This is a genomic window from Stutzerimonas stutzeri, assembly GCF_038561965.1.
Classification (GTDB): domain Bacteria; phylum Pseudomonadota; class Gammaproteobacteria; order Pseudomonadales; family Pseudomonadaceae; genus Stutzerimonas; species Stutzerimonas stutzeri_AA.
Genome location: NZ_CP139348.1, coordinates 230,687 through 346,029, shown reverse-complemented (window position 1 = coordinate 346,029; position 115,343 = coordinate 230,687). Strand labels below are relative to the sequence as shown.

Here is a 115,343-nt window from a genome sequence, read left to right as displayed (position 1 = left end):
TCGAGCTGCAATATCTTCTCCACCCAGGATCAAGCCGCCGCAGCCATCGCCGCCGCTGGCATCCCGGTGTTCGCCTGGAAGGGCGAGACCGAAGAAGAGTACGAGTGGTGCATCGAGCAGACCATCCTCAAGGACGGCCAGCCGTGGGATGCCAACATGGTGCTGGACGACGGCGGTGACCTGACCCAGATCCTTCACGACAAGTATCCGCAGGTGCTCGAGCGCGTTCATGGCGTCACCGAGGAAACCACCACCGGCGTGCACCGCCTGCTCGACATGCTCAAGGGCGGCACGCTGAAGATCCCGGCGATCAACGTCAACGACTCGGTTACCAAGAGCAAGAACGACAACAAGTACGGCTGCCGCCACAGCCTCAACGACGCCATCAAGCGCGCCACCGACCACCTGCTGTCGGGCAAGCAGGCGCTGGTCGTCGGCTACGGCGACGTCGGCAAGGGTTCGGCACAGTCGCTGCGTCAGGAAGGCATGATCGTCAAGGTCTCGGAAGTCGATCCGATCTGCGCCATGCAGGCCTGCATGGACGGTTTCGAGCTGGTATCGCCCTACAAGGACGGTATTAACGACGGCACCGAAGCCAGTGTCGACGCTGCTCTGCTGGGCAAGATCGACCTGATCGTCACCACCACCGGTAACGTCAACGTGTGCGACGCCGGCATGCTCAAGGCACTGAAGAAGCGCGCCGTGGTGTGCAACATCGGTCACTTCGACAACGAGATCGACACCGCCTTCATGCGCGCCAACTGGGGCTGGGAAGAGGTCAAGCCGCAGGTGCACAAGATCCACCGCACCGGCAAGACCGTCGACCCGATCAATGACGACTATCTGATTCTGCTGGCCGAAGGCCGCCTGGTGAACCTGGGCAATGCCACCGGCCACCCGAGCCGCATCATGGACGGCTCCTTCGCCAACCAGGTGCTGGCGCAGATCCACCTCTACAACGAGAAGTTCGCCGACCTGCCGGTTGCCGAGAAGAGCCAGAACGTCACCGTCATGGTGCTGCCGAAGAAGCTCGACGAGGAAGTGGCGCTGGAAATGGTCAAGGGCTTCGGTGGCGTAGTCACCCAGCTGACCACCAAGCAGGCGGAATACATCGGCGTAACCGTCGAAGGTCCGTTCAAGCCGGACAGCTACCGCTACTGATGCGCAGGGTGGCAAGCGCTAGCAGCGCATTGTCGCCCGACCCTGCCGACTAACCGCAGGAGGCCAAGCCGAAGCGGGATGCAAGCACGCAAAAGCGTGTTTCGTCCCGCTCCGACCTCCAGCGATTGAAGGACGTCCTGGGCCGCCGCGCCCGAAAATCTGGATTCGCCAATGAGCACATCCCCACGCCCCTCCATCAGCTTCGAGTTTTTCCCGACCAAGACCGATGCCGGGCATGAAAAACTGCTGAACGTGGCCCGCCAACTGGCCGGCTACCAACCCGATTTCTTCTCCTGCACCTACGGTGCCGGGGGCTCGACCCGTGACCGCACGCTCAACACCGTGTTGCAGCTCGACGGCGAGGTAAAGGTGCCGACCGCACCGCACCTGTCTTGCGTCGGCGACACCAAGGCCGAGCTGCGCGAGCTGCTTAACATCTACAAGGATGCTGGCATCAAGCGCATCGTTGCCCTGCGCGGCGACCTGCCCTCCGGTATGGGCATGGCCAGCGGCGAGCTGCGCTACGCCAATGAGCTGGTGGAATTCATCCGCAGCGAAACCGGCGATCAGTTCCACATCGAAATTGCCGCCTACCCGGAAATGCATCCGCAGGCACGCAACTTCGAAGACGACCTGGCGAACTTCGTGCGCAAAGCCAAGGCCGGTGCGGACAGCGCCATCACCCAGTATTTCTTCAATGCCGACTGCTACTTCTACTTCGTCGAGCGCGTACGCCAGCTCGGCGTGGAAACGCCGGTGGTGCCCGGCATCATGCCGATCACCAACTACAGCAAGCTGGCACGCTTCTCCGATGCCTGTGGCGCGGAAATCCCACGCTGGGTACGTAAGCAGCTCGAAGCCTATGGCGACGACATGCAGAGCATCCAGGCGTTTGGCGAGCAGGTCATCACCGAGATGTGCGAAAAGCTGCTGGCCGGCGGCGCACCGGGCCTGCACTTCTACACCTTGAACCAGGCCGAGCCGAGCCTGGCGATCTGGAACAACCTCGGACTGTCGCGCTGATCCTCCAGTCAGCTCTGTAGAAATACGGAGCTGGCTAATGAACCCGTGACCTGCGACACTGTCAGAGCAATGCGGCGTTAACAGGCTCTGTTATACTCCGCGCTTCCGCCAGGCTTACGCCCGGATGCCGCTTTTATTTATCTGCGGCAGGACCGGACGGGATCGCACGCCAGTCGCGATTCGAGCCAGGCATGATCATCCCAGGGCCTCGCCCCTAACAAGACAGGATTACTCATGTCCTTTGCTTCCCTCGGTCTCTCCGAGGCTTTGGCCGGTGCCGTCGAGGCTGCCGGTTACACCCAGCCTACCCCCGTGCAACAGCGGGCGATTCCCGCCGTGTTGCAAGGCCGCGACCTGATGGTTGCTGCCCAGACCGGAACCGGCAAGACAGGCGGTTTCGCCCTGCCGGTCCTTGAACTACTGTTCCCAGGTGGTCACCCGGATCGTGAACACCGCTACGGCCCGAAACAGCCACGCGTGCTGGTGCTGACGCCGACCCGCGAGCTCGCCGCGCAGGTTCACGACAGCTTCAAGGTCTATGCCCGTGACTTGCCCCTGAAGAGCACCTGCATCTTCGGCGGCGTAGGCATGAACCCGCAGATCCAGGCGGTTGCCAAGGGTCTCGACGTACTGGTCGCCTGCCCCGGCCGCCTGCTCGATCTGACCAACCAGAGGGCCATCGACCTTTCGCATGTGGAAATCCTCGTCCTCGACGAAGCTGACCGCATGCTCGACATGGGCTTCATCCATGACGTCAAGAAGGTCCTGGCCAAACTTCCGGCCAAGCGCCAGAACCTGCTGTTCTCGGCAACCTTTTCCAAGGACATCACCGACCTCGCCGGCAAGTTGTTGCACAACCCCGAGCGCATCGAGGTCACGCCGCCGAATACCACCGTCGAGCGAATCGAGCAGCGCATGTTCCGCGTGGCCGCCAGCCACAAGCGAGCCCTGCTGGCTCACCTGATCACCCAGGGTGCCTGGGAACAGGTACTGGTCTTCACCCGTACCAAGCACGGCGCCAACCGCCTGGCCGAGTACCTGGAAAAGCACGGTCTGCCCGCTGCCGCGATCCATGGCAACAAGAGCCAGAACGCTCGCACCAAGGCCCTGGCCGACTTCAAGGCCAACCAGGTGCGCATCTTGGTCGCTACCGATATCGCCGCGCGCGGCCTGGATATCGATCAGCTGCCACACGTGGTCAACTTCGAGCTGCCGAATGTCGAGGAAGATTACGTGCACCGCATCGGCCGTACCGGCCGTGCCGGGCGCAGCGGTGAAGCCATCTCGCTGGTCGCTCCCGACGAGGAAAAGCTGCTCAAGGGCATCGAGCGGATGACCAAGCAGCGCATTCCTGAAGGCGACCTGATGGGCTTCGACGCCAGTGCCATCGAGGCGGAAAAGCCTGAGGTGCGCGAACCACGCCAGCCGCGACCGCAGCGTGGCGAAGGCAAGGCGCGTGGCGAGCGTAACAAGCCCGCCGAGAAAGGCGTCGAGCAGAAGGAGCGCAACCGTCGCAGCCAGAGCAAGGCCCGCAAGCCTGCCCGTGACGGCGCCAGCAGCGAAGCGCAGGCCGTCGTCGCCCGCCCACCTCAGCTGCCGTCGGATCGCGCCCCTGACGAGTTCCGCGATGATGAGGTGGACAATTTCGGCAATCGCGTCGACTACGTCAGCCCCTATCAGAACAAGCAGAACCGTGGTCGCCGGCCTGGCGCTCCGGCCCAGCCGGGCGCCACTCCACGCGCAGCCGGCGCCGCCCGCACGGGTGCTGCCGACGCAGGCGCACCTGCTGGCAAGGGCAAGCGTCCGAGCCAAGGCCAGGGCGCACGCACTGGCCAGCCACGCAACGGCCAACCACGGCGCAAGAGCGAAAGCCGTCGCATCGACGAGCCTGCCGTATCGCGCCAGGAAGCCGCCAAGCCGCGTGAAAAGCAGCCGGTGATCATTCACAAGGAATCGAAGATCGACCGCCTGCCCAGCCTGGACCAACTCGAGCAGCTACCGACTCGCCCGCGCAGTGAGAAGCCGGCACTGCTGACGCGTAACCGAGAAGGTTAAGCCACAGACAAAAACGCCGCCCATTGGGCGGCGTTTTCGTTTCTGCACAACCGCGACGCCGGCGTGATCAGACGATCACGGCGACGGCGTAGCTCAACCGCCCGCTGCCTGGGTCTGGACAGTCGCCCGCCAGCCTCCGCCCAGCGCCTTGAACAGATTGACCTCGCTGGTCATCTGCGCCAGGCGATCGCCAATCAGTTGCTGTTGCACATTGAACAGTTGCCGCTGTGCATCAAGCACCGTCAGGTAGCTATCCACGCCGGTGCGATAGCGTCGCTCGGCCAGGTTGTAGTAATCCTCACTGGTTTGCAGCAGATCCCGCTGCGCCTGTACCTGACGCGTATAGGTGGCCTGGGAGGCCAGCCCGTCGGCGACTTCGCGGAACGCCGTCTGGATGGCTTTCTCGTACTGCGCGATCTGGATGTTCTTGCTGATCTGTGCGTAATCCAGATTCGCCCGCAGCTGGCCGGCATTGAAGATCGGCACGCTGATGCTCGGCGAGAAACTCCAGTAACCGGAGCCGCCATCGAACAGACCGGACAACTCGCTACTGGCGGTACCCGCCGCACCGGTCAGGCTGATACGCGGAAAGAACGCCGCGCGCGCCGCACCGATGCTGGCATTGACCGCACGCAGCTGATACTCGGCCTGCAAGATGTCCGGCCGCTGCTGGAGCAGATCGGACGGCAGCCCGACCGGCAGCGCCGCGAGCTGCGTCCGCTCCAGACCATCAGTCGACGGCAGACCGGCCGGCAAGCTCTGGCCCAGCAACAGCGTCAGCGCGTTGCGGTCCTGCGCCACCAGGCGCGTGTACTGCTCGATGCTCACCCGTGCGCTGTCGACTGCACTACGCGCCTGGCGCAGCTCCAGCGCCGAAGCGACGCCAACGTCGAAACTGCGCTGAGTCAGGCCCAGGCTCTCTTCGTAGGTCTTGAGCGTGTCGCGGGTAACCTGCAGCAGCGCCTGATCGGCCTGCAGTGTCAGCCAGGCATTGGCGACGCTGGCTATCAGGCTGATCTGCGTACTGCGCTGTGCAGCCTCGCTGGCGAAGAACTCCTCCAAAGCCTGGTCGCGCAGACTGCGCAGACGACCGAACAGATCGAGCTCCCAGGATACGCCGAACGTCGCGCTGTACTGACTGCTAATGGTCGGCTCGCCCGTCATATTCATGTCGCCCGGGCTACGGCTGCGCGTGCCCGAGCCATCGGCGCTGACTGCCGGCAGCACATCGGCACGCTGCACACGATACAACGCGCGATAGGCATCGACATTCAGCGCGGCAACGCGCAGATCGCGATTATTCTCCAGAGCGACTTCAATCAGCTGCTGCAGCGCCGGATCACGAAAAAATTCGCGCCAGCCAAGCGTCCGCTCGGAAGTCTGAGCTGCGCTCTGCGGGTAGGCCGCTCCCTGCGGCCAGTCGCTGGCGACCGGGGCGTCGGGACGCTGATAGTCGGGAATCAGCGAGCAACCACCCAGCGCCGCCATGAGAGCAAGGGTCAACAGGGACTTGTTCACAGCGAATCCTCCTTCGCACCTTCGTTGGCGGATTTCGTGCGATCGAAGAACGTGCAGATCATCACGTAGAACAACGGAATCCAGAAGATCGCCAGCACCGCCGCGGTCAGCATGCCGCCGATCACCCCGGTGCCGATGGCGTGCTTGCTGCCCGCACCGGCGCCAGACGCAACAGCCAGCGGTACGACGCCCAGAATGAACGCCAGCGAGGTCATGATGATCGGGCGCAGACGCATACGGCAGGCCTGCAACGCCGCATCGGCATGACTCATACCCTGCTCATGCAGCGCCTTGGCGAACTCGACGATAAGAATCGCGTTACGCGCCGACAGACCAATCGTGGTGACCAGGCCCACCTGGAAGAACACCTCGTTGGACAGCCCGCGCAGCAACGTGAAGGCAAGCGCCCCGACGATACCCAGCGGCACAACCAGCATCACCGAGAACGGAATCGACCAGCTCTCGTAAAGCGCCGCCAGACAGAGAAACACCACCAGCAGCGACAAGGCATACAGCGCCAGCGTCTGCGAGCCAGCCAGGCGTTCCTCGTAGGACTGGCCGGTCCAGGAGTAACCCACCCCCGGTGGCAGCTGCGCGACGATGCGCTCGACCTCGGCCATGGCGTCACCGGAGCTGTAGCCCGGCGCCGGCTCACCGAGCATTTCGATGGCGCTGACGCCATTGAAGCGGGAAAGCTTCGGCGAACCGAAGGTCCACTCGCCCGTGGCGAAGGCGCTGAACGGCACCATCTCACCCGCGTCGTTGCGCACGTACCACTTCTGCAGGTCCTCCGGGCTCATGCGGGCACTGGAAACACCTTGCAGGTAGACCTTCTTGACCCGGCCACGATCAATGAAGTCGTTGACGTAGCGACCACCCCAGGCAATCGACAGCGTGCTGTTGACATCAGCCAGCGAGACGCCGAGAACACGTGCTTTTTCGTCATCGATCAGCACTTGGTACTGCGGCTCGTCGCGCAAGGTATTGGGGCGTACGCGGGTCAGAACCGGGCTTTGACTGGCGAGCTGGAGGAACTTGTCGCGCGCTTGCTGAAGAACCTCCTGGCCAACGCCAGCGCGGTCCTGCAGGAAGAAGTTGAAACCCGTGGCATTACCCAGCTCCATCACCGCTGGCGGCGCAAAGGCGAACACCTGGGCATCGCGGAAGCTGGCGAAATGTTGCTGCGCACGCTGGGCCAGAGCGAAAACGCTGTCTTCCGCGTTGGTCCGCTCGCTCCAGGGCTTGAGGCCGATGAAGGCGATACCCGAGCTTTGTCCACGCCCGGCAAAGCTGAAGCCGGTCACAGTGAACACGGAACGCACGATGTCGCTTTCCTCTTCCAGCAGATAACTGCGCATCGCATCGATGCTCTGCTGAGTGCGCTCGGCGGTCGAGCCTGAAGGCGTCATCACCTGGGCGAACAGGACGCCCTGGTCTTCTTCCGGCAAGAAGGCCGATGGAATACGGGTAAACAGCACCACCATGACACCGACAATCAGCACATAAAGCAGCAGGAATGGCGCCTTGCGCTTGAGCACGGCCCTTACGCCGCGCTCGTAGCCATTGACGCTGCGATCAAAGGTGCGATTGAACCAACCAAAGAAACCGCGCTTCTCGTGGTGGTCGTTCTTGTCGATCGGCTTGAGCAGCGTCGCGCAGAGCGCCGGGGTGAAGATCAGCGCCATCAGCACCGAGAGCACCATCGCCGATACGATGGTGATCGAGAACTGCCGGTAGATCACCCCGGTCGAGCCACCAAAGAAGGCCATCGGCAGCAGTACCGCGGACAGCACCACGCCGATGCCGATCAACGCGCCCTGAATCTGCCCCATGGATTTGCGCGTCGCCTCCAGCGGCGAGAGGCCCTCCTCGCGCATCACCCGCTCGACGTTCTCCACCACCACGATGGCGTCATCGACCAGCAGACCGATCGCCAGAATCATGGCGAACATGGTCAGGGTATTGATGCTGAAGCCGAACACCGCCAGCACACCGAATGTACCCAGCAGTACTACCGGCACCGCCAATGTCGGGACCAGCGTGGCGCGGAAGTTCTGCAGGAACAGGTACATCACCAGGAACACCAGCACGAACGCTTCGAGCAGTGTATGCATGACCCCGGTGATCGAGGCCGAGATGACCGGCGTAGTGTCGTAGGGGTAGACCACGTCGACGCCCGGCGGGAAGAATGGCTTGAGCTCGTCGATGGTCTTGCGCACGCCTTCGACGGTATCCAGCGCATTGGCGCCGGTTGCCAGTTTCAGCGCCAGGCCAGCGGCAGGCTTGCCATTGAACTGGGCACTGACGGCGTAGGTTTCACCGCCCAGTTCAACCCTGGCGACGTCACCCAGGCGTACCTGGGAGCCATCGCTGTTGACCTTGAGCAGGATGTCGCGGAATTGCTCGGGCGTCTGCAGGCGGGTCTTGCCGATGACCGTCGCGTTGAGCTGCTGACCAGGCAAAGCCGGCAGCCCACCGAGCTGGCCGGAGGAGATCTGAACGTTCTGCGCCTGGATAGCCGAGCTCACATCCACCGGCGTCAGGCTGAAGTTGTTCAGCTTGGCCGGATCGAGCCAGATGCGCATCGCATACTGGGCACCGAACACCTGAAAGTCGCCGACGCCCTTGGTACGGGAAATCGGATCCTGCATGTTGGCGACGATGTAGTTGGCCAGGTCGCGCTGATCGAGACTGCCATCGGTAGAGACCAGGCCGATCACGATAAGGAAGTTACGCACTGCCTTGGTGACGCGGATCCCTTGCTGCTGCACCTCTTGCGGCAGCAGCGGCGTCGCCAGCTGCAGCTTGTTCTGCACCTGCACCTGCGCGATATCGGGGTTGGTGCCCTGCTCGAAGGTCACAGTGATGGTCATGCTGCCGTCGGAGTTGCTCTCCGAGGAGATGTAGCGCAGCCCATCGATGCCGTTGAGCTGCTGCTCGATGACCTGCACGACGGTGTCCTGCACCGTTTGCGCCGAAGCGCCCGGGTAGCTCACCGAAATGCCTACGGCGGGCGCGGCGATGCTCGGATACTGATTGACCGGCAACTTCAGGATGGATAAGCCACCGGCGAGCATGATCACCAGGGCAATCACCCAGGCGAAGATCGGCCGGTCGATAAAGAATTTGGACATGGACTAGAAACCCCTCAGCCTTCTTGGCCTTGGGGCTGTGCTGGCACCCCACCGCGATTATCGACATTGGTCGCCGGGACCACTTCGACCTCGACCCCCGGCTGGATGAACTGCAGGCCTTCGGTAATCACGCGATCACCCGGCTGGAGGCCTTCGCCCACCAACCAACGATTACCCACGGCTCGCTCGGTCTTGATCGGACGCAGCTCGACCTTGTTCTCGGCGTTGACCACCATCGTGGTGGGATCGCCCTTGGTGTTGCGCGTAACCCCTTGCTGGGGCACCAGGATCGCCTCGCTCTTCATGCCTGCCACCAGTTGCGCATGCACGAACATGCCCGGCAGCAGATCCTTGTCAGGGTTCGGGAACACGGCGCGCAGGGTCACCGATCCGGTGCCGGCATCCACCGTCACTTCGCTGAACTCGAGCTTACCTTCATGCGCGTAATCGCTGCCGTCCTCAAGCTGCAAGGTGACCTTTGCCGCGTTGTCGCCGGATTTCTGCAGGCGCCCTTCGGCCAGATCACGGCGCAAGGCCAGCAGATCACGGGCCGGCTGGGTCACATCGACATAGATCGGGTCGAGCTGCTGAATGGTGGCCAGTTCCTGCGTCTGCCCGTTGCTCACCAGCGCACCTTCGGTGACAGCGGAGCGACCGATGCGGCCGGAGATCGGGGCCAGCACCTTGGTGTAACGCACGTCGATCCGGGCCCGTTCCAACTCTGCCTCGGCTTGCAGGCTGGCTGCCCGCGCCTCGTCATAGGCCTGCTTGCTGACGGCCTGGTCCTTGACCAGTTCGGCATAGCGGTCGGCCAGCGACTTGCTGGAAGCGACGCTTGCCTGGGCGCTCTTGAGCGTGGCGGCGTAAACCGACGCGTCGATCTGGTACAGCTGCTGCCCGGCTTTGACGTCGCTACCTTCGGTAAACAGACGCTTCTGGATGATGCCGTTGACCTGCGGCCGCACCTCGGCGATGCGATAGGCGCGCGTACGCCCAGGGAGATCAGTGGTTACCGCGAAGGGTTCCGCTTGCAGGGTCACGATACCTACCGTGGGCTTTTGCTGCGCCGGCGGCGCTGCTTCTTCCTGGCAACCAGCCAGGAAAACGGCCATGGCGAGAACGGACATCAGGGCAGCATTGGCTGACTTGATTGACATGGATAGACCTCTTGAAAACCTGGCAGGCGGGGTTGAGCAACAGCGCCGCGGAGACGGAGTGCAGAATGAGCCGAAATATACTTACATCCATTACTGTCTGTAAACCGGCAAACGCTAATCGCTCCCATATAAAATGTTGCGAGACGTGCGCCACAGACCATTCGACGGGCATTCACCCACTCCGCAAAATGCTTCGGTACCTCTTCAACGCAGAACGCCGGCTTGGCGCCGGCGTTCAGATTCGCTAGGGACTACTTACTTGCGTACGCCTTCGACCGAGATGATCAGGTCGACCGTTTGCGAGGCCGGGCCCAGGTCCATCTTGATATCGAAGTCCTTGAGCGTCAGCGTCGTGCTGCCTTCGAAACCGGCACGGTAACCGCCCCACGGGTCCTTGCCCTCTCCAATGAACTTGGCGGCGATCACCACCGGCTTGGTCACGCCATTGAGCGTCAGGTTGCCGGTAATGTCGGCTGTACCGTCGCCGGTAGGCTTCACCGAAGTCGACTCGAAAGTAGCCGTCGAGTGCTTGGAGACATTGAGGAAATCATCGCTGCGCAGGTGCTTGTCGCGCTCCGCATGATTGGTGTCGACGGACGCAGTCTTCAGCGTGACGTTGACCTTGCTTTCTTCCGGCTTCGCCGCATCGAAGCTGAAGGCGCCGTCGAAGTCCTTGAACGTGCCCCACAGCCAGCTGTAGCCGAGATGGCTGATCTTGAAATTGACGAAGGCATGCTGCCCCTGCTTGTCAATGGCGTAGTCGGCCGCCAATACCTGGCCGCCTGCGAGCGCAGAACCGAGGACCAGTGCTGCGAGGGTTTTCTTGAGCATCGATGAGTCTCCTATCGGATGGTGATTAACCGGCATTACGACCGAGCATCCGCTTGAGCGTCGCGTCGCGGTCGATGAAATGATGTTTGAGCGCAGCGCAGGCATGTACGACGGCGAAGATCACCAATGCCCAAGCGGCGTACTCATGGATCAACCCGGAAATGTCGGCCTGGCTAGGAATGGACGTAATCAGCGCTGGCACGTCGAAAAGGCCGAACACACTAATCGGTCGACCATCGGCAGTGGATATCAGGTAGCCGGAGGTCATCACTACGAAAAGCCCGACATAGAGCAGCCGGTGACCGAGCTTGGCGGCCACCTGGGTCAGCCGCCCCTGGCTTGCGAGCGGTGCCGGGGCTGGACTGACGAAACGCCAGAGCACCCGCAGCAGCATGATCGAAAACAACACGACGCCGATGCTCTTGTGCAGGTCCGGCGCGGTGCGATACCAGCTGCTGTAGTAGGTCAGCCCGACCATCCAGAAGCCCAGACCGAACAAACCGAACACGGCCAAAGCGACCAGCCAGTGCAACGCAATACTGGTCAGCCCATAGTGGGTGGAGGAGTTTCGCCAGCGCATCGAATCCGTCCTTCAGATTTCAGGCCTAGCAGACTAGCTGGTTACCTATCGGAATAGAGCGAATTTTTTCGCTTTGAAACATCGAGCAAATCGATAACTGATCGCATCGAGCCGCCGCCGTCAGTTCTGCTAGGCTTCGCGACTCAATGCGAAGGAGTAACGATGAGCCTGAACGACAGCTGGATGCAACGCGACCTCGCCGTGCTTTGGCACCCCTGCACTCAGATGAAAGATCACGAACAGTTGCCGGTGATCCCCATCCGCCGCGGCGACGGCGTGTGGCTTGAGGACTTCGACGGCAAGCGCTACCTCGATGCGGTCAGCTCCTGGTGGGTCAACGTGTTCGGCCACGCCAATCCGCGCATCAACCAGCGCATCAAGGACCAGGTCGATCAGCTTGAGCACGTGATGCTTGCCGGCTTCAGTCATCAGCCGGTGGTGGAGCTGTCGGAGCGGCTGGTCGCGCTGACGCCGGCCGGGCTGGATCGCGTCTTCTACACCGACAACGGCTCGACCGGCATCGAAGTGGCGCTGAAGATGAGCTTCCACTACTGGCGTAACAGCGGCCGCGAGCGCAAACAGCGCTTCGTCACGCTGACCAACAGCTACCACGGCGAAACCGTCGCGGCGATGTCGGTGGGCGACGTCGCGCTCTTCACCGATACCTACAAGCCGCTGCTGCTGGACACTTTCAAGGTGCCGAGCCCGGATTGCTACCTGCGCCCGGAGGGCGTGAGCTGGGAGGAACATTCGCGGTACATGTTCGGGCACATGGAACGAACCCTGGCCGAGCATCATCAGGATATCGCCGCAGTGATCGTCGAACCGCTGATCCAGGGTGCTGGTGGCATGCGCATGTATCACCCGGTCTATCTCAAGCTGCTACGCGAGGCCTGCGACCGCTACGAAGTCCACCTCATTCACGACGAGATCGCCGTTGGCTTCGGTCGCACCGGCACCATGTTCGCCTGCGAGCAGGCCGGCATCACGCCGGACTTTCTCTGCCTGTCCAAGGCCCTGACGGGCGGCTATCTGCCCATGGCCGCCGTGCTCACCACGGACCGGATGTACCAGGCGTTCTACGACGACTACTCAACGCTGCGGGCCTTCCTCCACTCGCACACCTACACCGGCAATCCGCTGGCCTGCGCCGCGGCACTGGCGACCCTGGATATCTTCGCCGAAGACAATGTCATCGAAGCGAACAAGGCGCTGGCAGCACGCATGGCCAGCGCGACCGCGCATCTGGTGGACCATCCGCACGTCGCCGAGGTCCGCCAGACCGGTATGGCGCTGGCCATCGAACTGGTTCAGGACAAGTCCAGTCGCACCGCATACCCCTGGCAGGAACGCCGTGGGCTGAAGGTCTATCAGCATGCATTGGAGCGCGGTGCGTTGTTACGTCCGCTCGGCAGCGTGGTGTATTTCCTGCCGCCGTATTGCATCACCGAGGAGCAGATCGACTTTCTCGCCGCTGTCGCCACCGAAGGCATCGACATCGCCACGCGAGAAGCGTCGGTATCCGTGCCAAGCGACCACTACCCAGGGTTCCGCGATCCGGGCTGACACTGACCACCGTCTCGAAGCGAGGCGGCCTGCGAGCTGGGCCGCCGATGCTTTAGACTTGTCGTCCCCGACTTTTTGCCTGTAGCTGCCCTATGCGCCTATCCCGCTTCTTTATCGACGCACCGCTTTCTCTCGGCCAGCATCCACTGCCCGAAGCATCGGCCCATTACATCAGTCGGGTGCTGCGGCTTTCGGCTGGCAGCGCGGTGCAGCTGTTCGACGGCAGCGGCGACGAGTTCCGCGGCGAACTGGTGGAGGTCGGCAAAAAGGCCGTCACTGTCCAACTGCACGAGCGCCTGAACGGCATGCCGGAATCGGCGCTGCAAATACATTTGGGCCAGGGGCTGTCGCGTGGGGAACGGATGGATTGGGCAATCCAGAAAGCCACCGAGCTGGGCGTCGCGCAGATCACACCGATCATCAGCGAGCGCTGCGAGGTTCGCCTCAACGACGAGCGCGCGGACAAACGTCTGGCCCACTGGCGGCAGATCGCGATCAGTGCCTGCGAGCAATGCGGCCGTTCGGTCCTGCCGTTGATCCACTCGCCCATCGGCCTGCACGACTGGCTGACCGTCAAAGCCGACCTGAAATTGGTGCTGCACCCGGTGGCCGAGCCGCTGGCAAGCCATGCGAAGCCGCAGACGCTGGCGTTTCTCATTGGCCCGGAAGGCGGTTTGAGCGAAAGCGAAGTCGAACAGGCTGCCGCGCGGGGGTTCCTGCCCGCTAGGCTCGGCCCGCGGGTGCTGCGCACCGAGACCGCTCCAGTAGTGGCCTTGAGCGTGGCGCAGCAGCTGTGGGGAGATTTCTAAAAGAACGCTAGCAAACAGCTGCTATCAGATCAGGCCAGCATCGGCGAGCTTCTGTTCCAGGCCGATCAGATCAGGGATACGCGCCTGCACGTCACCAAGGTTGACGGCATCCAACTCCAAAGGCGCAAGCGTCACATCCGCGCGCGCCAGGCTGGCGTCAACCTTGATCGAGTGCGGAATGCCCTGCACCAGCAGCGCGATGAACTTCACGTGATCGCGCCCGCCAACCGCATTGAGAACGGCCACCCGGGCCGTGCTGCTCACCGGCTGCGCCTGGCCGCTGGACGCGGCTTCGAACGAGAGCAGCGGCAGAGTCAGGTCGCGCCACTGCACCTGCCCGAGAAACCATGCTGGCATGCCCTGCACCGGCTGTGGGGCGCGATAGGGTATCAACTCGGCGACCGCCACGTTGGGCATCAGCAACATGCGATCGGCGAGAGGCATCAGCAGCCCGGTGAGGCTTTCCGCATCCTGAGAAACGACCATCTGACTCATGAGTTATCCCGTTGAAAAGGCGTGGCGGGCATGCCGACCTGATTAACCAAATGATTGACCAATGCCTGGGCCAGCTCGCGCGGATCTCCGCTGTAAGAGCTGTAGCCGCCCTCCCGAAGGTTATCCGGCATGCTCGAGCAGGCGCAGGAATCAGCGCGCTGAGTCCACACCCTGCCGCCCTGGCGCAGGACATAGGCGGCCGCGGCACTGCCGTCGCTACCCATGCCACTGAAGGCGATAACGCCGCAGCGCTCGCCGAACTGCTGGGCCAGATTCAGCATCATCTGATCGATGGATGGGCTGTACGGCTCCGGCCAACAGCGACCGTTCAGGCGGGTGCTGCCATCCGCCTCGAAACCAAGCTCCTCGGCGATGGGCGCAATGATCACTTCCCCGCAACGCACTGGCTCGCCGGGGCGAACCTGGCGGACCTGCCACTGGCTATGCCGTCCGACGGCCTGGGATAGCGCCGATTCGAAACTGGCTTCGATATGCTGGGCATAGATGAAACCCACCGGCAGGCCGCCGGGCAACGCATCGAGGAAGGCCTTCACTGCCTCCGGACCACCCAACGAAGCCGCCAGCAGCCATACCTGGTTAGCTGACTCACCGGCCAGCAAGGCGGTATCGGCCAATAGCGGAGGCAGGGTCAGGCGTTCCGGGCGCTGCCCTTCGCCCTGAAGCACGTCCAGACGCGGGCCCACTGCGCGCGACGGATCGCCCACCAGGCGCTTTAGCTTGCTAAACAGGCTGCGTTCCCAGCGCGGATAGAATTCCGAGTGCCGCTCCGGCGCACGCCCTTCGCCGAACAGCACCCGTGTGGTGTCTCGCTCAAGCAGCGCATCCACCAGCGGAGAATCTTCAGTCTGTGCCAGATCGACCAGCCAGAGGTCAGCCTCGGTGCGATCCAGATCGGCAGGTTCCAGACGCGCCGGATCATTGTTCAGTACCACCTGATAACCGCTGCCCGTCAGAGCCTGCTGGAGCACGTGGCGCTGCAGCGAGGTATCGGCAAGTACCGCGATGCGCGCGCAGAGGACTTCAGACATCGGCATGGACCAGTCGCTGAATGGCCTCGAGAAGCACCGATTCCTGATAAGGCTTGCCGAGGTACTCGTTAACGCCAATGTTCAGTGCACGATCGCGGTGCTTCTCGCCGGTACGCGAGGTGATCATGATGATCGGCAGGTCCTTGAGACGCTCGTCGTGACGCACCAGCGTGGCCACTTCGAAGCCGTCCATGCGTGGCATCTCGATATCCAGCAGCATGATGTCCGGCTTGCGCTCCTGCAGTTGCGTGATGGCATCCACACCGTCCTTGGCGGTCAGCACGTTCATGCCGTTGCGCTCCAATAGACGGCTGGTGACCTTGCGCACGGTGACCGAATCATCGACCACCATGACCAGTGTCGGCCGCTCGCTTTCCACCTCAGCCTGCTCCTGCGCCTGATCGAACAGACGCGGCTGTTGCAGCTGGGTGAGCTGATACGCATGGAGCACACGAATGGTCGCCAGCAGGTCGAGAATCACCACGACCCGACCGTCACCGAGAATGGTCGCCCCGGAAATACCATGCACGCCGGCAAACTGCAGCCCGAGGCTTTTCACCACGATTTCGCGCGAGCCGGCAAGGCTGTCGACCTGCACCGCAACGCTGTGCTCTTTCGAACGGACCAAGATCACCGGCAAGGGCAGGCTCTGCCCCACCAGTTTCGGCTTCTGCCCGTTGTTCAGGAGATCGCCGAGATAACGCAGCTCATATGCCTGACCGGCATATTCGAACCGCGGCGCGTCCGGCTGGTAATAGGCCTCCAGTTCGTAAGGCGAGACACGCACGATACCTTCGATGGTATTCAGCGGGATCGCATACAGATCCTCGCCGGAATACACCATCAGTGCCCGGTTCACAGAAACCGTGAACGGCAGACGAATCAGGAAGCGCGTGCCCTGGCCCAGGGTCGATTCGATGGTCATCGAACCGCCAAGCTGCTTGACCTCCGAATGCACCACATCCATGCCCACGCCACGTCCGGATATCTGCGTGACGCGCTCCGCCGTGGAGAAACCGGCTTCCAGGATGAATTGCAAAATCTCATGCTCGGACAGACTGCTATCGTCTGCCATCAAACCACGCTCGATCGCCTTGCGCCGCACCGCGTCAAGATTGATGCCGGCGCCGTCATCGGCCAGTGTCAGAACGATATCGCCGCCCTCACGGGCCAGATCCAGGCGAATGGTGCCCTGCTCGGACTTGCCGGCAGCGCGACGCCGCTCGACCGCTTCGATGCCGTGGTCAACGGCGTTACGCAGCATGTGTTCCAGCGGCGCGACGATTCGCTCGAGAACGCTGCGGTCCATTTCCCCGGTGGCGTTGCCGACCATGAACTCGACCTGCTTGCCAAGCTCACCTGCGACCTGTCGAACGATACGGCGCAAACGCGGGACCAACCGCTCGAAAGGCACCATGCGAGTACGCATGAGCCCTTCCTGAAGCTCGGTATTGACCCGCGCCTGCTGCAATAGCAGGGTCTCGGCGTCACGGTTACGCGCCGCCAGGGTTTCCTTCAGATCGAGCAAGTCGGAGGCCGACTCGAACAGCGCACGCGAAAGCTGCTGCAGCTGCGAGTGACGGTCCATTTCCAGCGGATCGAAATCGTCATAACCCGCGCGCTCGGCCTCGGCGTGGTAACGACTGAGAATCTGCGCCTGGGTTTCGATATCCAACCGACGTAGCTGGTCGCGCACGCGCTCGATGGTTGCTTCCATCTCGCCGAGGGTGAACCCCACATCACTAACCTGCTGCTCGACCCGACCACGGAAGATCGATGTTTCACCAGCCAGATTGACCAGACCTTCCAAGAGGTCTGCAGGAACCTTGACCAGTTCTTGCGGCGCACGTCGTGCCGCAGCCTCCTGGGCGGCCTGTTGCGCACGCCGAATGAATGGCAACACCTTGGCCGGGCTGCTGCTCGGCGCGCGCTGGGCGCTGGCTGCGACGATCGGCTGCGCCAGCGCTACCGACTGGCTCGGCAGTTGCGGCTCGATGTCTGGTGCTTCCGGCTGCGATGCTTCGTTGCCTTCGTTCGCCAGGCTCGCGCGAAGCTGCTCGACATCTTTCAGCAGTGCGTCGTAGCCCTGCTGGACATCGAGAAACAGGCTATCCGGCCAGGGGGCTCCTTGTTGCTGCGCCTCACCGAGCATCTGCTCCAGATCGTGAGCCATGTTGCCCAGGTCGGCCTGACCAGCCAGGCGCGCACCGCCCTTCAACGTGTGCAGCACGCGCAGCATGTCAGCCAAGGGCGCCGAATCCTCGCGACCGGCATCCCAGCGGCCGAGGGCTGACTCCATTCCCTCCAGCAGGTCGTCGGCTTCCTCGACAAAAATGTCGAGAATCTCAGCTTCGGCGGATTCCTGCGCATCTTCCTGAGCCGCCTTCAGCGAAACGCTATTGGGAATGCTCAGCTGCTCATTGGGGTTATTGCGAAAACGCCGAATCGTTTCAATCAGGGCGTCGCCAGAAGGAACCGGCTGGTGGGCTCGAACGGCCTCGAGCATTTCCGCCAGGCGGTCCTGACAGGCCTGCAGCAGACCGAACAACTCAGGACTGGCACGGTAGTTACCGGCACACAGCCCTTCGTAGAGAAATTCGAGCTCATGGGACAGATCGCCGATTTCACGGATATCCGCCATCCGCGCGCCGCCTTTAAGGGTGTGCAGATCCCGTTGCAGAGCTTCGAGTTCAAAGCTGTTATTAACGTCCGCCATCCACCGCTGCAAGCCACCCGCGGCGCTTTCGATGAGATCGAACCCTTCCTCGAGGAAGATCTCCACCAACTCGGGATCACGCTCAACCTCGTTCTGGACAGGGCTCGAAATATCCTTGAACGACGCCGGGGCCTCGTCCACCTCCGGAAGGCCGAGTTCGATTTCGTCGATATCTTCGTTAAGCGGCACATCGATGGCGTGAATTTCTTCCGCTACGGCTTCTTCTTCCTGATCCTTCGCGTTAGCCAGCTCGTCGTCGATATCCAGCAAAGGAATATCAAGCGAATCGGAGGATGATGGCTCATCCTGTGGCTGTGCGACCTCATGCTCGATCGTAGCCAGTCCTTCGATCACGAACGGATCTTCGACAGCAACCGACTCGCTATCGTCAAACACCTCCACTGGCTCGAATACCGGCAGGACGCCCTGGCGAAAGGCTTGCATCGATTCGATCAGTGCGTCGGCGCAGCTCATTGGCAGTTCCCGCTGCAACTGCTCAAGCTGCAGGGCCAGATGATCGTGGCTCCGCTGCAGCAGCGTGGCGAGTTCTTGCGAATAGACGTAGCGGCCGTCGGACAGCCCTTCGTAAAGCGATTCGAGCTCATGTGCCAAGTCGCCGATGGGACGAATGGCGGCCATACGCGCGCCACCCTTAAGCGTATGCAGATCACGCAGCAGTGCCGACAACGCCATCTGGTTGGCTGGATCGGCGAGCCAACGATCGAGCGCATGGCCGGCGCTCTCCATCAGATCGACGGCTTCATCGAGGAATATCTCGACCATCTCATGGTCAAGCTCTTCCTGCGCTTCGTCAGTTGGTGCCGCTTCCATCGGCCAGGCTTCGGCTTCGGCTTCGGCTTCGGCTTCGGCTGGCAATAGTGCCAAGGGCGCGTCGGGCAAGGGTGCAATTTGCTCTGGTTCCGCCGATTGCTCAAACGGCGGCTCCAGCGACAGCGGGTCGATGGCTTCGGCAAGCAGTGCCTCAAGCCGCGCGACCAGTTCCGACTGTTCGCTGACCTGCAGCGCGGCAGCGACCTGATCCATCATGCCGACCAGTGCCTCATGGCCCTGCTCGACGTCGTCGAAGAATCGCTCACTGACCGCTAGCCGGCCCTCCTCGACCACCGCATACAAGCGCAGCAGCACCTGGCACAGAGCCTCCATCTGCGGCAGATCGGCCATCTTCGCGCCCTGCCCGAGCGTAGTCAGCTCCTGTAGCAGAGCCGAAAGTTCCTGACGTTCGGCCGGGTGCTCGCGCCAGCTGCGCAGCAAGTCTTCGGCGTCCAGCAGGATATCCATGCCTTCAGAGAGGAAGAGCGCGATCATGCTTGGGTCGCGAGCCTCACCCGCGTCGTTGTGCTGACGGGCACCGGCTTCCACCAGCCTTGCTTGGTGCAAGGCATGCACCTTGGCCAGAAACTCCGGCGCGCCATCGATCGGCGCCAGCGGCTCATGCTCGAGATTGGCCAGCCCCTGGCGCAGCAGTAACTCGGCCTCATGCAGCAGCTCAGCTTCCGCCAGGTCCATCTGAATCAAGTTGGTCTTGAACTCCTTGACCATCTTTTCCAACGGCGTTGCGATTTCTGCGACCGGCAGAATGCCGGCCATATGCGCACTGCCCTTGAGCGTATGCAGCGCACGCTGCAGCGCATCGGTAATCGGCTGGGGGAGTCGCTGCGCACAATCGGCAAGGAAGCTGACCAGGGTGGTTAAATGCGCCTCGGCCTCGTTACGGAAGATCTCCAGCAACTGAGGATCGAGCGCATCGTCATCGGCCAGCAAAGCGGCCTGCATCGATTCTTCCACTGGCGCTGCAGGTGTCTCAGCTGGCTGCGAGAGCAGCGCCGGCTGCCCCTTCGCCAGCGCATGTGCTGCGGCAGCCAGTTGATCGACATCGTCACGCTGGCGCTGTGCCTTGGCCGCAAATTCGTCGACCAGGGCGGGCATCAGCGCGACGACTTCATTCACCACCTGCTTGAGCGAATCGGTGACCTGGATGCTGCGGTCCAGAACCCGGTTGAGCAGATTTTCAACGGACCAGGCAAGTTCGCCGATGATCAGCGCACGCACCATTCGCCCGCTGCCCTTGAGCGTATGGAAGGCACGGCGAACTTCACCCAGCGCCTCTTTGTCCTCGGTATCGGCAAACCAGCGCGGCAGCTGCTCGCCGATGGTTTCCAATACTTCCGCAGCTTCCTCGATGAATACTTCGAGCAGATCCTCGTCAACCGGCTCTTCGCCCTCGGGAGGCGGCAAGAGGCTGGGCGGAACGTTCTGAGCAGGTGGGTTGATGGCTGCAACCGGTGCCGCCATGACCTGTTCCAGGCTGAGCTCCGGCTTGGACTCAGCTAGCGGCGATGGCTCAGGCTCGCAATAGTCCGGCAGCGTCACGTCCGGAAGATCCAGCTCGGCGACCTGCGCCTCGCTCCAATCACTCAGGGACGGTTCTTCGTCTACCACTACGGCTGGCGTATCAGACAGCTGAACGTCCTCAGGCAGACTGAAGACGATGTCTTCCTCGCTGGACAGATCGTCCATCACCCAATCGGCCCCGGCTTCAGCTTCTTCGGCGCTGGCTTGGGACTCCGCATGAGTGCCGGACTGCAATTGCGGCTCGTCCGCCAGCTCGGGCTGCGCAAAAGTCTGAAATGCTTCCTCAGCGGCCGGTGCGAAGTCGAAAGCATCCAGCGTCGCATCCGGCTCTTCGGGCAACACTTCGATTTCATCCAGCGGGTCCACCAACGCGACTGCGGCCGGTGCAGCCTCACTTTGGTTGGGCTGCGCGCGCCCCAGCGAGTAGCCGAGGTTCTGCAGGCTTTCTTCGGCCACGTCCAGGATCAGGTCACCCTGTGTACCGCAATCTTCGGACAGGCGCTCAAGGTAATACTCGACGCTGGTAATCGCATCGGCCAGGGTATCCAGACTTTGCCAGTCAGGCACGGCCTTGCGGGCCAGGAGCTGGTCCTGGATATATCCATTGCAGGCCTGCAACAAGGCTGCGGCGCGCTCCAGAGGAATCATCGCCAGCCCGCCACGAACCTGAGTCAGCAGCTCGGGCACCCGTGCAAGATGTTCATGGTTCCACTGGGATGCGATGAATTCGATGATCGCATCCTTGGCCTGTTCCAGGCCATTACGCGCTTCACGAATCACCAGTTGGTGGATCTGGGCGACGTCGGTCGTCGGCAGGTGGCTCGCTTCGTTGCGTTCCTCAACGGGGCCTCCGACCATGCCAGCGAGAGTAGCCTCGACGTACAACAGCGCTCCGGCGATGTCCATCAGTACGGCGTCATCCGGCGCCTGCTGACCCTGAGCAACGGACTGTACGAGAACGATCTGGTCGAGCACGATTTTACGCGGCTGTGCGAAGCCAAGGACGGCCAAGGTATCGGCGATCTGCTTGAGCGGCACCTCAAGACCGGCGAGGTCGCCGATGACCTTGCGATCACTGCGTACGAACAGATCCAGACTGTCCTTGACCCGGACCAGTTCTTCACAAAGCGCAGCGACCACCGAGCGCATCGCGCCCCGGTCCGGGCCTGCCAGCTGAGCACGTTCCTGATCGACCACGGCACTGTCCGGCAGTGCTTCGTCGAGACGGTATTGCTGCTTGAGCGACTGAATGCGCGGGGTTTGCCCCGCCGCCTTGGCGACGTAGAACAGCAGGTTCTTGATCAGCTCATCGGGTGCCGCCTGGTTCAAACCGTCGACACCCTCCTCGACTAGCCGCTTGAGCTGCTTGTCGACCTGGCGCAACAGGGTGCGAACCGAAGTACCGTTGGTCACTTCACCGCTAGCCAGACCTTCGACCATTCCCGATGCGATCTGCCATAACGCCGCCAGGGGCGCGTCCTTGCAGAGCATCTCCAGTCGCGCGAACACCCGAGCCATATAGCCCAGGTTGGTCGGCAGGTCCTGATTACGGATCACTCCGACCAGAGCCACCTGCAACATTTGACGCAATTTGCGTAGCAGCGCTGGCAGCTCATTCGTGCGCAAGCGCTCGACCGACTCCTGTGACAGCGCCGGGGTGCGCCCGGACAGATCAGGTGAAAACAGACTGGTTTCGGAAAGCAGCTTTTCCCCGCGCGCGGCGCGCAGATCGTTAAGCAGCGGTAGCACCACCATCGGCAGGTCGCGGCGCGCACTCTGAATGCGATCCAGGTAAGCGGGTAGCTGCAGGATGGCCTGCATCATGACCTCGAGTGCTTCGCCCTGATTGGTCACCCGTTCGTCGAGCAGAGCACGCGCCAACTGCTCCATTTCCTCGGCGAGCAATGCTGCACCGAAGAATTCCACCATTTGCAGAGTGCCGTGAACCTGGTGCACGTAGGTCAGGCAAAAGCGCATACGGGTCGAGTCCTGCGGGTTCTCGACGAACGCCTCCAAGGCCTGACGCGCCTGCTTAAGCGTTTCGGCAATCTCGCCTTTCACCCACTCCAGGGCGACATAATCGTGCCGATCACCCATAGCGACTCCGCTCATAAACTTTTCCGGGTAAAAGCCAGAACCTGATCATTGGCCACCGGAAGCAATTCCGGATGCTGCCAACCAACCACTTCACCAACACCGATCACCAACAACCCCCCTGGGGCCAGGCAGTCCGCCAGGCGATTGAGGATTTCTCGGCGACGCCAGCGGCGGAAGTAGATCAGCAGGTTCTGACAGAAAATGACGTCCATGCCCGAGACCGGCGAGCTCGCCAGCTCCAGCACATTGAGCCTTGCAAAGCACACACGTGCAGCCAGGCCGGGAATGATTTGAAAACGATCATCGGGCAGCGGTAGGAAGTAGCGATCACGCAGCGACGGCTCGACCTGTTCCAGCTTGCGCGAGTTGTAGATCCCAGCACGGGACTTGGCCAGAGCACTCAGGCTGATGTCGGTCCCGGTGACCCCGAAACCATTATCGGAGCCGCATCCGGCCAGTACCTCAGCAGTAGCCATGGCCAGCGAGAATGTCTCCTCTCCACTTGCGCAACCCACGCTCCACAAGGCCAGGGGATGCTCAAGAGCCTCCCGCTGCATGCGTCGCCGCAGATGCGAATCGAGCAGCTCAAAAGAAGCGGGGTGCCGGAAGAAACGTGTTTCCTGCACGGTCAGCCGGTCCATTAGGGTGGACCACTCAACCGCACCGCGGGGGCCAGAGGTGACCTGCCGATAATAACTGGCATAGTCGGGAGCACCGACCTCGCGCATGCGCGCGCTCAGGTTGGTCTGCAGGAAGCTGCGCCTGCGTTCGCTGACGACCATGCCGGAACGCTCCTCGAGGAGCGCTTGCCAGTCATGAAATTCCGCCGGCGACATATCGGCCAAGGGCTCCAATGCCCAGTCAAACCTCGGCTGCATGCCCTGCCCCTCGATCGTGATCATCGGCGGCAGCCATTAAATGGCTGCCGCACCCCTCAAGTCAGGCCTGATCCGGAGCATCCGGCAGGGTAAAGCCGGAAACGGAATGGCGCATCTCGTTGGCCATCTTGGCCAAGTTGCCGATGCTCTTTGCCGTAGCGGTGGTACCCGACGAAGTCTGCGAGGTGATCTCCTGGATCACGTTCATGGTGTTGGAAATGTGGCCGGCCGAAGAAGCCTGCTGACGTGCCGCGTTGGAGATGTTCTGGATCAGCGCAGCAAGCGTCTTGGATACTTTCTCGATCTCTTCGAGTGCCACACCGGCGTCTTGGGCCAGACGCGCACCGCGAACCACTTCCGAAGTGGTCTGCTCCATCGAGATGACCGCCTCGTTGGTGTCGGTTTGAATCGTCTTAACCAGCGCCTCGATCTGTTTGGTCGCTGCGGAAGAACGCTCTGCCAGGCGCTGAACCTCGTCCGCTACCACCGCGAAGCCTCGGCCGGCGTCACCAGCCATGGATGCCTGGATTGCCGCGTTGAGTGCGAGGATGTTGGTCTGGTCGGCAATGTCGTTAATCAGGCTAACAATGTCACCAATCTCCTGGGACGACTCACCGAGACGCTTGATCCGCTTGGACGTGTCCTGGATCTGCTCGCGAATGTTGTCCATGCCGGTGATGGTGTTGTGCACCACCTCGTTACCCTTGTTGGCGATGGCTACGGAACGTTCCGCTACCGCCGAGGACTCCGCGGCGTTGGCCGATACCTGGTCAATGGAAACGGCCATTTCGTTAATTGCTGCAGAGGCGCCGGCAATCTCTTGCGCCTGGTGTTCCGAGGCCTCGGCGAGGTGCATCGCGGTGGCCTGGGTCTCTTGAGCAGCGCCCGATACCTGAACCGCGGTCTGGTTGATGGTGGCTACCAGCTCGCGCAACTGGTCGATGGAGTAGTTGATCGAGTCCGCAATCGCACCGGTAAAGTCTTCGGTTACCGTAGCGGCTACCGTCAGGTCACCGTCTGCGAGGTCACCGATTTCATCGAGCAGTCGCAGAATCGCAGTCTGGTTACGCTCGTTCTTTTCGGCTGTTTCGCTAAGGCGGCGACGCGCCTCCTGAACCATCACCAGACCGATCAGGATGATGGAAGCCAACGCCAGAGCGCCGAGCACATAGCCGAGAATGGTGTTCAGATAACGAGCATCTGCACGACTCTGCAGCCCTTGCGACAGCGCCGAGGTCTTGTCCAGCAGGGTTTGCGAAACTTCAAAGATGCTGTTCGCCGACTCGCGCACCTGGAACAGCTCGGGCGAGGTTTCGAGGATCTCATCCACCGAACCGGATACGAACTGGAACAGCTCGGCAATCTCGGAAAGACGATCGCGGGCTTCGTCGTCGGCCACTGCGGTGATGCCCATGGCGACGTTGCCTTCGATCATCGCATTCAGGACGCGACCGAAAAGACTCGCATCGCGGCCGAACATGTCCGCCGCCTGAACCGAATCCTGGTCACCGGAAAGAACCTTGTTCACCGAGCCGAGAATACGCTCGGCCAGCAGCGACTGGCGCTGGGCTACCGAAACCTGAGCTGCCGGCGCGCCACTTTCCAGAAGAATATCAACGACTTCTTCGTACTCGACCTGCAGCTGCGGAATGGTTTCAGCCAGAGTGCTGGCTACCTGATGCAACGAAAGAACTGTCTGCTCGCTGGAAAGGATGGCATCGGTGTCACGACGCAGCGTGCTCCAGTCCTGCTCCACCGCGTTCACCTCGTCGCGCAGCGACTCAGGAACTGCGGGCAGGCCTATGCTGTCGTTACCTTGGGAGAGATAACCCCAACGCTGGTTGAAGTCGTTACGAGCCTGCTTGAGAGACGCGAACGCCTCTTGCGTGCCAGTCGCCGCTTCCACGGCATCCTTAGCGATCTGCTGGGACAGTACGCGCAGCTCTCCAGCGTGAGCGATGTATTCGTTATCGTGATCGGCTTGCGTATTGACGTACGCGAAGTTCGCGAACAGAAGTACGATCGAAACGATCAGCACGATAAACAAACCGGTGGTCAGCGTATTGCTGCGCACCCCGCTCAACAAAGCATTAGCATTCATTTTGATCATTATCCGGCCCCCGCCTGGACCCCCGTGCGTTTCCATCCAAGAACCAAAAGGCCGACCTCAGTCGACCCACCTACAACTAAAAAGCGACGTCTAAAAACGCCTGATGCGCAGCCAATGCGTGCGGGCTGAAGACCAGCCAGGGCTGCTCGCGCTGGAACACACCATGAATGAACGGCTGAATCGATGCTTCGATCGGAGGCAACTCCTCCGAGAAGGTTTCTACCGGGAAGTGCTGCATGCCGAAGACTTCGTCCACGGTCAGCCCGGCGAACACTTCCTGATGATCCACCACCAGAACCCTGCGCTGTTTGCGCAACGCCGAAAGCTCAAGCCCGAAATATCCACAAAGATCCATGACCGGCAGCAATCTGCCGCGAACATTTGCCACACCCTTGACCCAGCTCTTGACGCCGGGTAACAGCGTGTAGCGCGGCTCGTGGAGAATTTCACCGACCTCACCCATCGGAGCGACGAACAATCGACCCCCCATTCGGAAGCCGATCCCTCCCCAGGTTTGTACGGCTTCCTGCTGAGATGGCAGGCCCGCCGCGTATGCGCGGCATTGTCTATCTAGCTCCAGCAACTGCTGAAACGGCGTTTGCATGTCAGGCATGCTGGCCACGTCCCTTTGTCCGAGTGTTGACTACCCCGGCGTCAGCCCGCCAGAACGGCATTCAGGGTTTTCAGCAATGTGGCTTCGTCCACCGGTTTGGTCAGGTAATCCTTGGCCCCCTGGCGCTTGCCCCAGACCTTATCGGTTTCCTGATCCTTGGTGGTAACGATGATCACCGGAATGTGACTGGTTTCCGAATCTTTGGTCAGTTGACGGGTGGCCTGAAAGCCATTGAGCCCCGGCATGACGATATCCATCAGAACGGCGTCTGGCTTTTCCTGACGCGCCAACGCAACGCCATCGGCGCCGTTCTCGGCTTTCAGCACCACATGACCATGCTTCTCCAGCATGGCGGTGAGCTTGTACATTTCGGTCGGCGAATCATCAACAATCAGAACGCGAGCCATGTTTTCTCCATAGGAAGGCTTCAGCGGCAAACAATGCCGAACTTCAGGATGCTTGCTCCACCGGTACGAAATCAGGGACATGTGCCTTGATCGCACCGAGCAGCTCTTCTTTGCTGAACGGCTTGGTGAGGTATTGATCGGAGCCGACAATACGCCCTTTCGCCTTGTCGAACAGGCCGTCTTTGGAAGACAGCATGATCACCGGCGTTGACTTGAAGGAGCTGTTGTTCTTGATCAACGCGCAGGTCTGATATCCGTCCAGCCTGGGCATCATAATATCGACGAAGATGATGCGGGGATGAGTATCCGCAATCTTGGCGAGCGCATCGAAACCGTCTACTGCGGTGATGACATCGCAACCTACTTTCTTCAGCAGGGTTTCAGCAGTGCGACGAATCGTTTTCGAATCGTCGATCACCATGACCTTCAAGCCCTCGGAGTGCTGTTCCATTTCGCCCTACCATCGCCTCGGTGAGTCGTAGTTTATCGTTATGTCAGTGCGCCGGAGGCCCTGCCACCGATGGGCTGCACCCAATCGCCGGACCTTTTTAGCACACTCCTCATGCACACGCTATCAACCGGAAAAGCATCCGGATTTTCCTTGACCCAGTGCACAACCACGGCCAATCTGCAGCGACATTTTTGAGCCATTGGCGGTCCGTTGCCGCCCACTGCCGGAGAACACCTCATGACCGTTCGCGTCGGGATCATCATGGACCCTATCGCGCAGATCGCCTTCAAGAAGGACAGTTCGCTGGCCATGCTGCTGGCAGCCCAGGCGCGCGACTGGACACTGTTCTATATGGAGCAGCGCGATCTTTATCAGCTTGGTGATCAACCGCGAGCGCGCATGCGCCCGCTGCGGGTATTCAACGACCCGCAACACTGGTTCGAGACGGACGAGGAGGCTGACGTAGCCCTTGCTGACCTGGACGTGATCCTCATGCGCAAGGATCCGCCGTTTAACAGCGAATACGTCTACGCAACCTATCTGCTGGAGTTGGCGGAAAAAGCAGGAACGCTGGTGGTCAATCGACCGCAGAGCCTGCGCGACTGCAATGAGAAGTTCTTCGCCACGCAGTTTCCACAATGCACGCCGCCGACATTGGTCAGCCGGCGCGCGGACATTCTCCGCGAGTTTGCCCGCGAGCACCGTGACATCATTCTCAAACCCCTCGACGAAATGGGCGGCGCATCGATCTTTCGTCATCGCGAGGGTGACCCCAATCTTTCCGTCATTCTCGAGGTGCTGACCGAGCATGGTGGGCGCCAGATCATGGCCCAGCGCTACATCCCTGCCATCAAAGATGGCGACAAGCGCATCCTGATGATCGACGGCGAGCCGATCCCCTATTGCCTGGCACGGATTCCCGCTGCTGGCGAAACGCGCGGCAACTTGGCTGCTGGTGGCCGCGGCGTGGCACAACCACTGTCTGATCGTGATCGTGAGATCGCCGCAATTGTCGGCCCGGAATTGCGCAAGCGCGGCCTGTTGTTCGTCGGCCTGGACGTCATCGGCGATTACCTCACCGAAATCAACATCACCAGCCCAACTTGCATCCGCGAAATCGACAACGCCTTCGATACGCGCATTGGTGAACGCCTCATGGAGGCGATCGCGGCCAAGCTGCAAGCTTGAACCAGCTAACAGCTTTGAGCTTGGAGCTTGCGACTCCGAGCTCAAAGCCGGCAGACTGCGCGGCACTTCGAGCCGACCCGACCTGCGATGAACGCCGCTACCCGCCAAACCGCGCCTGAAACCACCCGAGTCCGCCCGGCGGACAGGCTCGGCTTCACGCTTTTTCTGGCCACTGCATTGCACCTGGCCCTGATTCTCGGCCTGGGCTTCACGCTGTCCGAACCGAAACAGATCAGCAAGACACTGGAAATCACCCTGTCGACGTTCAAGAGCGAGGAGAAACCCAAGGAAGCCGACTTCCTCGCCCAGGACAACCAACAGGGCAGCGGCACGCTGGAACACAAGGCATCGCCGAAGACGACCGAATTGGCACCGTTCCAGGACACCGAGGTGCGCAAGGTAACCCCGCCCGCAGCTCCGCCCCGCAGCACTCGACAAGAGCCGGCAAAGACTGTCGTAACCACTCGCAGCCCGCAACCGGACAAGGCCGATGTCAAGCAGCAGACCCAGCCGCAGCCCGAACCGCAACCCGCTCCAGCGTTCGACAGCGCTCAGCTGAGCGCCGAAATCGCCAGCTTGGAAGCTGAGTTGGCACAAGAAGTCGAGCGCTACGCCAAACGCCCCAGGGTCAGCCGTCAGAACAGCGCCGCCACCATGCGCGACATCAGCGCCTGGTATCGCGACGAGTGGCGCAAGAAGGTCGAGCGCATCGGCAACCTGAACTACCCGGACGAAGCGCGTCGCCAGCAGATATACGGGAGCCTGCGCATGCTGGTAACCATCAACCGCGACGGCACCGTACAAGAGTTACGTGTGATCGAGTCCTCCGGCCAACCGGTACTCGACGAAGCCGCGCTGCGCATCGTGCGCCTGGCCGCACCCTTCGCACCATTCAGCGGGGAACTGGCGCAGAAGTTCGATCAGGTCGAGATCATTCGCACCTGGCGCTTCGAACGTGGTGACAAGCTTTCCAGCCGCTGACCCATAGCTGGACCAACCGTCGCACCTGTAGCCGGAAAGCAGTGCAACGCTTAAGCTAGCGCGCATGAAAAGCACCGTGCCCAGCTACCTTAAGCATCACTTTCTGATCGCCATGCCCCAGATGGCCGACCCGAACTTTGCCCACACGCTGATCTATCTGATCGAGCACGGCGCAGAAGGCGCCATGGGCCTGATCATCAATCGCCCGAACGGCCTGAGCCTGGCCGATGTGCTGGAACAGCTGCGCCCGGGCGAACCGATTCCATCGCTTTGTCAGAGCCTGCCGATATTTTCCGGCGGCCCGGTGCAGACCGACCGCGGCTTCGTCCTTCATTCCCCCGACCAGCAGTTTCAAGCCACGCTGTCGCTCGGCCCACTGGGCATGTCCACATCCCAGGATGTCTTGTTCGCCATCGCCGACGGACAAGGCCCTGCCCGACACTTCATTGCCTTGGGCTACGCTGGCTGGGAAGCAGGGCAATTGGAGGCCGAACTGGCCGACAACGCCTGGCTCAGTTGCCCGGCGAGCCCGGAGATCCTCTTCGATCTGCCCTACGACCAGCGCCTGAACGCAGCCGCCGCATCGCTGGGCGTCGACCTGCGCCTGCTCAGCACCCAGGTTGGCCACGCATGAGCACACTCAGGCTGCTGCTTGGCTTCGACTACGGCACCAAACAGATCGGTGTCGCCGTCGGCCAAGTGATTACCGGACAAGCCCGCGAACTCTGCGTACTCAAGGCGCAGAACGGCGTGCCGGACTGGCAACAGATCGAAGCGCTGATGCGCGAATGGCAGCCGGATGCGCTGGTCGTCGGCCTGCCGCTGAATATGGATGGCACGCCAAGCGACATGAGTGCCCGGGCGGAGAAGTTTGCGCGCCGACTCCATGGCCGCTTTAACCTGCCGGTACATACCCACGATGAACGCCTGACCACGTTCGAAGCCAAAGGCGAGCGTCTGCGCCAGGGGCAGCACGGCGGCTACCGCGACCGCCCGGTGGACGCTCTGGCCGCAGCACTATTACTGGAAGGCTGGCTGAGCGATCACCCCGCCGCCTGATCCGGACTTGAAGGAGATCCCATGATCCTGCCTAACCCCGAACAGCTGTTGCCCGAGATGGTCGCCGCACTGAAGCAGCACCTGAGCGACCGTGACATCCAGGAGCCACGCTTCATCGGCATTCGCACCGGCGGCGTCTGGGTCGCCCAGGCGATCCTAGCAGCGCGAGCGCAGAACGAACCGCTCGGCATCCTCGACGTGTCCTTCTATCGCGATGATTTCACCCAGAGGGGTTTGCATCCTCAGGTGCAGCCATCGGAGTTGCCTTTCGAAGTCGAAGGGCAACACCTGGTGCTGATCGACGACGTGCTGATGACTGGCCGCACCATCCGCGCGGCACTCAACGAGCTGTTCGATTACGGCCGCCCCGCCAGCGTGACATTGGTCTGCCTGCTCGACCTGAACGCCCGCGAGCTGCCGATTCGTCCCGACGTGGTCGGCGCCACCCTGTCGCTGGCGCCGGAGCAGCGCATCAAGCTGATCGGGCCGGAGCCATTGGCCCTCGAGCAACAGATGGAAACCAGCCCCTCCTGAACGAGCCGGTAACTTCCGCACCTACAGCCCATCTCCAGCCGCCAACCGAGATCCTGCGATGACGCCCACCGACGCCAAGCGCCCGCTACAGCTGAACGACCAAGGCCAGCTGCGCCATTTCCTCTCCCTCGACGGCCTGCCCCGCGAGCTGCTCACCGAGATTCTCGACACTGCCGACTCCTTCCTCGAGGTCGGCGCTCGGGCCGTGAAGAAGGTACCGCTGTTGCGCGGCAAGACAGTCTGCAACGTGTTCTTCGAGAACTCGACGCGCACCCGCACGACCTTCGAACTGGCGGCGCAGCGGTTGTCGGCAGACGTGATCACGCTGAACGTCTCGACTTCCTCCACCAGCAAGGGCGAGACCCTGACCGATACCCTGCGCAATCTGGAAGCCATGGCCGCGGACATGTTCGTGGTGCGCCACGCCGACTCCGGTGCCGCGCATTTCATTGCCGAGCATGTCAGCCCGCAGGTTGCGGTCATCAATGGTGGCGACGGGCGCCATGCGCACCCGACCCAGGGCATGCTCGACATGCTCACCATCCGCCGGCACAAAGGCAGCTTCGAAAACCTCTCAGTCGCCATCGTCGGCGACATCCTGCACTCGCGCGTGGCGCGCTCGAACATGCTGGCGCTGAAGACACTAGGCTGCCCGGATATCCGCGTCATCGCACCGAAAACCCTGCTACCCGAGGGCATCGAGCAGTACGGTGTGCGCGTTTTCACCGACATGAACGAAGGCCTGCGTGACGTCGACGTGGTGATCATGCTGCGCCTGCAGCGCGAGCGCATGCAGGGCGGCCTGCTGCCCAGCGAGGGCGAGTTCTACCGACTGTACGGCCTGACCACCCAGCGCCTGGCGTTGGCCAAACCGGACGCCATCGTCATGCACCCTGGCCCGATCAACCGCGGCGTGGAGATCGAATCTGCCGTGGCGGATGGCCCGCAATCGGTGATCCTCAACCAGGTCACCTACGGCATCGCCATCCGCATGGCCGTGCTGTCGATGGCAATGAGCGGCCAGACCGCGCAGCGCCAGATCGATTCCGAATCCGTATCCGAGGAGCAGCAGTGATGGTGGCTATTCGAATCCTCGGCGCGCGCGTGATCGACCCCGCCAGCGGGCGTGACGAAGTCGCCGATATTTTCCTGCAACACAGCAAGATCGCCGCCATCGGCCAGGCACCGGCCGGCTTCGATGCGCAACGGACGATTGATGGGCAGGGGCTGATCGCCGCGCCTGGACTGGTCGACCTCGCCGTGGCATTGCGCGAGCCCGGCTACAGCCGCAAGGGCAGCATTGCCAGCGAAACGCTGGCTGCGGCAGCCGGTGGCATCACCAGCTTGTGCTGCCCGCCACAGACGCGCCCGGTACTGGATACCGCGGCAGTCACCGAGCTGATCCTCGATCGCGCCCGCGAGTCAGGCCACGCCAAGGTATTTCCCATCGGCGCGCTGACGCGCAATCTGGCCGGCGAGCAGCTGTCGGAACTGGTCGCATTGCGCGAGGCCGGCTGCGTCGCCTTCGGCAATGGCCTCACCGAGTTCGCCAGCAACCGCAATCTGCGCCGAGCCCTGGAATATGCCGCCACCTTCGACCTGACGGTGATCTTCCACTCGCAGGACAGCGACCTGGCCGATGGCGGACTTGCCCACGAGGGCGCCGCCGCCAGTTTCCTCGGCCTGTCCGGAATTCCGGAAACCGCAGAGACCGTAGCGCTGGCGCGTAATCTGCTGCTGGTGGAAAAATCCGGCGTTCGTGCGCACTTCGCCCAGCTGACCAGCGCCCGTGGCGCAGAAATGATCGCCCAGGCACAGGCCCGCGGCCTGCCGGTAACGGCGGACGTGGCGATGTATCAACTGATCCTCACCGACGAAGCGCTGCACGGCTTCTCCAGTCTGTATCACGTGCAGCCACCCCTGCGCAGCGCAGCGGATCGCGACGGCCTGCGCGAGGCGGTGAAAGCCGGCGTGATCTCGGCGATCTCCAGCCATCACCAGCCGCACGAGGCGGATGCCAAACTGGCGCCATTCGGCGAAACCGAAGCGGGTATCAGCAGCGCCGAAATACTGCTGCCACTGGCACTGACATTGGTGGAAGACGGCCTGCTTGATCTGCCGACGCTGCTGGCACGCCTGAGCAGCGGCCCCGCTGCTGCGCTACGACTGCCGAGCAACAGCCTGCAGGCTGGCCAGTCGGCGGATCTGGTGCTGTTCGACCAGCACAGCTCGACTCTGGTCGGCGAGCGCTGGTATTCCAAGGGCCGCAACTGCCCATTTATGGGCCACTGCCTGCCGGGCTCGGTGCGCTACACCATCGTCGACGGCCACATCAGTTTCGAAGGCTGACGCGACAGATCTGCGCAGGCTGGACGTCGATCCGTCCATGCCTGGCAGATTTCCAACGCGCGCACTCCCTACCCACTCAGCTCCGAGCAAGATTGCGCTCGGATATCTGCGAGTTCAGCGTCCAGAAGTCGTAGAGCACACCGATGAAGAACAGCCCGCCGGTGAATAGGTAGAGGATTCCGGTGATCCACTTGCCCTGATACATACGGTGCACACCGAACACCCCGAGAAAGGTCAGCAGTATCCATCCGACCGTATAGTCGATGGGCCCGGGCTGAAAGCGCATGTCCGCTTCACGATCCATTGATGGAATCAGAAACAGGTCGATGATCCAGCCGATGAAGAACAGGCCAAGGGTGAAGAACCAGATGGTGCCGGTGATCGGCTTGCCGTAGTAGAAACGGTGGGAACCGAGAAAACCGAATATCCACAGGAGATAGCCGATCAGCGTGCTATGGGTGTTCTGCTGCATCCGAACCTCGATGTGCAATTGATGACTGACGTCCAGCTTATCCGATAACGCGCCTGAACCGCCCCGCCAGACGGACCTTGCGGCGATATGCAGCCGTGATACTGTACATATCAACAGTATAGCGGTCACCGTCATGCAATTGATCGACAAACTCAGCGTGCTCGCCGACGCCGCCAAGTACGACGTCTCCTGTGCCAGTAGCGGCGCGCCGAAGCGCAGTTCGAAGGGCAAGAGCGGACTAGGCGCTACCAACGGCATGGGCATCTGCCACAGCTTCACACCGGACGGTCGCTGCGTGGCGCTGCTGAAGATCCTGCTGACCAACTTCTGCCTGTACGACTGCCAATACTGCGTCAATCGCCGCTCCAGCGATGTGCCGCGGGCGCGCTTCACGCCGGAAGAGGTAGTCAGCCTGACCCTCGACTTCTACCGACGCAATTGCATCAGCGGCCTGTTCCTCAGCTCCGGCATCATCCGCTCGGCGGACTACACCATGGAGCAGCTGGTGCGCGTAGCCAGGCTGCTACGTGAGGAACACGAGTTTCGTGGCTACATCCACCTCAAGACCATTCCCGACGCCGACCCACTGCTGATCGCCGAAGCCGGGCGCTATGCCGACCGCCTCAGCGTGAACATCGAGCTGCCCACCGAAGCCAGTCTGATCCGCCTGGCGCCGGAAAAGCAGGTGGTGACCATCAAGCAGGCCATGCACACCATTCACCAAGGCGAAACCGAAGCCAGCGCGGAGAAGCGCGCACCACGCTTCGCTCCCGCCGGGCAAAGCACGCAAATGATCGTCGGTGCCGACAACACGGACGACAGCACCATTCTGCATACTGCTCAATCCTTATACGGCAGCTATCGGCTGCGCCGGGTCTACTACTCAGCCTTCAGCCCGATCCCGCATAGCCCCAATACCGTGCCCTTCGCGGCGCCACCACTGATGCGTGAGCACCGGCTGTATCAGGCCGACTTCCTCATGCGTGGCTATGGCTTCCAGGCCGGCGAACTGCTCAGCGGGCCGGGTAATCTCGCGCTGGATATCGATCCGAAACTCGCCTGGGCGCTGGCGCACCGCGACCAGTTCCCGGTGGACCTCAACCGTGCCGAACCGATGATGATTGCGCGCATACCCGGTATCGGCATGCTCAGCGCTAAACGCCTGGTCGATCTGCGCCGACAGAAGCGCATCCGCTTCGAGGATCTGACTCGCCTGCGCTGCTCCCTGGAGAAAGCCAAGCCCTTCGTCATCACCCAGGATTACCGGCCAAGCCTGGCAGGGTGCGAGTCAGCCATGCTGCATCAGCAGCTACGCGACACCCCTGCGCAGCTGGCACTCTGGTGATGGTCACGGTGCGCTTCGATGGAAGCTTTCAGGGATGGCGAAACCGCGCCCGCGCACTGCTGCAGAGCCACGTCTCGCCGCATGAGGTGAGCTGGGCAGTCGGGAATGAGTTTGCAGGACTCTTCGACGATCCGCCGCATGCGTTGCCAGCGCAAAGCGGAGAACGGATTTGTGTACCCAGACAGCTGCTGGACGAACTGGAGATGGCGGCGCGCTGCCGCGTCGAACATCGCTGGGGCCTGCTGTATCGCGTGCTCTGGCGCGTTAACCAGGGCGATTCGAGCGCAAGAATGGTCGGCGACGTCGACGGCAGCGAGCTGCATGGTCGAATCAAGGCAGTACGTCGTGAGGCCCATCATCTACATGCCTTTCTGCGCTTCAGTCCGATCGAAGCCGATGACGGGCCGCAGCATGTCGCCTGGTTCGAGCCCGCGCACGACATACTGCCCTGGGCGGCAGGCCATTTCGCCGAACGGATGGGCGGGAACAGCTGGCTGATCGCAACGCCGGAAGATGGCGTCTGCTGGAATGGAGCGCAGATGCACTACGCCCAGCCCTGCCCGCCACAGTGGCGGCAGCTGGCGCAGAACGCGGCGGACCCTGGCGGTGAACTATGGAAGGCGTATTACGAAAGCACGTTCAACCCGGCCCGGCTGAACCGCAGCGTTATGGAAAGCAACTTGCCCGTGCGCTTCTGGAAGAACTTGCCTGAGGGCATGCTGATTCCCCAACTGATGAGCCGTGCGCGGGCTGGCGCGCAGCGTGACGGCCAGGCCGAGCGCGTCGCCGCCAGAAGCGGGAAGCGCATCGGCCGAACGGCAGAACAGGGCGATTAACGGAAACTGCGCCCCGGGTCTTCGTCACTGACTTCAAGGCTCAGGCCTTGCGACACACTAGTCAGATGCTCGCCATCGGTTTCCGAACCCAGCTTGATCAGCAGGCGCAGGTCGTTGGCTGAGTCGGCGTGCAGCAACGCATCTTCGTAGGTGATCTCGCCCTGCACGTAGAGGTTGTACAGCGCCTGATCGAAGGTCTGCATGCCCAGCTCGGTGGAGCGCTTCATCAGCGACTTGAGCTCATGAACCTCGCCTTTGCGGATCAGGTCCGCTGCCAGCGGCGTATTGATCAGCACCTCGATCACCGCGCGGCGCCCCTTGCCATCCGGTGTCGGCACCAGCTGCTGAGCGACGATCGCCTTGAGGTTGAGCGAAAGGTCCATCCACACCTGGTTGTGACGGTCGGGCGGGAAGAAGTTGATGATGCGGTCCAGCGCCTGGTTGGCGTTGTTGGCGTGCAGCGTCGCCAGGCACAAGTGCCCGGTTTCGGCGAACGCCACGGCGTAGTCCATGGTTTCACGGGTACGAATTTCGCCGATGAGGATCACGTCCGGCGCCTGGCGCAGCGTGTTCTTCAGCGCCACCTCGAACGAGCTGGTGTCGATCCCCACCTCACGCTGGGTGACGATGCAGCTCTGGTGCTGGTGGATGAACTCGATCGGGTCCTCGATGGAAATGATGTGCCCGCTGGAATTCTTGTTGCGGTAGCCGATCATCGACGCCAACGAGGTCGACTTGCCGGTGCCCGTGGCGCCAACGAACAGCACCAGGCCGCGCTTGGTCATCGACAGCTTCTTGAGGATGTCGGGCAGTTTGAGCTCGTCGATCGTGGGAATGTTGGTCTCGATGCGACGCAACACCATCCCGGCGAGGTTGCGCTGGTAGAAAGCGCTGACGCGAAAGCGGCCAATACCGCGGGCGCTGATAGCGAAGTTGCACTCGTGGTTTTCGGTGAACTCGCGGCGCTGCTGCTCGTTCATCACGCCATGCACGGTTTCCCGGGTCATTTCCGGTGACATGGCGGTCTTGCTCACTGGCATGATCTTGCCGTTGACCTTCATCGAAGGCGGCACGCCAGCCGTGATGAACAGATCGGAGCCGCCCTTTTCCACCATCAGGCGCAGAAGTTTCTCGAATTCCATCGTTGTACTCGCAATCGTGGCAAGCGCCGCAACGAGCGGCGCCCGGGGTTGTCAGGCGTTTAGAAGTTCTCTGGCTGCTTGGCCTTTTCCTTGGCGCTGTCTCGCGAGATCAGCCCTTTGGCGAGCAGCCCCTTGAGACACGAGTCGAGCGTCTGCATGCCCAGCGAGCCACCGGTCTGAATCGAGGAATACATCTGCGCAACCTTGTCCTCGCGGATCAGGTTACGGATCGCCGGAGTACCGATCATGATCTCGTGCGCCGCCACACGGCCGCCGCCTACCTTCTTCAGCAGCGTCTGGGACACTACCGCCTGTAGCGACTCGGAAAGCATCGAGCGAACCATGGACTTCTCTTCGGCCGGGAACACGTCGACCACGCGGTCGATGGTCTTGGCGGCAGAGGTGGTGTGCAGGGTGCCGAATACCAGGTGACCGGTTTCCGCGGCGGTCAGCGCCAGGCGGATGGTTTCCAGGTCACGCATTTCACCCACCAGGATGATGTCCGGGTCTTCCCGCAGTGCCGAGCGCAGGGCTTCGGAGAAGCCCAACGTATCGCGGTGCACTTCACGCTGGTTGACCAGGCACTTCTTCGACTCGTGGACGAATTCGATGGGGTCTTCGATGGTGAGGATGTGGTGGTACTTGGTGTTGTTCAGGTAATCGAGCATCGCCGCCAGGGTGGTCGACTTGCCCGAGCCGGTCGGCCCGGTAACCAGTACCAAGCCCCGAGGTACGTCGGTGATCTTGCGAAACACCTCGCCCATCCCCAGGTCTTCCATGGTCAGAACCTTGGAAGGAATGGTCCGGAATACGGCGCCAGCACCGCGGTTCTGGTTGAAGGCGTTGACCCGGAAGCGCGCGACGCCCGGCACTTCGAAGGAGAAGTCAGTTTCCAGGAACTCCTCGAAGTCCTTGCGCTGCTTGTCGTTCATGATGTCGTAGATCAGCGCATGCACCTGCTTGTGGTCCATGGCCGGCAGGTTGATTCGCCGCACGTCGCCATCGACGCGGATCATCGGCGGCAGGCCGGAGGAAAGGTGCAAATCCGACGCACCCTGCTTGGCGCTGAAGGCCAGCAGTTCTGTGATATCCATGGGACTCCCCAATTACAAGCAAGCAGGTAGAATGCCGCGCAGACCCCAAGGCGGCGGGCGCAAGTAATGTCCACGATAGAGAAGAATATTGCAAAGGTCGCAGCGCGCATCCGTGAGGCGGCGCAAGCTGTGGATCGCGACCCGACCACGGTCGGGCTGCTGGCGGTGAGCAAGACCCAGTCGGCGGCCACCATTCGCGAGGCAGCAGAAGCCGGCGTGCAGGATTTCGGCGAAAACTATTTGCAGGAAGCGCTGGACAAGCAGGCCGAGCTGAGCGACCTGTCACTGATCTGGCATTTCATCGGCCCCATACAGTCGAACAAGACCAAACCAATCGCCGAACACTTCGACTGGGTGCACTCGGTGGATCGGCTAAAGATAGCCCAGCGCCTCTCCGATCAACGCCCGGCACAGCTGCCGCCACTGAACATCTGCCTGCAGGTCAATGTCAGTTGCGAGGCAAGCAAGTCCGGTTGCGCCCCAGAGGAGCTGCACCAATTGGCGCAGGCCGTTGCCGCGCTGCCTAATCTACGTCTGCGTGGCCTGATGTGCATTCCCGCGCCCAGCGACGACCCCGCCGAGCAGCGCGCTGCCTTTGCCCGGCTCAGGGCATTGCGCGACGAACTGCCACTGACGCTGGATACGCTGTCCATGGGCATGAGCCAGGATCTCGAAGCGGCAATCGCCGAAGGCACGACCTGGGTCCGCATCGGTACCGCACTGTTCGGCGCGCGTGATTACGGGCGCCCTCAATAAAGGAATAGCTATGACCTCTCCCCGCATCGCCTTCATCGGTGCTGGCAACATGGCCGCCAGCCTGATCGGCGGGCTGCGCGCGCAAGGCGTCGCAGCGGATGCCATCCGCGCCAGCGATCCAGGCGCTGAGCAGCGCGCGAAGATCAGCGCCGAACATGGCATCCAGACCTTCGCACAGAACGCCGAAGCGTTGGCTGGCGCCGATGTGGTGGTGCTGTCCGTAAAGCCGCAGGTCATGCAGGCAGTATGCCTTGATCTCGTCGCGCATCTGGGCCACGCGCCGTTGATCGTATCGATCGCGGCAGGCATCAGCTGCGACAGCCTGCAGCGCTGGCTTGGCCCCGCTCCGCAGGCGATTGTGCGCTGCATGCCGAACACGCCGTCACTGCTGCGCCAGGGCGTCAGCGGCCTGTACGCCAACTCGCAAGTCAGCGACAGGCAAAAGCAGCAGGCCGAACAACTGCTATCGGCCGTTGGCATGGCCTTGTGGCTCGACGAGGAACACCTGATCGACGCGGTCACGGCCGTTTCCGGTAGCGGCCCAGCCTATTTTTTCCTGCTGATCGAAGCGATGACCACTGCCGGCGAGCAGCTCGGCCTGCCCCGCGAAACCGCCGCGCGACTGACCATGCAGACGGCGCTTGGCGCCGCGCGCATGGCTTGCGAAAGTGATGTCGACGCCGCTGAACTGCGCCGCCGCGTCACCTCGCCGAACGGAACCACCGAAGCGGCGATCAAAGCCTTCCAGGCCGGCGGCTTCGAGCAACTGGTGCAGCAGGCCCTGAGCGCCGCCGCACAACGCTCGGCCGAGCTGGCCGAACAACTGGGCCAATAAGGAGCATTCATGTCCCAACTCTCACAAGCCCTGATTCTCGTCATTCAGACGCTGGGCAGCCTTTACCTGCTGATCGTGCTGCTGCGTTTCATCCTGCAGCTGGTACGCGCCGACTTCTACAACCCGCTGAGCCAGTTCATCGTCAAGGCAACCCATCCGTTACTGCGGCCGATACGCCGCATCGTTCCGAGCGTGGGCACGCTGGATCTTTCTTCGCTGATTCTCGCGCTGATCGTACAGATGGTGCTGATGGCGCTCATCCTGCTGATCGCCTATGGCACCACTGGCAATCCCTTGTTGTTGCTGGTCTGGGCGCTGATAGGCATTACCGGACTGTTCCTCAACATCTTCTTCTGGGCGCTGATCATCAGCGTCATCCTGTCCTGGGTGGCCCCCGGCAGCCAAAACCCGGGAGCACAGCTGGTCAGCCAACTGTGCGAGCCGGTGTTGGCCCCGTTCCGCCGCCTGCTGCCGAACCTCGGCGGGCTGGATATCTCGCCGATCTTCGCCTTCCTGACGATCAAGCTGCTGGACATGCTGGTGGTTAACAACTTAGCCACCATGACGCACATGCCCAATATCCTGCGCATGCTCATCTGAGACGCCGTTCATGCTTTACCGCCAAAGCGGCACCGAGGCGCGAAAGCGCCTCGGTGCCGCCTGGCTGGACGTAGACTGCACTTTCTCGGTTTTTTCCGTCTTGCCTCGTACTCAGCTGCGAGCTGTGAACGAGGGACAGCGTCTCGATTTCGAGCTGGCCATGACCGCTCGCGCCGGCGTAAGCGCCGTTCGGTCACGCTAGGCGTGGACTGAATTGACGCCGCTGCAGCGGGTCCGATAATTCGCCGAACACACTTCCAGGAGTTGGATGAGCATGGAACGCCTCGATCGACAAGTGGACGCCTACGTCACCTGGAAGCGCGACCTCATTCGCGAGATCACCCGTTATCGCAGTTGGTTAGCGCACAACCGGCTCAGCAGCGAAGGCGTCGAAGCCCGTCTGGAGCGAGCGCTGCGGGTGTTACGCACCGATCACATCACCCTGGCGTTCGTCGGCGAGTATTCGCGCGGCAAGACCGAACTGATCAACAGTCTGTTCTTTTCCAACTACGGTCAGCGCATCCTGCCCTCGCGAGCCGGACGTACCACCATGTGCCCCACCGAGCTGTTTTTCGACCCACGCCCGGAGCGTTCCTACATTCGTTTGCTGCCCATCGAATCGCGCCTGGAAGACACCAGCATCGTGCAACTCAAGCGCACGCCGCGCCTCTGGCTGAACCTGCCCCTCGACCCGCACGACCCCGAAAGCATGGCCGAAGCCTTCGCTCAGGTGGCGCTGACCAAGGTCATGCCGGTGGAGCAGGCAATCCAGCTGGGCTTCGACCCAGCCGGCCTGGAAAGCGCCGGTAGCGGCGACACCGTACTGGTGCCGGCCTGGCGTCATGCCATGGTCAACTTCGACCACCCTTTGCTGCGCCAGGGCCTGCGCATTCTCGACACCCCTGGGCTGAACGCGCTGGGCAGCGAACCGGAACTGACCCTGTCGATGCTGCCCAACGCTCAGGCGATCATTTTCCTGCTCTCCGCCGACACCGGCGTTACCGCCAGCGATATGCAGATCTGGCAGCAGCACATCCGCCAGCTCGACGAAGACACCCAGAGCAGCCTGTTCGCCGTGCTCAACAAGATCGACGTGCTCTGGGATGACGTGGCCGGCGAAACCTTCGTCCAGAAGGCCATCGAAGACATTCGCGCAACCACAGCACAGCAGCTCGGCATCGACCGCGCGGACGTACTGCCCTTGTCGGCCAAACAGGCGCTGATGGCGAAAATACGCGGTGACCAGGCGCTACTCGAACGCAGCCAACTGGCGCAGCTGGAGCAATTGCTCAGTCAGCGCATCCTGGCGCAGAAGGAACGCTTACTCGAAGACCAAGTGGTGCTTCAGGTACTTGCCCTGGTGCAGAACAGCCAGCACGCGCTCAAGCTGCGCCTGGAAAAGGTCATCGAGCAGCGCGACGTGCTGGCCAGCCACCAGGAAGGCAGCGGGCAGATGCTGCTCGAACTCACCGCGCGTACCCGACACGACCACAACCGCCATCACAAGCGCCTGCTCGATCTGAAGACCAATCAGCGTCTGCTGCAGCGCCAGGGTGAGCTGCTGCGCACGGCGATCCGTGCAGAACGCCTTGAGGAGCACCTGAGCCGGCTGCGCCGAAGCCTGACCGGCAGCCTGACGACGCTCGGCATCAATCTGGCCATCCTGCACTTCTTCCGCTCGGTGGAGCAGGATCTGGGCATCCTCGAACAGGAAGCCGAGCGCGCCAACAAGATAGTTTCGGCGATCTACCGTCGGCACAGCGAAGAAAATCCCTTGAACGGCATCGACCCGCCGCTGTTCCAACTGCTGCCCTACCAACGCGAGCTACGCAGCCTGCAAGGCAAGGCCGATCAGTTCCGCCTGCAGCTCAAGACTCTGCTCACCGAGCAGCGCACGCTGACCCGGCGCTTCTTCGCCACCCTTGTGCAGGAAGTCATTGCCTTGCACCAGTGCCTGCGCCAGGAAGCTGAGCAATGGGCGGGCGACGCACTGACACCGTTGCTGCAGTTTTCCCTGGAGCACAAGCAGCAGCTGGAAACGCACATCCTGCGGCTGAAGAGCCTGGCCAACGAGAGCCAGCAGAACAGCCAGCGCGGCCAACTGCTGACCCGTTACAGCGGCGAACTGGAGCAGCAACTGGCGCAAGCCGCGGAAATGCTGCGTGCGTTGCGCCGGCCTGCGCCGTTGCGGCGGCAGGGCAAAGTGGTCAGCCTGGCCAGCGTTCAAAGCAGTTAGGACGAGCCATTTCCACCGCGACGACGACGAAATGGCAAGCACCCTGCCCGCCGTTGCATTTCAGGATGAATTGCAGCGCGCATACCTTTAGACTTTGCCGCCTTCTTCAAGCAAGAGCCAGGGTCGATGCCCACTGCAATTCCCGCCGATTCCGTTGGCCTGGTGAGTCCGCAGGTCGCGCACTTTGCCGAGCCACTGACACTCGCCTGCGGCCGCACGCTGGCCGATTACCAGCTGATCTATGAAACCTACGGCGAGCTGAACGCCGCGCGCAGCAATGCCGTGCTTATCTGCCATGCGCTGTCCGGCCACCATCACGCGGCCGGCTATCACAGCGAGGACGACCGCAAGCCTGGCTGGTGGGATTCATGCATCGGCCCGGGCAAGGCCATCGATACCGACCGCTTCTTCGTTGTCAGCCTGAACAACCTTGGCGGCTGCAACGGCTCGACCGGTCCGAGCAGCACCAATCCATCCAGCGGCAAGCCCTACGGTGCCGATTTCCCGGTGGTAACGGTGGAGGATTGGGTACACAGCCAGGCGCTGCTGGCCGACCGCCTTGGCATCGCCCAGTGGGCCGCGGTAGTTGGCGGCAGCCTGGGCGGCATGCAGGCTTTGCAGTGGACCATCAGCTACCCCGAGCGGGTGCGTCACTGCCTGGCCATCGCTTCTGCGCCGAAACTGTCGGCGCAGAACATCGCCTTCAACGAAGTTGCGCGCCAGGCCATTCTCTCCGACCCGGAGTTCCACGGCGGGCACTTCCAGGAAATGGGCGTGATCCCCAAGCGCGGACTGATGCTGGCGCGCATGGTTGGCCACATCACCTATTTGTCCGATGATGCCATGGGCACCAAGTTCGGCCGCGGACTGAAGAGCGAGAAGCTCAATTACGACTTCAACAGCGTCGAGTTCCAGGTCGAAAGCTACCTGCGCTATCAGGGCGAGGAGTTCTCCGGGCGCTTCGACGCCAATACCTATTTGCTGATGACCAAGGCGCTGGACTACTTCGACCCGGCTGCAGCCAGGGACGACAACCTGGCCAAAACGTTCGAAGCCGCCCAAGCGGATTTCTGCGTGATGTCCTTCACCACCGACTGGCGCTTCTCGCCGGAGCGTTCGCGGGAAATCGTCGATGCCCTGCTCGCCGCACGCAAGAACGTCTGCTACCTGGAGATCGACGCACCACAAGGCCATGACGCCTTCCTGATCCCCAATCCCCGCTACCTGCAAGCCTTCCGCGGTTACATGAACCGCATAGCCGTATAAGGAACGAAGATGCGCGCCGATCTGGACATCATCCAAGAGTGGATACCGGCCGGCAGCCGAGTTCTCGACCTCGGCTGCGGCAATGGCGAGCTGCTGGCCTGGCTGCGCGACCACAAGCAGGTCAGCGGCTATGGTCTGGAAATCGACCCGGATAACATCGCTGCTTGCATCGACAAGGGCGTCAACGTCATCGAGCAGAACCTCGATCTGGGCCTGGGCAATTTCGCCAGCGACAGCTTCGACATGGTAGTGATGACCCAGGCGCTGCAAGCAGTGCACTACCCGGACAAGCTGATGAAGGAAATGCTGCGCGTCGGCCGCCAGTGCATCATCACCTTCCCCAACTTCGGTCATTGGCGCTGCCGCTGGTACTTGGCGAGCAAGGGCCGCATGCCGGTATCGGAGTTCCTCCCCTACACTTGGTACAACACGCCGAACATTCACTTCTGCACGTTCGAGGACTTCGAGCGGCTATGCCAGGAAAGCGGCGCCAGGGTGCTCGAACGCCTGGCGGTCGACCGCGACCACAGGCATGGCTGGGCCAGTCGCTCATGGCCGAATCTGCTGGGCGAAATCGGCATCTACCGCGTCACCGGGCCATCCCGCTGAGCGGCTCAACGCTGGAGGTAAGCATATGAAACACGTCCTGATCGGCCTTTTGGCCGCGCTTCTCACATTGCCGGCGCTTGCTGAACGCAAGCACAGCGTCGGTGAATACGATATCCACTACATCGCCTTCAACTCCGGATTTTTGCAGCCGGATATCGCCGCCGCGGCGGGACTCACGCGCAGCAAAACCCAGGGTGTCGTCAATGTTTCGGTGCTCAAGGCCGGCAAGCCGGTCGCCGCACAGGTCAGCGGTCAAGTGAAGAACCTGCTAAGCCAGGATCGAGCGCTGAACTTCAAGCAGCTCAAGGAAGGTGACGAGGCGATCTATTACCTCGCGCAATTCCCGTTCGACTCGCAGGAAACCCTGCGCTTCAGCCTTACCGTACAGCCGACTGGCGCGCAGCCGTTCAGCTTCGAGCTCACCCAGGAAGTCTTTCCCGACCGATGATGCCTTTTTCCGAATTGGTGCTGGCCAGTCATAACGCCGGCAAACTCAAAGAGCTCCAGGCCATGCTCGGCGACGCCGTACGCGTGCGTTCGGTCGCCGAGTTCAGCGAAATCGAGCCTGAGGAAACCGGCCTTTCGTTCATCGAGAACGCCATCCTCAAGGCGCGCAACGCCGCGCGGATATCCGGTCTGCCAGCGCTTGCCGACGACTCCGGTCTGGCGGTCGACGCCCTTGGCGGCGCACCTGGCATCTACTCGGCGCGCTATGCCGATGGCCAGGGCGATGCCGCCAACAATGCCAAGCTGCTTGAGGTGCTGCGTGAGGTTCCGGATGCCGAGCGCGGTGCGCAGTTCGTCTGCGCTCTGGCGCTGGTGCGGCACGCCGACGATCCGCTGCCGATCATCTGCGAGGGCCTCTGGCACGGCAGTATCTTGCATGCAGCACGCGGCGAGCACGGCTTCGGCTACGACCCGCTATTCTGGGTGCCGGAATGTGAATGCTCCAGTGCCGAGCTGCCAGCCACACAGAAGAACCAGCTCAGCCACCGTGCACGCGCCATGGCCCTGCTCAAGCAGCGGCTGGGGATATGAAAGCGGCAAACCAGGTAGTCCAGATCAGCGACGGGGGCATCGGCGCCGCGCCGCGGGAGGCCGGCTTCGAGCTGCCACCGCTGGCGGCGTACGTCCATATCCCCTGGTGCGTGCGCAAGTGTCCCTATTGCGACTTCAATTCCCACACGGCTGGCCCCGAGCTGCCCGAGGACGCCTACGTCGCCGCGCTGCTGGGCGATCTGCGTGATGATCTAGAGCACGTTCAGGGTCGTCGACTGAGTTCGATCTTCTTCGGCGGTGGCACGCCAAGCCTGTTTTCCGCAAAGGCGCTGGCGGTGATCGTCGACGGCCTGGAGCGGTTGGTCGGGTTCGCCGAGGACATCGAGATCACCCTCGAGGCCAATCCGGGGACCTTCGAGCAGGCCAAGTTCCGCGACTATCGCCAGCTCGGTATCAACCGGCTGTCCATCGGCGTGCAGAGCTTTCAGGCCGACAAACTCAAGGCGCTCGGCCGCATCCATGACGGCGACGAGGCGATTCGCGCGGCCGACATGGCCCGCGCTGCCGGCTTCGACAACTTCAACCTCGACCTCATGCACGGCTTGCCAGACCAGAGCCTGGAGGATGCGCTGAGCGACCTGCGCATCGCCATCGCGCAGCAGCCGACGCACCTGTCCTGGTACCAGCTGACGCTGGAGCCGAACACGGTGTTCTGGAGCCAGCCGCCGCAGCTGCCGGAAGACGATATTCTCTGGGATATTCAGGAAGCCGGTCAGGCGCTGCTCGCCGAGCACGGTTATCGCCAATACGAAACTTCGGCCTATGCTCAACCAGGGCGGCAGGCCCGACACAACCTGAACTACTGGACCTTCGGTGACTTCCTCGGTATCGGTGCCGGTGCGCACGCCAAACTCAGCCATGCTGACGGTCGCATCCTGCGCAGCTGGAAGACCCGCCTTCCGAAGGACTACCTCGACCCGGCGAAGGCCTTCCGCGCTGGAGAAAAGCTGCTCACCGCTGATGAATTGCCCTTCGAATTCCTGATGAATGTGCTGCGCCTCACCGACGGCGTACCGGCCATGCTGTTCACTCAGCGCACCGGTATGGCGCTGGAGCAGCTTACCGAGCCACGGCGCAAAGCCGAAGCTCGCGGGCTTTTGGCCGCCGATCCTGCACGCCTGGTGGCAACGCCCAAGGGCCAGCTATTTCTCAATGACCTGCTGCAGAGCTTCCTGCCTTAAGGACACCGCATGGATTTGCTACTCGACCTGATCGTCACGCTGTCGCGCTGGAGCCGCAGCCATCTTTCCGATATCTCCCTAGCGCTGATGGCGACGCTCTTCGTGCTCTTCGGCCCGGCGCTCAACGCCTGGGTGAAGAACACGGTCAGCAGCCTCAACTTCTTCCTGCGTACGCTGATTTTCGTGCTGGTCTGCGCGGTGGGCTATGGCCTGGCCATCGTATTTCTTACGCCGTGGATGACCCAGGGCCTGGCGCACCTGAACAACTACAGCCTGGCACCGGTGCTGTTGCTGATTTTCTTCCTCGTCGGCGTGATCGCCGACCGCAACTAGCGTTCAGCCCTCGCGCAGGAAGCGCTCGAGATCGATCGGCTCGCCAGGCTCGCAATGCAACTGCTGGCGCAGGTCCTTGAACATAGGATCGTAGTCGGCGTGAAAGGCGAACAAGACGTCCGAGTGCAGAGCGGCTCCGTGTTTGCGCAAGGATTGACGAACACGCTGCAAAAAATTGCACGCGACATCCCGATGCATGCGGAACAGCTCGTCGATCGGCGTTCGATCGACGGTTCCGTGCACATGAAAGCATGCCCACTCTGGTTTCTGCTCAGCCCCTTCCACGTGGTAATCGAGAACCAGGTAATAGCCAGAAAAGGATTTCGACGCGGGTCGACTGACCACCGCATGACCGGATCTGAACACTGCACACCTCTCCTTTCAGGCCCATTCTGACGCACCTATGTTCGGCCGCCGAGCTGTCTAGCACGGGCCCCAACAGACAGCGTGATCGTTGCATCCCATTACCCCGGTTCTCTTGACTCTGGTCATCACAACGTCGCACAGCCAGGCATTTAATGGCTGCGGGTGCTCTGATTTGCAAAGGAGACAGAACCATGGCCACGGCCTCGAAACAACTGAAACTCAGCGCACTGGTTGCACTAGTAGTGGGATCGATGATCGGTGGCGGGATCTTTTCCCTGCCACAGAACATGGCGGCTAGCGCCAGCGCCGGTGCCATTCTGATCGGCTGGGCAATTACCGCGGTCGGTATGCTCAGCCTGGCCTTTGTCTTCCAAACCCTGGCCAACCGCAAGCCGGAACTCGATGCCGGCGTCTACGCCTATGCCAAGGCCGGTTTCGGCGACTACATGGGCTTCTCCTCCGCCTGGGGTTACTGGATCAGTGCCTGGATCGGCAACGTAAGCTACTTCGTTCTTCTCTTCAGCACCCTCGGCTATTTCTTCCCGATCTTCGGTGAGGGAAACACCCTGCCGGCGGTGATCGGCGCCTCACTGGTGTTGTGGGGCGTACATCTGCTGGTTCTACGCGGCATCCAGCAGGCGGCGTTCATCAACCTGATCAGCACCATCGCCAAGATCGTGCCTTTGCTGCTTTTTATCGTCATCGCTGCCGTGGCGTTTCGTCTGGACGTGTTCACCGCCGACTTCTGGGGGCGCGGCAACATCGAGCTTGGCAGCGTCATGCAGCAGGTGCGCAACATGATGCTGGTGACGGTTTGGGTATTCATCGGCATCGAGGGCGCCAGCGTCTATTCAGCACGTGCTGAACGGCGCAGCGATGTCGGCAAAGCCACGGTGATTGGTTTCGTCGGCGTGCTCGCGCTCCTTGTGTTGGTGAACGTCCTGTCGATGGGCATCATGAGCCAGGCCGAGCTGGCCGGTCTGAAGAACCCTTCCATGGCGGGCGTTCTGGAACAGGTGGTAGGACGCTGGGGCGCGATCCTGATCAGCGTTGGGCTAGTGGTGTCACTGGCCGGAGCGCTGTTGTCATGGACCCTGCTATGTGCCGAAATTCTCTTCGCCAGCGCGCGCGACGACACAATGCCCCGCTTCCTGCGCAAGGAGAATGCCAATCACGTTCCTGCCAACGCGCTATGGCTCTCCAACGGTCTGATCCAGCTATTTCTGATCATCACCCTGTTCAGCGCCTCGACCTATCTGAGCCTGCTGTACCTGGCCACCTCGATGATCCTGGTGCCCTATTTCTGGTCAGCCGCCTACGCGCTGCTGCTCGGTGTGCGTGGCGAAGGCTACGAGAGTGCACCGGGTGAACGGCGCAAGGACCTGCTCACTGCCGTGATCGCAACGCTATATGCGGTCTGGTTGGTCTATGCCGGCGGTATCCAGTATGTACTGCTGTCCGCGCTGCTCTACGCTCCAGGCGCCCTGCTGTTCGCCAAGGCCAAGCACGAACTCGGGCAGCCGGTATTCACCTCAGTGGAGAAACTGATTTTCGCCGCGGTGCTGATCGGCGCGGCAATTGCGGCCTATGGGCTGTACGACGGTTTCCTCTCGCTCTGACCACCGGAAGCGAATTCCGGCAACCCTCGACCACCGTCATAAGCGGTGGCGAGCCACTAAGCACCCACAGGTGCAAAGACTGCAAGGAGTACAGACATGACCCCGCAAATACCCGGGCTGGGCGTCCATTCCGAAGCTGGAAAGCTGCGCAAGGTAATGGTCTGCTCGCCGGGCCTGGCCCATCAGCGATTGACCCCAAGCAACTGCGACGAGTTGTTATTCGACGATGTGCTCTGGGTGAACCAGGCCAAGCGCGACCACTTCGATTTCGTCACCAAGATGCGCGAGCGCGGCGTCGAAGTTCTGGAAATGCACAACCTGCTGACCGAAACGGTGAGCAACCCAGAAGCGTTGCGGTGGATCCTCGACCGCAAGATCACTCCTAACCAAGTTGGCATCGGCCTGCAAAACGAGGTGCGCAGCTGGCTCGAGGAACAACAGCCGCGACGACTCGCTGAATACCTGATTGGCGGTGTATCTGGCAGCGATCTGCCAGGCACCCAGAGCGGCGAAATCGTCAGCATGTTCCGTGACTACCTCGGCCACTCGAGTTTCATTTTGCCACCCTTGCCCAACACGATTTTCACCCGCGACACCAGCTGCTGGATCTACGGTGGCGTCTCGCTAAACCCCATGCACTGGACCGCACGGCGGCAGGAGACGCTGCTCACCGCCGCAATCTATCGTTTCCACCCCGAGTTCGCCGGAAAGGACTTCAAGGTCTGGTACGGCGACCCCGAGCTCGACCACGGCCTGGCCACCCTCGAAGGCGGCGACGTGATGCCGATCGGCAACGGTGTGGTGTTGATCGGTATGGGCGAGCGCACCTCTCGCCAGGCCATTGGCCAGTTGGCGCAATCGCTGTTTAGTCATGGCGCCGCCGAGCGGGTGATCGTCGCAGGGCTTCCAAGGTCTCGCTCGGCGATGCACCTGGACACCGTGTTCAGCTTCTGCGATCGCGACCTGGTGACCATATACCCCGAAGTGGTGAACGGCATCGTCCCGTTCAGCCTGCGTCCGGACGAGAGCAAACCAGGCGGCATCGACCTGCGCCGCGAGAGCGCAAGCTTCCTCCAGGTGGTCGCCGAAGCACTCGGCCTGCCTGCACTACGGGTGGTGGAGACCGGCGGCGACAGCTACGAAGTCGAGCGCGAGCAGTGGGACGACGGCAACAACGTCGTCGCCCTCGAACCCGGCGTTGTGATCGGCTATGACCGTAACACCTTCACCAATACCCAGCTGCGCAAGGCCGGTGTCGAGGTGATCACCATCAGCGCCAGCGAGCTGGGCCGCGGCCGTGGCGGTGGCCACTGCATGACCTGCCCGATCGTTCGCGACGCTCTCGACTATTGATCTCAGATCAACGTGCCGGTCTCCGGCCGGCACGCCCTGCGCAAAGAGGATCTTCACCATGGCTTTCAACATCCACAACCGCAGCCTGCTAAGCCTCATGCACCACAGCGAGCGCGAGCTGCGCTATCTGCTCGATCTCTCCCGGGACCTCAAGCGCGCCAAATACACCGGCACTGAGCGCCAGCATCTCAAAGGCAAAAACATCGCGCTGATCTTCGAGAAAACCTCGACCCGCACCCGCTGCGCATTTGAGGTGGCCGCCTACGACCAGGGCGCCAACGTTACCTATATCGACCCCAACTCCTCGCAAATCGGCCACAAAGAAAGCATGAAGGACACGGCGCGCGTACTCGGCCGGATGTACGACGCTATCGAGTATCGCGGCTTCAAGCAGGAGATCGTCGAGGAGCTCGCCCGTTACGCCGGCGTGCCGGTCTACAACGGCCTGACCGATGAATACCATCCAACCCAGATGATCGCTGACGTCATGACCATGCGCGAGCACAGCGACAAGCCGCTGCATCAGATCAGCTACGCCTACCTGGGCGACGCGCGTAACAACATGGGTAATTCGCTGCTATTGATCGGTGCCAAGCTGGGCATGGATGTGCGCATCGCAGCGCCGCGCGCGCTGTGGCCAAGCGAAGAGCACATCAAGGCATGCAACGAGTTCGCTGAGCAAAGCGGTGCGCGACTACTGCTCACCGAAGATCCACAGGCTGCAGTCCAGGGTGTCGATTTCGTCCACACCGATGTATGGGTATCAATGGGTGAGCCGGTCGAGGCCTGGGCCGAGCGTATCGAGCAATTGCTGCCTTATCAGGTGAACCCTTCGCTGATGCAGGCCACCGGAAACCCGCGAACCAAGTTCATGCATTGCCTGCCAGCGTTTCACAACAGCGAAACCAAGGTCGGCAAGGAGATCGCTGCGCGCTATCCGCACCTGGCCAACGGTATCGAGGTCACCGAAGAGGTATTCGAGTCGCCCGCATGCATTGCCTTCGAGCAGGCCGAAAATCGCATGCACACCATCAAGGCGATCCTGGTATCAACCCTCGCTGACATCTGATCCACCTAGCGCCCGGATCCGGGCGCGTTTTGGAGGAACACACATGCGTATCGTAGTCGCACTGGGCGGTAATGCCCTGCTTCGCAGAGGGGAGCCTTTAAGCGCGGAAAACCAGCGCGAGAATGTCAGGATCGCGTGCACTCAGATTGCGCGGATCGCGCCGGGCAACGAACTGGTAGTGGCCCACGGAAACGGCCCGCAAGTTGGGCTACTGGCGTTGCAAGGCGCGGCCTACAAGGACGTTCCTACTTATCCGCTGGATGTGCTGGGCGCGGAAACCGAGGGCATGATCGGCTACATCATCGAGCAGGAGCTGGGCAACCTCCTTCCGTTCGAGGTGCCGTTCGCAACCTTGCTGACACAGGTGGAGGTGGATGCCGACGACCCAGCCTTCCAGACACCGACAAAACCAATAGGACCGGTCTACAGTCGCGAAGAAGCTGAGCAACTGGCCAAGGAAAAAGGCTGGAGTATTGCTGCGGACGGTGACCGCTTTCGTCGAGTGGTACCGAGCCCAAGGCCAAAACGTATTTTCGAGATCCGACCGATCAGCTGGTTGCTGGAGAAAGGCAGCGTGGTGATATGCGCTGGGGGCGGAGGAATCCCGACGGTGTATGACCAGAACGGACGACTGCAAGGCGTGGAGGCGGTGATTGACAAGGATCTGTGCTCGGCCCTGCTGGCCGAACAGCTGAACGCGGATCTGCTGGTGATCGCCACCGACGTCGATGGTGCCTATGTGGACTGGGGAACACCAAAGCAACGCCGCATCCATGAAGCTCATCCCGACGAACTTGAACGCCTGGGCTTCGCTGCGGGTTCCATGGGGCCGAAAGTACAAGCGGCCTGCGAGTTCGCTCGCAACACCGGCAAGGTCGCCGTGATCGGCTCGCTTGGTGATATCGAAGCGATCGTTCAAGGCTCCGCCGGAACACGCATCAGCCTGACAGCGAGCGAATCGTTATAGGAGGCACCGGCAAGAAACAAAAAAGCCGCCCAGTTGAGGCGGCTTTTTCATTCGTGACCGAGGATCAGTTACCGCCGCGGCGCAGCGCTTGAGGCGAGAAGTCACGAGGACTCAGCTTCACATCGAAATTGTACATCTGCTCGTTGTTGTCCAGCCCGTCGACGAAGTAGTTGCCGTCCTTGAGGTGGTACAGCGTTTCCAGCGTGCTGTTGAACATCGGCACATCGTAATAGCTGATCGGGTGGCTCTCCTGCAGGCCGATCAGCTGATTCTTCTCGTCATACAGATCGACAGCAAGGATTGCCCAGCTGTCCTCATCGATGTAGAAGCGGCGTTTGTCGTAAAGATGGCTGAAGCCCTTGCGCAAGGTCGCCTCTACAACCCAGACGCGGTGCAGTTCGTAGCGCAGCAGCTCGGGATTCAGCGTGCGCGGCTGAACGATGCTGTCGTACGAGACGCCCTTCTGGTGCACGGCATAGCTGTTGTACGGCATCAGCATTTCGCGCTTGCCGAGCAGCTGCCAGTCGTAGCGGTCCGGCGCGCCGTTGAACGAGTCCACCACATCAGCGGTGGCCAGTCCGCTGGTGTCGGGTTGCAAGGAGTCGTATGCCAACGAAGGCAGACGGCGTACACGTCGATCATCAGCGCTGTAGCGCCAGGCCTTGCGGGTTGTCAGCACCTGATCGATCGGATCCTGCACCACCAGCGCGGTGCCGGAAAGCTTGGCCGGCGCGGTCACGCGGTACTTGTAGTACAGCACGGTGTTGTCTAGGTCGGCGTAGGTCATCCCCTCGCGGTTGTAGACGTAGTACACGTGCCGGTCGCGCTTGATGTAATGGGCCCTGCCACCGATCACCACCGCCTGGTTGTTGATCATGTGGGTCTGGTCACCCTTGTAGTGCAGGACGTGGTTCCAGATGACCTCAATGCCGCTCTGCGGAATCGGGAAGGGAATGCCTGCAGCCGCGCCCAGGATTCCGTTGCCGTTGGCGATCAGCTCTGCACTCACGGCGTTGTAGCGGGTGGCGTCATAGATACGCTGCGGCACCGAGGCGCTACGACGGGTCGGGAAGACGCGCAGGTGGTAGTCGGGATAGCGCTCCAGCAAAGCCTTCATGCCTTCGGAAAGCTGGTTGCTGTACTCGCCCAGATTGTTGCGATCGACACGGTATAGCATCGAGTCGCCAGCAAATGGATCTGGATGGTGCATGCCCGGCTCGTAGCCGGCCGGCGGCACTACGCCTCCGGTCCAGGGCGGAATGGTTCCAGCCGGATTGCCGGCACGCTCCGCACCTAATGGCGTCAGGTCTTGCGACAGCCGCGCTGCCTGGGTGCTGTCTACCTTCGCCTGTGCCGGTAAAGCGGCGCAGGCCGCCAACAACAGAATTCCGATCTTTCCGTACATCGTCTACTCCCCCATTGCGCACGATGCTGGGCACCGCTTGGCTAGCCCAGCTGTCGGCGTTGCATTGTTATTCGGTGTGGGCAGGCATGCCTTCCTGGCAGGCGCTCGTCCCTGGCCGCTGCTGCGGCTCTCGATTGGATATGGCGCAAACGGCCGCCGGCCGGGCGCTTCGACGAAGGCGCCAGGGGGCGGTCGCGGGTATTTCGGTGCAGCTTGCTCGGTGCAGCTTGTGTGGTATTGCTCAATCGATGCGCTGGAACTTCAGATCCCATACGCCATGGCCGAGCCGCTCACCACGGCGTTCGAACTTGGTTACCGGTCGCTCTGCTGGGCGCGGCACGCAGCGCCCGTCTTCAGCCAGATTGCGATAACCGGGGGCAACGTCCATCACCTCGAGCATGTACTCGGCATAAGGCTCCCAATCGGTCGCCATATGCAGCACGCCGCCCACTTTCAACTTGCTGCGTATCAGCTCGGCAAAGGCCGGCTGCACGATGCGGCGCTTGTGGTGGCGGCTTTTGTGCCATGGATCCGGAAAGAACAGCAGCACGCGGTCCAGACTGGCATCGGCCACGCAATCGCGCAGCACCTCCAAAGCGTCGCAACTGTAGACCCTGACGTTGTTTAATTTCTGTGACACAAGTCCGCTCAGCAACGCGCCGACACCGGGTTTATGCACTTCCACGCCGATGAAGTCCTGATCCGGCGCGGCAGCCGCCATTTCCAGTGTGGAGTGACCCATGCCGAAACCAATCTCGAAGGTGCGCGGTGCGCGGCGCCCGAACACCTCGTCGAAGTTGCGCAGACCATCCTCGAGCGCCAGACCGAACTTCGGCCAGCCTTGCTCCAGACCACGCTGCTGGCCTTCGGTCATGCGCCCGGCACGCATCACGAAACTCTTGATGGTGCGGCGGTGCTCGGTTTGCTGCTCTTCGGCCGCGGGGCTTTGCTCTGTCATGGTCTACCTGCGAGAAATAAAAAAGCCGGCTCCGACGCAAGGTCAGGGCCGGCCACGAATCGTTTCAGCGAATCAGCCCGTCCAGCGGTGACGAGGCGCTGGCGTAGAGCTTCTTCGGCATGCGCCCGGCGAGGTAAGCCAGACGGCCGGCCTCGATCGCGTACTTCATAGCCTCGGCCATCAGCACCGGATTCTGTGCATGGGCGATGGCGCTGTTCATCAGCACCGCTTCGCAGCCCAGTTCCATGGCGATGGTCGCGTCCGATGCGGTACCGACACCGGCATCCACCAGCACGGGGACCGTGGCTTCTTCAAGGATGATGCGCAGGTTGTACGGATTGCAGATGCCCAGTCCGGTGCCAATCAGACCCGCCAGCGGCATCACGGCGATGCAGCCCATCTCGGCCAGCTGACGAGCGATTATCGGGTCGTCGCTGGTGTACACCATGACGTCGAAGCCGTCCTTGACCAGCACTTCGGCCGCCTTGAGGGTTTCGATCACGTTGGGAAACAGTGTCTTCTGATCGGCCAGCACTTCCAGCTTGACCAGCTTGTGACCGTCGAGCAGTTCACGGGCCAGTCGGCAAGTGCGCACCGCATCCTCAGCGGTGTAGCAGCCAGCGGTGTTCGGCAGGATGGTGTAGCGGTCGGGGCTGATCACGTCGAGCAGGTTGGGCTCGCCAGGATTCTGGCCAATGTTGGTGCGGCGCACCGCAACGGTAACGATCTCGGCACCGGAGGCCTCGATGGCCGTGCGGGTTTCTTCGAGATCCTTGTATTTGCCGGTACCTACCAGCAGGCGCGACTGATAGGTGCGACCGGCCAGGATGAAGGGCTTGTCGTTCGGAACTGAGCGCATGGGAAATCCTCGTTCGGACTTGATACAGCGGGCTGGGGCCGTATAGGCGGCATATTCGGGGCAGGTGGCTACCGGCTAGCCGCCACCGATGGCGTGTACAACCTCGACGTGATCGCCGTCGCTAAGCTCGGTGGACGCATGTGCGCTGCGTGGCACGATGTCCCGATTGAGCTCGACAGCCAGGCGGCGGCCGCTCAGTTCGAGACGCACCAGCAGGTCGGCGAGCGTCTCGCCGGCTGGCAGCTCATAGGGTTCGCCATTCAACTGAATCTGCATGCTGTTCGCCGCCATTGCGAAAAGGGGACGGCATTCTAGCCCGAATCACCCACGCCACCAACGCGAAGGCCGCGGCCGTTCGTCCCGATCAGCCGCGTATACGCCAGCCGGCCACCGCCAGACACAGCCAGCCCGCGAGGAAGGCCGTGCCGCCTATCGGCGTGATCATGCCCAGCTTGCCGATGCCACTCAGGGTCAGCAGATAGAGGCTGCCGGAAAACAGCAGGATGCCTATGATGAACAGGGTTCCGGCCGCGGTCAGCAGGCGACTGGGACGCAGCAAGGCCAGCAACGCAACACCGAACAACGCCAGTGCATGAATCAGCTGGTACTGCACACCCGTTTGGAAAACGGCGAGATAAGCAGTGCTCAGCTGGTCTCTGAGGCCGTGAGAAGCAAAGGCGCCGAGCGCGACACCGGTGAAGCCGAACAAAGCAGCCAGTGTGAGATAACAACGGATCATTGCCTTTTCCGGTCGGTGGCCCAAGCGGCCGCTATAATGCCCGCTCTTTTCGCCCACGACCAAGTGACATGTTGCGAAACTTTCTGCTGCGCCTGTCCAAATTGCTGCTCTGGTTGATCGGCCTATCCGTGCTGCTGGTGCTGCTGTTTCGTTGGGTGCCTCCGCCGTTCACCGCTTTGATGATCGAGCGCAAGATCGAATCATGGCGCACAGGTGAAACTATCGACCTGACGCGCGACTGGCGCCCGTGGCGCGAGCTGCCGGAAGACCTGAAGATGGCGGTGATTGCCGCCGAAGACCAAAAGTTCGCCGACCACTGGGGCTTCGATGTCGCAGCAATACGTGCCGCGCTCAGCCACAATGAGCGCGGCGGTTCGCTGCGTGGTGCTAGCACCCTGAGCCAGCAGGTGGCGAAGAATCTGTTCCTCTGGTCGGGCCGCAGCTGGCCACGCAAGGCCCTGGAGGCCTGGTTCACCGGGCTGATCGAGTTGCTCTGGCCCAAGCAACGCATCCTCGAGGTCTATCTCAATAGCGTCGAGTGGGGCGATGGCGTTTTCGGCGCGCAGGCAGCGGCGCAGCATCACTTCGGAACCGGCGCGGCGTACCTGTCGACCCGTCAGGCAAGCCTGCTGGCTGCGGTACTGCCCAACCCGCGGCAATGGAGCGCCGGCAAGCCGAGCAGCTACGTGAACAATCGCGCGGCATGGATTCGCCAGCAGATGCGCCAGTTGGGCGGCAGCCATTATCTGCAGCGGATCAAACCCGACCAACCGGACTGGTGGCCGAGCTGGCTTTGAGCCAGTATGCAAGACGACTGGCGCAGCAGGATGCAGCACCACCGGTGCAAGACGTACCTCCCGCTCGCCCAGTGCGATGGGGTTTGACTGTGCAGTATTCGATCGGACCCAAGAGCAACGATGAACACATACCTCGTCCGGCTGAGTCTGGGCTATTTCTGTCTGGCCATCCTGTGGATTGTTCTCGGCGATACGCTGGTGAACCATCTGGCCGCGGGCGACAGCCACGCCTGGCAGCTCGGCAAGGGCCTCCTGTTCGTAACGCTTACCAGTGCGCTGATATTCACGCTCGGCGGCCACCACTTTCGTCGCTTCGATGAACAGCAGCGCGCCCAGCGCGTGCAGGAGACCAGTCTTAAGCAGGCGGCTGCGGTATTCGACAGTACCCAAGAAGGCGTACTGGTAACCGACCCCCGTCAGCACATCGTGCATGTCAATCCCGCGTTCAGCCGTATCACCGGGTACAGCAACGAAGAGGTGCTCGGGCAGACGCCGAAATTGTTCGCTTCGGGCAAGCACGACGCGGAGTTCTATCAGCAGATGTGGCTGGCGCTGAAGGAAAAGGGTGAGTGGAGCGGCGAGATATGGAACCGCCGCAAGAACGGCGAGGTATACCCGCAATGGCAGAACCTGCGTTGCATCCATGACAATCAGGGCCAGCTCAGCCATTACGTGGCTGTTTTTTCCGACCTCTCGGCACTGAAGCGCTCCCGCGAAGAACTCGACCAGCTCGCCCACTACGATCCGCTGGTTAATCTGCCGAACCGTCTGCTGTTCAACGAGCGGGCCAAACAGGACCTCGAGCGAGCCCGGACCAACAAGCGCAGCGGCGCGCTGCTATTGATCGACCTCGACCACTTCAAGGACATCAACGAGAGCCTTGGCCATAGCCTGGGGGACGCCTTGCTGCAGGCGGTCAGCTCACGGCTGAGCGAGCACATCGAAGAAGGCATGACGCTTGGACGGCTCGGCGGTGACGAGTTCGCTCTGCTCTGCGAGGGCTACGGTGCTGAGAAGGCGACGGCACTGGCGCTGCGCATTCTCGACCGCCTCAACGAGCCTTTTCATATAGCTGAGCAGGAGCTTTTCAGCAGCGCCAGCATCGGCATCGTGCTCTACCCCTATCCGACCGACGTGCAGAACGTCGAGCAACTGATGCGCAATGCCGACTCGGCACTGTTCAAGGCCAAGAGCAGCGGCCGCTCGACCTATGCATTCTATTCGCAGGAACTGACCAGCCAGGCGCGCCAGCGCGTGGAGCTGGTGACTGCGCTGCGACAGGCCCTGGAGCAAGGGCAGCTGCGCCTGCACTTTCAGCCAATCTATAACCTGCGCCAAGGCACCATCAGCGGCTTCGAAGCCCTGGTGCGCTGGGAGCATCCGGAAAAAGGACTGATCGCACCGGGCGTTTTCATCCCGATTGCCGAGGAAACCGGGCTCATCAGTGCCATCGACCACTGGGTGCTGGAGCAGGCCTGCCACCAGGCGCGTGAGTGGCTCGGCCAAGGACGTCCGCTCGGTTTTATCGCGGTGAACATTTCCAGCCGCTTATTCGGCAACGGCGAACTCGACCTGCAGGTAGCCACCATTCTCGCCAGGAGCGGCCTGGAGGCTCATCATCTGGAACTGGAGATCACCGAAAGCGCGGTCATGCAGGATCCGGACGCTGCTCTGGAACTGCTGCAGCGCCTACGCGCGCTCGGTGTGCAACTGGCGATCGACGACTTCGGCACCGGCTATTCATCGCTGCAGCGCCTCAAACGGATGAACGTGCACAAGCTGAAGATCGATCAAGGCTTCGTCAGAGGCCTGCCGGACGATCGTGAGGACGCGGCTATTACCCGCTCGGTGATAAGCCTGGCGCACAACCTGGGCCTGCAGGTTGTTGCCGAAGGCATCGAAGTTGCGGACCAGGCGGCGTTCCTGCTATCCCAGAATTGCGACTATGGGCAGGGTTACGGTTTGTCCCGGCCGGTGCCGCCAACCGACATCGACTGGCGACCCGCCAAGCTCAGTTATGGCCAGAGCTGCTCGTCCAGACACTGACGAAGCACTCTATATCAAAAGGCTATCACGGAACGTAAACTGACAGAACGGTCAGGCCCCGCGCCCGGTAGCGCGATGGCCCGAGCCAGTAGATATTGCGACATACTGGCTTCCCCGTAGCGACCCGAGCCAGTCCTGACCTAGCGAGCGTCATGCGGCAAATACCGCGTACCACAGCGAACATGATGAGCGACCCAGCAGCGATACACCACAGTCCGCCCTATGGCTTGCGTCAGCTGTTCAGCTGGCGGAACGGCATCGCCTGGGCAATGCTGGCGTTCATGCTGCTGGTGCAGGTGGTGGTCTGGCAAAGCTTGCGCGCCAACGAAGACCGCGCGGCACAGCAGCAATTCCAGATGCTCGGCGACAAGGTCACCGAGGCGATCCGCAAACGTCTACGTGACCATGAACAGATTCTGCTCGGCGGCGCGGGCCTTTTCGATGCCGTAGAAGATGTTAGCCGCGAACAATGGCGCAAGTACGTCGAACGCCTGTTACTGCCTGACCGCTATCCCGGCATCCAGGGCGTCGGCTTCAGCCAGGCGATTGCGCATGAGCAACGCGATGCCTTCGTCGCCCGCATCCGCGCGCAGGGCTTTCCCGAATATGACATTCATCCCGCTGGCGAGCGCGAACTCTATACCTCGATCATTTATCTGGAGCCCTTCCTCGGCCGTAACCTGATCGCATTTGGCTACGACATGTACTCCGAGCCGACTCGCCGCCGAGCCATGCAGCGTGCCGCAGCGCTAGGCGAGACCAGCATTACCGGAAAAGTGACGTTGTTGCAGGAAACGCACGGCAATGTTCAGGCCGGAATATTGCTCTATGTGCCGGTATACCGGCCGGGGACGCTAGCGAGCACGCCGGAGCAGCGCCAACAGGCCTTGATAGGCTTCGTCTACAGCCCGTATCGGGTCGATGACCTGATGCGCGGTATCCTGCGCGCCGCCGACCTACCTCTGGCGCTGCACATCTACGCCAGCGCCGGCGAACAGCCTGACCACCTGCTCTATGCCTCAAGCGAGGCACCCGAGGCCGGCAGCGCACGCTACAGCAAACTCCAGCAGCTGGAGCTGTACGGTCAGACCTGGACCCTGCGCATGGATAGCCGCCCCGAGTTCGAAGAGCGTTTTCACGCCAACGAAGTACTGGTGTTCGGTCTCGGGCTTGGCTTGAGCCTGCTGGTATTTCTCCTGACATCATCGCTGGCATTGCGCCACAGCCGAGCGCAGGCGCTGGCGAAGGAGATGACCCGTCACATCCGCCAAAGCAGACATGACCTACGCCTGAGTGAGGAGCGCCTTTCGCTGGCGCTCAAAGGCAGCAACGATGGCCTGTGGGATCTGGATCTGGAAGCCGGCAGCATGTTCGCCTCGCCCCGCGCATGGGAGATGCTCGGCTACCGGCCGAATGAGCTGAGCTGTGACCTGAGGTTGTGGGAACGTGTAACCGTTGCCGAAGACCTGGCGCAACAGAAGGCGCGGCTGGCGCAAACCATGCTTTCCAATGCCGACCATTTCACCACCGAGCTGCGCCTGCAGCACAAGCATGGCCATATTGTGCCGGTACTGTTGCGCGGCTATATCCAGCGTGATCAGCAGGGCATGGCACAGCGTATCAGCGGAACGCTGATGGACCTGACGGAACGCAAGCGCGTCGAGCAGATGAAAAACGACTTCGTCTCCACCGTCAGCCATGAGCTGCGCACTCCCCTCACATCCATCAGTGGCGCACTCGGCCTGATCGTCGGCGGCGCACTTGGCGCCGCCCCTGCGCCCATGCAGCAGATGCTCGAGATCGCCTACCGCAACAGCTTGCGCCTGGGGCATCTGATCAACGACCTGCTGGACATGGAAAAGATTGCCGCCGGCAAGATGTCCTTCGAGCTGCGCGAGCATTCACTTGGCGATCTGCTCGAGGAATCGCTGGTCAGCAACCAGGCGCTCTGCGAGCAGCATGGTGTGCGCTGTACCCTCGAGCATCCGAGCGATGCGCTCGTCTGGGTAGATGGGATGCGCCTGCAGCAAGTTCTTGGCAATTTCCTTTCCAATGCCGTCAAGTTCACCCCAGAGCGAGGACTGATTCGCCTGCACAGCAGCCTGCGCGGAACCAGGGTGCGTATCAGCGTCACCGACCAGGGGCCCGGCATTCCGGAGGCGTTCCGCTCGCGCGTATTCGAGAAATTCGCCCAGGCAGACGCATCCGACAGTCGGCAGAAGTCCGGCACAGGGCTGGGACTTGCAATCACCAAAGAGCTGATCGAGCGAATGGGCGGCACTGTCGGCTTCGATTGCCCACCCGGACAGGGCACCACGTTCTGGTGCGAACTTCCAATCCAGATCCCGTCCAACGAAGCGGACAGCGGTGATGGCCAGCCTCGAATCCTAGTAGTCGAAGACGAACCGGATACTGGTCGCCTGCTGCATATGATGCTGCGCGAAGGCGGCTATGGCGTGGAGCGGGTACAAAGCCTGCATCAGGCCCGCGAGAAGCTCGCCTCGGGACGCTACGAGGCCATGACGCTCGACCTGCACCTGCCCGATGGCAGCGGCATGCAGCTGATCGACGAGCTGCGAGGCAAGCCCGCCATGCAGGATCTACCGATTGTCGTAATCTCGGCCGCGCATCAATTCGAACAGGCGCAGTTCCCCGAGTGGATCGTCTGGCTGCACAAACCGATCACCAATGCCCAGCTGCTGGTCGCTGTGGAAAAAGCACGGAACAATATCCGTCAGGCCAGAAACGCACCCCGATAGCAGGCGGCGGCAACGGCTAGGCAAAAAAAATCGCGGGAGCCGATGGGCTACCCGCGATTCGTATTCCGCTTCCGCCGATGCACGTCAGGCCTGAATCGAGCCCTTCAGCTTGTTCATCGCATTCTTTTCCAGCTGACGAATACGCTCAGCTGACACGCTGTACTTGGCTGCCAGGTCGTGCAGGGTGGCCTTGTTCTCGTTCAGCCAGCGCTGCTGGAGAATGTCCCGGCTGCGCTCGTCCAGCGCCTCGAGCGCGGTGTGCAGGCTGGAGGTTGAGCTATCGCTCCAGTCGGCGTCTTCCAACTGACGGGCCGGATCGTAGCGATGGTCTTCCAGATAGTGCGCCGGCGACTGGTAGGCGCTGTCGTCGTCAGCATCGGCTGCCGGATCGAACGCCATGTCATGGCCGGTCAGGCGGCTTTCCATCTCGCGCACTTCATGTGGCTCAACGCCCAGGCTATCGGCCACGGCGGTCACTTCATCGTTGTTCAGCCAGGCCAGACGCTTCTTCTGGCTGCGCAGATTGAAGAACAGTTTGCGCTGCGCCTTGGTGGTCGCGACCTTGACGATGCGCCAGTTACGCAGGATGAACTCGTGGATTTCGGCGCGAATCCAGTGCACGGCAAAGGACACCAGCCGCACGCCCATCTCAGGGTTGAAACGCTTGACCGCCTTCATCAGGCCGACATTGCCTTCCTGGATTAGGTCGGCCTGGGCCAGTCCGTAGCCGGAATAGCTGCGGGCGATATGAACAACGAAACGCAGGTGCGCCAGCACCATTTGCCGGGCTGCTTCGAGATCCTGATGGTAGAAGAGGCGCCCGGCCAGCTCGCGCTCCTGCTCGACGGTAAGCAGCGGAAGGCTGTTCACGGTCTGCACGTAGGCCTCGAGATTGGCTCCAGGGACTAGCGCTTGAACAGGTTGCAGAGTAGTTGTCATGCAGTACCTCCAATGACGAAGCTGCAGCAGTTTAGCATTGCCGCATGAGACTGCAAGCCTGTGGAAAAGTTCCACAGACATACAATCAAGTCATTGTTATTAAAAGGAATTTATCTAGGAGCCAGCTCGCTCAGGTGCCTTGCAACTGCCAGCCAGGCGCCGATGTATCCAAGCAGCACCGCGCCAATCACCAAGGACAACGCATCGCCGGAGGGAACGCCTCCCAGACCGAAATCGCTGCCGTAAAGGCCCGCCAGACTAACCACCGCCTCGTTCAGCCAGCCGAGCCCGTAAGCAAGCAGCAGCCAGGCGATCAGGCCGGCGCCCAGGCCGTATATGGCGCCCATGTAGAGGAAGGGCCGGCGCACGTAACCGTCGGTGCCGCCGACCAATTTGACCACTTCGATCTCGGTACGGCGGTTCTCGATGTGCAGGCGAATGGTATTGCCGATCACCAACAGTAGCGTGGCAATTAGCAACAAGGTCAGACCGAAGACGAAGCGGTCGCCGAGCTTGAGGATGGCGGTCAGGCGTTCGACCCAAAGCAGATCCAGCTGCGCCTGCTGCACGCCAGGCAGCTCGGCCAGCTGCAGGCGCAGTGCTTCGAGCTTGTCCTTGTCCACTTCGTTGGGCGTTACCACGATCACGCCCGGCAAAGGATTCTCCGGCAGTTCCTTGAGCGCTTCGCCGAGGCCGGAAAGCTGTTGGAATTCTTCCAGCGCCTGCTCACGGCTGACCCAATCCGCCGTTGCCACATCGGGCATTTCGGCAACCTCGTCGCGCAAGCGTTCACCGGCACCCGCGTCCACGTCCACGTCCAGCTGCATGAACAGCGAAATCTGCGCCGCGCGCTGCCAGGAACCGCCGAGCCGCTCGACGTTGTCCAGCAGCAGCGCCAGGCCCATCGGCAGGCTTAGCGCCACCGCCATGACCAGGCAGGTGAAGAAGCTGCCGATCGGCTGTTTGAACAGACGACCGACGCTGTCCACCAAGCTGGCGCGATGGCTTTCCAGCCAGGCGTGAAACAGCGTCTTGAAATCCGGCTCGTCGCCGCGCGGCTGCTCGGGTTTCTTCACCGAGCCGCCGATACGCTCGGCCGTGCTCGGGTTGGTTTTGGGCTTGTGTTCGCTGCTCATCGGCTAGCCTCCCCGTCACCGATCAGGCGACCGCGCTGCAGCGTCAGCATGCGATGACGCATCCGCGCGATCAGCGCCAGATCGTGACTGGCGATCAGCACGGTAGTGCCGAGACGATTAATGTCTTCGAAAACGCCCATGATTTCTGCCGCCAGTCGCGGGTCGAGGTTGCCGGTGGGTTCGTCGGCCAGCAGCAAGGCCGGGCGATGCACCACGGCCCGGGCGATGCCGACACGCTGCTGCTGACCGGTGGAAAGATCAGCCGGATACTGCAGCGCCTTGTCCTTGAGGCTGACGCGCTCCAGTGCAGTCATTACCCGCTGACCGATCTCGCGCTTGTTGAGACCGAGGATCTGCAACGGCAGGGCGACGTTATCGAACACGGTGCGGTCGAACAGCAGCTGATGGTTCTGGAACACCACACCGATCTGTCGGCGCAGGAAGGGAATCTGTGAGTTGGTGATACGCGACAGGTCCTGCCCGGCCAGCAGCAGCTTGCCGCTGGTAGGACGCTCCATCGCCAGCAACAGCCGCAGCAGCGTGCTTTTGCCGGCACCGGAATGGCCGGTGACAAAGAGGAATTCGCCGCGGCGGACCTGGAAGGAAAGCTCGTGCAACCCGACGTGGCCGTTTGGGTAGCGTTTGCCGACCTGTTCGAAACGGATCATGCGTCTTCCCGCTGGGCGAAAAGCGCTTTGACGAATGCATCGGCCTCGAAGGTGCGCAAGTCGTCGATCCCTTCGCCCACGCCGATGTAACGGATCGGCGTGCCGAACTGCTTGGCCAGCGCGAAAATCACCCCGCCCTTGGCGGTACCGTCGAGCTTGGTCAGCACCAGGCCGGTCAGTTCGACCGCCTGGTTGAACTGCCGGGTCTGGTTGATGGCGTTCTGGCCGGTGCCGGCGTCGAGCACCAGCAGCACTTCGTGCGGAGCCGATTCGTCGAGCTTGCCCATGACCCGACGAACCTTCTTCAGCTCTTCCATCAGGTTGTCCTTGGTATGCAGACGACCCGCCGTATCGGCGATCAGCACGTCGACACCGCGCGACTTCGCTGCCTGCACCGCGTCGAAGATCACCGAGGCGGAGTCCGCACCGGTGTGCTGGGCGATCACCGGAATGCTGTTGCGCTCGCCCCATATCTGCAATTGCTCCACCGCCGCGGCACGGAAGGTATCGCCAGCGGCGAGCATGACCTTCTGGCCTTCAAGCTGCAGTTTCTTCGCCAGCTTGCCGATGGTGGTGGTCTTGCCTACACCGTTCACGCCGACCACGAGGATGACGTAGGGGCGCTTGCCGCTGTCGACCACGAGCGGTTGCTCGACCGGTTTGAGCAGACCGGCAAGCTCTTCCTGCAGCGCCGTATAGAGCGCGCCGCTGTCGGCTAGCTCTTTGCGCGAGACACGCCGGGTGAGGTTCTGCATGATAGCAGTGGTCGCCTCGACACCGACGTCGGCGGTCAGCAGGCGGGTTTCCAGCTCGTCGAGGAGGTCGTCATCGATGGCCTTCTTGCCGAGAAACAGGCTGGCCATGCCTTCGCCGATGCTGGAGCTGGTCTTGGACAGCCCCTGCTTGAGGCGGGCGAAGAAGCCCAGCTTGGCCGGCGCTTCCACGGGCGCAGCCGCTACCACCGGCACCGGCGCTATTTCCGGCTCTGGCTCTGGCTCTGGCTCTGGCTCTGGCTCTGGCTCTGGCTCTGGCTCTGGGAGTATTTCGGCTTCGACTGGCCGCTCGGGCAATACTTCGGGGGCATCGATTGCCGGTTGTTCGATGTCGGCCTCAGGCTGCTCGGCATGTGGCAGGCTGCCTTCCCGCGGCTCGGCGGCAGGCTGCTCGTCTACCGGCTGCTGCGGTTTCTTGCGCAGCCAACCAAACAGGCCTTTCTTTTCGCCGGGATCGGCCGGCGTCTTCTTGTCGTCGTTGGAACCAAACATGGAGAAGGTATTCTCAAGGATGCGATACGCCAGCAGCCACGCTGCCGGCCAAACGGGCTCTATCCTAGCACCTCGCAAAGCGGGTGCGCTAAGCGCGGGTTCCTGCATCAGGGCAGGTTCAGCGGCGGATATCCCGGCTTTGCCTGATCCGCACGCGCCAGTACCATGGCTGCCGTGTTGCCGCCCTGCCAGTCTGCCGTGGCGGACACCAACTGGACGAGTCCCGACTATGCCTCTGATGTTACGCCGCGCCGCCGCCCTGCTGCTCGGAGCCTTTTATCTGCCCCTGCTGGCAGCAGCAGACAATCAGCCAACCCACGAGTTCTTCCTCGACAACGGTCTGAAGGTCATCGTTCGCGAGGATCATCGCGCGCCGGTGGTGGTCTCCCAGCTCTGGTACAAAGTTGGTTCCAGCTACGAGACGGCCGGCCAGACCGGTCTCTCTCACGCCCTCGAGCACATGATGTTCAAGGGCAGCCGCAAGCTCGATGCAGGCGAGGCTTCGCGCATCCTGCGCGAGCTCGGCGCCGAGGAAAACGCCTTCACCAGCGATGACTACACCGCCTACTACCAAGTGCTGGCGCGTGATCGCCTGCCCGTGGCGTTCGAGCTCGAAGCCGATCGCCTGGCCAGTCTCAAGCTGCCGCCTGACGAGTTCGCTCGCGAAATCGAGGTGATCAAGGAAGAACGTCGCCTGCGCACCGATGACAAGCCCAGCTCGCTGGCCTATGAGCGTTTCAAGACCATCGCCTACCCCGCCAGCGGCTACCGCAACCCGACAATCGGCTGGATGGCTGACCTCAACCGAATGCAAGCCGGTGAATTGCGCGCCTGGTACGAGCAGTGGTACGCCCCGAACAACGCCACCCTGGTGGTGGTCGGTGACGTCTCGGCGGACGAAGTGCGCGGCCTTGCCGAGCGCTTCTTCGGTGACATCGAAAAACGCGAAGTGCCGAGCGCCAAGCGGCCGCTGGAACTCGCCGAACCCGGCGAGCGCCGCCTCAAGCTGCACGTGAAGACTCAGCTGCCCACACTGTTGATGGCATTCAACACGCCAAGCCTGGCGACTGAGGAGAACGCACGCCAAGTCCACGCGCTGCGTTTGATCTCCGCCCTGCTCGATGGCGGCTACAGCGCGCGCCTGCCGGAGCGGCTGGAGCGAGGCGAAGAGCTGGTGACCAGCGCCTCAGCCTGGTACGACGCCTATGCCCGCGGCGACAGCCTGTTCGTCCTCAGCGCCGCACCGAACATGCAGAAGGGTCGGACGCTCGAGGAAGTCGAAGCCGGTCTGTGGCAGCAACTGGATGCGCTCAAGCAGGCACCACCCTCTGCCGAGGAACTCGAGCGCGTGCGTGCGCAGGTCATCGCCGGCCTGGTCTACGAACGCGATTCCATCACCCAGCAGGCCACCACCATCGGCAAGCTGGAAACCGTTGGGCTGTCCTGGCGCCTGATGGACGAAGAGCTGAGCGCCTTGGAAGCCGTGACGCCCGAGGACATCCAGCAAGCTGCGCGTAATTACTTCACCCGCTCCCGCCTGAGCGTCGCCCATGTTTTGCCCGAGGAAGCCCGTGATGATTGATTTCAGAGCTCTGCGCAACGGCCTACTGGGCGTGTTGCTGGTGGCCGGCCTCGGCCTGACGGGCTGCGATGAGGGCTCCAAGGCCCTGCCGCAACCCGGCGAACCGGTGAAGCAGGACGTAGCCCGCGAGGCTACCCAGCCCGCCGTGCCGACCGTAGCAACCGCAGCGCCTGAAAAGCCGCGCCTGGAGTCGCTGAGCGAGCTGGGCGACCAACCGCTCGCTCGGCGCAAGCTGGACATCCAGAGCTGGCAGACCGCCGAAGGCGCCAAGGTGCTGTTCGTCGAAGCCCGTGAGCTGCCAATGTTCGATCTGCGCCTGACCTTCTCCGCCGGTAGCAGCCAGGACGGCGATGTACCCGGTCTGGCTTTGCTGACCAACGCCATGCTCAACGAGGGCGTCGAGGGCAAGGACGTCAGCGCCATCGCCCGCGGTTTCGAAGGCCTCGGCGCGGATTTCGGCAACGGTTCCTACCGCGACATGGCGGTTGTCAGCCTGCGCAGCCTGAGCGACCAGGACAAGCGTGAGCCGGCATTGGCGCTGTTCAATCAGGTCATCGGGCAACCGACCTTCCCGGCCGATTCGCTGCAACGCATCAAGAACCAGCTGCTGGCCGGTTTCGAGTTCCAGAAACAGAACCCCGGCAAGTTGGCCAGCCTTGAGCTGTTCGCTCAGCTCTACGGCGACCACCCTTACGCTCACCCTAGCGAGGGTACGGCCGAATCGGTAGCAGCGATCAGTGTCGAGCAGCTGCGTGAATTCCATGCCCGCGGGTACGCGGCAGGCAACACGGTAATCGCGCTGGTCGGCGACCTTTCCCGCGAAGAAGCCGAGGCACTGGCTGGCGAAGTTTCCGCAGCACTGCCGCAAGGCACGGCGCTGCCTGCAACGCCGACACCCAAGGCACCGGCGGCCGGCAAGCACCATATCGACTTCCCGTCCAACCAGAGCCACCTGATGCTGGCCCAGCTCGGCATTCCGCGCGGTCACCCGGACTACGCAGCGCTCTACCTGGGCAACCAGATACTCGGCGGCGGCGGCTTCGGTACGCGGCTGATGGAGGAAGTGCGCGAGAAACGCGGCCTGACCTACGGCATCTATTCCGGCTTCAGCCCGATGCGCGCCGAAGGGCCGTTCATGATCAGCATGCAGACCCGTGCCGAGCTCACCGACGGCGCGCTTGAGCTGGTGCAGCAGCTGGTACGCGACTACCTCGCCGAAGGCCCCAGCGAAGCCGAACTGCAGCGCAGCAAGCGCGAGATTGCCGGCAGCTTCCCGCTGTCCACGGCAAGCAACGCAGCCATCGTCGGCCAGCTAGGCAGCATCGGCTTCTACGGCTTACCGTTGACCTACCTGGAAGATTTCATGACTGAGGTGCAGTCGCTGACGGTTGAGCAGGTCAAGACAGCGATGAACAAACACCTGCAGGAAGACGCCTTCGTCATCGTCACCGCCGGCCCCAGCGTCGAGCAGCAACCACTGCCGCCGCCCACCGAAAAACCAGTCGAACAGCCCAGCGGCGTTCCGGAGCATTGATGGCCAATCCACCCATTCGCCCCAACGCCCACGGCGGCCAGGGCCAGTTGCGAATCATCGGCGGCGAATGGCGCTCGCGCCGCTTCAGCTTCCCTGACGCCGAGGGCCTGCGGCCGACGCCGGACCGGGTTCGCGAAACCCTGTTCAACTGGATCGCGCCGTACCTGTCCGGCGCGCGAGTGCTCGACCCGTTTACCGGCAGTGGCGCGATCTATCTCGAAGCCCTGTCACGCGGCGCCAGCATGGCCCTGGCGCTGGACGTCAATGCCAATGCCATCGCCAGCTTGCGCAAGCATCTGGATACGCTCAACTGCGGCCACGGCCAGCTGCTGCAAAGCGACGCCCTGCGCTACCTGGATACGCAGTCGCCGACGCCCTTCGACCTGGTATTCCTCGACCCGCCGTTCAGCAAGAACCTGCTGCAACCGGCCTGCGAGCTACTGGAAACGAGAGGCTGGCTGGCCGAGCACGCCTGGATCTACACCGAAAGCGAAGCGCTGCCATCCAGCCTCGGCCTGCCCGGCAACTGGCGGCTGCACCGGGAAAAGAAGGCCGGCAAGGTGCACTACGCGCTGTGGGAGCGCAGCACGCCGCCCGACGCTGCGGCGAGCTGAGGCCGAAGGTTTCAGTAGAAGTCGACGGTCTGGCCGTTGCAATCGAAGGCCAGAAAGCGGCCGATATTGCCGGTCTCGATGGCGCTGACCATCATCTTCAGCGGCTGCTCGGCGTCATCTGCGTTCGGCGTGATACCGCCCTGCCCCGGCAGCGCGGCGGCAAACAGCAAGTCCCAAGCCACCCCGGTGCGCGCGGATTCATCGCGCAGCGCGGCGAAATCGCTCAGTTCCTCGGGTAGCTTGTCGACGCAGAGTACCGGTTTCAGCGAGCCGCCGGCGTTTTCCTCGAAGCGCTGGCGCTCGGCCTCGGTGGCATCGTCCGGCAGTTCGGCGCTGACGAAGACGAACAGCAGTCGCTGGGGTTCGCGCTCTTGGCGCGCAGCGGCCAGCAGTTGATCAAAGGGGGTAAGGGTCATGGACTGGATTCCGGATGAGTCTATCGATAGCCACTTTCCACTGCTCGCGCCGCGCTGACCATATCTCCAAAGGCATACGCCGGCGGATGGCCACTCTCATTCAGCATCTGCATCCTGCTTTTCTTCCTGATGCCGACGCTCTACGTTCAGCTCAAACCAGAGGAAATCCGCGCGACCGTGTCCGAAACCTTCCAACCCGCCTGGTGGCTGCCTGGGCCGCATCTGCAGACGCTGTGGAATCCGTTCTTTCGCCGAGCGCCGCATCTTGAGCGTATGCGTGAACGGCTGTGGCTGAGCGATGGCGACTTCATCGATCTGGACTGGCATGGCCCGCATGTAGCAAGCGCGCCTCTGGTTCTCGTACTGCACGGGCTGACCGGCTCGTCGAACTCGCTCTACGTGATCGGCCTGCAGCAACAGTTGGCCGCCCGCGGCTGCGCCAGCGTCGCCATCAACTGGCGCGGCTGCTCGGGCGAACCGAACCTGCTGCCGCGCGCCTATCATTCCGGCGCCAGCGATGACCTCGCCGAGGTGATTGCGCATCTGCAAGCCTGCCGGCCAATGGCGCCCCTGTATGCGGTGGGTTATTCGCTGGGCGGCAATGTGCTGCTCAAGTACCTGGGTGAAACCGCCGCCAGCTGTCCGTTGCGCAAGGCGGTGGCAGTGTCCGTGCCGTTCCGCCTGGACCAGTGCGCCGACCGTATCGGCCTTGGCTTCTCGCGTATTTATCAGGCGCACTTCATGAAGGCGATGGTCGCCTATGTGAAGGACAAACAGCAGCGCTTCCAGCGCGAGGGTCTGCTGGACCATCTCGGTGCGCTGCAGAGCCTTGGGCCGCTGCACGGCATGCGCACCTTCTGGGATTTCGACGGCCGTTTCACTGCGCCACTGCATGGCTACAGCGACGCCCAGGACTACTACCGACGCGCCTCCAGCCGCTACTACCTGCCAGCGATCACGACACCGACGCTGCTGATCCAGGCCGCTGACGACCCCTTCGTGTTCCGCCACAGCGTGCCGGAATCGACCGAGCTGTCGGCGACCACGACTCTCGAGCTACACGCCCGAGGTGGCCACGTTGGCTTTGTCGAAGGCTCGCCACGTCGGCCGCGCTACTACCTGGAGCGGCGAATTCCGCAGTGGCTGCTGCAAGCCTGACGCAATTCAGTCAGCGAATGGCAGCCAGTCATGAGGGAAGCGGGCCTTCAGGCCGAGCCGATCGATACGCCAGCGCTCCGGCAGGTCATCTACGCGTGCGATCACTCTCAAGCTGCGCGTCGGTGCGCTGAACGGCGGGCGTAGCTCGAGGGGCACCGATGCCGCGTCATCTACCGTTTGCATCACCTGCGCCGGGCGTTTGCTGCCATCCGGGAAGACCAGCGTCAGGGACTTGCCGACCACAGCATCAGCGGCATGCCGTGGGTGGAGATAGACCCACACCTGCGCCTCACCGTCGCGCTCCAAACGCAGCAAGGGCGTACCTGGGCCGACATTCTCGCCTGGCGCCACCAGAATCTCGCCGACCTTGCCGTCTTCCTCGGCGCGCAGCTCAAGCGCCTGCAAGCGATTGTCCAGCCAGGCAAGTTCCAGCTCGCGCTGGCGTTGATCAACGCTCACGGCCGGCCGAGTACGCTGCGCCAATTGGTAGATGTCGCGTAAGCGCGCGTCGCGCTGATCGGCGGCCGACAACAATTCGCCACGGGTGGCAGCACCGTTGTCGAACAAGCGCTGCATCTGATCGACGCGCGCCTGCGCACGCGATAACAGGACTTCGAGCAGGGCTCGCTCGCGCTCCAGCGCTTCACGCTCGATCATATCTGGCGCGTCAACGGCTGCGGCCAGCAGAAAGCGACGCGCACGCCACTCCGGGTTGTCCAGTCGAACCAGCACCTCCCCCGCCTTCACGCGTTGTCCCGGCTGAACCAGTAGCTGGCTGACCTGGGCGCCGTCACGCGCGCGGAGCTCCCCGCTAGGCAGATGCAGCTGTGCCGGAGCTTCGATCAACCAGAGCGCAAACGCCCAGCGCACCACCAGCCAAAGCAACGGGCTGACGACGGCCAAGAGGATGAGGTACCAGCGCAACCGAAAGGCCATGCGTTTGCCTGGTGCATAGAGCACGTGAAGCCCTTGCTCCTGGGCCGGCTGCTGCTCCTTGGCGCTGGAAAATTTGATCTTCATGCGGTTCAGCTCAATGAGGGAAGTAGGACCAGTCCTGCCAGTCGATGCCGCTCACAGACACCGCCTGCAGGCGGTGTCGCCAGCTCGCGACCTGTTTTTCCAGCTGAAGTCGGGAAGCATCCTTCCAGCTCTCTTGTGCAGAGAGCTGCGGCTCCACGCTTTGTGCCAGACGAAACCTGAGCCCGGGCCAGCGCCGGGCAATGCCCTCCGCCAGTTGAGCGCTGCGGTCCGGGTTACGGGTGTAGATCATGAGACTGACTTGGCTAACGCCTCGCTGCTGCAGACGACAGGGGACGCAGTACTCACCGGCAGCAGGCTGGGCAAACCAGCGGTGGTGGCTAGACAATTCCAGCGGCCATGGGCTGACCTGCATCACCGCTTCGAGCGTGTCCATCCAGTCGCGCAGACGGGCCGGTGGCACTGGCCAGCCGAGCTGCTCGACCTCCAGATCCAGATGCAGCGCATCGAAGGGCAGTGACGCCAGCGTTTTCAGCAGTTCAATGAGATCCTGGCGCGGGCCTGGCAGAAGCCATTGCGGTTCGCCGAGCAGAAGCGTTACCTCCAGCCCGCGCGCCCGCGCATCTCGCAGGGTGTCGGAAAGCTGGCCGCGCAGTCGCATCGGCTCAGCTACCTGGGCCGCACTAAGCCCTAGATGAACCCGTCGCATGCCTGCCGCGTGCAAGGCCTGCAGTGCTTCGGCGCGGGTTTGCGGGTCGAGCAGGCGTCGGCTGTCCCAGACATACACGCCCTGTCGCCAGCCACCCTCCTGCACTGCAGACGACCGGCTCGCGGCCTCGCCAAGCCCCGGCCAGTCTGCCTGCGATGGCCCCAGCAAGGCGGACGCCGCGGCAGTTTCCTCGACGAACAAGCGCAGTGCCGCCTCGCGCAGCCATAGGCTGTGCCAGGCAGCGATCAGCCGCAAACCGGAATAGCCATGCTCGAGTTCTGCGGTTATCGCGCCGAGCAACGCCTGGTCGATCTCACCTTCACGGCGCAGACGCTGCTCGTGTAGCGCCAGCGCAGACGCCTCCAGTTGTTGGCGTGCCAGGGGTAACTCATCGGCCGCCAGCCGTTGTGTGCGCAGTGCCTGCGCCAGCCCCTGGACCATCTGCTCACGCTCAGCCTCCAACTGAGCCAGTGCCGACTGCTTCCGGGCTTCGCCTTCATCGCCACGCGCCCGGCCATAGCCCAGCGGATCGAAGGGTGTCGACAAATTGATGCTGGCAACCAGCCCATCGCCCGGCTTGCTGCTGCCGCTGCGGTCCTCGTAGCTCTGCGCCACGCTGAAGCTCGAATCAACCCCTGCGTACCACGGCGACTTACGATTCTGCTCGGCCCGCCGTACTTGTTCGCGCCGCTGTTGTAAACGCGGGTGCGCCTCAAGGGCCTGCAGCCAGGTGCCGACAGGCTGCGCAGAGAGCGCGAGCGCCTCGGCACGAGCCTGTTGCTGCAGCTCGATCGGCCGACCGGACAGCGCCTGCAGGCTGAAGCGGGTTTCATCCAGTACCAGCTGGTTTCCAGCGCATCTTTGCTGCAGCCCTTGCCAACGAGCGTCCAGCAGACGCGCCTCGGAGGCCAGCAGCCAGCCGCCGCGCACGCGCTCGGCCAAGCGGAGGCGGGCCTGCTCGGCACTGCCGGCAAGCGACCGGCACCATTGCTGCTCCTGTTGCGCCCGCCACCAATCGGCATAAGCACTGCGGAGCGCTAATCGCTGTTCGAGACGATACAGTTCGCGACGTGCCTGCTGTTGCAAGCGTTCGGATTCCACGTTGCGCACGGCGTCGAGCTGGCGGTGCAGGCTGCCCAACAGAGGGTGGCGCAGCCCCAGGGCCAGATTGCGGCCGTAGTAATCGTCACGCAGGTCATCGGTTACGAGCTCACGGTAGTGCCCCGCCCCTGCCGACGCGAACCATTGCCAACCCGCCTCGGCTTCACGCTGCTGCTGCTGCGCCTTGAGCGCTACCAGCTCTGCATCCACGGCACGTACCGACGAGCTGGCCGCAGCGTCGTCAAGCAGCGTAGACAGCGGCAACACGTCGGCCCGGGCGACGACCGCCAGACAGAGCAGCAGTAAACATGCACATGGCCTAAGCATCAGAACCTCTTCGCCTTGCGCAGCACCCACCAGGGTGCCATGGCAGTTTCTTCGTGCCCGCGCCGCAGCATCTCGTTGAGGATGGCGACCGCGCTCCAGCAACGCATGACGAACATGAACAGCGGAAACAGCGGCACCGCCCAGCACAGCCACAGATCCTTCATCGGCCGCTCGGACACCATTGCCAGCAGAACGACGTAGGCCAGCAACGTATTGGCCAGGTAAACCAGGTAGACCAGTAGCGCGAGCACCAGAAAGGTCGAAAAACTCAGCGTGTAGAGGCCCACCAGGAAGTAGCCGAAGATGATGAAAGGCAGCACCAGCTGGAAGAAGAAGCCACTCACCAGCACCACGATGAAGTTCCGCCAGCCGAGCAATCTTGGCGTGAAGCTGTGGCGGTGCTTGCGTACGTAAAGGAAGAACAGGTCGCCATCCCAGCGCAGGCGCTGCATGAGGAACTGGCGGAAGGTCGCTGGCGCGTCGGTATGCCCGATTGCGCAGGGCTCGAATGGAATGCGCAACGGCTCGCGGCCGAAGTAGTTTTTGATTCGCAGCGTGAGGTCGAGGTCTTCAGCAGTGTGCGTATCCCAGCCTCCTATTTTTTCCAGAAAGCTGCGCCGGAAGGCCCCAAACGCGCCGGAGACGTTGTTCACCACGTTCCACTCGCTAAGCCCGATTTTCGCCATCTGAATCGACAGCAGGTATTCCAGCGCCTGCATCGCGGTGGTGAGCGATGCACGCGTGTTGCGCACCCGCAGGCTGCCCGCCACGGCTGGCACCTGCGGATCCTGGAAGTGCCGCACCACGTTGACCACCATGTCGTTGTCGAAGGAGGTATCGCCGTCCAGCGCCATGACGATCTCACCGGTGCTGTATTCGAGCCCTGCATTGAGCGAGGACACCCGTCCCCCGCGCTGCCACTTGGCGATCGGTCGCAGAAATCGGTGCGGATACAACCGTGCGTTAACGCGGAAGTCGCGTACGGCCTGCATCGTTGAGTGGTTGACCGCCGCGCCGTCGATCACCGGAATCATCTCGATTTCGCCGCGGTAGGTCTGTTCGCACAGACTGAGCAGCGTGGTTTGTACGTCGCGGCCCTCGCTGTAACAGGTGATGATGCAGGAGACACGGGGCCGATAGCTGTTGCCCTCCGGCAGCTCGAATGGCTTGCGCACGAACCAGCGCAATACGCCAAGCAAAATGACCAGGTTGAGCGGCACCTCCAACAACAGGAACGCCGGAAACAGCATTACCAGCAGATAGCCCAACCCGTCGGGTTTATCGATTTCCCCGAGAATGCCCAGCCATTGCAGCCAGAAGGCGTCCATGTCAGCCCAACTCCCCGTTGAGTCGGGCCAGCAGCAAGGCGGCGTCCTCATGTTCAAGCAGATCGGCCGGAGCCGTGAAGCCCGCTTGACGCAGCTGCAGCCGACCGATTTGCCCACTGGCCAGCTGTTCGGCGCCCTGCGCGAGCCGCTTACGCACCACCGCCAGGCCCTCCGCCTCGGTGTGCGGCATCATGATCCAGAGGATTTCTTCGCTAACCCGGCAGCAGCGATCGGTGTCGCGTACGGCTTCCTGAAGCCGCTCCACCAGGCTATCCACCAATGCGTGACCACGCAGTTCGCCGAGCTCGTTGATGGTCGCTGCCAGGTTGACGAAACGTAGCCCCAGCAAGGAAAAGCCAGGTTTCTTGTAGCGTCGAACCATCTGCAACTGCCAGTTGAGCAGCTCGTGGAAGGTTTTCTGTGTCAGCAAGTTGAGCTGGCCAAACTGGTCGGTCTCGATGGCGCTGGCACTGTAGCCCTGACGGCAACGTAAGCGACCGGCCTCGGCCAGGCGATAGTTGCGCACCTCGCGGACCCTTAGCTTGTCGGGAGCATGGCCGTGCCCACAATCCAGGCAGCGCGCCTCTACTTCGGCATCGACGAAAAACGCATGGCAACTGCGGCAGCGGTAGTTCTCCAGCGGCCTGTCGTAATCACTGCCGATATGGCGCAAACGACTGAGACAGTTCGGACACAGCAGCAGGCCATCCTTGAGAAAATGCTCCTGAGGCCCGACATGGCCGCAGGTGAAGCAATGCAACGAGGGCTGCCGTGCAATCTCCAGTGTCTGGCATTCCGGGCAGACGTCGACGTAGTTCAGGCGCCCCGAACCGCAGCTGACACACAGTCGAACACGGTCGAGCAGCTCGGCTTCTTCAAGCCATCCCTGCTGCGTCATCAACTGCAGCCAGGCGAACACATTGGGCGTCTCGTCATCTTCCAGCGCTTCGAGCAGCGGATAACGGTAGTGCTGGGCAACACTCGCATCACGCACCGCCAGCACGCCGCCGTGAGGCCGTAGCCAGAGCCAGGCCAGCACCCGCGCCTCGAAGCGCTCCGGCGCACTGCCGCGATTGAACAAACCGAAGCGCTCGCACCATAGCCGCCACAGCGGTACCACGGCGCTGAGATCCGGCGGCGGCGCGCCATCGCCCAAAGCGGTGCACCAGGAGTCCAGGTCTTGGCAGCAATAGATCAGGCTGAATCGATAGCGCTTGTCCATCCGCAGGCTGCGCAGCGCCTCGCCGGCTCGGGCGCCCGGAAGATCAAGCAGAACCACGTCATAGGTGGCCTCTCCCTGGAACGAAAGGAGGTCGGCGTGCCGCTCGACGTCAACGCCGGACAACGGCAACGATGAAACACCTAGAACGCCAACACGCGGCATTGATGACGGCATGATGTTCGACAGCCCAATGACGATATTGAATTGCCATCATTGTAGTTTGTTTCTGGGGCTGCTCGCCGGTCTTTGTCAGTGAAGACTGGATTTATTCCACCCGACTAACACCGCATGCCTTCACGGCAGTATCTGCTCGCTGGGAACGAAGTACTGCTGCTGCAAGGCACGCACCGCCTCAACCGCGCCAGCAGCAACCAGGCCATTTTCCAGAGCCAGAACCTGATAGATGCCACGCCGCAGATGCAGTCGATCCAGCTGGCCCGAACCTGCACCCGTACCGGCTGTGCCGAGAAAACGTACCCACGAGGTGAGCACGATCCAGGCGTTGAGTGCTAACGCGTCGATCTCCATTTCGTCAGCCAGCAATATGCCGGCCGTGGCGAAGCCCTGGTAAATCGTCTGGGCGTGCTGCAGACAGCGAGTGGCGAACGCCTGATAACGCACCGCGAACTCGGGGTCGGCATCCAGCAAGCCTTCCAGATCACGATGCAAAAACCGGTAGTCCCACATCGCATCGAGTAAGGCTTCGAGGTAAAGCGCCTTGTCCTGGACTTGCACCTCCCGCGCCGGCGGCAATCGCAGGAACTGGTCGACACGCGCCTCGTACTGTCCGAACAGCTCGGCGACGATCGCCTGCTTGTTGGCGAAGTGGTAGTAGAGGTTGCCCGGCGAGATGCCGAGGTGAGCGGCGATGTGGTTGGTCGTGACGTTGCGCTCGCCCTGAGCATTGAACAGCGCCAGGCTGGCTTCGATGATGCGGTCACGGGTCTTGGTTCGGGGTGCCATGGGGCGGCGGGTTCTCGGCGGCGAAGCGAAGGAAGCAACGGTACACGCCAGCTGGCAGGCAAGCACGTCTCGTTGACACTTTAGAGTATTTACTCTAGAAATCCTCCAGCACATCACCGCCAGGAGTCCACATGTCTGCCGACACACCACAAGCGCTCGCCGCTCTGGAGTACGTGTTCGCAAGCCAGCGCGTAGCGTTCAATGCCGCGCCGATGCCGCTGGAGGAAGACCGCCTGCGCTGGCTGGACGCCCTGCGCGATGTGCTCGCCAGCAACCAGCCGGCGCTGATCGAGGCGATCGCGGCGGATTTTGGTCATCGTTCGGCCGACGAGACGCTGCTGGCGGAAATCATGCCCAGCCTGCATGGCATCCGGTACGCCTGCCGTTACCTGCGCCGCTGGATGAAACCCTCACGCCGACGTGTCGGTCTGGCCTTCCAGCCGGCCAGCGCAAGGGTGATCTATCAGCCGCTGGGTGTGGTCGGCATCATCGTGCCGTGGAACTACCCGCTCTACCTGGCCATCGGACCGCTGATCGGCGCACTGGCGGCAGGCAATCGGGTGATGCTGAAGATGAGCGAGTCGACGCCCGCTACCGGCCAGCTGCTCAAGACGCTGCTGGCACAGATATTCCCCGACAACCAGGTGGCGGTAGTGCTGGGTGACGTAGAAGTGGGGCGCGCCTTTGCCCGGCTGCCGTTCGATCACCTGCTGTTCACCGGCGCGACCCCGATCGGCCGCGATGTGATGCGCGCAGCCGCTGAGAACCTCACGCCGGTGACCCTCGAACTCGGCGGCAAGTCGCCAGCCATCGTCTCGTCCGGCGTGCCACTCGCCGATGCGGCCGAACGCATTGCCTTCGGCAAATGCATGAATGCCGGGCAAACCTGCGTTGCACCGGACTACGTACTGGTTCCGCATGACCGCATCGATGGCTTCGTTTCAGCCTACCGCGACGCCGTGCAGCGCCTGTATCCGACGCTTAGCGATAATCCCGACTACACCGCGATCATCAATGCCCGTCAGCTGGCGCGACTGCAAGACTATCTGGACGATGCCGAGGCCAAAGGCGCGAGAATCCTGCCGCTATTCGCCCAGGCGCAGCAGCGGCGCATGCCGCACTGCCTGTTGCTGGAGGTGAACGAGCAGATGCGGGTGATGCAGGAGGAGGTCTTCGGCCCACTGTTGCCGATCGTGCCCTACGGCGATCTGGATGAAGCGCTGGCCTACGTCAACGCACGGCCGCGACCGCTGGCGCTGTACTACTTCGGCTACGACCGCGGCGAACAGCAACGGGTGCTGGAACAGACCCACTCCGGCGGCGTTTGCCTGAATGACACCCTGTTGCACGTCGCCCAGGACGATCTGCCGTTCGGCGGCATCGGCCCCTCCGGCATGGGGCAGTACCACGGCCACGAGGGCTTCCTCACCTTCAGCAAGGCCAAGGGCGTGTTCGTCAAACAGCGCTTCAACGCCGCCCGGCTGATCTACCCACCCTATGGCAAGTGGTGGCAGAGGCTGATCTACGCTCTGTTCATACGCTGAAGCGGACCGCGATGAGCGAGCCCTCGATGCACCGCCGCCAACTGCTCAAGATCGGCCTGCTCGGCGGCGCGCTGTTGGCAGGTGGCGGCCTACTCAGCCGAACACTGAGTGCCGCTGCCGACGGCCCGGCAAATGGCTTCGTCATGCTGCGCGACAGCGATTTGCCGCTGCTGACCCGCCTGACGCCGCTGCTGTTGACCGGGTCGGTATCCGCTGATGCCATGCCGCAAGCCGTACAGGCCACTCTGATCAGCCTTGACCAGGGCCTGCGACACCTTTCGCCAGCCTTGGCAGAACAGGTGCAACAGCTGTTCGACGTGCTCAGCCTGCCGTTGACCCGTGGTCCTTTGACCGGCATCTGGGGCAACTGGGATGCGGCGTCCGATGACGAACTGCAGGCCTTCCTGCTGCGCTGGCAAAACAGTTCGCTGACCCTGCTGCGCCAGGGCCACGCCTCGTTGCTACAGATGATCCTCATGGCCTGGTACGCCAGCCCCGCCTCTTGGGCGCACTGCGGTTATCCCGGACCGCCCAAGGTCTGACCAAAGGAGGCCTGCGTGCCCGTTGCCGATCTATTTGCCGAAGGCCTCGCCCGCGGTTGGACCACCCACAACGGCTCACGAATGGAGCGCGACCTGACGCTGGAAGCCGACATTGCGATCGTCGGTAGCGGTGCAGGCGGCGCCACCAGCGCGGAAGTGCTGAGCGCAGCAGGCTTCAAGGTGCTGCTCATCGAGGAAGGCCCGCTGTGCACCAGCAGCGACTTCGACATGCAGGAAGCCCGCGCCTACCGCTCGCTCTATCAGGAAGCCATCGGCCGTACGAGCAAGGACGGCGCCATCACCATCCTGCAGGGCCGTGCCGTTGGCGGTACCACGCTGGTGAACTGGACCTCGAGCTTTCGCACACCGCCGCAAACGCTGCAGCACTGGGCCAGCGACCATGGCGTCAGCGGGCTTTCGGTCGAGGCGCTGCAACCCTGGTTCGAGCGCATGGAGCAGCGCCTCGGCATAGCGCCCTGGGCCGTACCGCCGAATGCCAACAATGCGGTGCTGCAACGCGGCTGCGAAAGCCTTGGCCAGCACTGGGCAGTAATCCCGCGCAATGTGCGCGGCTGCTGGAACCTCGGCTACTGCGGCATGGGCTGCCCGACCAACGCCAAGCAGTCGATGCTGGTCACGAGCATTCCGGCGATGCTGGAAAACGGCGGCGAGCTGCTCTACCTCGCCCGCGCCGAGCGCTTGCAGGTCCGCGGCGAGCAGGTCGTCGGCCTGGATTGCCTGGGCATGGACGAACGCTGCGTGGCACCGACCGGGCACCGCATCCGCGTCGTCGCCAAGCATTACATTCTCGCCGGCGGCGGCATCAACACGCCGGCACTGCTGCTGCGTTCGAACGCCGCGGACCCGCACCAGCGCGTCGGCAAGCGCAGCTTCCTGCACCTGACGAACTTCTCCGCGGCGCAGTTCGACGAGCGCATCGACGCCTTCCAGGGCGCACCGCAATCGATCTATTCCGACCACTTCCAGTGGCGCGACGGCGTTGCCGGCCCAGCCGGTTACAAGCTTGAAGTGCCACCTGTCCATCCGGCGCTCGCTGCGACACTGTTCGGCGGCTTCGGCCCGGAGAATGCACAGCGCATGGCCGCGCTGCCGCATACCCACGCGATGATCGCGCTGCAACGCGACGGCTTTCATCCGGACAGCGCCGAGGGCACTGTCGAGTTGCGCAGCGACGGTAGCCCGGTGCTCGACTACCGCGTGACCGATTACGCCTGGGACGGCATCCGCCGGGCCTTTCTCAGCATGGCGGAGATCCAGTTCGCTGCCGGTGCCCACGCCGTGTTGCCATTGCATGCCGACGCCCGCTACGTGAGCACACCGCGCGCCGCCCGCGAGCTGATCGAGAGCCTAGACCTCGCGCCTTACCGCACCCGCCTTGGCAGCGCCCATGTAATGGGCGGCTGTGCCATGGGCGACGACCCACGCCGAGCGGTCACCGACAGCCTCGGACGGCACCATCAGCTGGCCAACCTGTCGATACATGACGGCTCGCTGTTCCCGACCAGCATCGGCGCCAACCCTCAGCTCTCGATCTACGCGTTGTGCGCGAAACTGGCGACGGAACTGGGCGATCGCCTACAGAAGTCCTGAGATTACCTGCCATTCACGACAGATCGCTGCATGGTATTCAGGCTTTACGCTGTCGACACCGAGCCGCTACCATCCACCCCCCCACGCATGCGTCAGGACGCCGCGATGAATCGAGTGTTGTATCCGGGAACCTTCGATCCCATCACCATGGGCCACGCCGATCTAGTGGAACGCGCCTCGCGCCTGTTCGACGAGGTCATCATCGCCGTGGCGGCCAACCCCAAGAAGAACCCACTGTTCCCGCTCGAGCAACGTGTGGCGCTGGCTCAAGAAGTCACCAAGCACCTGCCGAACGTGAAGGTCATGGGCTTTTCCACGCTGCTGGCGCACTTCGTCAAGGAGCAGCAGGCCAACATCCTGTTGCGCGGGCTGCGCGCCGTGTCGGACTTCGAATATGAATTCCAGCTGGCCAACATGAACCGTCAGTTGGCGCCCGATGTGGAAAGTCTGTTCCTCACGCCGTCGGAAAAGTTCTCCTACATTTCTTCGACGCTGGTTCGCGAAATCGCCTCGCTCAAGGGTGACGTATCCAAATTCGTCCACCCGGCGGTGATGAGCGCGCTGCACGAGCGCTTCGGCCAGAACTGAAGATGCCCGCCGGGCTGCGTCGTGTGCACGCAGGCCGGCGATGCGGCACAATTGCCCGGTCGTAATATTGCTGTGCCGTGGTTCGAGCCACGGCAGGAGTTCGCTGGATGTCCCTGATAATCACCGATGACTGCATCAACTGCGATGTGTGCGAGCCGGAGTGCCCAAACAGCGCCATTTCCCAGGGCGAGGAAATCTACGTCATCGACCCTAACCTCTGCACCGAATGCGTCGGCCACTACGACGAGCCGCAGTGCCAGCAGGTCTGCCCGGTGGACTGCATCCCGCTCGACGAAACCAACGTCGAGAGCAAGGACGAACTGATGCAGAAGTACATGATCATCACCGGCAAGGCCTGATGATCCTGCGGCGACCGACCCGACGGATAACCCTGCTCAAGGGCCTCCAGGGTTGTCTCGCCGCCCTCCTGCTGCTGGCCTTCGCAGCTCAGGGCAACCCCCTCGCAAACGGCGCCGTCGCCACTGCCCACCCACTGGCCAGCGAAGTCGGCCGGCGCATTCTCGAAGCCGGTGGCAATGCGTTCGACGCTACCGTTGCGGTCAGCGCCGCCCTGGCCGTGGTCGAGCCCTATGGGTCCGGGCTCGGCGGCGGCGGTTTCTTTCTGCTGCGCGAGGCAGGCGATCCCGCCCGCCACAGTTTCCTCGATGCCCGCGAGCGAGCGCCTGGCGCCGCCACAGCCGACATGTACCTGCGCGATGGCAAGGCCCAGCGCGAACTGTCGCTCAATGGTCCGCTCGCCGCGGCGATTCCCGGCACGCCGGCAGCGCTGGTGGATCTTGCTGAAAAGCGTGGCCGCCTGCCCTTGGAAACGACCCTGGCACCTGCCATCGCCCTGGCGCGCGATGGCTTTGCGGTGGATGCCGTGTATCGCCAGCGTGCCGGCTGGCGCCTCGCTGCGTTGCGCGACGATGCCGAAAGCGCACGCCTGTTTCTCGATGACGGCGAACTCCCGACTGAAGGCCTCCTGCTACGTCAGCCAGAGCTCGCCGAGACCCTCGAGCGCCTCGCCAGCCAGGGCCGTGACGGTTTCTATCGCGGCGAAGTGGCCGAGCGGCTGGTACAGGGCGTGCGTGCCGCTGGCGGCATCTGGACACTGCAGGATCTGGCCGACTACCGCACCGTCGAGCGCAAGCCGCTGCGCTTCGCCCTCGCCGATGGCCGCGAGCTGATCGGCGCGCCGCCGCCCTCGGCCGGCGGCATGATCCTCGCGCAGAGCCTGGGCATTCTAGAACGCCTGTCCTGGCGTGATGCCGAACCGCTGCAGCGCAGTCATCTGGTGGTCGAGGCGCTGCGCCGCGCCTATCGCGACCGTGGCCTGCTAGGTGATCCGGATTTCGTCGCGTCACCGTTTGCCCATTTGCTTTCCGAGCGCTACCTCGACCAGCTCGCCGGCTCGATCGAACCGGACCGGGCCACACCCAGCAGTGCGCTGCCGCCGGCGCCGCGCTGGCGTGAGGGCGAACACACCACGCACTTTGCCGTGATTGATGCCGAGGGCAATGCAGTAGCCGCGACGCTGTCGCTGAACATGATGTTCGGAGCCGCCTTCACCGTGCCCGGCACCGGCGTGCTGCTCAACGACGAAATGGACGACTTCGCCGCTGACATCGAGGGCAGCAATGCCTACGGGCTGGCTGGCAGCAGCGCCAATGCAATCTCCGGCGGTAAGCGCCCGCTGTCGAGCATGAGCCCGACCTTCATCGAAAGCGCTGACGAGTTCGCCGCCTTTGGCACTCCCGGCGGCAGCCGCATCCCGAGCATGGTGCTGCTCTCGGCATTGTCTTATCTGGATGGCGAACCCGTGCAGGCCTGGCCGGCAACGCCGCGTTATCACCACCAGTACCTGCCTGACGTGCTGCAGTACGAGGCCGATGCGTTCACGCCGGCGCAGCTCGATGCCCTGCGCGAGCGCGGCCACCAGCCCAGGTTGATCGAACGCGATTACGGCAACCAGCAGGTGCTCTATTGGCACAAGCCGAGCGGCACGGTCGAGGCGGCCAGCGACCCACGCGGCATCGGCCAGGCACTGATGGTGCCGGCACGCCGCGAGCCGGCTACAGCTGCAGAATGACCGGGCCGTCGTCCTCGGCGAGCTGACGCAGCTGCCGCGTCAGCTCATGGCCTTCACCGAGCAGCAAAGCGTTGCGCAGGCTCTGGATGATACGGCTGGCGTAGCCCAGGTCATTCATCAGCGAGCTGCTCTGCAGCCCGTCCAGCTTGTGGCCGCGGATCGACTCGAACAAGCGGCGACGGAACTCGGCATCGAATTGCGCGGCGCGCTCGTCCAGCCAGTTCAGCCGCTCACGCCATAGCTCATCGGGTAACTCGGAGTGGTTCAGCGCGCGAATTTCCCGCAACGATTCCAGCAGATTACGCCGCAGCTCGACATAGGCCTGGCGTGCAGCGGAATCGTCGGTGCGCAGATAGTGGCCGAGGTTCTTCTGCAGGTGCTTGGCATCCTTGACCGCATCCACCAGCTGTAGCGCCGCGACCTGGCAGTTGAGCCAGAACGCCTGATGGCTTTCATCCATCGGCAGCTCCAGCCGGCCCATGAAGGTCAGCAGGTCGGAATACACGCCCTTGATATGGCGCTGGTAGAGGCTCTCGGCATCCAGTGCCTGAGCTTCGGGTTTCGCGTTTATCAAGGCTTCGTCGATCTTGCCCTGTTGGCGCAGTTGCTCGACCGGCAGGTAGGTCGCATGGCAGATCACTTCCAGGCTCAGGCGGGCCAGATGTTGCAGTTCCTGCGCCACCGCACTGGCGGCGGCGTCTGCCGAATCCAGGGCACGATCATTGAGATAACGCGCATGAGTCAGGCCCTCGCGCCGGGCCGGCGTCAGCTCAGTGATCAGCACCGCCGGCTCGACCCGCTCCGGCAGCACGCGCAACAACAAATTCGCCAGCTGTGCTTGCCACGGCCAGAACAGCAGCACCCCGATGCCGTTGAACAGCGTGTGGAACAGGGCCAGCTGAATCAGGCGATTGTCCTCCAGGCCCAACGGGGTCATCAGCCACTGCACCAGCCACGCCAGCGGCACCAGCAGCGCGATGGCGAGCATGGCAGTGGTCACGTTGAACAGCACGTGCGCCAGTGCCAGCCGCTGACCACTGCGGTTGCCGCCGAGCGACCCGACGAACGCGGTGGTGACGCTGGTGCCCACGTTGGCGCCGATTGCGGTTGCCAGCGCCTGCACCAGATCCAGTTGCCCGGCCGCCAGCGCGGTGAGTGTGAGCATCAGCGTGGCATGGCTGGACTGCAGCACTACGGTGGCAAGCAGGCCGATCGCCACGAACAGCAATTGCCCGGCCAAGCCACCGGCATGGTATTGCGATAGATCCATGCCGCCGAAGCTGGAGAACCCCGTCTTGATCTGATCGATACCGAGAAAAATGAACGCGATGCCCAGCACGATGCGTCCGGCTGCCTTGCCCTTCTCGCCGGTAAAACTCGCCAACACCCCGAATACCAGCAAGGGCAAGGCGAGCGGGCTGAGACTGACGTTCTGCCCAGCCAGGGCCAGCAACCAGATACCCGTCGTGGAACCCAGATTGGCTCCGAACAAAATCGCGATGCCGCCAGCGAGCTTGATCAGGCCGGTACTGATGAAGGCAATGGTAAGCAACGAAACGAGTGTGCTGGATTGCAGCAGCATGGTGCCGCTCATGCCGAACAGCATGCCTTTGAGCGGCGTTGCAGTGCTACGTGCCAGGAGCTGCTCGAGCTTGCTGCCGGCCAGCTGACGTAGCCCTTCCTCAAGGCATTGCATACCAAACAGGAAAAGGGCGAGTCCGGCGCAAAGCTCGAGCCAGCCATCGCTGGTCCAGAACGACCAGGAGAGCATCAGCACGCCCGCGACGGGCAGGAGAATCTTGAAGAAACGGCTGTTCAAGGGCGAGGCTTCGCGGCTCGGAATGGGAGGCGAAGCCTACTGCAGCAGCACCGCGACCGATAGGCTCATGCCTGACGAGTCGCGGTGTGGATGATGTCGATCAATTCTGGGCGCCGTAGCCAGTGGTGGTGCAGCCCAGGCAACGTACGAAGGCAGCCTTGCCGGGCTCGACCACCAACGCCTTGCCAGCTTCGCCGACGTTGCCACCAAGGGCCGTGAACGGCAGGCTGACGACGAATACGCCGGCGCCGATTGCTGTTGCAGCGATCAGCAATGGGCGAGCAATGACCAGATCGCCCACCATGGAGAAGGCCTTGGGCGCCTCGACGGTGTACATCGGATCGCCACTGACATTCTGCGGGACCGATTCCGCATGTGCCGGCAGCGCCAGCAGGCCAGTGGTCAGTGCCAAGACAGCAGCGGTAGAGCGGAACAGATTCATGGTGTGGTCCTTCAGATGTGCAAAACGCGGCAGTTTTTAGTTGTGACGGCCACTATAGCAGTGGCCGAGGCAAGCTGAGCGTGAACGCCGTCAATGCCCGCGCAGTTACGCCAAGGGCTCAACGCTGGCAACGAGCGCAATACACGCTGGCGCGCTGGCCGAGACGAATCTCGCGCAGGGTCGAACCACAGCTCTTGCAGAACTCGCCGGCCCGTCCGTAGACGAACAACTCCTGCTGGAAGTAACCGGGCTTGCCATCGCCGCCGACGAAGTCGCGCAATGTGGTGCCGCCGCGCTCGATGGCCATCGCCAGTATCCGGCGGATCTCCTCACCCAGCTTCAGATAACGCGCCCGCGAGATGCTGCCGGCCGGCCGGCGCGGGTCGATACCGGCAGAGAACATCGCCTCGCTCGCATAGATATTGCCGACCCCCACCACCACTGCGTTGTCCATGATGAATGGCTTGACCGCCAGGCTCCGCCCGCGAGACAGCCGATACAAACGGTCGCCGTCGAAGTCTTCGCCCAACGGTTCGGGCCCGAGGCTGGCCAGCAGTACGTGGGCGAGCGGCTCGTTGCTCCAGAGCATGGCACCGAAACGGCGCGGATCGGTGTAGCGCAGCGCCTGGCCGGACTCCAGCAGGATATCGACGTGATCGTGCTTGGCCACCGGCTGCGCCGCATCCACCAGACGCAGGCTGCCGGACATGCCGAGATGGACGATAAGCGTGCCCGTTTCGGCCTTGATCAGCAGGTACTTGGCGCGGCGTTCGACGGCCTCGATGCGCTGGCCCGACAGGCGTACATCGAGGTCTTCGGGAATCGGCCAGCGCAGGCGCCGGTCGCGTACCAGCACTTGGCTGACGCGCTGGCCGACGACGTGCGGCTCGATGCCACGGCGGGTAGTTTCGACTTCGGGAAGTTCGGGCATGGCAGACGTATTGGATGCAGCGAAGGGATGCCGACCTTAGCAGGCCGGTGCCGGGGCGTCAGCCCACGCCCAATTCGCGGATGCTTTCCTTGAGGCAGACGAAATCGTATTCCGATAGCCCGACGTATTCGAGTACCGACTGCGACACGCTTTCCCACTCGTGATCATCCGGCTGACCGCCGAGCACGCGATGGCAGGCGCAGATGTGTTCGGCCATCTTGAGGATCGCCAGCAGCGTCTTGATCGGCGCATCGCGCCCCGAATCGTCGGAGAACAGCGAGAGTGCATTGTGGTGATTGGCGATGGCATCGCACAGGTGCAATGGCAGGTTCCACGACTTGGCGGTGAAATAGCCGACCACGGCATGGTTGGTGCTGAGCAAGCGGTTCTCGATATCGACGATGCGCTGCTCTTCCCCGGCGCTGGCGTAGGCCTCTTCCAGCACACTCATGTAACCGGGAAAGCGCTTGAGCATCAGCGGGATGCCGCAGTTATGGAACAGCCCCAGGGTGTAGGCCTCGTCCGGCGACTGATAGCCGATGCGCTTGGCCAGGGTCAGGCAGGTCATGGCGACGTCCTGCGCACTGTCCCAGAAGCGACTGAGGGTGACGATGGTCTCGTCGCTCATTTCGCCCTTGATCGACTGGGCATTGATCAGGTTGATCACCGAGTTGCAGCCCAGCAGATTCACCGCCTGCTGAATGGAGGCGATGCGATTGGCGAGACCGAATTTCGGCGAATTCACCAACTTCAGCAGTGCTCCAGACAGGCCCGGGTCCTGGCTGATCAGCCGAGCGATGGCTTTCAGATCGGGCACCGGCATGACCTGTTCCATCTGCAGGTCAACCATGATCTGCGGTTGCGGGGGCACGCTGATGCCTTGCAGCACCCGGCGAATCTGTTCGGCGGAGAGTTCAACGGCCATGAGGAGGGGTCGCTCGACGAGAGGGCAAAGTGCCATCGGCACTAAAGGGCGAACTTTGGCTGAGATGTGGGTCCCATTTCAAGTGACTCGCATTCCGCGAGGCGACCAACTAGACAGACGGAGGCATGCTCATGAGCCAATCCCTCAATGGCAAGCGCGTGGCAATCCTGGTGACTGACGGCTTCGAGCAGGTCGAGCTGACCGGCCCGAAGGAAGCACTGGAGAAAGCCGGAGCGACCGCCGAGATCGTTTCGGCCAAGAATGGCGAAGTGACCGGCTGGAATCACACCACACCGGCCAGCAAGTTCCATGTCGACAAGACCTTCGAGAGTATCCGCATGGAGGACTACGACGCCGTGCTGCTACCCGGCGGGGTGGTCAACTCCGACACCATCCGCACCGATGAGATGGCGCAGGAATTGGTCAGGAACGCCGCGCGCGCCAACAAGACCATCGCCGTCATCTGTCACGGCGGCTGGCTGCTGGCCTCGGCCGGGCTGGTCAAAGGCAAGCGCATGACCAGCTGGCCCTCGCTCACCGATGACCTGAAAAACGCCGGCGCCGATTGGGTCGACGAAGAGGTGGTGGTGGATGGCCAACTGATCAGCAGCCGCAAGCCGGATGACATCCCGGCATTCAGCCAGGCGCTGATTAGCGCCCTGTCCGCCTGATCGGGCGGATGCGGCAGGCGCTGCGAGGAATTTCCGGCGTGCCGGCGCGCGTGGCCTGCCGCTCGTTTAGAATGCCCGTCTTTTTCCCGGAGCCCTGCCGATGACCCTGCCCAGCCTGCGCCTCAAAGCCAACGCCGATCGCCGCCTGCGCGCCGGCCACCTGTGGGTCTACAGCAACGAAATCGACACCGCGGCCACGCCGCTGACCGGATTCGTTGCTGGGGACCAGGCCGTGCTCGAGGCCGCCGGCGGCAAGCCGCTGGGTATCGTCGGGGTATCGCCGAACAACCTGATCTGCGCACGCCTTCTGTCGCGCGATCTCAAGCACAGCCTGGATAAATCGCTGCTGGTGCATCGCATCCAGGTCGCCCTGAGCCTACGCGAGCGCCTGTTCGAGCAGCCGTGCTACCGCCTGGTCTACGGTGACTCCGACCTGCTGCCGGGACTGGTCGTCGACCGCTTCTTCGACATCCTCGTCGTGCAGCTCGCTTCAGCCACCATGGAGCGCAACAAGGACGCCGTGCTCGAAGCTCTGGTGCAGGTGCTCAAGCCCCGCGGCGTACTGTGGAAGAACGATTCCAGTGCGCGCGACGCCGAAGGCCTGGAGCGCTACGTAGACACGGCATTCGGCGTAGTGCCGGAATGGGTGGCGCTGGAAGAAAACGGCGTGAAATTCGAGGCGCCGGTCATGCAGGGCCAGAAGACCGGCTGGTTCTACGATCACCGCATGAACCGTGCGCGCCTGGCGCCCTACGTCAAAGGCAAGCGCGTGCTCGACCTGTTCAGCTACATCGGCGGCTGGGGCGTGCAGGCCGCGGCATTTGGCGCCAGCGAAGTGTTTTGCGTCGATGCCTCGGCGTTCGCGCTGGATGGCGTCGAGCGCAACGCAGCGCTCAATGGCGTGGCCGAGAAGATGACGTGCGTCGAGGGCGATGCGTTCGAGGCGATGAAAGAGCTGAAAAACGCGGAAGAGCGCTTCGACGTGGTCATCACCGATCCGCCAGCCTTCATCAAGCGCAAGAAGGACCTGAAGAACGGCGAAGCTGCCTACCGTCGCCTCAACGAGGCGGCCATGCGTCTGCTCAACAAGGACGGCATCCTGGTCAGCGCCAGCTGCTCGATGCACCTGGAGGAAGACAACCTGCAGAACATCCTGCTCGGCAGCGCACGCCATCTGGATCGCAACATCCAGCTGCTCGAGCGCGGCGGCCAGGGCCCGGATCACCCAGTGCATCCGGCGATCCCGGAGACGCGCTACATCAAAAGCCTGACCTGCCGGATCCTGCCCAACAGCTGATCAGAGCGGCAGCGGATGCCGGTAACAGCATTCAAGCCGCTTGTTTATCGAAATCCGCAGTGTGACAAGACAAGGCGGCAGGCCCACCTGCCGCCTTGTCATCAAGCGCTGATAGGCGCCCGTCCTGCTTTACTCGATACCCTTGCGCTGCACGCTCCAAAGCACGCTGCTGCACAAGCGGCAGAGACGGCCATAGAAGGTGCCGCGCGCACTTTCGTCGTCCATCAGGTGATAGCGGAACCACGCTGTCGTCGGCCCACGGTATTCGCCGCCGTTGCCAACCGGCTCGAAGTGACTGACATAGCGCCGCTCGCCCCAGAAGATCGGCACGTTCACCCGGCTGTAGACCGGCTGAGCGTTCAGATAGGGAATGGCGATCGTGTCGCCGCCGCCGGACATGAGGAACATCGGCCCACGCTGGTTGCGCTGCGATGCCGGGTTGTGGCCGAGCCCGATCGTATAAGGCTGGATCGGTGCAGTGACCCGTACGCGATCGTCCTGCCCAGCCATGATCGACCCACCGCCACCCTGGGAATGGCCCGACGTAGCAACCCGCCCGGTGTTCAGCACGCCAACGTAGGTACCGTAAGTGCGGTTGCTTTCCTGCACCAGATAATCCAGACAGGCCAGCATTTCCCGCCCGGTCCCGGCGTTGGAGGTTTCTGCCGCGGCCACCACGAAGCCGTGGCTGGCCCAATGGGTCAGCAGCCTGGAATAGGTTGTCGGCCCGGTGCCAGTGCCGTTACCCCAGAGGATGACCGGGTGTCTGACACCGTTCTGGCCGAGCGTGCGCGGCCGGTAGACGCGGCAACTCGGGCCTTCGCTCTGACTGGTAACGGCGTAAGGACCGGAACTGTCGAAGCTCGACACGGAGGGGAACGGCGTACCGGTCGTATCCGGCAAGGGGGCTGCGACGGCGGAGGCGGACAACGCCACCACAGCGGCGGCGCCCAGGTATCCAAGCGTGATTCTATGCATCTGCATTCCTCGTTCTTATCGTTGGTATAAGGACGCCCCGCCACGCAAGTGCTGCCCGTTACCGCGCACAACGGACAATTGGTGGTGAGGCGACCGCTCATTGGTCAGCAGCACAGGCGAAAAGGTGCGGCCACCAGCGAAACGGTCGAGGTTGGACTTTAGCGAGCGAGTATCTACCCGCCAGTCGAGCGGACCGGCGGTTGACGCACAATGAGCTGTCTTGAATATGGGCCTCGTAGCCCGCCGGAGCGGCGCAAGCCAGCAACGCCGAGGGTTAGCGCGAGACCGCCAATCGTCCCGCCTGGCCCGAGCCGAGGAAGGCGCGTAGAATCGGTGATATCTCGCCATTCACCTCACGGCGGACCCTGAGCCCAGGCCCTACGAGCGGCTACCCCGCCTCGACCCGGCCCCTTCCGAACGCACGGTTCACCCTCCGTTGCATCCGGCACAGGCGTTGCTCACCATACGCATACCTTTGATTACCTGATCAGCCGCAGGAACCGTCATGCCCGATTACCGTTCGAAAACCTCCACGCACGGCCGCAACATGGCCGGTGCCCGCGCGCTGTGGCGCGCCACCGGCATGAAGGACGAAGACTTCAAGAAGCCGATCATCGCCATCGCCAACTCCTTCACCCAGTTCGTGCCCGGTCACGTACACCTGAAGGACCTCGGCCAGCTGGTCGCCCGCGAGATCGAGAGGCACGGCGGCGTCGCCAAGGAATTCAACACAATCGCGGTCGATGACGGCATCGCCATGGGCCACGACGGCATGCTCTATTCGCTGCCATCGCGCGAGATCATCGCCGACTCGGTGGAGTACATGGTCAACGCGCATTGTGCCGACGCCATCGTCTGCATCTCCAACTGCGACAAGATAACCCCCGGCATGCTGATGGCCGCTCTGCGCCTGAACATTCCGGTGGTGTTCGTCTCCGGTGGCCCGATGGAAGCCGGCAAGACCAAGCTGGCCAGCCATGGCCTGGATCTGGTTGACGCCATGGTCATCGCTGCCGATGAAAGCGCCTCCGACGAGAAGGTCGCCGAATACGAGCGCAGCGCCTGCCCGACCTGCGGCAGCTGCTCCGGCATGTTCACCGCCAACTCGATGAACTGCCTGGCCGAAGCGTTGGGCCTGGCCCTGCCCGGCAACGGATCGACCCTGGCGACCCACAGCGACCGCGAGCAGCTGTTCCTGCGCGCCGGCCGTACCGTCGTCGAGCTGTGTCAGCGCTACTACGGCGAGGGCGACGAGTCGGTGCTGCCGCGCAACATCGCCAGCCGCCGTGCGTTCGAGAACGCCATGACCCTGGACATCGCCATGGGCGGCTCGACCAACACCATCCTGCACCTGCTGGCCGCCGCCCAGGAGGCCGAGATTGATTTCGACCTGCGCGCCATCGACGCGCTGTCGCGCAAGGTGCCGCAGCTGTGCAAGGTTGCGCCGAACATTCAGAAGTACCACATGGAAGACGTGCACCGCGCCGGCGGCATCTTCTCCATCCTCGGCGAACTGGCCCGTGGCGGCCTGCTGCACACCGACGTGCCGACCGTGCATAGCCGGACGCTGGCTGAAGGCATTGCCCAGTGGGACATCACCCAGACCCAGGACGAGGCGGTCCATACCTTCTTCAAGGCTGGCCCAGCCGGCATCCCGACGCAGACTGCATTCAGCCAGTCGACCCGTTGGGACAGCCTGGATGACGATCGCGAGAACGGCTGTATCCGCAGCGTCGAGCACGCCTATTCCCAGGAAGGCGGCCTGGCGGTGCTCTACGGCAACATCGCCCTTGATGGCTGCGTGGTGAAGACCGCCGGCGTCGACGAATCGATCCACGTCTTCGAAGGCAACGCAAAGATCTTCGAAAGCCAGGACAGCGCCGTGAAAGGCATCCTCAACGACGAAGTGAAGGCTGGCGACATCGTCATCATTCGCTACGAAGGCCCGAAAGGCGGCCCGGGCATGCAGGAAATGCTCTACCCGACCTCGTACCTGAAGTCCAAAGGCTTGGGCAAGGACTGCGCCCTGCTCACCGACGGCCGCTTCTCCGGCGGCACCTCGGGCCTGTCCATCGGCCATGCCTCGCCGGAAGCGGCTGCGGGCGGCGCCATCGGTCTGGTACAAGACGGCGACAAGGTGCTGATCGACATCCCCAACCGCAGCATCCAGCTGCAGGTCAGCGATGAAGAGCTGTCCCACCGCCGCATCGAGCAGGACAAGAAAGGCTGGAAGCCCGCTCAGCCGCGCACCCGCAAGGTGTCCACGGCGCTCAAGGCCTACGCCCTGCTCGCCACCAGCGCCGACAAGGGCGCGGTGCGCAACAAGGCGATGCTGGACGGCTAATCGTCAGGCGTGCTCGCTGTAAATGAAAAGCCCGACCTTCGCGTCGGGCTTTTTCATGCTCATCAGGCTATTCGGTAATCGCCGGCTCCAGCCGTATGCCGTCGATTTCCAGCGCTTTGAAGCGCGGCGCTACCACCTGCAAAGCGCCACGTTCGATCTGCTGCTTGAGCGTCTCGCCGTCGAGCGTTTGCTGATCGGTCGTGCGCAGGTGGCCGATCCATCGCCAGCCACCGGTCGCGCCACGCCCCAGCACCGTTACGACCCGCGGCCGCGCACCGCGCAACAAGAGCACCTCGGGCTGGTGATCTTCATCCAGGTCGACGGCAAACAGGGCGCAATCTCCGTCACAGCCCTGCGACGCAATGGCCTGCGCCAGTGCACCGTCAGCATCCTCAACAGGCTCACCGATCCACGGCACGGGAGCGGAATTGGCCATCTCGTGTTCATGCCGCCAATTCCAATAGTTTTCGGCCCGGTCTAGCCGTTGCAGGTCTGCCTGCAGTTGCTCCCTTCGTGCGGCTTGGACAGCAGGCCCGGCAAGGCGCTGCCGCAGTTTTTCCAGGTAGTCTCGGCCGGGCTCGCCCAGCTGAAAGCGCAATGCGCCGAGATCAGTGCGCTCTGCCGGCACCTGCTCGTCGAGCAGGCGCTGGTACTGGTTGGCCGCGCTGAGTTGCAGCGGGCTCAGCGGCGGAAAATACATGAGCAGCAACAGCGACACCGAAACCAGCGCCAGCACGGGGTTGCTCTGGCGCAACCCGGCCAGCCAGCCATTGCCGGGTCGCGCGACGGCAACCATCAACGCCAACGCATGGAGCAAGGCAACCAGCGTCGCTCCGGCCGCCACGACGCGGTCCGGCGTGAGCCCGTACTGGCCGATCCGCAACCAGAGTGCGTAGACCGCAAGGCCTGCCAGCAGCGGCAGACACAATGAGCTGGCATCGACCAGCACGCGCAGCCCACGTGGGTAATGCACCGCTTGCCTGCCATCCTGAACCACACCGTTCAGCAGTGCGACATGGGCAAATACCATGGCCAACAGGATCGGTGTCGCGTGGCGTGTTTCCCACAACGGCTGCAAGCCGGTAAATGGCAAGCACACCACGAACAGCAGCAGGATCAGCACCGTCAGCGGTAGCAGGAACCGACACATGGCTTGCAGCACATTTCGCAGCGCATCGACCACCTGGCCGCGCTCAAGTCCGATCCACAGGCCGATGGCGACGACCGCCGCACTGGCAACCCAGATGAAACCCGAAGACTCGAAGAGCGTTGCGAAGATGCCGATCCCGACCAGCTTGAACAAGCCGGCCCAGAGCCAGATCAGCAGCCAGAACGCCGCCAGCATGAGCAGTGCCATGAACAGCAGCAGGCCGTTGTTGATGGCGTGCCGGTACAAGGCGGCGTAGTCGACACGCCAGCGATGGCCTGCATCCCGCGCCTGGATGAAGGGTGTCAGCACATAGGCTAGAACGAGGTTGCCCCAGAGCAGCAGGGTGCCGACGGATTCACCCAGGTAATACCAACGCGGCTGGTCGAACTGCAGTGCAAGGCCGCCAGCAAGCACCGCAGGAAGCAGCGCGGCGGGCAGCACCAGGCGCCAGCGCCCAGCCTCGCGCAGACCACCCCACAGAAGCTGCAACTGCCAACCGCCAATCACGCTGAAGGCCAGCAGTGCCGAGCACAGCACACGCCAGCCAGCCGCGTGCGGCCACGCCTCACTGGCCGCCCAAAGGACCAAACCCTGCAGCAACCCGACCGCCAGGTAGACCTTCAGTGGGCGGGCTTCGCCTGTCTGTTCCATGCATATTCCTTTTGCAGCAATCGGGGCCGTCCGGATCACGGCGAGCCGCAGTGTGCTACCCACCAGGGCGGGTCGCAACATGGGTGCGACACCCGTGATCAGGTCGCCAGCGGGTCTACCTCGACCAGCCCACGAACATGTTCGGCAATCGCCAGGCAGGCGGTCAGGCCCGGCGATTCGATGCCGAACAGGTTCACCAGGCCGGCGATACCGTGCTGCGCCGGGCCATCGATGCGAAAGTCTGCGGCCGCCTCGCCGGGCCCGCTGATCTTCGGGCGGATGCCGGTGTAGGCCGGGTGCAGCGAATCGTCCGGCAGCCCCGGCCAGTAGCGGCGGATCGCCGCGTAGAAGCCATCGGCCCGTTCGGGCTCGATGCGGTAGTCCAGCCCATCGACCCACTGCACATCCGGGCCGAAACGCGCCTGGCCGGCCATATCCAGTGTCAGGTGCACGCCCAGGCCGCCCGGTTCCGGCAGCGGATAGACCAGATGGCGAAACGGCGTACGCCCGGCCAGGCTGAAGTAGCTGCCCTTGGCGAAGAACTGCCGCGGCCGCGCCGCCGGGGCCAACCCGGCGGTGTGTGCGGCGAGGACGGGCGCACCATGCCCGGCGCAATTCACCACGGTGCGGGCCAGTAGCTGCAGCGGATCGGCGCCGCCCACCTCGACCTGCAAGCCTGCGCTGCCGACGTTGATCGCCGTTACCGGCGCGTTCAAAGCCAGTACCGCGCCCTGCCGCTCGGCATCGCCCAGCAATGCCAGCATCAGCGCATGGCTGTCGATGATGCCGGTGCTTGGCGAGAGCAGCCCGGCCACGGCATGCAGCTGCGGCTCCAACGCCCTGAGGGCGGCAGCATCGAGCCGTTGCAGATCCTCGACGCCATTGCTCAGGGCATGGGCCTGCAGCCGGTCGAGCCCATCCAGTTGTGAGTCCTCGGTGGCGACGATCAGCTTCCCGCAGCGCCGATGGGCCACGCCGTGGCTCTCGCAGAAGTCGTACAGCAATCGCCGCCCGGCGACGCACAGCCGGCCCTTGAGCGAGCCCTGCGGGTAGTAGATGCCGGCATGGATGACCTCGCTGTTGCGTGCACTGGTGGCGGTGCCGAAGGCCGCCTCGGCTTCCAGCACCAATACCTCACGCCCAGTCAGCGCCAGTGCGCGCGCCACGGCCAGCCCGACCACCCCGGCGCCCACCACCACGCAATCCACTCGATCCATGCCAGACTCCTCGTCCCGAACGTCCCAAGCCTGCCGCAACCACAGCGGTCGGCCAAGGGTCGGATGAACCATCGACGTCTTTTCAAGGAAACCCGGCATGCGCATCGGTCTGATCTCCGACACCCACGGCCTGCTTCGCCCCGAGGCGCTGGCGGCGTTGCAGGGTTGCGCGCGGATCATTCACGCCGGCGATATCGGCAAGCCGGCGGTGCTCGACGGGCTGCGTGCCATCGCGCCACTGGAGGCGATCCGCGGCAATATCGATACGGCTGACTGGGCGCGGGAGCTGCCGGAACGACTGGACCTGCGCATCGGCGGCCTCACCCTGCATGTACTGCATGACCTCAAGCTGCTGGATATCGACCCGCTCGCCGCCGGCATCGACGTGGTGATTGCCGGCCACTCGCACAAACCGAAGGTCGAGCGGCGCGATGGCGTGCTCTACATCAATCCGGGCAGCGCTGGTCCGCGGCGTTTCAGCCTGCCCATCAGCCTGGCGCTGCTGGAGCTGAACGACGGTGATGCGCAGGTCGAGCTGATCAGCCTCAGCTGACGCCCATGTAGCGATCGGCGCGGTGGTTGATTGCCAGCACCAGGTTCAGCGCCACGGCGCCGAGCACCGACAGCACCACCTTGTCCGCAGGAACGACAAACACGGCCGCCAGCACGATCAGCGAGTCGATGCCCATCTGGAAGGTGCCGGCGCGTACACCGAAGCGTTCCTGCAGGAACAGCGCAAGGATGTTCACGCCGCCGAGACTGGCGCGATGGCGGAACAGGATCAGCAGGCCGACACCAATGGCGAAACCGCCAAACACCGCGGCGTAGACCACGTTCAGCTCGGCGAAGCGCATCCATTGCGGCGTCAGCTCAGCAAACAGCGAGACCAGCCCCACCGCGCAGACGGTGCGCAGGGTGAACTGCCAGCCCATGCGCCAGATCGCCAGCGCATAGAACGGCAGGTTGAGCAGAAAGAACGCCGGACCGAACGACCAACCCGCCAGGTACTTGAGCAGAAAGGCCAGGCCCACGGTGCCACCAGTCAGCAGCCCGGCATGGCTGTAGAAGGCGATACCGAGGGCGACCAGCGCGGTGCCGGTGAGCAGCGCGAGGCCGTCCTCCCACAGCGGGTGGCGGACGAAGATCGCGGCAACGCGCTCGGCTTCCGGGGCATCGGATTTGTCAGGTTGCATGAGATTTCTCGTTACGACAGCGACGGGCAGCATAGAAGCTGCGGCCCGCGAAGGGTTTGGCGCCGATCAAGCGAAGAGCGTGCCGGTCAGCTCTGTTTTTGCCAGGTCTCGAAACAGTAGGCGGGGGCATCACCGTCGGCCGGATGCGACTGGCTGTCGACGCACTGCCACTCGGCTTCGTCGAATGCCGGAAAGAACGCATCACCTTCGGGAGCCGCATCGATTCGCGTGAGGTAAAGCCGCTGCGCCTGCCCCAACGCCTGGGCGTACAGCTGCGCACCACCGATCAGCATCAGCTCGTCGACGCCCTGCTCGCGCGCCCACTGCTCGGCACGCACCAGCGCGGCGTCCAGGTCGGTGAAGGTTTCCGCGCCGTCTAGCTGCAGATCCGCCTGGCGACTGACCACCAGGTTGAGCCGACCCGGCAGCGGGCGGCCGAGCGAATCCCAGGTCTTGCGGCCCATGACGATCGGTTTGCCGAGGGTCATGGCCTTGAAATGCTTGAGATCGGCGGGCACGTGCCAGGGCATGCGGTTGTCGAGGCCGATCACGCGGTTCTGCGCGAGGGCGGCGATCATGGCGAGGGGAAGAGGGGTCTGATTCATGGCGGCGAGAATAGCAGAGCGGCGCTTTTTCCTGCAGCGTCGTCGGTTTCATAGGCGAGCAAAACAATCGCAACGTCAGCCGTTCGTCGCCTTCATCTCGCGGAAACGAACATGGTGGCGAAACGTCAAAGTCCGGTCATGCAACTGGCTCAGGCTGTGACCTTCCAATCCGAGGAGATGCCGAAATGGCCCGCAAGACCACCGCTTCCCTTCGCCGCTGGCTGACCGCCTGCAGCCTGCTGCTTCCACTGGCCGGTGTTGCCGCGCCGGATGAACACGCCGCGAAACACCAGGCCGCGCGTGGCGAGCCGTCGCCGCTGGTGATCGCCCACCGCGGTGCCAGTGGCTACCTGCCGGAGCACACCTTGGCCGCCTATGCGCTGGCAGTCTTCCAGGGTGCCGACTACATCGAGCCGGATCTGGTGATGACTCGCGATGGGCAGATCGTCGCCCGCCACGACAATGAGCTGGGCCTGACCACAGATGTCTCCCAGCATCCCGAGTTCGCCGATCGCAGGCGCACCCAGCGGGTCGATGGCGTCACCCTCACCGGCTGGTTCAGCGAAGATTTCACCCTCGCCGAGCTGAAGACCTTGCGCGCCATCGAGCGCATCCCGGATATCCGCCCGGGCAACGCCCGCCTAGATGGCAGCCTGGAGATTCCGACCCTGCAGGAGATCATCGATCTGGTGAAAACCCTGCAGCTCAGCCAGGGCCGGCGCATCGGCCTGTACCCGGAAACCAAACACCCGACGCACTTCCAGCAGCTTGGCCTGGCGATGGAAAAGCCGCTAGTGCGCATCCTCACCCGCAACGGTTATGTCGGTCGGCAGGCGCCGGTGTACATCCAGTCCTTCGAAGTGGACAACCTCAAGACGCTCAGCCGGCTCACCCAGCTGCGCCTGGTGCAGCTGTTCAGCTCGGGCCAGCCGTACGACCAGCAGGTAAGCGGCAGCAAGCTGACCTACGCGCAGATGGCCACGCCGGCCGGGCTCAAGACGATTTCCAGCTACGCCGCGGGCGTCGGCCCGGAGAAAAGCTACATCATCCCGCGCGATGCCAATGGCAACCTCGGCACGCCGACCGGCTTCGTTGCCGCCGCCCATGCCGTCGGACTCAAGGTCCACCCGTACACCTTCCGCGCTGAAAACGCCTTCCTGCCGGCCAACCTGCGCAGCAGCGACAAGCGCCACGAGCGTGGTGACATCGAAGCGGACATTCGCGCCTTCCTCGACGCCGGCATCGACGGGCTGTTCATCGATCAGCCGGACATCGCCGTGAGCGTACGCACAAAGGATTGATGCAGATAAGCAAAGGGCGGTCATGCTGACCGCCCTTTTCGTTTACGCCTTGTTGGCGAGCTTCTGCAGATTTTCGTGGATCTTGAACAGCACGATCAGCAGCTCGCACCAGATGCGGGTACCGATCGCCCCGAATATCAGGATGCCCAGTGCCTGCCAGATGGCACCGGAAAACAGCGCGACGACAAATCCGACGACAACCGAAACCAGGCCGAGCCAGTAGATCAGCGTGATGATTTTCGGCGTGAGCATGGCATCGAAGAAGAACAGGTCTTTCATGGGAATTCCCTTTCGTAGGCGTAATGGCAGGCCTGAGGCGACAGTGCCTCTTGCCGGTCCATGGCAGATGAATCAGCCCTGAGGCCGCCCGATACTTATCGGGGCGCGGATTCTAGCCGCCTTGGCTGCGACATCCAAGGCAACGACGCCGACCGAGCAGCAGCACGATTCCCCCGCGCCTGCCTCGACGGGTATGCTCGGGCCTTCGCCCTGCCACGAGACGCCGCGTGACCGATCTCCCGTTACCCGCCCTCAGCCCTCTCGACCGCCACTGGCTTACCGAAGCCGTGCGCCTGCGCGAAGAACATGCCGGGCCGTTGGAGGATGACGAAGCCAATCGTCAGGCCCGAGCCCGAGGCGGCGACCTGCCAGCATTGATCGAACAGCGCGCGCTCTGGCTGGCGCGCCGTGATGGGCTGATCGAAGCGCTTGTGCACTGGCGCCAGGGGGCGCGCCTGGGAGCTATCGTCCTGGCCTTGCTCGCTGTCTTTACCGGCGCTGGCCTCGCCTTCGCCGCGCTCGGTGACGGACAGCGGCCGGTCAATGTGTTCTGGGCACTTGGCAGCCTGCTCGGATTGAATCTGCTGACCCTGCTCGGCTGGCTGCTCGGCCTGTTTTTTGCGCGCGACAGTGGCGGCGCGTTGGGACGGCTGTGGCTCTGGCTCAGTGAAAAGCTCGCCCGTGATGCACGCGCCGCGCAGCTGGCGCCGGCCTTGCTGACGATGCTGCATCGACATCGACTGGGCCGCTGGCTGCTGGGCGTCGGCGTGCACGCCCTGTGGCTGTTGGCCATGGCCAGCGCCCTGCTTACCCTCCTCGCACTGCTGGCAACCCGGCGCTATGGCTTCGTCTGGGAAACCACCATCCTCGGCGAGAGTGCGTTTGTCGGCCTGACCCAGGCCCTCGGCGCGCTGCCGGCACTGCTCGGCTTCAGCGTGCCAGATGTCGAGCAGATCCGCGCCAGTGGCGCACTCGGTGGCGATCTGGAAGGCGCGCGGCAACGCTGGGCCGGCTGGCTGGTCGGCGTGCTGCTGATCTACGGCCTTCTGCCACGGCTGCTGCTCGCCGGGTTCAGCCTGTTGCGCTGGCGCCACGGGCGCGCAGCCCTGACGCTCGACTTGAGCCTGCCGAGCTACCGCCTGCTGCGCGAGCGCCTGCAGCCAGCGAGCGAGCGACTCGGCGTTCGCGATGCGGCGCCGGCCCAGCTGCACGCGCCGAGCGCCGGCGCTCAGCTCGACGGCAACGCTGGCGCCGTGCTGGTAGCCATCGAGCTGGATGGCAGTCGCGCTTGGCCACCAACGTTGCCCAAGGGCGTCGCCGATGCCGGCATCCTCGATGATCGCGAGCAGCGTCGACGCCTGCTCGATCAGCTCACCCGCTTTCCCCCGGCGCGCCTGGCCATCGCCTGTGATCCACGACGCTCGCCGGATCGCGGCACCCTGGCGCTGATCGGTGAATTGTCACGCTGCGCCGCGGCAACCCACGTCTGGCTGCTACAGGCACCGCCGGGCGAGGCATTGGACAGCTCACGCCTGGATGACTGGCATCAGGCGCTGGAAGCCCTGGGCCTGCCCCACTCCAGCACTTCTCCGCTGAGCTGGTTGGAGAGCGGTCATGACTGAAGCCCTGAAGCTCGCCGTGGTCGGCCACACCAATGTCGGCAAAACCTCGCTGCTGCGCACCCTGACCCGTGATAGCGGCTTCGGCGAAGTCTCGCACCGGCCGAGTACCACCCGCCATGTCGAAGGTGCGCGGCTGTCGGTGGACGGCGAGGCACTGCTGGAGCTGTACGACACCCCGGGCCTGGAAGACGCCATCGCCCTGCTCGACTACCTCGAGCGCGTAGATCGACCCGGCGAACGCCTCGATGGTCCGGCGCGCACCGCGCGCTTTCTCGACGGCAGCGAGGCACGTCAGCGTTTCGAGCAGGAAGCCAAGGTGCTGCGCCAGCTGCTGGCCAGCGACGCCGGGCTCTACGTGATCGACGCCCGCGAGCCGGTGCTCGCCAAATACAAGGACGAGCTCGCGGTGCTGGCCGGCTGCGGCAAGCCGCTGTTACCGGTGCTCAACTTCGTCGCCCAACCCGGGCATCGCGAGGAGGAATGGCGCCAGGCGCTGGCTCGTCTCGGCCTGCATGCGCTGGTGCGCTTCGACAGCGTGGCACCACCAGTGGATGGCGAGCGCCGGCTGTACGAAAGCCTGGCGCTGCTGCTGGAACAGGCACGACCCAAACTGCAACGGCTGATCGAAGACCATGAAGCGCAGGCTGCCGCGCGCCTGGCCAGCGGCCAGCGGCTGATCGCCGAGCTGCTGGTAGACGTCGCCGCCTGCCGGCGCAGCGTGGCGGCCCAGCCAGAGCTGGAGCGTGGCGCCATACGTGAATTGCACGACGCCGTGCGTGGCCGCGAGCAGCGCGGTGTCGATGCGCTGCTGCGCCTGTACGCCTTCCGCAAGGAGCAGGCAGCGGCCGGTGATCTGCCTCTGCTCGATGGCCGCTGGGGCGACGACCTGTTCAATCCGGAAACCCTCAAGCAGCTGGGCGTGAAGATTGGCAGCGGCATGGCTGCGGGTGCTGCCGCCGGTGCCGGAGTCGATCTGATGGTCGGTGGCATCACCCTCGGCGCGGCAGCCCTGCTCGGCGCCATCGCTGGTGGTGGTGCGCAGACCGCCCGGCACTACGGCAATCGCCTGCTGGGCAAGCTCAATGGCCAGCGTGAACTCACTGTCGATGATGCCGTGCTGCGCCTGCTCGCCTTGCGCCAGCGCCAACTGCTAGCCGTGCTCGCCACCCGCGGGCACGCTGCGACCGAGGCTATCCGCCTGGCCACGCCACAGGATCAGAGTTGGCGCGAAGGCCAGCTGCCGGAAGCGTTGCAGCGCTGCCGCGCCCATCCGGAGTGGTCATCACTCAACCCCGGTGCCCGCCTGCAGGACGTCGAGCGTCAGGCGACATTGGATGAGCTGCAAGCCGAACTGCAGCAGGACTGAACCCCTTCGGCTGCCGCTAGCGGTGGGCTGAAGCCCACCCTACACATGTGGCGTCTGCCGGGTTTACTGACGGAGATGGCCACGAAAAGGTTGGTCTAGCCGCCCATTTCCCCATGCGCCGGCGCGCATCGCGCTTTCGCGGCCGGTATCGACACGCGCCCTACCCGCAAGGTGCACAGGGTTGCCAGCACGATAAGCAAACCACCCGCCCAGCCCATCGGCCCCAGCCGCTCGCCCAGCCAAAGGCCGGCGATGATCGCGCCGAACAATGGTTCGGAACCCATCAGCAACGACACCCTCGTCGCGCTGCTGCGCCCCAGCGCGAGGTTCTGCACGTACATCGCAAACAACGTCGCGAACAGCACCAGGTACAGCGTCGCGAACCAGAACGCCGGTTCTGCCGGGAGCGCGGGCAGCTCGCCCGGCAACGACAAACCGAGCAGGATGCAGCCGCTCGCGACGACGCCGCTCTGCACCGCAGTCAACGCCAACGCGGGAATCGCCTGCCCCGCCGTCAGCCGCCGGGTCAGGCAGACCAGCACGGCGCGCAGCAGCGCGGCGGCGAGCATCAGCACATCACCGGCGTTGAGCGACAGGTGTGGGCCGCCGGTCAGCAGCCAGACGCCCGTCAGCGAAAGTGCGCAGGCGATGAACAGCGAGTGATGCGGCCGCTGGCGCAGCAACAGCCACTCCATGAACGGCGTGATCACCACGCACAGACTGATCAGGAATGCCGCATTGCTGGCGCTGGTCAGCATCACGCCCCAGGTCTCGCAGAGAAAGATCGCCAGCATCACCAACCCCAGCGGTATACCGGGGCGCAGCGCTCGACGACCTACGCCGCGCAGTTGCGGCAGCAGCAGAACGAAGGTCAGGCCGAAACGAATCGCCAGGAAACCCAGCACCGGATAGAACAGCAGCGCCTGCTTGGCCACCGCATAGCTGCTGCCCCAGATAAGCGCCACCATCAGCAACATGCCGTCGACCTGCCAAACGGCCGGCCCAAACTTATTCGCCATGACCCTGCTCCATTCGACACCAGGAACAATTGTCCATCGTGACCACAGCATCGATAATCCAGCGAAACAGCACAGGACTTGTTCCGCATGGGAACGAATGACAGCGCAGCCCTACTGCCCTATATGGCGGTGTTCGTCCGGGTCGTGGAGGCCGGTAGCTTTTCCGCCGCGGCGCGACTGCTCGGCAGCACGCCGTCGGCCGTGAGCCGGCAGGTGGCACGGCTGGAAGAGGCGCTGGCACTGCGCCTGCTCGAACGCACAACGCGCCAGTTGCGCCTGAACGAGGCCGGGGCCGAGTTCTATCAGCACTGCCGCAGCATGTTGGAAGCAGCCGACGCCGCTATTGCGATTGGCGAACGCCTGATGCGCAGCCCGCGGGGGCTGGTGCGGATCAGCGTGCCGAAGGCCTATGGAAAATTCGTCGTCAGCCCGCTGATGCCGGAGTTTCTGCAGCGCTATCCCGAAGTCGACGTGCAACTGCAGATCAGCGACCAGAGCCCGGACCTGATCGACGACGGTTTCGATCTGCTGGTGCAGGTCACCGACAGCCCGCCCGAAGGCCTGGCCGGAAAACCGCTCGGCCCAGTGCATCAGCTGCTTTGCGCGAGTCCCGATTACCTGCAGCGACACGGCGAGCCGCAACATCCGCAGGACCTGCTGCGCCATAGCTGCCTGTATCTCGGGGAAAGTGCCGGGGACAACCGCTGGCACCTGCGCCGCGGCGACCAGCAGGAAACGGTCACAGTGCATGGCCGCTACATCAGCAACCACAGTGAAGCACGGCTGCAAGTAGCGTTGGCGGGCCTTGGGATTAGCTGCCTGCCGCATTTCACCGCGGCCCGGGCGTTAGCAGAAGGAGGTCTGCGCGAAGTGCTGCCGGAGTGGCGCTACACCGGCTCCTACCAGGGCGCGGCCTGGCTGCTGTGGCGACAGAATCATCATCTGCCGCCCAAGACGCGGGCGCTGATCGACTATCTGAGCGAGGCGCTGATCACCACCTGAGCAGCATCCAACCGAGCGCCCGCTCGGCGATGCCACGCCCGACCGATGCATATCAGCAAACGAACGGCCCCGCGTAGGGTGGGCTTCAGCCCACCAGCGGCCTGAGGCACTCCGAAATGCGGTGGGCCTCAGCCCGCCCTACGGTTCTGCCCGGTTCAGCGCTCTTTGGTGCCTTCCACTTCCTCGGCCATGCGCGCGAGACCGAGGTGGCGCACGTCGGTGCCGCGCACCAGGTAGATCACCAGTTCGGCGATGTTGCGCGCGTGGTCGCCGATGCGTTCCAGCGAGCGCAGGGCCCAGATCACGCTGAGCACGCGGGAGATCGAGCGCGGGTCTTCCATCATGTAGGTGACCAGTTCGCGCAGGGCGGTCTTGTATTCGCGGTCGACGGTCTTGTCGTACTGCGCCACCGACAGCGCCAGATCAGCATCGAAGCGGGCGAAAGCGTCCAGCGCCTCCTGCACCATCTTGCGTACCTGATCGCCAATGTGGCGCACCTCGACGTAACCCTTGGGTGATTCGCCTTCTTCGCACAGCTGGATCGCGCGGCGGGCGATCTTGGTCGCTTCGTCACCGATGCGTTCGAGGTCGATCACCGACTTGGAGATGCTGATGATCAACCGCAGGTCAGAGGCCGCCGGCTGGCGTCGAGCGAGAATGCGTACGCACTCCTCGTCGATGTTGCGCTCCATCTGGTTGATCTGATCGTCGACTTCGCGCACCTGCTGGGCCAGCCCGGAATCGGCCTGGATCAGTGCGGTCACCGCGTCGTTGACCTGTTTTTCCACCAGCCCGCCCATGGCCAGCAGGTGGCTGCGCACCTCCTCCAGCTCGGCGTTGAACTGCTGGGAGATGTGTTGGGTGTGGCTGTCTTTGCTGATCATGTGCGAACCCTTGCGAAACGGTTGTTCTCTCGCCGGACGGTCCGGCCTTTGGCAAATCGTGCTGCGCCAGGAGGCGGCGCAGCCAAAACGAACGAGGTTCGTGGGTGGGCCTTGCCTCGAGCGCGATCCCGGTGGGCTGAAGCCCACCCTACGCCGTTTGTTCACGTCCCTGCCCTGGTGAGGCCCTTGGGAAATCGTTCCTGGCGAGGAGGGCGCGCGCAGAAAGTACATACGAGTACGGCAAGCGCGCCCGACGACGCCAGGGGCGATTTCACATGGCCTCAGCCGTAGCGGCCGGTGATGTAGTCTTCCGTCTGCTTCTTGGCCGGGTTGGTGAACAGCGTATCGGTGTCGCCGTACTCGATCAGTTTGCCCATGTACATGAACGCCGTGTAGTCGGACACCCGCGCGGCCTGCTGCATGTTGTGGGTGACGATGACAATGGTGTACTTGGCCTTGAGTTCGTAGATCAGCTCTTCGACCTTGAGCGAGGAGATCGGATCGAGGGCCGAACTGGGTTCATCGAGCAGCAGCACTTCCGGCTGCACGGCAATGGTGCGGGCGATCACCAGGCGTTGCTGTTGACCGCCGGAGAGGCCGAGTGCCGATTCGTGCAGACGATCCTTCACTTCTTCCCAAAGCGCGGCGCCCTTGAGTGCCCATTCGACTGTTTCGTCGAGCACGCGCTTCTGCTTGATGCCCTGGATGCGCAGGCCGTAGACGACGTTCTCGTAGATGCTCTTGGGGAACGGGTTGGGCTTCTGGAACACCATGCCGACGCGGCGGCGCAGGTCGGCGACATCTTCGCCCTTGCGGTAGATGTTGGTGCCATCGAGGTTGATCGCGCCCTCGATGCGGCAGCCGTCGACCAAGTCATTCATGCGGTTGAAGCAGCGCAGCAGGGTCGACTTGCCGCAGCCGGACGGACCGATGAAGGCGGTCACGCGCTGGCGCGGGATGTTCATGCTGACGTTGAACAGCGCCTGCTTCTGGCCGTAATACAGGCTCAGATCAGGGACTTCGATGGCCACCGGCTCTTTGGCCAGATTCAGGCTGCGCTTGTCACGGCCGAGGGCCGATATATCGATGGAATGTGTGTTGGTTTGCATGTGCTCGCTCCGTTCGCAGCCTCAGGCTGCAAAGCTACAGGCTGCAAGCCTGGCCGGGGTGCTTCGTCTGGAAGCGTGCGGCCTGCTTGCAGCGCCAATCAATGATCCAGCGCCTTGTACTTCTCGCGCAGGTGGTTGCGAATGTAGATCGCGCTGAAATTGAGCGTGGCAATCACCAGCACCAGCAGCAGCGCCGTGGCGTATACCAGCGGGCGCGCCGCCTCGACGTTGGGGCTCTGAAAGCCGACGTCGTAGATATGGAAGCCCAGGTGCATGATCTTCTGGTCCAGATGCAGGTAAGGGTAGTTGCCGTTGAGCGGCAGGTTCGGTGCCAGCTTGACCACACCGACCAGCATCAGCGGCGCCACTTCACCGGCCGCGCGGGCCACGGCGAGGATCAGGCCGGTCATCATCGCCGGGCTGGCCATCGGCAGCACCACCTTCCACAGCGTCTCCGACTTGGTAGCACCGAGGGCCAGCGAGCCCTCGCGAATCATCCGCGGGATACGCGCCAGGCCTTCCTCGGTGGCGACGATGACCACCGGCAGGGTAAGGATCGCCAGAGTCAGCGAGGCCCACATCAGCCCCGGCGTGCCAAATACCGGTGCCGGCGCGGCTTCGGGGTAGAACAGGCGGTCGAGCGAGCCGCCCAGCACGTAGACGAAGAAGCCTAGACCGAACACGCCGTAGACGATCGACGGCACGCCGGCGAGGTTGTTCACCGCGATGCGGATGATGCGGGTGAGCAGGCCCTGCTTGGCGTATTCGCGCAGATAGACGGCCGCGATGACGCCGAACGGGGTGACGATCACCGCCATGATCATGGTCATCAGCACAGTACCGAAGATCGCCGGGAATACGCCGCCCTCCGTATTCGCTTCACGCGGCTCGTCGCTGACGAACTCCCACAGCTTGGCGAAGTAGAACAGCAGCTTCTGCGGTGTCGACATGGCATTGGGCTGGAAGGCCCGCACCACCTTGCCCAGGGTAATTTCCTGCTCGCGGCCATCGGCCGTGCGCACGGTGATGCTGTCGCGGTTGAACGCCTGCTGCAGGGCAACCAGCTTTTCTTCCAGCACCCGATACTCGGCATCCCAATGGGCGCGTTCAGCATCCAGCTCGGCCTGCGCCGCAGCGTCCAGCTTGTCCTGCAATTCAAGCTGACGGGCCTTCAGGCGCAGGCGCTCCAGGCCGTGGTTGATACGGCCGATATCGACCTTCTCGATGCGCGCGATTTCGCCGTGCAGGTCGTCGACACGGTCGATACGACGCTGCAGCTCGTCCCAGGCGCCCTCACCCTCGGCAACCAGCTGACCGGCTTCTTTTACATTGAGCAGATAGCCATAGAAATTGCCCCACTCGCGACGCTCTAGGACCATCAGATCGGCTGGCCGGCGCTGATTGCTCAGCCACTCGCCCACTACCCAGGAGAAGTCCGCGCCATAGACGTCACGGTTGCCCACCTTGAGCAACTCGCGGGTCATGAACTCGCCACCCTCGACGTTAACCGGCAGCCCGCTGGCAGCCAGACGTGCACGCGGTACTTCTTCGGCCTGCACGACCTCACCGGCCAGCACCCGCATCTCGGCACCGGGCATGCTGTAGTCAGAAACCATCACGTCGGCCGGCCAGAAATGCGCCAGACCGCGCACGGCGATGATCGCCAGCAGACCCAGGGTCATGATCACTGCGATGGACACCGCGCCGGCGTTCATCCATATCCAGGGTGTGCCGCTCTTGACCCAGGTGTTCAGCGAATCCTTTTTCACGGATCGATACCTTTTCCGAAGTCTCGTCGCGGCCGCTAACGACCGCGTTATCGCCCGCCCGCAGGCGGACCTTGTTTACAGGCTGGCGTACTTGCCGCGCAGGCGCTGGCGAATCAGCTCGGCCAGGGTGTTCATCACGAACGTGAACATCAGCAGCACCAGCGCGGCGAGGAACAGCACGCGGTAATGGGTGCCGCCCACCTCGGACTCGGGCATTTCCACTGCAACGTTGGCCGCCAGGGTGCGCATGCCTTCGAAGATGTTGGCTTCCATGATCGGCGTGTTGCCGGTAGCCATCAGCACGATCATGGTTTCACCCACGGCACGGCCCATGCCGATCATCAGCGCCGAGAAGATGCCTGGGCTGGCGGTCAGCAGCACGACGCGGGTCAGCGTCTGCCAGGGCGTGGCGCCGAGCGCCAGGGAGCCCAGGGTCAGGCTGCGCGGCACGCTGAACACGGCATCTTCGGCGATCGAGTAGATCGTCGGGATCACCGCGAAGCCCATCGCCAGGCCGATCACCAGGGCGTTGCGCTGATCGAACGGGATGCCCATGTCGTTGGACAGCCACATGCGCATGTCACCGCCGAAGAACCAGTTCTCCAGATGGCCGCTGATTTCCAGCGAGCCGTAGCCGATCAGCAGGATCACCGGGATCAGCAGCACCGCTTCCCAGCCATCCGGCACGGCCAGGCGCACGCCCTGCGGCAGGCGACTCCAGGTCCAGGCGGCGAAGAGAATGCCCACCGGCATCAGCAACAGCAGGCTGAAGATGCCCGGCAGGTGGTTCTCCAGGAAGGGGGCTAGGAACAGGCCGGCGAAGAAGCCGAGAATCACCGTCGGCAGCGCTTCCATCAACTCGATGATCGGCTTGACCTTGCTGCGCAGCCTGGGCGCCATGAAATAAGCGGTGTAGAACGCCGCGCAGATAGCCAGCGGCGCCGCCAGCAGCATGGCGTAGAAGGCTGCCTTGAGCGTACCGAAGGCCAGCGGCGCGAGGCTCAGCTTGGGTTCGAAGTCGCTGTTGGCCGAGGTGGACTGCCAGACGTAATCCGGTTCTGGATAGCTCTCGTACCAGACCTTGCCCCACAGGGCGCTCCAGGAGATTTCCGGATGCGGATTGTCGATCACGAACCGCTGCAGACCCTGGCTCGATTCGATCAGCAGACGAGTGGCCCGCGGCGACATGGCCGCCAGCGCGGCGCCGTCAGCGACCTGCTCCTTGACCAGCGTGCGATGTGCAGTGCTGTGGAAGACGCCGAGATTGCCGCTGTTATCCAGCGCGAGGAATCCCTTGCGACGCTCCTCCGGCAAAATCTGGCGAACCGGGCTGCTGCCCAGCTTGAAGCTGCGCACGTTCTTCAGCTCGGCCTCTCCATCGGCCGCACGCACCATGAACCACTGACCTATGGCGCCTTTGGAGTCGCCAATCAATAGCGAGATACCGCCCAGCAACGGGCTGACGCTGGTGATCTCGCTGCCGTCGCCGACCAGCTTGTAGCGGCCGTTTAGTTGCTTGCGACGCAGGTCGAACACGTCAGCGCTGGCCTTGCCGCTGATCGCGTAGAGCCACATGTGGCGTGGGTCGATCAGCAACTGGCGAATCGGTTCAGCCATCTGCGGCAGGTTGAGGCGCTCCTGCTCGAGGGTCACCTCACCGGTCAGCAGGTTCTCGCTGCTGGCGATGCGCTGGGCATGCAGTGCGGTGCCGGTGGCGCCGGCAACCAGCAGCGTCTTGCCGTTCAGGCTGATCGCCGCACGGTCGATGGCACGCCCTTCCGGATCGAGTTGCAAAGGCTCTTCACCGAAGGGATAGGCCAGTTCAGGAGTGATCGTCTTTTGATTGTTCGGGTAGGTGAGCTTGTAGTTGTGCTCAACCACCAGCGCCTGGCCATTATCCAGGCCCAATACCAGTCGACGCGTTCCGGGCGTGTCCTGGCCAACCGAGACGATGCGGCTGCCTTCCGGCAGTGGCAGGGCCTTGCTCGACAGCAAAACACCGTCGCGCAGGCCAAAGAAACGCACCTGGCCGTCTTTACCCAGACGCAGAACAACCTGATTCTGCTCCTCGATGGCCAAGAGCAGCGGTTCGCCAGCATCGGCCAGCCACGCCGGCTGTTGGGCCGCGCGGCTCTCCAGCTCGGCGCCCTGGAACATCGGCAGCACGACCTGCGCGAGGTAGAAGAAAATCAGCGTGATGGCGCCCAGCACCGCCAGACCGCCGATGGATACGTACCAGCGCGCCAGGTGGTCTTTCAGCGCGCGGATGCGACGCTTGCGCTGCAGTGCTGGCGTATTGAAGTCCAACCGTTGCACATCGGAATTCGCGGTCATGTTTTCCATGTCGTTCATGCCAGAGCTCCTGGGCCTGAGCGGCCCTTCGGGGCGCCTAATCTAATGAAGCTGTGTGACAGAAAAATTACAGTCAGGTGACGCGACGAAGCCCACCAGCGCGTATCGCGTGGCGGGCATCTGCGCAGGGTCGGCGCTAGGTTGCGCCGACCCCAGCCTGGGTCTTACAGACCCAGTTCCTGCATGGTCTTGTCGACCACCTTTTTCGGCAGCGGGATGTAGCCGTCCTTGACCACGACTTCCTGACCCTGCTTGGAAAGCACCAGCTTCAGGAACTCGGCATCGATCGGGCTCAGCGGCTTGTTCGGCGCCTTGTTGACGTAGACGTAGAAGAAGCGCGCCAGCGGGAACTTGCCGGCCAGGGCATTATCTTCGTTCGCCTCGAAGGCCTCACCACCCTTGGACAGGGGCACGGCGCGGACGCTGGAGGTCTTGTAGCCGATGCCCGAGTAACCGATGGCGTTCAGGGTGCTGGAGATCGACTGCACCACCGAAGCGGAGCCCGGCTGCTCGTTGACGTTGGACTTGAAGTCACCTTTACACAGGGCTTCTTCCTTGAAGTAGCCGTAGGTGCCGGATACCGAGTTGCGACCGAACAGCTGAATCGGCTTGCTCGCCCACTCGCCGGTCATGCCCAGATCACCCCAGGTCTTGATGTCTTTCTCGCCACCGCACAGGCGGGTGCTGGAGAAGATGGCGTCGACCTGTTCGATATCCAGCGACTTGATCGGGTTGTCCTTGTGCACGAACACCGCCAGGGCGTCGATGGCTACCGGCACGGCAGTCGGCTTGTAGCCGTACTTTTCTTCGAAGGCCTGAATCTCGTTGTCCTTCATCGGGCGGCTCATCGGGCCCATGTTGGAGGTGCCTTCGGTCAGAGCGGGCGGCGCGGTGGAGGAACCGGCGGCCTGGATCTGAATGTTGACGTTCGGGTAGCTGCGCTTGAACTCTTCAGCCCACAGCGTCATGAGGTTGGCCAGGGAGTCGGAACCAACGCTGGACAGGTTGCCGGAAACGCCGGAGGTCTTCTGGTAGCTCGGCAGGGCCGGGTCTACAGCTGCGACCGCGCTTGCGGCGCCCACGCCAGCGGCTACAAAGGTCAGGGCCGCCATCAAACGATTCAGTTTCATACCTTGCTCCTAGCAGGTGTGTGCTCGAGTGTGTTGGAACGGGGGCCAGTATCTTCAGGCCGTGTGAACACTCTATGAAGCTAGTGTGACAATCTGATTACGAGCCCACCCATTGAGCCGCCGCGGTCGCTGCGGGCTTGTACAGCCGCTATACTCGGCGCCGTCGCCCGCACTAGCGCGGGCATTTCGCGCCAGAACAACAATCGAGCCGCGAGTCCGACCGATGAAAGAATACGAACAGGAAGATCCGATTCCACAGGGCGACCTGGCCCTGCAGCTCACTGCGCTGCCGCGCGAGACCAACGGTTTCGGCGATATCTACGGCGGTTGGCTGGTTTCCCAGATGGATCTGGCCGGCACGGCGATGGCCAGCCGAGTGGCCGCCGGGCGGGTCGCCACGGTGTCCATCGATCGCATGGCGTTCATGGTCCCGGTAGCCGTCGGCGCGCAGCTGTCCTTCTATACCCAGACGCTCGAGGTCGGGCGCAGCTCGATCCGCATGCTGGTCGAGGTGTGGAGCGACGATCCGCTGTCCAGCGAATGGCGCAAGGTCACCGAGGCTGTCTTCGTCTTCGTCGCCATCGACGGCAGCGGCCGCACCCGCTCGGTGCCACCGCGCCGCTGACACCACGGCCTAGCGGCCAGGCACGTCCGAACGGGCTTGCCCAGCGGCCACTGCAAAGCGGTTCTTGCCGCTGGTCTTGGCCTGGTAGAGGGCGGTGTCGGCGCAATGGTAGAGCTGCTCGGGCTGCTGACCATCCTGTAGCGTGGCGATACCGATACTGACCCCAACCCGCGCGGCGGCGTCCTGCGGATGCCTGATGTCGAGCGCCGCCAGCGCCGTGATCACCTGCCGCGCGATGCGCTGCGCCGCGGCGTTATCGCAGTTGTACAGCAACAGCGCGAACTCCTCGCCACCGACCCGCGCCGCCTGGTCCAGCGGACGTCGCGCAAAGCCGACCAGCAAATCGCCAAAGCTGCGGATCAGCGCATCGCCGGCTGGATGGCCGAAGGCGTCGTTGTAAGCCTTGAAGTCATCCAGATCGAGCAGCAGCAGGCTCAACGGCCGACGATCCCGCCGCGCTTGGGCGATCTGCTGACGCAACGCCAGGTCATGGCTGCGCCGGTTGGCCAAACCGCTCAACGCATCGTGCTCGGCGACCCAGCCCAGCAGCTTGCGCATCAGAAACTGATCCCGCTGCGAGTACTCGTGTACATAGCGGCTGATGGCACCAATGATCAGCAACAGCACGTAATAGCTAACGGCAATCCAGTGTTCCGGCATCAGCTCGGCCGGCAGGATCAGGCTGGCAATGGACACATCCGCCAGGACGATCAGCATGGCGCACAGCAGCGCCCACCAGAAGGTCACACCGAGGAAGAAGAACGAACTGACGATCAGCAGGCCGGCGCCATAGCGGAAGTTCAGCTCGGTCTCGAGTGCTTCGAAACGGATGTCGATCAGTGCGGCGAGGATGCCTACCGTCACCAGCAATACCGGAAATACGCGATTGGCCTGCGCGCGAAACCTGCGGCTGTAGAAGGTCAGCACCAGCACGACAACACCCGGAAGAATCTGCAGCACGCGCAGCAGCGTCAGGGTCGTCAGCCAGCCGGTACCGGCGAGATTGAAAAACCGATGCTCGCAATACAGGTAACCGGAAACGGCGAGAATCAGTAGCAGCGCGGCAAGGCGCTGCGAGGTGCGCGCATGACGATCCAGGTAATGGCGAAACTCCCGCTCCAGCTCAGGCGCGAAGTGCAGCAGACGGAATCCGCCATGCAGCTGTCGCCCGTAAGGCGTATCGCGGAAGTCCTCGGCAGAGGGATGGTCAGTCATGTATCGCATTGGGAGCTCGCAGGTTAGGCGACGAATGATATCACCAAGCCACTACGCGTTTGTCGGTGGCCCGACCGGCGTGGCGCCCATGTCGCAACCGCGAATTGGACACAAGACTTGCGCTGGATGTTTCCAGCATCGAAGATCGAGCGACATGCACTGCTGGATGTATCCGTGACTGCCTTGCTGCTGGCCCTCTGGCCCTTGTTCGCCCTAATCGTAGCCGGCTATTTCCTGCGCTTGCGCGCCTTTCCCAGCGCCGAGTTCTGGCCCGGCGCCGAGCGCATCAACTACTTTGTGCTCTTTCCCGCCTTGCTATTCAGCAGCCTGGCCACGGCGCCGCTGGATAACCCGGCGTTGCCGCGCCTGGCCGCTGCCGTAATGCTCGCACTGGGGCTTGCCTGGATCGCGTTGCTGCTGATGAAGCGCTTGCGCGGCTGGGCCGCCGGCCGCTTCGGGGCCGTTACCCAGGGCGTGCTGCGTTTCAATACCTATCTGGGTTTGGCTGCCGTTGGCAGCCTGTTCGGGAAGGAGGGCCTGGCACTGGCAGCACTGATGCTGGCGCTGATGGTACCAACGGTGAATGTCATGTCGGTCTGGGCGCTGACCGCTGAGCGTGGCGTCAGTGCGCGCGGCCTGCTGCTGCCCATCATCAAGAATCCGCTGATCCTGGCCTGCGTCGCCGGCGCTCTGGTCAACCTGTCCGGGCTGGGTTTACCCGGCGGCACGGACCGGCTGCTGAGCCTGCTCGCTGCGGCCAGCCTGCCACTCGGGCTGCTCTGCGTCGGTGCGGCGCTCAAGCCACAGGAACTAGGCGGGGAAATCCCCGCGCTGGGCTGGAACTGCGCGGCGCGCCTGCTGGCCGTGCCGCTGCTGGCCTACTGCGTGGCGCTGGTGCTCGGCTTGCCATCGATGGAAACGACCATCCTGGTACTGTTCTTCGCCCTGCCCACCGCACCGACCGCCTATGTCCTGACCCGTCAGCTCGGCGGCGACAGCCACCTCATGGCCGGCATCATCACCTTGCAGACGCTGCTCGCGGCGGCCAGCCTGCCACTGGTGCTGACGCTGCTCAACGGCTGATCAACGCGCGACTTGGCCGCGCAGCAGACGCAGCAGCATCAATGCCAGGCCGACGCCCAGCGCGCAGAGAACCAGCAGCGGGCCGAGATAACCGAGGGCGTCCTGCAGCCAACCGAGCAGCTGGTGCAGCCATTCGGCACGCCGGGACATTTCAACCGCGACGTAACCGCCCTGCTCCCAGATTTGATAAGCCGCGTGCAGGGGGATCAGCG

The 115,343-nt window shown here is 62.9% G+C and carries 101 protein-coding genes (2 of these 101 running past the window's edge); 51 read left to right on the top strand and 50 right to left on the bottom strand.

Translation table 11 applies throughout. The annotated features are described in order from the left end of the window. From ahcY to SM130_RS01485, 3 genes are all read left to right on the top strand, one after another. Positions 1–1,161 carry the 3' portion of an adenosylhomocysteinase gene (gene ahcY, locus SM130_RS01495; protein WP_102824073.1) on the top strand. The gene continues 246 nt to the left of window position 1, outside the view, so 1,161 of the gene's 1,407 nt are visible here — the last part of the coding sequence; its start codon lies off the left edge, out of view; its stop codon occupies positions 1,159–1,161. A 171-nt stretch (positions 1,162–1,332) separates the two neighbouring features. After that, positions 1,333–2,184 carry a methylenetetrahydrofolate reductase [NAD(P)H] gene (gene metF, locus SM130_RS01490; RefSeq protein WP_102824072.1) on the top strand — a complete coding sequence of 284 codons (852 nt, stop codon included), beginning with the start codon at positions 1,333–1,335 and terminating at the stop codon, positions 2,182–2,184. A 234-nt stretch (positions 2,185–2,418) separates the two neighbouring features. Next, the gene (locus tag SM130_RS01485) at positions 2,419–4,239 is read left to right on the top strand and encodes a DEAD/DEAH box helicase (protein ID WP_102824071.1); all 1,821 of its coding nucleotides are present in this window, start codon (positions 2,419–2,421) and stop codon (positions 4,237–4,239) included. Between the two features lie 93 nt (positions 4,240–4,332). Here the strand turns inward: SM130_RS01485 and SM130_RS01480 are convergent, their stop codons facing one another. From SM130_RS01480 to SM130_RS01460, 5 genes are all read right to left on the bottom strand, one after another. Further along, positions 4,333–5,757, bottom strand: a complete 1,425-nt coding sequence (locus SM130_RS01480) for an AdeC/AdeK/OprM family multidrug efflux complex outer membrane factor (protein WP_102824070.1) — start codon at positions 5,755–5,757, stop codon at positions 4,333–4,335. Beyond that, a complete protein-coding gene (locus tag SM130_RS01475) occupies positions 5,754–8,891 on the bottom strand; it encodes an efflux RND transporter permease subunit (RefSeq protein WP_102824069.1) in 3,138 nt (1,045 codons plus the stop codon). The genes SM130_RS01480 and SM130_RS01475 overlap by 4 nt, the downstream gene beginning before the upstream one ends. Positions 8,892–8,905: 14 nt before the next feature. After that, positions 8,906–10,048 (bottom strand): efflux RND transporter periplasmic adaptor subunit, encoded by a 1,143-nt coding sequence (locus tag SM130_RS01470; protein WP_102824068.1) that lies wholly within the window; start codon positions 10,046–10,048, stop codon positions 8,906–8,908. Positions 10,049–10,303: 255 nt separating this feature from the next. Further along, positions 10,304–10,879: a YceI family protein gene (locus tag SM130_RS01465; protein ID WP_102824067.1), complete on the bottom strand. Its 576-nt coding sequence runs from the start codon at positions 10,877–10,879 to the stop codon at positions 10,304–10,306. A gap of 25 nt (positions 10,880–10,904) precedes the next feature. Beyond that, positions 10,905–11,459: a cytochrome b gene (locus tag SM130_RS01460; protein ID WP_102824066.1), complete on the bottom strand. Its 555-nt coding sequence runs from the start codon at positions 11,457–11,459 to the stop codon at positions 10,905–10,907. Positions 11,460–11,621: 162 nt separating this feature from the next. Here SM130_RS01460 and SM130_RS01455 point away from each other — a divergent pair, with 162 nt between their 5' ends. Further along, positions 11,622–13,025, top strand: coding sequence for an adenosylmethionine--8-amino-7-oxononanoate transaminase (locus SM130_RS01455; RefSeq protein WP_102824065.1), 1,404 nt, complete (start codon positions 11,622–11,624; stop codon positions 13,023–13,025). 92 nt (positions 13,026–13,117) lie between these two features. After that, entirely contained in the window at positions 13,118–13,834 is a 717-nt protein-coding gene (locus SM130_RS01450) for a 16S rRNA (uracil(1498)-N(3))-methyltransferase (RefSeq protein ID WP_102824064.1), read from the top strand. 24 nt (positions 13,835–13,858) lie between these two features. Here SM130_RS01450 and SM130_RS01445 read toward each other — a convergent pair whose 3' ends face one another. From SM130_RS01445 to pilG, 8 genes are all read right to left on the bottom strand, one after another. Beyond that, positions 13,859–14,329, bottom strand: a complete 471-nt coding sequence (locus SM130_RS01445) for a chemotaxis protein CheW (protein ID WP_102824063.1) — start codon at positions 14,327–14,329, stop codon at positions 13,859–13,861. Then, positions 14,326–15,378: a chemotaxis protein CheB gene (locus tag SM130_RS01440; RefSeq protein WP_102824617.1), complete on the bottom strand. Its 1,053-nt coding sequence runs from the start codon at positions 15,376–15,378 to the stop codon at positions 14,326–14,328. The genes SM130_RS01445 and SM130_RS01440 overlap by 4 nt, the downstream gene beginning before the upstream one ends. Then, the gene (locus tag SM130_RS01435; protein ID WP_102824062.1) at positions 15,371–22,564 is read right to left on the bottom strand and encodes an Hpt domain-containing protein; all 7,194 of its coding nucleotides are present in this window, start codon (positions 22,562–22,564) and stop codon (positions 15,371–15,373) included. Before SM130_RS01435 ends, SM130_RS01440 begins: the two co-directional genes overlap by 8 nt. Positions 22,565–22,575: 11 nt before the next feature. Next, positions 22,576–23,442, bottom strand: coding sequence for a CheR family methyltransferase (locus tag SM130_RS01430; protein WP_102824616.1), 867 nt, complete (start codon positions 23,440–23,442; stop codon positions 22,576–22,578). A gap of 61 nt (positions 23,443–23,503) precedes the next feature. Next, positions 23,504–25,552, bottom strand: a complete 2,049-nt coding sequence (locus SM130_RS01425; protein WP_102824061.1) for a methyl-accepting chemotaxis protein — start codon at positions 25,550–25,552, stop codon at positions 23,504–23,506. 76 nt (positions 25,553–25,628) lie between these two features. Further along, positions 25,629–26,165: a chemotaxis protein CheW gene (locus tag SM130_RS01420; protein WP_102824060.1), complete on the bottom strand. Its 537-nt coding sequence runs from the start codon at positions 26,163–26,165 to the stop codon at positions 25,629–25,631. A 41-nt stretch (positions 26,166–26,206) separates the two neighbouring features. Continuing rightward, positions 26,207–26,572 (bottom strand): twitching motility response regulator PilH, encoded by a 366-nt coding sequence (pilH, locus tag SM130_RS01415; protein ID WP_003297216.1) that lies wholly within the window; start codon positions 26,570–26,572, stop codon positions 26,207–26,209. A gap of 43 nt (positions 26,573–26,615) precedes the next feature. Next, positions 26,616–27,023 (bottom strand): twitching motility response regulator PilG, encoded by a 408-nt coding sequence (gene pilG / locus SM130_RS01410; protein ID WP_003286242.1) that lies wholly within the window; start codon positions 27,021–27,023, stop codon positions 26,616–26,618. 237 nt (positions 27,024–27,260) lie between these two features. Between pilG and gshB the strand changes: the two genes are divergently transcribed. From gshB to SM130_RS01375, 7 genes are all read left to right on the top strand, one after another. Continuing rightward, positions 27,261–28,211 (top strand): glutathione synthase, encoded by a 951-nt coding sequence (gene gshB, locus SM130_RS01405; protein WP_102824059.1) that lies wholly within the window; start codon positions 27,261–27,263, stop codon positions 28,209–28,211. An 87-nt stretch (positions 28,212–28,298) separates the two neighbouring features. Beyond that, the gene (locus tag SM130_RS01400) at positions 28,299–29,192 is read left to right on the top strand and encodes an energy transducer TonB (RefSeq protein WP_102824058.1); all 894 of its coding nucleotides are present in this window, start codon (positions 28,299–28,301) and stop codon (positions 29,190–29,192) included. A 64-nt stretch (positions 29,193–29,256) separates the two neighbouring features. Continuing rightward, on the top strand, positions 29,257–29,826 hold the full coding sequence (locus SM130_RS01395) for a YqgE/AlgH family protein (RefSeq protein ID WP_102824057.1): 570 nt from the start codon (positions 29,257–29,259) through the stop codon (positions 29,824–29,826). Continuing rightward, a complete protein-coding gene (gene ruvX, locus SM130_RS01390) occupies positions 29,823–30,251 on the top strand; it encodes a Holliday junction resolvase RuvX (protein WP_102824056.1) in 429 nt (142 codons plus the stop codon). The genes SM130_RS01395 and ruvX overlap by 4 nt, the downstream gene beginning before the upstream one ends. Positions 30,252–30,272: 21 nt before the next feature. Next, positions 30,273–30,785 carry a bifunctional pyr operon transcriptional regulator/uracil phosphoribosyltransferase PyrR gene (gene pyrR, locus SM130_RS01385; RefSeq protein WP_102824055.1) on the top strand — a complete coding sequence of 171 codons (513 nt, stop codon included), beginning with the start codon at positions 30,273–30,275 and terminating at the stop codon, positions 30,783–30,785. Between the two features lie 58 nt (positions 30,786–30,843). Further along, on the top strand, positions 30,844–31,860 hold the full coding sequence (locus SM130_RS01380; protein ID WP_102824054.1) for an aspartate carbamoyltransferase catalytic subunit: 1,017 nt from the start codon (positions 30,844–30,846) through the stop codon (positions 31,858–31,860). Continuing rightward, entirely contained in the window at positions 31,860–33,134 is a 1,275-nt protein-coding gene (locus SM130_RS01375; RefSeq protein WP_102824053.1) for a dihydroorotase, read from the top strand. The genes SM130_RS01380 and SM130_RS01375 overlap by 1 nt, the downstream gene beginning before the upstream one ends. Positions 33,135–33,210: 76 nt before the next feature. Here the strand turns inward: SM130_RS01375 and SM130_RS01370 are convergent, their stop codons facing one another. Beyond that, positions 33,211–33,606: an NINE protein gene (locus SM130_RS01370; protein WP_102824052.1), complete on the bottom strand. Its 396-nt coding sequence runs from the start codon at positions 33,604–33,606 to the stop codon at positions 33,211–33,213. Positions 33,607–33,739: 133 nt separating this feature from the next. Between SM130_RS01370 and SM130_RS01365 the strand changes: the two genes are divergently transcribed. Then, the gene (locus SM130_RS01365) at positions 33,740–34,951 is read left to right on the top strand and encodes a putative DNA modification/repair radical SAM protein (RefSeq protein WP_102824051.1); all 1,212 of its coding nucleotides are present in this window, start codon (positions 33,740–33,742) and stop codon (positions 34,949–34,951) included. Next, positions 34,951–35,787 (top strand): TIGR03915 family putative DNA repair protein, encoded by an 837-nt coding sequence (locus SM130_RS01360; protein WP_102824050.1) that lies wholly within the window; start codon positions 34,951–34,953, stop codon positions 35,785–35,787. Before SM130_RS01365 ends, SM130_RS01360 begins: the two co-directional genes overlap by 1 nt. Here SM130_RS01360 and SM130_RS01355 read toward each other — a convergent pair. Together SM130_RS01355 and SM130_RS01350 are read right to left on the bottom strand one after the other, a co-directional pair. Continuing rightward, positions 35,784–36,929, bottom strand: coding sequence for a PilT/PilU family type 4a pilus ATPase (locus SM130_RS01355; protein WP_102824049.1), 1,146 nt, complete (start codon positions 36,927–36,929; stop codon positions 35,784–35,786). The genes SM130_RS01360 and SM130_RS01355 overlap by 4 nt on opposite strands. Positions 36,930–36,988: 59 nt before the next feature. Continuing rightward, positions 36,989–38,023 (bottom strand): type IV pilus twitching motility protein PilT, encoded by a 1,035-nt coding sequence (locus tag SM130_RS01350; RefSeq protein WP_102824048.1) that lies wholly within the window; start codon positions 38,021–38,023, stop codon positions 36,989–36,991. A 66-nt stretch (positions 38,024–38,089) separates the two neighbouring features. Here SM130_RS01350 and SM130_RS01345 point away from each other — a divergent pair, with 66 nt between their 5' ends. From SM130_RS01345 to SM130_RS01300, 10 genes are all read left to right on the top strand, one after another. Further along, complete coding sequence (locus SM130_RS01345; protein WP_102824047.1) at positions 38,090–38,779, top strand: YggS family pyridoxal phosphate-dependent enzyme; 690 nt, start codon at positions 38,090–38,092, stop codon at positions 38,777–38,779. Positions 38,780–38,789: 10 nt separating this feature from the next. Then, positions 38,790–39,614, top strand: coding sequence for a pyrroline-5-carboxylate reductase (gene proC / locus SM130_RS01340; protein ID WP_102824046.1), 825 nt, complete (start codon positions 38,790–38,792; stop codon positions 39,612–39,614). A gap of 9 nt (positions 39,615–39,623) precedes the next feature. Further along, positions 39,624–40,214, top strand: a complete 591-nt coding sequence (locus SM130_RS01335) for a YggT family protein (protein WP_102824045.1) — start codon at positions 39,624–39,626, stop codon at positions 40,212–40,214. A gap of 268 nt (positions 40,215–40,482) precedes the next feature. Next, on the top strand, positions 40,483–42,450 hold the full coding sequence (locus tag SM130_RS01330) for a dynamin-like GTPase family protein (RefSeq protein WP_102824043.1): 1,968 nt from the start codon (positions 40,483–40,485) through the stop codon (positions 42,448–42,450). Positions 42,451–42,576: 126 nt separating this feature from the next. Continuing rightward, on the top strand, positions 42,577–43,716 hold the full coding sequence (gene metX, locus SM130_RS01325) for a homoserine O-succinyltransferase MetX (protein WP_102824042.1): 1,140 nt from the start codon (positions 42,577–42,579) through the stop codon (positions 43,714–43,716). A gap of 9 nt (positions 43,717–43,725) precedes the next feature. After that, a complete protein-coding gene (gene metW / locus SM130_RS01320) occupies positions 43,726–44,325 on the top strand; it encodes a methionine biosynthesis protein MetW (RefSeq protein WP_102824041.1) in 600 nt (199 codons plus the stop codon). Between the two features lie 25 nt (positions 44,326–44,350). Further along, entirely contained in the window at positions 44,351–44,773 is a 423-nt protein-coding gene (locus tag SM130_RS01315; RefSeq protein ID WP_102824040.1) for a DUF4426 domain-containing protein, read from the top strand. Continuing rightward, positions 44,770–45,363 carry an RdgB/HAM1 family non-canonical purine NTP pyrophosphatase gene (rdgB, locus tag SM130_RS01310; RefSeq protein WP_102824039.1) on the top strand — a complete coding sequence of 198 codons (594 nt, stop codon included), beginning with the start codon at positions 44,770–44,772 and terminating at the stop codon, positions 45,361–45,363. The genes SM130_RS01315 and rdgB overlap by 4 nt, the downstream gene beginning before the upstream one ends. After that, positions 45,360–46,565, top strand: a complete 1,206-nt coding sequence (gene hemW / locus SM130_RS01305) for a radical SAM family heme chaperone HemW (protein ID WP_256044880.1) — start codon at positions 45,360–45,362, stop codon at positions 46,563–46,565. The genes rdgB and hemW overlap by 4 nt, the downstream gene beginning before the upstream one ends. 9 nt (positions 46,566–46,574) lie before the next feature. Then, positions 46,575–46,898, top strand: a complete 324-nt coding sequence (locus SM130_RS01300) for a DUF3392 domain-containing protein (protein ID WP_102824038.1) — start codon at positions 46,575–46,577, stop codon at positions 46,896–46,898. Positions 46,899–46,901: 3 nt separating this feature from the next. On the opposite strand, the gene SM130_RS01295 is transcribed toward SM130_RS01300, so the two are convergent. After that, the gene (locus tag SM130_RS01295) at positions 46,902–47,264 is read right to left on the bottom strand and encodes a DUF5064 family protein (protein WP_102824037.1); all 363 of its coding nucleotides are present in this window, start codon (positions 47,262–47,264) and stop codon (positions 46,902–46,904) included. Between the two features lie 191 nt (positions 47,265–47,455). Between SM130_RS01295 and arcD the strand changes: the two genes are divergently transcribed. From arcD to arcC, 4 genes are all read left to right on the top strand, one after another. Continuing rightward, positions 47,456–48,883, top strand: coding sequence for an arginine-ornithine antiporter (arcD, locus tag SM130_RS01290; RefSeq protein WP_102824036.1), 1,428 nt, complete (start codon positions 47,456–47,458; stop codon positions 48,881–48,883). A 96-nt stretch (positions 48,884–48,979) separates the two neighbouring features. Then, positions 48,980–50,236: an arginine deiminase gene (gene arcA / locus SM130_RS01285; protein ID WP_102824035.1), complete on the top strand. Its 1,257-nt coding sequence runs from the start codon at positions 48,980–48,982 to the stop codon at positions 50,234–50,236. A gap of 58 nt (positions 50,237–50,294) precedes the next feature. Next, the gene (locus tag SM130_RS01280; RefSeq protein ID WP_102824034.1) at positions 50,295–51,305 is read left to right on the top strand and encodes an ornithine carbamoyltransferase; all 1,011 of its coding nucleotides are present in this window, start codon (positions 50,295–50,297) and stop codon (positions 51,303–51,305) included. Positions 51,306–51,348: 43 nt separating this feature from the next. Next, entirely contained in the window at positions 51,349–52,272 is a 924-nt protein-coding gene (gene arcC / locus SM130_RS01275) for a carbamate kinase (protein ID WP_102824033.1), read from the top strand. Positions 52,273–52,336: 64 nt separating this feature from the next. Here arcC and SM130_RS01270 read toward each other — a convergent pair whose 3' ends face one another. The 5 genes from SM130_RS01270 to SM130_RS01250 all read right to left on the bottom strand — a co-directional run bounded on the left by SM130_RS01270 (position 52,337) and on the right by SM130_RS01250 (position 56,233). Continuing rightward, positions 52,337–53,677, bottom strand: a complete 1,341-nt coding sequence (locus tag SM130_RS01270; RefSeq protein WP_102824032.1) for a DUF1329 domain-containing protein — start codon at positions 53,675–53,677, stop codon at positions 52,337–52,339. A gap of 241 nt (positions 53,678–53,918) precedes the next feature. Beyond that, positions 53,919–54,635, bottom strand: a complete 717-nt coding sequence (gene trmB / locus SM130_RS01265) for a tRNA (guanosine(46)-N7)-methyltransferase TrmB (protein ID WP_102824031.1) — start codon at positions 54,633–54,635, stop codon at positions 53,919–53,921. 64 nt (positions 54,636–54,699) lie between these two features. Continuing rightward, on the bottom strand, positions 54,700–55,494 hold the full coding sequence (locus SM130_RS01260) for a thiazole synthase (RefSeq protein ID WP_102824030.1): 795 nt from the start codon (positions 55,492–55,494) through the stop codon (positions 54,700–54,702). 75 nt (positions 55,495–55,569) lie between these two features. Next, on the bottom strand, positions 55,570–55,785 hold the full coding sequence (thiS, locus tag SM130_RS01255; RefSeq protein WP_258006867.1) for a sulfur carrier protein ThiS: 216 nt from the start codon (positions 55,783–55,785) through the stop codon (positions 55,570–55,572). A 73-nt stretch (positions 55,786–55,858) separates the two neighbouring features. Next, positions 55,859–56,233 carry a DUF423 domain-containing protein gene (locus tag SM130_RS01250; protein ID WP_102824029.1) on the bottom strand — a complete coding sequence of 125 codons (375 nt, stop codon included), beginning with the start codon at positions 56,231–56,233 and terminating at the stop codon, positions 55,859–55,861. A 68-nt stretch (positions 56,234–56,301) separates the two neighbouring features. Here SM130_RS01250 and mtgA point away from each other — a divergent pair, with 68 nt between their 5' ends. The 3 genes from mtgA (at position 56,302) to SM130_RS01235 (ending at position 61,835) form a co-directional block, all read left to right on the top strand. Then, the gene (gene mtgA / locus SM130_RS01245) at positions 56,302–57,030 is read left to right on the top strand and encodes a monofunctional biosynthetic peptidoglycan transglycosylase (protein ID WP_102824028.1); all 729 of its coding nucleotides are present in this window, start codon (positions 56,302–56,304) and stop codon (positions 57,028–57,030) included. A 120-nt stretch (positions 57,031–57,150) separates the two neighbouring features. Beyond that, entirely contained in the window at positions 57,151–59,076 is a 1,926-nt protein-coding gene (dibA, locus tag SM130_RS01240) for a phosphodiesterase DibA (RefSeq protein ID WP_102824027.1), read from the top strand. Positions 59,077–59,261: 185 nt separating this feature from the next. Continuing rightward, entirely contained in the window at positions 59,262–61,835 is a 2,574-nt protein-coding gene (locus SM130_RS01235) for a hybrid sensor histidine kinase/response regulator (RefSeq protein WP_102824026.1), read from the top strand. 84 nt (positions 61,836–61,919) lie between these two features. Here SM130_RS01235 and rpoH read toward each other — a convergent pair whose 3' ends face one another. From rpoH to ftsY, 4 genes are all read right to left on the bottom strand, one after another. Then, entirely contained in the window at positions 61,920–62,774 is an 855-nt protein-coding gene (rpoH, locus tag SM130_RS01230) for an RNA polymerase sigma factor RpoH (RefSeq protein ID WP_102824025.1), read from the bottom strand. A gap of 110 nt (positions 62,775–62,884) precedes the next feature. Further along, positions 62,885–63,910, bottom strand: a complete 1,026-nt coding sequence (gene ftsX, locus SM130_RS01225; protein WP_102824024.1) for a permease-like cell division protein FtsX — start codon at positions 63,908–63,910, stop codon at positions 62,885–62,887. Next, positions 63,907–64,578, bottom strand: coding sequence for a cell division ATP-binding protein FtsE (ftsE, locus tag SM130_RS01220; protein WP_102824023.1), 672 nt, complete (start codon positions 64,576–64,578; stop codon positions 63,907–63,909). The genes ftsX and ftsE overlap by 4 nt, the downstream gene beginning before the upstream one ends. Then, a complete protein-coding gene (gene ftsY, locus SM130_RS01215) occupies positions 64,575–65,843 on the bottom strand; it encodes a signal recognition particle-docking protein FtsY (RefSeq protein WP_102824022.1) in 1,269 nt (422 codons plus the stop codon). The genes ftsE and ftsY overlap by 4 nt, the downstream gene beginning before the upstream one ends. 229 nt (positions 65,844–66,072) lie before the next feature. On the opposite strand from ftsY, the gene SM130_RS01210 reads away from it, so the two are divergent. The 3 genes from SM130_RS01210 to rsmD are packed head-to-tail and all read left to right on the top strand — an operon-like array spanning position 66,073 to position 69,573. Further along, positions 66,073–67,425: a M16 family metallopeptidase gene (locus tag SM130_RS01210; RefSeq protein WP_102824021.1), complete on the top strand. Its 1,353-nt coding sequence runs from the start codon at positions 66,073–66,075 to the stop codon at positions 67,423–67,425. Next, positions 67,418–68,959, top strand: a complete 1,542-nt coding sequence (locus tag SM130_RS01205) for a M16 family metallopeptidase (protein ID WP_102824020.1) — start codon at positions 67,418–67,420, stop codon at positions 68,957–68,959. Before SM130_RS01210 ends, SM130_RS01205 begins: the two co-directional genes overlap by 8 nt. Then, the gene (gene rsmD / locus SM130_RS01200; RefSeq protein ID WP_102824019.1) at positions 68,959–69,573 is read left to right on the top strand and encodes a 16S rRNA (guanine(966)-N(2))-methyltransferase RsmD; all 615 of its coding nucleotides are present in this window, start codon (positions 68,959–68,961) and stop codon (positions 69,571–69,573) included. Before SM130_RS01205 ends, rsmD begins: the two co-directional genes overlap by 1 nt. An 11-nt stretch (positions 69,574–69,584) precedes the next feature. Here rsmD and SM130_RS01195 read toward each other — a convergent pair whose 3' ends face one another. Then, entirely contained in the window at positions 69,585–69,989 is a 405-nt protein-coding gene (locus SM130_RS01195) for a ribonucleotide reductase subunit alpha (RefSeq protein WP_102824018.1), read from the bottom strand. A 177-nt stretch (positions 69,990–70,166) separates the two neighbouring features. Between SM130_RS01195 and SM130_RS01190 the strand changes: the two genes are divergently transcribed. Then, entirely contained in the window at positions 70,167–71,147 is a 981-nt protein-coding gene (locus SM130_RS01190) for a hydrolase (RefSeq protein ID WP_102824613.1), read from the top strand. A gap of 6 nt (positions 71,148–71,153) precedes the next feature. On the opposite strand, the gene SM130_RS01185 is transcribed toward SM130_RS01190, so the two are convergent. The 5 genes from SM130_RS01185 to SM130_RS01165 all read right to left on the bottom strand — a co-directional run bounded on the left by SM130_RS01185 (position 71,154) and on the right by SM130_RS01165 (position 77,775). Beyond that, positions 71,154–72,167 carry an HlyD family secretion protein gene (locus SM130_RS01185; protein ID WP_102824017.1) on the bottom strand — a complete coding sequence of 338 codons (1,014 nt, stop codon included), beginning with the start codon at positions 72,165–72,167 and terminating at the stop codon, positions 71,154–71,156. Between the two features lie 10 nt (positions 72,168–72,177). After that, positions 72,178–74,262, bottom strand: coding sequence for a TolC family protein (locus SM130_RS01180; protein WP_102824612.1), 2,085 nt, complete (start codon positions 74,260–74,262; stop codon positions 72,178–72,180). Beyond that, positions 74,262–75,590, bottom strand: coding sequence for a glycosyltransferase family 2 protein (locus SM130_RS01175; RefSeq protein WP_102824016.1), 1,329 nt, complete (start codon positions 75,588–75,590; stop codon positions 74,262–74,264). The genes SM130_RS01180 and SM130_RS01175 overlap by 1 nt, the downstream gene beginning before the upstream one ends. A 1-nt stretch (position 75,591) precedes the next feature. Then, entirely contained in the window at positions 75,592–76,974 is a 1,383-nt protein-coding gene (locus tag SM130_RS01170) for a diguanylate cyclase domain-containing protein (protein WP_102824015.1), read from the bottom strand. A gap of 132 nt (positions 76,975–77,106) precedes the next feature. Continuing rightward, on the bottom strand, positions 77,107–77,775 hold the full coding sequence (locus SM130_RS01165) for a TetR/AcrR family transcriptional regulator (protein WP_102824014.1): 669 nt from the start codon (positions 77,773–77,775) through the stop codon (positions 77,107–77,109). Between the two features lie 131 nt (positions 77,776–77,906). Between SM130_RS01165 and SM130_RS01160 the strand changes: the two genes are divergently transcribed. From SM130_RS01160 to ggt, 6 genes are all read left to right on the top strand, one after another. After that, the gene (locus SM130_RS01160) at positions 77,907–79,319 is read left to right on the top strand and encodes a coniferyl aldehyde dehydrogenase (RefSeq protein WP_102824013.1); all 1,413 of its coding nucleotides are present in this window, start codon (positions 77,907–77,909) and stop codon (positions 79,317–79,319) included. Positions 79,320–79,330: 11 nt separating this feature from the next. After that, positions 79,331–79,861, top strand: coding sequence for a twin-arginine translocation pathway signal protein (locus SM130_RS01155; RefSeq protein ID WP_102824012.1), 531 nt, complete (start codon positions 79,331–79,333; stop codon positions 79,859–79,861). Positions 79,862–79,876: 15 nt separating this feature from the next. Further along, positions 79,877–81,472 carry a GMC family oxidoreductase gene (locus SM130_RS01150; RefSeq protein WP_102824011.1) on the top strand — a complete coding sequence of 532 codons (1,596 nt, stop codon included), beginning with the start codon at positions 79,877–79,879 and terminating at the stop codon, positions 81,470–81,472. Between the two features lie 105 nt (positions 81,473–81,577). Next, the gene (coaD, locus tag SM130_RS01145; protein ID WP_102824010.1) at positions 81,578–82,060 is read left to right on the top strand and encodes a pantetheine-phosphate adenylyltransferase; all 483 of its coding nucleotides are present in this window, start codon (positions 81,578–81,580) and stop codon (positions 82,058–82,060) included. Positions 82,061–82,167: 107 nt separating this feature from the next. Beyond that, positions 82,168–82,419: a YfhL family 4Fe-4S dicluster ferredoxin gene (locus SM130_RS01140; RefSeq protein WP_102824009.1), complete on the top strand. Its 252-nt coding sequence runs from the start codon at positions 82,168–82,170 to the stop codon at positions 82,417–82,419. After that, entirely contained in the window at positions 82,419–84,152 is a 1,734-nt protein-coding gene (gene ggt, locus SM130_RS01135; RefSeq protein ID WP_102824008.1) for a gamma-glutamyltransferase, read from the top strand. Before SM130_RS01140 ends, ggt begins: the two co-directional genes overlap by 1 nt. On the opposite strand, the gene SM130_RS01130 is transcribed toward ggt, so the two are convergent. The 4 genes from SM130_RS01130 to SM130_RS01115 all read right to left on the bottom strand — a co-directional run bounded on the left by SM130_RS01130 (position 84,136) and on the right by SM130_RS01115 (position 88,269). Then, the gene (locus tag SM130_RS01130; RefSeq protein ID WP_423835157.1) at positions 84,136–85,923 is read right to left on the bottom strand and encodes a Na/Pi cotransporter family protein; all 1,788 of its coding nucleotides are present in this window, start codon (positions 85,921–85,923) and stop codon (positions 84,136–84,138) included. The genes ggt and SM130_RS01130 overlap by 17 nt on opposite strands. 148 nt (positions 85,924–86,071) lie before the next feature. After that, the gene (locus tag SM130_RS01125; RefSeq protein ID WP_102824006.1) at positions 86,072–86,413 is read right to left on the bottom strand and encodes a multidrug transporter; all 342 of its coding nucleotides are present in this window, start codon (positions 86,411–86,413) and stop codon (positions 86,072–86,074) included. Between the two features lie 118 nt (positions 86,414–86,531). Beyond that, the gene (mutM, locus tag SM130_RS01120; RefSeq protein WP_102824005.1) at positions 86,532–87,344 is read right to left on the bottom strand and encodes a bifunctional DNA-formamidopyrimidine glycosylase/DNA-(apurinic or apyrimidinic site) lyase; all 813 of its coding nucleotides are present in this window, start codon (positions 87,342–87,344) and stop codon (positions 86,532–86,534) included. Between the two features lie 58 nt (positions 87,345–87,402). Next, the gene (locus SM130_RS01115) at positions 87,403–88,269 is read right to left on the bottom strand and encodes an HDOD domain-containing protein (RefSeq protein ID WP_102824004.1); all 867 of its coding nucleotides are present in this window, start codon (positions 88,267–88,269) and stop codon (positions 87,403–87,405) included. 131 nt (positions 88,270–88,400) lie between these two features. Here SM130_RS01115 and SM130_RS01110 point away from each other — a divergent pair, with 131 nt between their 5' ends. Together SM130_RS01110 and SM130_RS01105 are read left to right on the top strand one after the other, a co-directional pair. Beyond that, a complete protein-coding gene (locus SM130_RS01110) occupies positions 88,401–88,940 on the top strand; it encodes a type 1 glutamine amidotransferase domain-containing protein (protein WP_102824003.1) in 540 nt (179 codons plus the stop codon). Positions 88,941–89,040: 100 nt separating this feature from the next. Further along, a complete protein-coding gene (locus SM130_RS01105) occupies positions 89,041–90,237 on the top strand; it encodes a class I SAM-dependent rRNA methyltransferase (protein ID WP_102824002.1) in 1,197 nt (398 codons plus the stop codon). Positions 90,238–90,366: 129 nt separating this feature from the next. Here SM130_RS01105 and SM130_RS01100 read toward each other — a convergent pair whose 3' ends face one another. After that, on the bottom strand, positions 90,367–91,215 hold the full coding sequence (locus SM130_RS01100; protein WP_102824611.1) for an alpha/beta hydrolase: 849 nt from the start codon (positions 91,213–91,215) through the stop codon (positions 90,367–90,369). Positions 91,216–91,720: 505 nt separating this feature from the next. Between SM130_RS01100 and ilvD the strand changes: the two genes are divergently transcribed. After that, a complete protein-coding gene (gene ilvD / locus SM130_RS01095) occupies positions 91,721–93,559 on the top strand; it encodes a dihydroxy-acid dehydratase (protein WP_102824001.1) in 1,839 nt (612 codons plus the stop codon). A 67-nt stretch (positions 93,560–93,626) separates the two neighbouring features. Here the strand turns inward: ilvD and SM130_RS01090 are convergent, their stop codons facing one another. Together SM130_RS01090 and SM130_RS01085 are read right to left on the bottom strand one after the other, a co-directional pair. Continuing rightward, positions 93,627–95,360: a DUF4153 domain-containing protein gene (locus tag SM130_RS01090; protein ID WP_102824000.1), complete on the bottom strand. Its 1,734-nt coding sequence runs from the start codon at positions 95,358–95,360 to the stop codon at positions 93,627–93,629. 98 nt (positions 95,361–95,458) lie between these two features. Further along, positions 95,459–96,577, bottom strand: a complete 1,119-nt coding sequence (locus SM130_RS01085; protein WP_102823999.1) for an NAD(P)/FAD-dependent oxidoreductase — start codon at positions 96,575–96,577, stop codon at positions 95,459–95,461. Between the two features lie 97 nt (positions 96,578–96,674). On the opposite strand from SM130_RS01085, the gene SM130_RS01080 reads away from it, so the two are divergent. Next, positions 96,675–97,130 carry a metallophosphoesterase family protein gene (locus SM130_RS01080; protein WP_102823998.1) on the top strand — a complete coding sequence of 152 codons (456 nt, stop codon included), beginning with the start codon at positions 96,675–96,677 and terminating at the stop codon, positions 97,128–97,130. Here SM130_RS01080 and SM130_RS01075 read toward each other — a convergent pair. Together SM130_RS01075 and folA are read right to left on the bottom strand one after the other, a co-directional pair. Then, positions 97,123–97,770 (bottom strand): YitT family protein, encoded by a 648-nt coding sequence (locus SM130_RS01075; protein ID WP_102823997.1) that lies wholly within the window; start codon positions 97,768–97,770, stop codon positions 97,123–97,125. The genes SM130_RS01080 and SM130_RS01075 overlap by 8 nt on opposite strands. An 86-nt stretch (positions 97,771–97,856) precedes the next feature. Next, a complete protein-coding gene (gene folA, locus SM130_RS01070) occupies positions 97,857–98,375 on the bottom strand; it encodes a type 3 dihydrofolate reductase (RefSeq protein WP_102823996.1) in 519 nt (172 codons plus the stop codon). A gap of 185 nt (positions 98,376–98,560) precedes the next feature. Here folA and SM130_RS01065 point away from each other — a divergent pair, with 185 nt between their 5' ends. Beyond that, entirely contained in the window at positions 98,561–99,676 is a 1,116-nt protein-coding gene (locus SM130_RS01065; protein ID WP_102823995.1) for a glycerophosphodiester phosphodiesterase, read from the top strand. Between the two features lie 42 nt (positions 99,677–99,718). Here SM130_RS01065 and SM130_RS01060 read toward each other — a convergent pair whose 3' ends face one another. Further along, positions 99,719–99,955: a DUF4282 domain-containing protein gene (locus tag SM130_RS01060; protein ID WP_102823994.1), complete on the bottom strand. Its 237-nt coding sequence runs from the start codon at positions 99,953–99,955 to the stop codon at positions 99,719–99,721. A 227-nt stretch (positions 99,956–100,182) separates the two neighbouring features. On the opposite strand from SM130_RS01060, the gene SM130_RS01055 reads away from it, so the two are divergent. After that, positions 100,183–101,577 carry a DUF2868 domain-containing protein gene (locus tag SM130_RS01055; protein WP_102823993.1) on the top strand — a complete coding sequence of 465 codons (1,395 nt, stop codon included), beginning with the start codon at positions 100,183–100,185 and terminating at the stop codon, positions 101,575–101,577. After that, positions 101,570–102,943 carry a DUF3482 domain-containing protein gene (locus SM130_RS01050; RefSeq protein ID WP_102823992.1) on the top strand — a complete coding sequence of 458 codons (1,374 nt, stop codon included), beginning with the start codon at positions 101,570–101,572 and terminating at the stop codon, positions 102,941–102,943. The genes SM130_RS01055 and SM130_RS01050 overlap by 8 nt, the downstream gene beginning before the upstream one ends. Before the next feature lie 95 nt (positions 102,944–103,038). On the opposite strand, the gene SM130_RS01045 is transcribed toward SM130_RS01050, so the two are convergent. Beyond that, positions 103,039–103,962: a DMT family transporter gene (locus tag SM130_RS01045; protein WP_102823991.1), complete on the bottom strand. Its 924-nt coding sequence runs from the start codon at positions 103,960–103,962 to the stop codon at positions 103,039–103,041. An 87-nt stretch (positions 103,963–104,049) separates the two neighbouring features. Here SM130_RS01045 and SM130_RS01040 point away from each other — a divergent pair, with 87 nt between their 5' ends. Beyond that, positions 104,050–104,964: a LysR family transcriptional regulator gene (locus SM130_RS01040; RefSeq protein ID WP_102823990.1), complete on the top strand. Its 915-nt coding sequence runs from the start codon at positions 104,050–104,052 to the stop codon at positions 104,962–104,964. A gap of 155 nt (positions 104,965–105,119) precedes the next feature. Here the strand turns inward: SM130_RS01040 and phoU are convergent, their stop codons facing one another. The 5 genes from phoU to SM130_RS01015 all read right to left on the bottom strand — a co-directional run bounded on the left by phoU (position 105,120) and on the right by SM130_RS01015 (position 112,208). Beyond that, on the bottom strand, positions 105,120–105,848 hold the full coding sequence (gene phoU / locus SM130_RS01035) for a phosphate signaling complex protein PhoU (protein ID WP_015275235.1): 729 nt from the start codon (positions 105,846–105,848) through the stop codon (positions 105,120–105,122). A 281-nt stretch (positions 105,849–106,129) separates the two neighbouring features. Then, on the bottom strand, positions 106,130–106,957 hold the full coding sequence (pstB, locus tag SM130_RS01030) for a phosphate ABC transporter ATP-binding protein PstB (protein WP_102823989.1): 828 nt from the start codon (positions 106,955–106,957) through the stop codon (positions 106,130–106,132). A gap of 98 nt (positions 106,958–107,055) precedes the next feature. Continuing rightward, entirely contained in the window at positions 107,056–108,726 is a 1,671-nt protein-coding gene (gene pstA / locus SM130_RS01025; protein WP_102823988.1) for a phosphate ABC transporter permease PstA, read from the bottom strand. A 75-nt stretch (positions 108,727–108,801) separates the two neighbouring features. Next, positions 108,802–111,078 carry an ABC transporter permease subunit gene (locus SM130_RS01020; protein ID WP_102823987.1) on the bottom strand — a complete coding sequence of 759 codons (2,277 nt, stop codon included), beginning with the start codon at positions 111,076–111,078 and terminating at the stop codon, positions 108,802–108,804. A gap of 164 nt (positions 111,079–111,242) precedes the next feature. After that, the gene (locus SM130_RS01015; protein WP_102823986.1) at positions 111,243–112,208 is read right to left on the bottom strand and encodes a PstS family phosphate ABC transporter substrate-binding protein; all 966 of its coding nucleotides are present in this window, start codon (positions 112,206–112,208) and stop codon (positions 111,243–111,245) included. 223 nt (positions 112,209–112,431) lie between these two features. Between SM130_RS01015 and SM130_RS01010 the strand changes: the two genes are divergently transcribed. Next, positions 112,432–112,833, top strand: coding sequence for an acyl-CoA thioesterase (locus SM130_RS01010; protein ID WP_003303235.1), 402 nt, complete (start codon positions 112,432–112,434; stop codon positions 112,831–112,833). A gap of 9 nt (positions 112,834–112,842) precedes the next feature. Here the strand turns inward: SM130_RS01010 and SM130_RS01005 are convergent, their stop codons facing one another. After that, entirely contained in the window at positions 112,843–114,048 is a 1,206-nt protein-coding gene (locus tag SM130_RS01005; RefSeq protein WP_102823985.1) for a GGDEF domain-containing protein, read from the bottom strand. Between the two features lie 174 nt (positions 114,049–114,222). On the opposite strand from SM130_RS01005, the gene SM130_RS01000 reads away from it, so the two are divergent. Next, the gene (locus SM130_RS01000) at positions 114,223–115,131 is read left to right on the top strand and encodes an AEC family transporter (protein ID WP_258006866.1); all 909 of its coding nucleotides are present in this window, start codon (positions 114,223–114,225) and stop codon (positions 115,129–115,131) included. On the opposite strand, the gene SM130_RS00995 is transcribed toward SM130_RS01000, so the two are convergent. Next, positions 115,132–115,343: the end of a hypothetical protein gene (locus tag SM130_RS00995; protein ID WP_102823983.1), read on the bottom strand. It continues 232 nt past the right edge of the window; 212 of the gene's 444 nt are visible here — the last part of the coding sequence; its start codon lies beyond the right edge, outside the window — the gene reads right to left on this strand; it ends in the stop codon at positions 115,132–115,134.

Coding starts and splice junctions, on each gene's coding strand:
- SM130_RS01005 (WP_102823985.1), bottom strand. CDS start 114,048: ATGACTGACCATCCCTCTGCCGAGGACTTCCGCGATACGCCTTACGGG.
- pilG (WP_003286242.1), bottom strand. CDS start 27,023: ATGGAACAGCACTCCGAGGGCTTGAAGGTCATGGTGATCGACGATTCG.
- SM130_RS01400 (WP_102824058.1), top strand. CDS start 28,299: ATGAACGCCGCTACCCGCCAAACCGCGCCTGAAACCACCCGAGTCCGC.
- SM130_RS01420 (WP_102824060.1), bottom strand. CDS start 26,165: ATGCCTGACATGCAAACGCCGTTTCAGCAGTTGCTGGAGCTAGATAGA.
- folA (WP_102823996.1), bottom strand. CDS start 98,375: ATGAATCAGACCCCTCTTCCCCTCGCCATGATCGCCGCCCTCGCGCAG.
- SM130_RS01250 (WP_102824029.1), bottom strand. CDS start 56,233: ATGATCCGTTGTTATCTCACACTGGCTGCTTTGTTCGGCTTCACCGGT.
- SM130_RS01205 (WP_102824020.1), top strand. CDS start 67,418: ATGATTGATTTCAGAGCTCTGCGCAACGGCCTACTGGGCGTGTTGCTG.
- mtgA (WP_102824028.1), top strand. CDS start 56,302: ATGTTGCGAAACTTTCTGCTGCGCCTGTCCAAATTGCTGCTCTGGTTG.
- SM130_RS01125 (WP_102824006.1), bottom strand. CDS start 86,413: ATGAATCTGTTCCGCTCTACCGCTGCTGTCTTGGCACTGACCACTGGC.
- SM130_RS01075 (WP_102823997.1), bottom strand. CDS start 97,770: ATGCAACCTGACAAATCCGATGCCCCGGAAGCCGAGCGCGTTGCCGCG.
- SM130_RS01430 (WP_102824616.1), bottom strand. CDS start 23,442: ATGCAGCCGAGGTTTGACTGGGCATTGGAGCCCTTGGCCGATATGTCG.
- SM130_RS01105 (WP_102824002.1), top strand. CDS start 89,041: ATGACCCTGCCCAGCCTGCGCCTCAAAGCCAACGCCGATCGCCGCCTG.
- SM130_RS01015 (WP_102823986.1), bottom strand. CDS start 112,208: ATGAAACTGAATCGTTTGATGGCGGCCCTGACCTTTGTAGCCGCTGGC.
- SM130_RS01100 (WP_102824611.1), bottom strand. CDS start 91,215: ATGCATAGAATCACGCTTGGATACCTGGGCGCCGCCGCTGTGGTGGCG.
- SM130_RS01485 (WP_102824071.1), top strand. CDS start 2,419: ATGTCCTTTGCTTCCCTCGGTCTCTCCGAGGCTTTGGCCGGTGCCGTC.
- SM130_RS01170 (WP_102824015.1), bottom strand. CDS start 76,974: ATGCCGCGTGTTGGCGTTCTAGGTGTTTCATCGTTGCCGTTGTCCGGC.
- SM130_RS01180 (WP_102824612.1), bottom strand. CDS start 74,262: ATGCTTAGGCCATGTGCATGTTTACTGCTGCTCTGTCTGGCGGTCGTC.
- rsmD (WP_102824019.1), top strand. CDS start 68,959: ATGGCCAATCCACCCATTCGCCCCAACGCCCACGGCGGCCAGGGCCAG.
- SM130_RS01155 (WP_102824012.1), top strand. CDS start 79,331: ATGAGCGAGCCCTCGATGCACCGCCGCCAACTGCTCAAGATCGGCCTG.
- ftsX (WP_102824024.1), bottom strand. CDS start 63,910: ATGAGCAGCGAACACAAGCCCAAAACCAACCCGAGCACGGCCGAGCGT.
- arcD (WP_102824036.1), top strand. CDS start 47,456: ATGGCCACGGCCTCGAAACAACTGAAACTCAGCGCACTGGTTGCACTA.
- SM130_RS01445 (WP_102824063.1), bottom strand. CDS start 14,329: ATGAGTCAGATGGTCGTTTCTCAGGATGCGGAAAGCCTCACCGGGCTG.
- SM130_RS01080 (WP_102823998.1), top strand. CDS start 96,675: ATGCGCATCGGTCTGATCTCCGACACCCACGGCCTGCTTCGCCCCGAG.
- pstB (WP_102823989.1), bottom strand. CDS start 106,957: ATGCAAACCAACACACATTCCATCGATATATCGGCCCTCGGCCGTGAC.
- SM130_RS01470 (WP_102824068.1), bottom strand. CDS start 10,048: ATGTCAATCAAGTCAGCCAATGCTGCCCTGATGTCCGTTCTCGCCATG.
- SM130_RS01165 (WP_102824014.1), bottom strand. CDS start 77,775: ATGGCACCCCGAACCAAGACCCGTGACCGCATCATCGAAGCCAGCCTG.
- metF (WP_102824072.1), top strand. CDS start 1,333: ATGAGCACATCCCCACGCCCCTCCATCAGCTTCGAGTTTTTCCCGACC.
- thiS (WP_258006867.1), bottom strand. CDS start 55,785: ATGGCGGCGAACAGCATGCAGATTCAGTTGAATGGCGAACCCTATGAG.
- SM130_RS01435 (WP_102824062.1), bottom strand. CDS start 22,564: ATGGGTGATCGGCACGATTATGTCGCCCTGGAGTGGGTGAAAGGCGAG.
- ruvX (WP_102824056.1), top strand. CDS start 29,823: ATGAGCACACTCAGGCTGCTGCTTGGCTTCGACTACGGCACCAAACAG.
- coaD (WP_102824010.1), top strand. CDS start 81,578: ATGAATCGAGTGTTGTATCCGGGAACCTTCGATCCCATCACCATGGGC.
- arcA (WP_102824035.1), top strand. CDS start 48,980: ATGACCCCGCAAATACCCGGGCTGGGCGTCCATTCCGAAGCTGGAAAG.
- rpoH (WP_102824025.1), bottom strand. CDS start 62,774: ATGACAACTACTCTGCAACCTGTTCAAGCGCTAGTCCCTGGAGCCAAT.
- SM130_RS01450 (WP_102824064.1), top strand. CDS start 13,118: ATGCGCCTATCCCGCTTCTTTATCGACGCACCGCTTTCTCTCGGCCAG.
- SM130_RS01280 (WP_102824034.1), top strand. CDS start 50,295: ATGGCTTTCAACATCCACAACCGCAGCCTGCTAAGCCTCATGCACCAC.
- SM130_RS01300 (WP_102824038.1), top strand. CDS start 46,575: ATGGATTTGCTACTCGACCTGATCGTCACGCTGTCGCGCTGGAGCCGC.
- SM130_RS01380 (WP_102824054.1), top strand. CDS start 30,844: ATGACGCCCACCGACGCCAAGCGCCCGCTACAGCTGAACGACCAAGGC.
- SM130_RS01175 (WP_102824016.1), bottom strand. CDS start 75,590: ATGGACGCCTTCTGGCTGCAATGGCTGGGCATTCTCGGGGAAATCGAT.
- SM130_RS01210 (WP_102824021.1), top strand. CDS start 66,073: ATGCCTCTGATGTTACGCCGCGCCGCCGCCCTGCTGCTCGGAGCCTTT.
- dibA (WP_102824027.1), top strand. CDS start 57,151: ATGAACACATACCTCGTCCGGCTGAGTCTGGGCTATTTCTGTCTGGCC.
- SM130_RS01130 (WP_423835157.1), bottom strand. CDS start 85,923: ATGCTCTCCTGGTCGTTCTGGACCAGCGATGGCTGGCTCGAGCTTTGC.
- SM130_RS01335 (WP_102824045.1), top strand. CDS start 39,624: ATGTCCCAACTCTCACAAGCCCTGATTCTCGTCATTCAGACGCTGGGC.
- SM130_RS01440 (WP_102824617.1), bottom strand. CDS start 15,378: ATGTCTGAAGTCCTCTGCGCGCGCATCGCGGTACTTGCCGATACCTCG.
- SM130_RS01315 (WP_102824040.1), top strand. CDS start 44,351: ATGAAACACGTCCTGATCGGCCTTTTGGCCGCGCTTCTCACATTGCCG.
- ilvD (WP_102824001.1), top strand. CDS start 91,721: ATGCCCGATTACCGTTCGAAAACCTCCACGCACGGCCGCAACATGGCC.
- SM130_RS01370 (WP_102824052.1), bottom strand. CDS start 33,606: ATGCAGCAGAACACCCATAGCACGCTGATCGGCTATCTCCTGTGGATA.
- mutM (WP_102824005.1), bottom strand. CDS start 87,344: ATGCCCGAACTTCCCGAAGTCGAAACTACCCGCCGTGGCATCGAGCCG.
- SM130_RS01045 (WP_102823991.1), bottom strand. CDS start 103,962: ATGGCGAATAAGTTTGGGCCGGCCGTTTGGCAGGTCGACGGCATGTTG.
- SM130_RS01140 (WP_102824009.1), top strand. CDS start 82,168: ATGTCCCTGATAATCACCGATGACTGCATCAACTGCGATGTGTGCGAG.
- SM130_RS01395 (WP_102824057.1), top strand. CDS start 29,257: ATGAAAAGCACCGTGCCCAGCTACCTTAAGCATCACTTTCTGATCGCC.
- SM130_RS01090 (WP_102824000.1), bottom strand. CDS start 95,360: ATGGAACAGACAGGCGAAGCCCGCCCACTGAAGGTCTACCTGGCGGTC.
- SM130_RS01195 (WP_102824018.1), bottom strand. CDS start 69,989: ATGACCCTTACCCCCTTTGATCAACTGCTGGCCGCTGCGCGCCAAGAG.
- phoU (WP_015275235.1), bottom strand. CDS start 105,848: ATGATCAGCAAAGACAGCCACACCCAACACATCTCCCAGCAGTTCAAC.
- ftsE (WP_102824023.1), bottom strand. CDS start 64,578: ATGATCCGTTTCGAACAGGTCGGCAAACGCTACCCAAACGGCCACGTC.
- SM130_RS01260 (WP_102824030.1), bottom strand. CDS start 55,494: ATGCGCTCAGTTCCGAACGACAAGCCCTTCATCCTGGCCGGTCGCACC.
- SM130_RS01460 (WP_102824066.1), bottom strand. CDS start 11,459: ATGCGCTGGCGAAACTCCTCCACCCACTATGGGCTGACCAGTATTGCG.
- SM130_RS01040 (WP_102823990.1), top strand. CDS start 104,050: ATGGGAACGAATGACAGCGCAGCCCTACTGCCCTATATGGCGGTGTTC.
- gshB (WP_102824059.1), top strand. CDS start 27,261: ATGACCGTTCGCGTCGGGATCATCATGGACCCTATCGCGCAGATCGCC.
- ftsY (WP_102824022.1), bottom strand. CDS start 65,843: ATGTTTGGTTCCAACGACGACAAGAAGACGCCGGCCGATCCCGGCGAA.
- SM130_RS01465 (WP_102824067.1), bottom strand. CDS start 10,879: ATGCTCAAGAAAACCCTCGCAGCACTGGTCCTCGGTTCTGCGCTCGCA.
- SM130_RS01010 (WP_003303235.1), top strand. CDS start 112,432: ATGAAAGAATACGAACAGGAAGATCCGATTCCACAGGGCGACCTGGCC.
- ggt (WP_102824008.1), top strand. CDS start 82,419: ATGATCCTGCGGCGACCGACCCGACGGATAACCCTGCTCAAGGGCCTC.
- SM130_RS01060 (WP_102823994.1), bottom strand. CDS start 99,955: ATGAAAGACCTGTTCTTCTTCGATGCCATGCTCACGCCGAAAATCATC.
- SM130_RS01235 (WP_102824026.1), top strand. CDS start 59,262: ATGAGCGACCCAGCAGCGATACACCACAGTCCGCCCTATGGCTTGCGT.
- SM130_RS01020 (WP_102823987.1), bottom strand. CDS start 111,078: ATGAACGACATGGAAAACATGACCGCGAATTCCGATGTGCAACGGTTG.
- hemW (WP_256044880.1), top strand. CDS start 45,360: ATGAAAGCGGCAAACCAGGTAGTCCAGATCAGCGACGGGGGCATCGGC.
- SM130_RS01115 (WP_102824004.1), bottom strand. CDS start 88,269: ATGGCCGTTGAACTCTCCGCCGAACAGATTCGCCGGGTGCTGCAAGGC.
- SM130_RS01110 (WP_102824003.1), top strand. CDS start 88,401: ATGAGCCAATCCCTCAATGGCAAGCGCGTGGCAATCCTGGTGACTGAC.
- SM130_RS01185 (WP_102824017.1), bottom strand. CDS start 72,167: ATGAAGATCAAATTTTCCAGCGCCAAGGAGCAGCAGCCGGCCCAGGAG.
- SM130_RS01330 (WP_102824043.1), top strand. CDS start 40,483: ATGAGCATGGAACGCCTCGATCGACAAGTGGACGCCTACGTCACCTGG.
- SM130_RS01085 (WP_102823999.1), bottom strand. CDS start 96,577: ATGGATCGAGTGGATTGCGTGGTGGTGGGCGCCGGGGTGGTCGGGCTG.
- rdgB (WP_102824039.1), top strand. CDS start 44,770: ATGATGCCTTTTTCCGAATTGGTGCTGGCCAGTCATAACGCCGGCAAA.
- SM130_RS01050 (WP_102823992.1), top strand. CDS start 101,570: ATGACTGAAGCCCTGAAGCTCGCCGTGGTCGGCCACACCAATGTCGGC.
- SM130_RS01270 (WP_102824032.1), bottom strand. CDS start 53,677: ATGTACGGAAAGATCGGAATTCTGTTGTTGGCGGCCTGCGCCGCTTTA.
- SM130_RS01345 (WP_102824047.1), top strand. CDS start 38,090: ATGTCCACGATAGAGAAGAATATTGCAAAGGTCGCAGCGCGCATCCGT.
- SM130_RS01355 (WP_102824049.1), bottom strand. CDS start 36,929: ATGGAATTCGAGAAACTTCTGCGCCTGATGGTGGAAAAGGGCGGCTCC.
- SM130_RS01375 (WP_102824053.1), top strand. CDS start 31,860: ATGGTGGCTATTCGAATCCTCGGCGCGCGCGTGATCGACCCCGCCAGC.
- SM130_RS01365 (WP_102824051.1), top strand. CDS start 33,740: ATGCAATTGATCGACAAACTCAGCGTGCTCGCCGACGCCGCCAAGTAC.
- arcC (WP_102824033.1), top strand. CDS start 51,349: ATGCGTATCGTAGTCGCACTGGGCGGTAATGCCCTGCTTCGCAGAGGG.
- SM130_RS01455 (WP_102824065.1), top strand. CDS start 11,622: ATGAGCCTGAACGACAGCTGGATGCAACGCGACCTCGCCGTGCTTTGG.
- pyrR (WP_102824055.1), top strand. CDS start 30,273: ATGATCCTGCCTAACCCCGAACAGCTGTTGCCCGAGATGGTCGCCGCA.
- SM130_RS01350 (WP_102824048.1), bottom strand. CDS start 38,023: ATGGATATCACAGAACTGCTGGCCTTCAGCGCCAAGCAGGGTGCGTCG.
- trmB (WP_102824031.1), bottom strand. CDS start 54,635: ATGACAGAGCAAAGCCCCGCGGCCGAAGAGCAGCAAACCGAGCACCGC.
- SM130_RS01065 (WP_102823995.1), top strand. CDS start 98,561: ATGGCCCGCAAGACCACCGCTTCCCTTCGCCGCTGGCTGACCGCCTGC.
- SM130_RS01360 (WP_102824050.1), top strand. CDS start 34,951: ATGGTCACGGTGCGCTTCGATGGAAGCTTTCAGGGATGGCGAAACCGC.
- pilH (WP_003297216.1), bottom strand. CDS start 26,572: ATGGCTCGCGTTCTGATTGTTGATGATTCGCCGACCGAAATGTACAAG.
- SM130_RS01425 (WP_102824061.1), bottom strand. CDS start 25,552: ATGATCAAAATGAATGCTAATGCTTTGTTGAGCGGGGTGCGCAGCAAT.
- proC (WP_102824046.1), top strand. CDS start 38,790: ATGACCTCTCCCCGCATCGCCTTCATCGGTGCTGGCAACATGGCCGCC.
- metX (WP_102824042.1), top strand. CDS start 42,577: ATGCCCACTGCAATTCCCGCCGATTCCGTTGGCCTGGTGAGTCCGCAG.
- metW (WP_102824041.1), top strand. CDS start 43,726: ATGCGCGCCGATCTGGACATCATCCAAGAGTGGATACCGGCCGGCAGC.
- SM130_RS01475 (WP_102824069.1), bottom strand. CDS start 8,891: ATGTCCAAATTCTTTATCGACCGGCCGATCTTCGCCTGGGTGATTGCC.
- SM130_RS01160 (WP_102824013.1), top strand. CDS start 77,907: ATGTCTGCCGACACACCACAAGCGCTCGCCGCTCTGGAGTACGTGTTC.